The sequence below is a fragment of the Legionella quinlivanii genome (assembly GCF_900461555.1).
In the GTDB taxonomy this organism is placed as follows: Bacteria; Pseudomonadota; Gammaproteobacteria; order Legionellales; family Legionellaceae; genus Legionella_C; species Legionella_C quinlivanii.
In genome coordinates this window covers 2,985,046-3,100,388 of the sequence record NZ_UGOX01000001.1, presented here as the reverse complement: position 1 = coordinate 3,100,388, position 115,343 = coordinate 2,985,046, and the positions used below count along the sequence as shown (strand labels likewise).

Here is a 115,343-nt window from a genome sequence, read left to right as displayed (position 1 = left end):
TGTTTTCCTAGTTCCAGAATATCAACCGGATGCTCAAGCATGGAAAGCCGCCTGGCGAGATCAATGATTCGATTCTTCATAACCTGTCCTCCCTGAACAAAGTATGTAGATGAGAAGAATTAGAACAAATTTAATGAAAATTGGCAATAATAGCCAGCACTTTTGAAAAAATAGCCAGAAGAACTTTAATAGCTGTGACAAAATTAAACTGATCATGAGAGAATAAGAAAATATAGATGAAATGTTTTGATTAACTGCTTTGTCTGAGGTATAGTCGCAAAATTAGATTCGAGGTTCGCATGCGAAAAAAAATAGTAGCTGGCAATTGGAAGATGAATGGTCAAATTGATCAAATCAGATCTCTTCTTCAGGCTATTTTGCATGGTTTGCCAAAAAATTTGACAGTTGATTGCGTATTGATGCCATCAATGCTGCATTTACCTCTGGTAAGCGAGATACTAAAATCCAGTCCGGTTCATTTGGGAGCGCAGAATCTGTATCCAAAGGACTCGGGAGCCTATACGGGTGAAGTTTCAGCAGCAATGGTAAAAGAGTACAACTGCCGATATGCAATGGTAGGGCATTCGGAGCGCCGAAGATTTTTCTCGGAAAGTGAAAAATTTGTAGCAGAAAAATTCCACCATGTAAAAGATCATGATATGATACCGATTCTTTGTGTGGGCGAGACCTTAAGCGAACGTGAAGAGGGTCTTACAGAGCAAGTAGTTGCCAGGCAAATACGGGCAGTCGCTTACAAAGAACATTGTTTTAGAAATTGCGTAATTGCATATGAGCCAGTTTGGGCTATAGGAACAGGTGTTCCACCTTTACCCGAAGAGGTACAGGCAGTTCACCAGTTTATCAGAGAGTTAGTGGCAGAATACGATAAAGAGGCCGCGTCAATGATAACGATTGCCTATGGCGGAAGTGTTAATGACAAGAACGCAGCATCGCTCTTCAGCATGTCTGATGTGGATGGTGTTTTGGCAGGTGGTGCATCGCTTAATGCACAACAGTTTGTGGAAATTGTTAAATGTATCAATTAATTTTAATGATTCATGTACTTGTTGCAATTGCTTTGATTGGATTAGTATTAATCCAACATGGTAAAGGAGCCGATATAGGCGCAGCATTTGGCTCTGGCGCATCAAATACAGTGTTTGGTAGTCAAGGCACTGGCGGTTTCCTGTTCAGGTTTACTGGCGGTTTGGCTATAACCTTTTTTATAACCAGTTTGACTCTGTCGTATATTGTTTCCATGCAATATCAAAAAGCAGGGCAACAAGTAATACCTCAGCAGACCAGTGTACAGGAAAACAAAATTCCCGTGCCGGTTGATAGCAGTAAAAACGAAAAACAATAAACTAACAATGCCGAAGTGGTGGAATTGGTAGACACGCCGTCTTGAGGGGGCGGTGGCGTAAGCCGTGCCGGTTCGAGTCCGGCCTTCGGCACCATTTATCCAAGCGATTTAAATGATGCTATCACAATATTTACCGATATTTGTTTTTATAATTATTGGCTTGATTCTAGGTATTGCAATGATAACTGCGGGTTCGCTGCTATCAAAAAGCAATCCAGATTCAGCCAAGAACTCCCCCTATGAGTGCGGCTTTGATGCCTTTGAAAGCTCTCATATCCCTTTTGATGTAAGATTTTATCTAGTTGCTATACTATTTATTATCTTTGATTTGGAAACCGCGTTTTTCTTCCCCTGGGCTTTAGTGTTGCGCAAGATCGGCTGGTTTGGTTTTCTCTCCATGGCAATTTTTCTGGGACTTCTTGTCATTGGATTTATTTATGAGTGGAAACGTGGGGCGCTAGAATGGGAATAGTATTCCCGCAGGGCATACAAATCTTGAATCTTGGTTAGAATAACAACAATAATCGTTCAATAGAACAGAACGTTTTGTTACTTATATCCATACTTTTCAGAGGCTTATATATGGCTGCTGCAGAATTGCAAAAAAGTGGTTTCATTACAACCAGTGTCGATAAATTATTGGGTTGGGCGCGAAGCGGTTCAATGTGGCCAATGACCTTTGGACTGGCCTGCTGTGCCGTAGAAATGATGCATGTGGGAGCTGCCCGTTACGATCTCGATCGCTTCGGTATCATTTTCAGGCCAAGCCCTCGTCAATCGGATGTAATGATTGTTGCTGGTACTTTATGTAACAAAATGGCCCCTGCATTGCGCAAGGTCTACGATCAGATGCCTGAGCCGCGTTGGGTAATATCAATGGGATCCTGTGCCAATGGTGGAGGCTATTATCATTATTCCTACTCTGTGGTCCGCGGTTGTGACCGTATAGTTCCAGTAGATATCTATGTTCCAGGCTGCCCTCCAACTGCAGAAGCGCTTCTCTATGGGATTATCCAGCTGCAGAATAAGATAAGACATAAAACAATCATTGAAGCTTAAGGGCAGGTAGACAGCAAAATGACAAAATTAACCCGCTTGGTTGAACTCATTGAAAATGAACTGAAAGGTATCACAGAGTCTGTTACTCTTGCCTACGATGAAGTAACAATAGAATGTCAGGCAGCCCACATTCGCAAAGCGCTTACTCAATTACGGAATTATGAAGAATTTGCATTTGATGAGCTAATTGATGTTTGCGGTGTTGACTATCTCGATTATGGACGTTTTGACTGGGAAACCGAGGCAGCCACTGAGAAAGGCTTCTCCAGAGCAGTTGAGCCACAGGAAGAGCGGATTGGTGTTTGGGAAAAACCACGCTTTGCAGTTGTCTATCATCTCCTGTCTACTATTCATAATCAGCGGCTTCGAGTGAAGGTATTCCTGGAAGAAAGTCACTTGATCATCCCTTCAGTACATGATCTGTGGAAGTCCGCGAACTGGTTTGAAAGAGAAACTTATGATTTATACGGTATTCTGTTTGAAAATCATCCGGATTTACGACGGATTCTTACCGACTATGGTTTCATTGGCCATCCCTTCAGAAAAGACTTCCCGGTGAGTGGTCACGTTGAAATGCGCTATGATGCGCATTTGGAAAAGGTTATTTATGAGCCCGTGGATGTTGAACCACGGGTTATCATACCTAAAGTAATACGCGATGATAATCGATACATTGACACTCCGGGGATGAGCCACCATGATTGAGCTAAAGAACTATACTCTGAATTTTGGTCCCCAACATCCTGCAGCGCACGGTGTGCTGCGTCTGGTAATGGAACTGGAAGGGGAAACAATTGTCAGAGCCGATCCGCATATAGGATTACTGCATAGGGCAACTGAAAAGCTGGCTGAGACCAAGCCTTACCTGCAAAACATAGGTTATATGGATCGTCTGGATTATGTTTCCATGATGTGCAATGAACATGCCTATGTTATGGCCATTGAAAAGCTGCTCGGTATTGAAGTACCGATTCGTGCACAATATATCCGTACAATGTTCGATGAAGTAACACGCATTCTGAACCATTTGCTATGGCTGGGTGCAGTGGCTCTTGATATTGGAGCAATGACTGTTTTCCTCTATTGCTTCCGTGAACGCGAAGACTTGTTTGATTGCTACGAAGCTGTTTCCGGCGCCCGAATGCATGCCAAATACTATCGTCCAGGCGGCGTAGCCAGAGACTTGCCAGAAAGCATGCCTAAATACAAACCCTCACGCTGGCACAACGAGCGCGAGGTGGAGAAGATGAACAGCAATAGAGAAGGCAGTCTCCTGGATTTTCTATGGAGTTTTACTGAGCGCTTCCCTAAATGCGTTGATGAATATGAAACCCTTCTTACTGATAACCGCATTTGGAAGCAGCGTACAGTCGATATAGGACGGTTTAGTGCTGAGCAGGCGTTGCAATGGGGTTTTACCGGGCCTATGCTGCGTGCATCCGGGGTTGCCTGGGATTTAAGAAAAAAGCAGCCTTATGCTGCGTATGACAAGATGGAGTTTGACATTCCCGTTGGAAAAACTGGTGACTGCTATGATCGATATCTGGTAAGAGTAGAAGAACTTCGTCAATCCAATCGAATTGTCAGACAATGTATTGAATGGTTAAAAGCAAACCCTGGGCCCGTCCGTGTTCATGATTACAAGGTGACTCCGCCACGTCGAGCAGTGATGAAACATGACATGGAAGCATTAATCCACCATTTTAAACTATTCACAGAGGGCTTTTGCCTGCCGGCAGGGGAAGTCTACTCCGCGGTGGAAGCTCCCAAGGGCGAGTTTGGGATCTATCTGGTTTCTGATGGCGCAAATAAGCCCTATCGACTAAAAATCAGAGCGCCAGGTTTTGCTCATTTGGCTAGCTATGATGAAATGGTCAGAGGACACATGCTTGCAGACGGCGTTGCCATTTTGGCAAGCCAGGATATCGTTTTTGGCGAAATTGATCGATAGCAATCTTGAGTTTACACTTTCTTCACCGAAGAGGTGTGCTCTTTGAAATATAGTTAAGGCTAGTTAGTATGTCTGAAAATTCAGGTAAGTTGTTATGTCAACTGGTTACATCAAAACGAATTGATGAAATTAACCATTGGATAAAAAAGTATCCTGCTGACCAAAAGCAATCAGCTGTGATGAGTGCCTTGCGGATTGTTCAGGAGGAACATCAATTCCTTACGCCTGAGCTAATGGATGCAGTGGCTGAATATCTTGATATGCCAGCGATTGCAGTCTATGAGGTGGCAACCTTTTATTCCATGTATGAGCATAAGCCATTAGGGAAACATCTCATTAATGTGTGCACCAATATCTCATGCAAATTGCGTGGTTCCGCTGAAGTAGTAGATTATCTGGAATCCAGATTAGGAATAAAATTAGGATCTACGACAGCGGATAAACGCTTTACTTTACGTTCAGTTGAATGCCTTGGGGCTTGTGTGAATGCACCGATGATGCAAATTGGAAAAAATTATCACGAAGACCTGACTACTGAAAAAATTGATCAAATTTTGGAACAATACCAATGAAAGATAGAGGTAGTTGTCATGGTTGAGCAAAATCTAGTCTGTTACCGTACATTTCATTTAGATAAACCTTGGACGCTGAAGGCTTATGAAAGCATTGGCGGCTATAGTGTATGGCGAAGAATTCTGGCTGAAAAAATACCTCCTCAGCAGATCATTGAAGAATTAAAAACATCGGCTTTACGTGGAAGAGGCGGCGCAGGATTTCCTACAGGACTCAAGTGGAGTTTCATGAATCGCAATGCCCCTGTGCAAAAGTACGTGGTGTGCAATTCGGATGAGGGCGAGCCAGGTACCTGCAAAGACCGTGAAATTCTTAGCAGAAATCCACATCAGCTCATTGAGGGTATGGCTATTGCTGGTTATGTCATGGGCGCAACGGTTGGTTATAACTACATCCGAGGCGAGTTCTGGCTGCCATTTGAACGTACCGACCATGCCTTGCATGAAGCCTATGAGGCTGGTTTACTCGGTAAAAATATATTGAATAGCGGCGTAGATTTTGACCTATATAATCATCTGGGGGCAGGAGCCTATATCTGTGGTGAGGAAACGGCATTATTAAACTCACTTGAAGGTAAAAAGGGCATGCCTCGCTTCAAGCCGCCGTTTCCAGCGAACTACGGCTTATATGGAAAGCCAACAACAATTAACAACACAGAAACCTTTGCGTCTGTACCAGTAATCCTGGAGAAAGGCGGCGAATGGTTTTTAAAGCTTGGTAAACCAAATAATGGCGGTACCAAATGCTTCAGTGTTAGCGGCCATGTTAATCGTCCTGGAAATTTTGAAATTCCTTTGGGAACTCCCTTTAAAACCCTGCTTGAGCTCGCCGGTGGCGTGACTCAGAACCGAAAAATTAAAGCCGTAATTCCTGGTGGAACCTCGATGAAGGTATTGCCAGGAGATGTAATGATGGAACTGGATATGGACTACGACAGTATTCAGAAAGCAGGCTCAGGCCTGGGATCAGGTGCTGTGATTGTTATGGATGAAACGACCTGTATGGTCGATGCGCTTTACCGAATTTCTGAATTTTATATGGATGAATCCTGCGGCCAGTGTACCCCTTGCCGCGAAGGGACAGGCTGGCTCGTAAGACTCATTCATCGCATACGCCACGGGCATGGAGAGCCTGGTGATATTGAAAAACTGGCTAATGTTGCTGACAAAATTGAAGGACGTACTATTTGTGCTCTTGGAGAGGCAGCGGCCTGGCCTGTTCAAAGTTTTGTTAAACATTTTTATCATGAGTTTGATTATTTCATTAAGCACAAACGCTCGATCGTCGCAGCATAATTGAGAAGGTTTAGACAATGGCAACCATTGAAATTGACGGAAAAACCCTTGAAGCCGATAACGGCAAGATGATTATTGAAGTTGCGGATGAAGCCGGTATTTATATTCCGAGATTCTGCTACCATAAAAAATTATCTGTCGCTGCCAATTGCAGAATGTGCCTGGTAGAAGTAGAGAATGGGCGAAAACCAGTTCCCGCTTGTGCAACGCCTATTACTAATGGAATGAAGGTATTTACCAAATCGGAAGAAGCTGTGCGTTCTCAGCAGGCGGTGATGGAGTTTCTATTAATTAACCATCCCCTTGACTGTCCTATTTGCGATCAGGGTGGTGAGTGCGAATTACAAGATATATCTATGGGATTCGGCCACGACTCTTCAGAATACACAGAAGAAAAACGCTCGGTAGATGACGACAATCTGGGGCCGCTTATAGCAACCGAAATGACACGTTGTATACATTGCACACGCTGTGTCCGCTTTGGTGAGGAAGTGGCGGGTCTTCGCGAGCTGGGAGCAACCGGGCGCGGCGAAAAAACGCAGATAGGCACATACATCCAGCATAGTATCACTTCAGAAGTTTCCGGAAATGTCATCGATTTGTGCCCTGTCGGCGCCTTGACATCCAAGCCCTATCGATTTACAGCGCGTCCCTGGGAAATGGATCAATATGAAAGCATTGCCCCTCACGATTGCCTGGGTTCCAATGTCTATGTGCATGTTCGACGCAATGAGATTATGCGTGCTGTACCCAGAGAGAATGAAAGCATTAACGAGACTTGGCTTTCTGACAGGGACCGCTATAGCTATCTCGGATTAAAAAGTCCAAACCGGCTGGCTCAACCCTTGATCAAGCGTAATGGACAATGGGAAGAATCAGATTGGGAAACGGCTCTGAAGTTCGCTGCCGAAGGCATCAGCAAACTCATTAAGCAGCATGGCCCTGAGCAATTTGCTGCATTTTCATCTCCATCTAATACTCTTGAAGAGTTATATTTATTGCAAAAACTGATGAGAGAGTTGGGTGTAAACAATCTGGACTATCGTTTGCAGCAGTCGGATTTTCGTGATCAGCATCATTTGCCCACTGTAAAAACCAATAGTATGAGTTACCAGGAAATTGAAAATGCTCAGCACATTCTGTTGGTAGGATGTAATATTGACCGGGAAATTCCGTTGGCTGGTCTGCGTGTTCGTAAAGCATTCCGTAACAACGCAAATATCTATGCGATAAACGCAGTAGACTATGAATATCGTTTTGATCTGACTGCCAGAAGTATTGTATCGCCTCAGGAAATACCAATGCAATTAGCCAAGCTGGTTAAGCTGATGATTGGTGATAGACCCAATGTATCTCAGGAGATTGAGCGCCTGATTCTGGGACTGGAACCAGAAGAGAACTTAAGACAAATTGGTAATGGCTTAACTGAAGGGGCAGCGGTCATTCTATTGGGTGCTATCAGTGAAAATCATCCTGAAGCCAGTCTGATAAGAACATTGGTGCATCTGCTTGAAACAAACACCTCTGTAAGAGTGATATGGTTTTCAAATGGAGCGAATGCCGCTGGTGCCCGACTCGCAGGAATGTTGCCAGATAGAACAGTTGCAGGGAAACGTGTAGAGCCTGCTGGTTTAGATGTCCATTCAGCGCTCGAACACAAATTAAAAGGCTATCTCTTGCATGCTGTTGAGCCTGGGTTTGACTTTGCCAACCCATACAGAGCAAGACAGTCTATGCTTGCTGCAGAGTTTGTAGTGATGCTATCTGCATTTGATAACGAATCGATGAGAGATTACTGTAATGTAATTCTTCCAGTAGCTCCCTATGCAGAAACCTCTGGTACATATATTAATGTGGACCATAAATGGCAGACAGTACAGGGTGCCTATGCTCCATTTGGTGAAGCGCGTCCTGCCTGGAAGGTTCTGCGGGTATTAGCTAATCTGCTGCATTGTAAAGAGTTTAATTATACCTCTTCTGAAGAGGTGATTAATGAGATCCGGCATTTGACTGCAATGATGCCCCAGGAGGAGTACCATCCTTATTACCCAGAGTCATTACCAGTCGCTGATCATCATTTGACTCGTGTTGGTGAATGGCCGCTGTATAGAAATGATCAGATTGTCAGGAATGCTGAGGCTTTGCAATTGTGTGCAGCTGCCGAGTCTGCTTGTATAAGGATTAATCCGATAACAGCCAATCGATTGAAATTAGATGAGTTTGCTACTGTTTCTCAAGATGATATTGAGATAACATTGCCGCTTAAACGCGATGAGAGAGTAGCACCCGATGTAGTATGGGTAGCGAATGCAATGCCAGAGACAGTTGATCTTGGTCATTCATTTGCTGCAATCACTATTAAGCGCTAAACAGGTATAAAAATGCTGCATGATATAGGCATATTGCTGTGGATTATTATTAAAATCCTGATTATTGTTGTTCCACTTTTAATTGCTGTTGCATATTTAACATATGCCGAACGCAAGGTAATTGGTTATATACAAATCCGGGTAGGGCCGAATCGAGTGGGTTTTAAAGGCTTGCTTCAGCCCTTTGCTGATTTATTCAAATTAATTACCAAAGAAATAATTGTACCAACCAAGTCAAACAAATATTTATTTGTGGTTGCACCTTTGTTTGCATTGGTGCCTGCACTGGCCGGATGGGCTGTAATTCCTTTCTCAGAAGGTGTCGTTCTCGCCAATATCAATGCAGGAGTTCTTTATCTCTTTGCAATGAGTTCACTCGGTGTGTACGGGGTTCTGATAGCAGGATGGGCATCTAATTCAAAGTACGCTATGTTTGGTGCATTGCGCAGTACGGCGCAAACTGTTTCCTATGAGATCGCGATGGGATTTGCACTGGTTGGAGTTTTGCTGGCATCAGGCAGCATGAATATCACGGAAATTGTGAACTCTCAACAAGGGGGTATTTACCATTGGTGGTTTATTCCTTTATTGCCGCTGTTCCTTGTGTTCTGGATTGCCGGGATTGCCGAAACAAACCGAGCGCCTTTTGATTTGGCTGAAGGTGAATCTGAAATTGTAGCCGGCTTTCATGTTGAATACTCCGGTATAGGCTTTGCATTATTCTTTTTGTCTGAATATGCCAGTATGATTCTGATCTCTACGGCGATTACACTATTTTTTCTGGGCGGCTGGCTTTCACCTTTTGAAGGGCTTCCTGTCCTTGAAGATATCTTTTTAATTGTTCCCGGCTTTGTATGGCTGCTTCTGAAAATTTCGTTTTTCCTTTTTGTTTATCTGTGGGTCAGAGCAACCTTTCCTCGATATCGCTATGATCAGCTGATGCGATTGGGTTGGAAGGTTTTGATTCCAGTGACGATTGTGTGGGTGATGGTTACCGCATTGATGGTTGTAGCCCAAGTTAAACCCTGGTTTTAATTGTGCAGAGCAAGCTAATGAAAAAAGCATATCAATATTTAAAACATTATATTCGCAGTTTCCTGCTTTTAGAGTTGCTTTCCGGCTTAAAGCTGACAGGTAAATATTTTTTCAAAAAGAAATTTACAGTGCAATTCCCTGAAGAAGTGACTCCCATTTCTCCGCGATTTCGCGGCATGTTAGCGCTAAGACGCTATCCAAATGGTGAGGAGCGTTGCATTGCATGCAAATTATGTGAGGCAGTTTGTCCCGCGTCGGCAATCACTATTGAATCAGAGCCAAGAGAGGACGGCTCCAGACGTACGACTCGTTATGATATTGACGCGTTCAAATGCATTTACTGTGGTTTGTGTGAGGAGTCCTGTCCTGTTGATTCTATTGTCTTGACGCCGATTCAACACTGGCATGTTGCTGAGCGCGGGCAAAATATTTTGACTAAAGAAAAACTGCTGGCAGTAGGCGACTTGATGGAAAAGCGTCTGGCTGCTGATCGTGAACAAGACAAAGATTACCGATAACGAGGCGCTTCATGCATAACTTAATAGTACCAGTTATTTTCTATGTGTTTGCTGCAATCGCGGTGTTATCCGCGCTGATGGTTATTACCCAGAACAACCCTGTACGCTGTGTCTTGTTCCTGGTGGTAACCTTTTTTGCCAGCTCAATTTTATGGATCCTGCTTTCTGCCGAGTTTCTGGCTTTGATCCTGGTGTTAGTTTATGTAGGCGCAGTGATGACGCTCTTTTTATTCGTCGTGATGATGCTTAACATCGATATCGAATCAATGCGCTCGCACTTTATCCGTTATATGCCTTTCGGGCTGATTATTGTCGCATTGCTGGTTGGCTTGCTTTTGGTCGCCGTTCCCGAAAACTGGTATAAAAACGGTGTTGAGCAAACATCAATAGCCGCAACTGGTTCCGCTGTCACATACAACGACGGCGAGGATATGCCCATAGCGCCTGCCAAGCCTTCAAATACAGAAGAGATTGGAATGGCTCTGTTTACTGATTATGTATTTGCCTTTGAAATTGCAGCTGCTTTGTTATTAGTGGCTATCATTTCTGCGATTACTCTTGCCCACCGAGGGGCAGTTCGTTCCAAACGGCAGGATATAACGCGGCAAATCATGACTAGAAAGCAGGATCGCTTAAGTATTGTCTCTATGAAAACAGAAAAATAACCGGGAATTGTCCACATGGTACCAATTAATCATTACCTCATTCTAAGTGCAATTCTATTTGGGCTTAGTCTTGTAGGAATCATGCTGAATCGAAAAAACGTTATTCTATTGCTGGTGTGTATTGAGTTAATGTTGCTAGCAGTAAATACCAATTTCATCGCCTTTTCACATTACTATGGTGGAATTGCCGGCCAGGTGTTCGTATTTTTTATTCTTACTGTTGCTGCTGCTGAAGCTGCAATTGGTTTGGCGATCGTGATGTTACTCTACCGCAACAGAGGTAACATTGATGTTGACAAGATGAATCATTTAAAAGGTTAAAATTGTGAATATTATTCAGCTAAGTCTAATAATTGTTCTGGCGCCATTGGTGGGATGCCTCGTGGCTGGTTTGTTTCGCAATCAGATTGGCCGAATTGGCGCGCACACGGTCACTATAGCCGGTGTGGGTATTTCATTTGTATTGTCTGTTATCGTTGCGACTCAGATTTTTAGTGGAACAGCAGAAATACAGAATCTGAATTTGTATACATGGGCAAGCGGCGGCGTATTATTCCCTTATTCATTTCATATTGGTTTCTTAATAGATCCGCTGACATCTGTTATGCTGGTTGTCGTCACATTTGTCTCTTTACTGGTTCATATCTACTCCATCGGCTACATGGCAGATGATGACGGATATCAGCGATTTTTTAGTTATATTTCCTTATTTACATTTATGATGCTGATGCTGGTTACCAGTAATAATTTCCTACAGCTCTTCTTTGGCTGGGAGGGCGTTGGTCTGGTTTCCTATTTATTAATCGGATTCTGGTATCAAAAAGAATCTGCTATAGAAGGCAGTCTGAAAGCATTTCTGGTCAACAGGGTCGGTGATTTTGGCTTCGTTCTGGGAATTGGTCTGATTTTAGCTTATACCGGCTCGCTGGACTATGAAACAATTTTTGCAAGCGTAAAAGGGTTGACCGGGCAAACCATGCAGCTTTATACCGGCCATGACTGGTCTGTATTAACAATTATTTGTTTACTGTTATTTGTTGGTGCAATGGGTAAGTCAGCACAGGTACCTTTACATGTCTGGTTACCCGAATCGATGGAAGGTCCTACGCCGATTTCTGCATTAATCCATGCGGCTACAATGGTTACCGCAGGCGTATTTATGATTGCTCGTATTTCACCATTAATTGAATATTCAACTACCGCCCTGACAGTGGTTTTAGTGATCGGAGCGACAGGCGCATTATTCACTGGTATTCTCGCTATCGTAATGAATGACATCAAGCGAGTGGTCGCTTATTCAACTTTGTCACAATTAGGTTATATGATGGTAGCAATGGGTGCTTCGTCCTATAGTGCAGGAATGTTTCACTTGCTTACCCATGCCTGTTTTAAAGCCTTGCTTTTCCTTGGCGCAGGATCCGTGATTATCGCCATGCATCATGAACAGGACATGCGCAAAATGGGGGGCTTGTGGAAAAAAATGCCAATTACCTATGTAACATTTGTTATTGGCAGCCTGGCCTTATGTGCAATTCCGCCTTTCGCAGGATTTTACTCGAAAGATACCATTATTGAAGCAGCCAAACTTTCTGAAATTCCCGGAAGTGGATATGCCTATTTCTGTGTAAGCCTTGGTGCCATGGTGACTGCGTTATATACCTTCCGCTCCTTGTTTATGACATTTCATGGCAAACCGCGCATGGATAAACACACGGAGGAGCATTTGCACGAGTCGCCCTGGGTTGTCTGGCTGCCTCTGGTAATTCTGGCAATTCCCTCTGTCATTATTGGTTATATTCTATATATGCCCATGCTGTTTGATAGCCCCACACTATTGTCTCGTTCGCTGTTCATATTACCCGAACATAATGTAATGGCTGAACTTGCAAAAGAAGTTCACTCTCCATTGCTAAGTGCTTTGGAGGCGCCAATGACTTTGACGTTCTGGTTAACAGTTGCGGGGATTGTGATCGCCTGGATTTGTTATATTGCCTTGCCTGCAATCCCTGGAAAAATTGCTCATACATTCAAGTGGCTTTATAAACTGCTGCTGAACAAATATGGCTTTGATGCCTTCAATGATCTGGTTATTGTGCGCGGTACAAAAGCTTTGGGTCGGTTGTTTTATAATACTGGCGATCAAAAGCTCATTGATGGATTAATTGTCAATGGGACTGGTCAGACAGTTCGCTGGTTTGCTCAGAAGGGACGTGCATTCCAAAGTGGTTACCTTTACCATTATGCTGCAGTTATGGTACTGGGTCTTTTTATTTTCTTATGCTGGCTGCTATTAGGCTAATTATAAGGTGAAGGTATGTATCATTTGCTGAATTTATTGATCTGGTTGCCAATTGTTGGCGGAGTTTTTGTGTTCCTCACTGGTGATGACAAAAACCCAAACACAGCCCGGTATTTGTCATTATTTACCGTACTGCTGACTTTATTGATGTGCATCCCTCTGATGAGCGGGTTTGATCCAAATACATACAGTATGCAGTATATAGAAGAAATTATCTGGCTGCCGGCGTTAGGAATTAATTATACCTTAGGTGTTGATGGCTTATCGATCCTACTGATTGTATTAAGTGTTTTCACTAATCTGATTGTTATTCTGGCGACCTGGGAAAGCATACATAAGCGTGTTGCCCAGTACATGTCAGCCTTTCTGATAATGCAGGGCTTGCTCGTTGGAGTATTCTCCGCAACCGATGCAATTGTCTTCTATATCTTCTGGGAGGCGACATTAATACCGATGTATCTGATTATTGGTATATGGGGATCGAATAACCGGGTTTATGCTGCCATTAAGTTTTTTCTCTATACATTCCTTGGCTCTGTGTTAATGCTGGCCTCGTTCTTGTATATGGGATATACGGTTGGTTCTTTCAAAATAGAAACTTTCTATGCAATACGATTGGGAATGACAGCTCAAACCCTGATTTTTATAGCATTTTTCCTTGGTTTTGCTATCAAGATACCGATGTTCCCTGTTCATACCTGGTTGCCCGATGCTCATACAGAAGCACCGGCTGGTGGCTCAATCGTCCTGGCCGCTATATTACTGAAGCTCGGCGCTTACGGTTTCATACGCTTTGCATTGCCGATTGTTCCAGACGCCTGCAGACATTATGCGCCATTGATGATTGGATTGTCTTTAGTGGCCGTGGTCTATGTAGGTCTGGTTGCGATTATCCAAAAAGACATGAAACGCCTGATTGCTTATTCATCAATCTCTCACATGGGCTTTGTCACATTAGGATGCTTTACAATATTCACTATTGCAGAGCGCTCTGGCTTAAGCAACGCAGGACTCGTGCTTGAAGGCGCCATTGTTGTTATGATTTCGCATGCGTTTATATCAAGCGGAATGTTTGCTGGTGTCGGATTTATCTACGATCGTATGCATACCCGGAAAGTCAGTGATTTTGGAGGGATTGTAAATACCATGCCTGTTTTTGCCTCCTTTTTTATGCTGTTCGCCATGGCTAATGCAGGCTTACCAGGTACCTCCGGTTTTGTAGGCGAGTTCATGGTTATTCTTGGCAGCATTAAAGCCGGGTTTTGGATTGCATTCTGGGCTGCGACCACACTGATTATTGGTGCTGCCTATACATTATGGATGTATAAACGCGTTATTTTCGGCAAAATTGCAAATGAAAAAGTAGCTGCTTTGAAAGATTTATCTGTTTATGAGACCAGTGCCTATCTATTGTTGGCATTGATGGTAATTCTTATGGGAGTTTATCCAAAGCCAGTTCTTGATTACGTTCATCAGTCCGTCAGTTATACATTGGCTCAGGCTGACAAATCAAAATTATAAAAAATGCAGGGTTAATAAACATGATGCCTTTACTTGATAATCTACATGTCGCCATACCGGAAATAATAATACTGATAACAGCTTGTCTGGCTTTGTTGGGTGATCTTTTCTTCAAGGACAAAATTAAAAACTTGGCATATGGTATTAGCCTGGCTGGTTTGATACTGGCTGGAGTAGTCTGTTATCTGCTTCTGGGTAATTTTAAAATTATCGTACTCGGCGGGCTCTTTATTTGTGATGATGTTTCCCAGTTAATGAAATTATTCATTCTGCTTAGCGTGTTTCTTGCATTTATCTATTCAGAAAAGTATCTGGATGAACGTCAGATGCCATCGGGTGATTATTACGTGTTGGGTCTTTTTTCCACTTTAGGAATGATGATTCTCGTTTCCGCTCACTCGCTGCTGACGGTTTATCTTGGCCTTGAATTATTGTCATTACCTCTTTATGCAATGACGGCTATAAGACGCACAAACAGCGATGCTTCAGAAGCTGCCATGAAATATTTCGTAATGGGTGCTATTGCCTCTGGTATGCTGCTCTACGGGATGTCCCTCGTCTATGGAGCAACCGGTAAACTCGACTTACTGGACATAGCCAATGCAATTGCTGCGAACTGGCAGGAACAGGGCAGTTTGTTAACCTTCGCATTAGTCTTCATCGTTGCCGGCTTTGCCTTTAAGCTTGCTGCTGTACCATTCCACATGTGGGCACCCGATGTATATCAGGGCGCACCCACTTCTGTGACATTATTTATCAGTACTGCACCCAAAATAGCGGCGATTGGTATGACTTTCCGATTGCTCACGCTCGGATTAGTTGATTTAGCGGCTGATTGGCAGCAACTATTACTTGTTATTACTTTACTCTCTACAGGTATTGGCAACTTACTAGCAGTTGTTCAAACAAATTTCAAACGGCTGCTGGCCTACTCTGCAATTTCACACGCCGGCTATGCCTTATTTGGTATTTTGGCTGGAAATGCTGCTGGTTATTCCGCTGCTTTATTTTATGTTCTGATGTATTCAATCATGACAGTAGCTGCTTTTGGTCTAATTCTATTGTTGTCTCGAAGTGGTGTAGAGATTGAACAAATTAGCGATCTGAGAGGCCTTAATAAACGAAATCCCTGGATGGCGTTTATGATGCTAATCGTCATGTTTTCAATGGCGGGGGTTCCTCCGACAGTTGGCTTTTTCACAAAACTGTTAGTGCTCAAAGCGCTGGTTGATGTTCACTTGACCTGGGTTGCTGTTTTCGGTCTGATTTTTGCTGTGATTGGTGCCTATTATTATATTCGTGTAGTTAAAGTAATGTACTTTGATGAAATGGAAGAGAGCGCCCCAATCAGACTCTCGGGTTCTGCCACACTGCTTTATTCACTCAATTGCCTGTCTTTACTGGCGCTTGGCTTGTTTCCGACAGGGTTATTGACCGCCTGCGTTAACGCGTTTGCCAGTTAACTCTCTCAGGGCTGGGTCATGCTGCCCAGCCTGCTGCTTCTACTCAACAGCTAACCCATTCATTATTGTTCGAGATAGCTACCTTCCAGTGAAACGGAAAAGTTGGCATCTGTCATAAACATGCATTTGTTTTAGTCAAAACGCTTTTAATTAACCATATAAAACACAACAATATCAATTAATCACCGCGATTGTAAGAAAATACTTGCAGAGTTAATAAATGCTGCGTATACTTGGTTCTGTTGATGCGGGGTGGAGCAGCCTGGTAGCTCGTCGGGCTCATAACCCGAAGGTCGTAGGTTCAAATCCTGCCCCCGCTACCACTACTAAAAGCCCCATTTATGGGGTTTTTTATTATGTAAAAAACGGATCTCATTTATCGGCACCCCTCTGAACTGCTTCCAGGAGCAAAAGGGAATGTCAAATCATTGATGGATGGGTAATTGGAGTATAGGAGATATATCCTTTTGGAACTAAATGCTCCGACGCCAATAAACACTCTTTGAAACCGAGAGGTGGACTGTTTCCTGCAATCATATTCTGAACAAAGGTTGAAACCTTCAAATCGCCATAGCGCTGGAATAAATTCAGATGACTGAACAAGCATAGGAAAAAGTAATTCCTGAACAGCAAATGATTAAACTAAATTGAAGTTATCGATGATTAAAAATGATATAGAAAATTTGTTATATCCAATAGTGACCGCACTAGGTTACCAGCTATGGGCTTGTGAATATTTACCACAGGGCAAACATTCCCTGTTAAGAGTCTATATAGACAGACCCGAAGGAATTGGCCTTGGGGATTGTGAAATAGTCAGCAAACAGATCAGTGCATTGCTTGATGTCGAGGATCCGATTCCCGGTAATTATAGCCTTGAGATTTCTTCCCCAGGCATACCGCGTCCGCTTTTTTATAGAGAACATTATGTAATGTATATTGGACAGGAAATTCAACTGAAGCTTAGAAGAGCAATAAACGGCCAGCGAAAAAAATTGAAAGGGAGCATTGAAAGCGTTCAGGAACACTCTTTGGTACTAAATGTTGAAAACGAACATCTGGAAATACCATTTTCCGACATTATAAAAGCTAATTTGACAGGCGAGTGAGGCAGGCATGAGTAAAGAATTGTTATTAGTAGCAGAGGCATTGTCCAATGAAAAAGGGGTGACAAAAGATGTCGTGTTGTTAGCCATTCAGGCAGCTCTTGAATCAGCCACTCGAAAATTGTCAGGGCATGACATGGGCGTTCGCGTTAAGCTTGACCCTAAAACTGGTGAATATGAGACCTACCGCTATTGGGAAGTTGTTGCGGATGACGAGATTATTAATCCAGCGGCTGAAATCACCCTGTCAGCAGCCCGAGAGCGTTCACCCGCCATTGAAATCGGTGATAAAATTGAAGAACCCATGCCTTCTATTGAGTTCGGGCGCATTGCTGCTCAAACGGCGCGGCAGGTCATCATGCAAAAAGTCCGGGAAGCAGAGCGGCAACAAATTGTTGAACAGTTCCGTGCCAAGCAGGGGCAGTTGGTTTATGGGACCGTTAAAAAAGTAACCAGAGATAATATTATTATTGACCTGGGCGGCAAAGCGGAAGCGTTTATGCCGCGTCAGGAAATGCTTCCTAATGAGATGTTCAGACCCAACGACAGGGTTCGCGCATACCTTTATGAAATTACACCGCAATCACGCGGCCCTCAATTGTTTGTCAGCCGCATTCGCAATGAAATGCTGATTGAATTATTCCGCATCGAAGTGCCTGAAATTGGCGAGAATGTTATCGAAGTAAAGGCTGCTGCCCGAGAACCAGGAATTCGTGCTAAAATTGCAGTAAAAACTAACGATGGCCGTATTGATCCTGTAGGTGCCTGTGTCGGTATGAGAGGGGCTCGCGTTCAGGCCGTATCTAGCGAATTGGGCGGCGAGCGCGTTGATATCATTTTATGGGATGATAATCCGGCACAATTAGTTATCAATGCCATGGCTCCTGCCGATATTACTTCCATCATTGTAGATGAAGACAGTCATACGATGGATTTGGCTGTTCAGAAAGAGCAGTTATCACAGGCAATTGGACGCAATGGCCAGAACGTAAGACTGGCCAGCCAATTAACCGGCTGGACATTGAACGTGATGACAGTTGATGACTTTAATGCAAAAACACAGGAAGAATCATCTAAAATTGTAAACCTGTTTACTTCTGCACTGGATATTGATGAAGAAATTGCAGCTCTGCTTGTCGCTAATGGCTTCTCTTCCCTTGAAGAGATTGCTTACGTGCCCAAAGAAGAGTTGATGGGAATCGAAGAGTTTGATGAAGAAATCGTTGATGAATTAAGAAACCGAGCGAATGACACACTACTTGCTCAAGCACTCTCTTCAGGCCAGGATTTAGAGAATGAAAATGATAATTCCTTACTCGAAATGGAAGGTATGACTGCTGAAATTGCGGATGCCCTAAACAAAAAAGGGATTGTCACTATGGAGGATTTGGCAGAGCAATCTGTTGATGAGCTTCTGGAAATTGAAGGTATGACCGAGAAAAAAGCGGCTGCCTTAATAATGAAAGCACGTGAACCCTGGTTTAGCTAAATTGCACACCTGGGGCAAGACAGGTTAAGCGTCTGCAGGACGCTTGACCAATGTTACGAAATGATATTTAGAACAAAGCAATTTGATTGAAGTTGCCAAAAGAGGATCATAAATATGGCGGATGTAACGGTTATACAATTAGCTCAGGTCGTGGGTATCCCGGTTGAGAGCCTGTTAAACCAGTTGCAGGAAGCGGGGCTATCGTTTACTGATGGTACTCAAACTGTAAATGAAGATCAGAAGCGGATTTTACTCAATCACTTGAAAACCAGTAGTCGTGGCGAGCTGCGGGCCAGTCCCGAGCGGATTACGCTCAAAAGAAAAAGTCTCACCAAGGTCACTGTGGGACATGATATTCACAGTGGAAAGACTGTCAATGTTGAATTTAGAAAAAAACACATTTATGTGAAGCGCTCTACTCTGGAGCAGGAACCTGAAGTCGAAGTAGAAACGGCCACTGCGTTGATTGAGCCTGTGGAGCAAGAGGTAGAGGTTATAGAACCTCCGGTTGTTCTGGAGGAGTCGGTTGAGTCTGTCAGCAGCGAAGAATCTCCCATTGTTGCTGAAGTGGCAGAGACAGATGAGTCTGGAGTGGTTTCTGAGACCCAGGATGAGAAAGAAGCCATTATTCCGAAAATTGAGGAAGCTGCCAGCACTGTTGCTGAAACGCCTGCTGCCGAGCCTGTCCAAAAACCCTTTACTCCAAGAACTACCGATGAGAAATCGGAGAAGGCACCTAAAAAGCGCCATATGGACAAAGAGGAAATGGAAGGCGATAAAAGCGATTACAAGCGCGGTAAAAAGAAGCCTAAATACCAGCAGATGTCTGATCGTGATGATGACGATGCTGGTGTCCGATTCAAACGCGGCAAATCGAAAAAACGAAAACCAAATGAAAAATCGGATAAATACCGGGAGGCTGAAGAAGCTTTAACCCATGGATTTGCTATGCCTACTGCACCGGTCGTCAGGGAAGTTGCTATTCCTGAAACAATTACGGTGGGTGAGCTGGCCAAGCGAATGTCAGTAAAAGTCGCCGAAGTTATCAAAGTCATGATGGGGCTTGGAGCAATGGCGACTATCAACCAGGTTATTGATCAGGATACTGCACTGATTGTAGTCGAGGAAATGGGACATAAAGCCCATCTGCTGAAAGAGGATGCGATTGAGCAGAATCTTGGTGATGCCCTTTCTAAAGGAAGCCATAGTGTTGAGCGTGCACCGGTTGTAACCATCATGGGGCACGTCGATCATGGAAAAACATCGCTGCTGGATTATATTCGCCGTACCAAAGTTGCAGCGGGTGAAGCGGGAGGTATTACACAGCATATCGGTGCATACCACGTGGCTACAGAAAAAGGCGAGATTACGTTTCTTGACACACCAGGTCATGCGGCGTTTACTGCCATGCGAGCACGCGGTGCCCAGGTTACTGATATCGTTGTGTTAATTGTCGCAGCGGATGACGGTGTTAAACCACAGACTATTGAAGCGGTACAGCATGCGAAAGCGGCCAGTGTACCTATCATTGTCGCAGTAAATAAAATGGATAAGCCTGATGCGGATCCTGAGCGGGTTATGAATGAGTTATCTGCTTATGATGTAATCCCTGAAGCATGGGGCGGCGATAACATGTTTGTGAAGATTTCGGCAAAAGCAGGAACTGGCGTCGATGAACTACTCGATGCAATTCTGCTACAGTCCGAGGTACTTGAATTGACTGCACCAACTGATGGTGCTGCCAAAGGGGTGGTAATTGAATCCCGTCTCGATAAAGGCCGTGGTCCTGTAGCGACTGTCCTCGTCCAGAGCGGTACCCTCCATAAAGGTGATATTTTACTGGCTGGTTTCCAATATGGCCGGGTAAGAGCTTTAGTTAGCGATAATGGGTCATTGGTTGACACTGCCGGACCTTCAATTCCTGTGGAAGTATTGGGATTATCGGCCATACCTCATGCAGGGGATGAAGCTGTCGTGGTTCCCGATGAGAAAAGAGCCCGTGAGGTTGCCTTGTTCCGTCAGGGTAAATTCCGCGATGTTAAACTGGCTAGACGTCAGAAATCCTCACTTGAAGGCATTTTTGAAAATATGACGACCACTGAAGCTAAAGTGCTTAACGTGGTGCTTAAAGCAGATGTTCAAGGTTCTGTCGAAGCAATCGCTGATGCGCTAGTCAAACTTTCAACTGATGAAGTAAAAGTAGAGATTATTGCGAATGGTGTTGGAGGAATCACTGAATCTGATGTTCATTTGGCGATAGCTTCCAGTGCGATCCTGATTGGTTTTAACGTTCGTGCAGATACTGGTGCAAAACGCCTTGCCGAGCAGGAGGGTGTGTCCTTGAATTATTACAGTGTTATTTATGACATTGTAGATCAGGTGAAGGGTGCATTAACGGGTATGTTAGCGCCGCAGTTTAAAGAAGAAATTGTAGGTATCGCTGAGGTTCGCGACGTATTCCGCTCTCCCAAGTTAGGCGCAATTGCTGGTTGTATGGTCATCGAAGGTACGGTGAAACGTAACAATCCAATACGTGTGCTGCGCAATAATGTAGTTATTTATGAGGGTACTCTCGAATCGCTACGCCGCTTTAAAGATGATGTTCTGGAAGTGCGTCAAGGATTTGAGTGCGGTATTGGGGTTAAAAACTATAATGACGTTAAGCCCGGTGATTTGATTGAAGTTTTTGAAACGATTGAGATAAAACGAGATTTATGAGTAATTTTAAGCGAGTAGATCGGGTTGCGGAAATGCTGCAACGGGAGCTGTCACAATTGATACAGCAGGAAGTTAGAGATCCTCGACTGCCTTCTTTTGTGACAATCTCGGCTGTAAAAGTATCTCCTGATTTGAGCCATGCAAAAGTATATTTCACGGTACTGAATCATGATGTAAAAATGACAGCCGAGATTTTGAATGCTGCTTCAAGTTATTTAAGAACCGCATTAGCACGTTCTGTAAAGTTGCGCATAGCTCCTCAATTGCATTTTATCTATGATGAATCCATTGAGTATGGCCGTCGTTTGAGTAAGCTGATTGATGATGTTAACCCTGCGGAGCCTGATGAAGACGCGTGATTCCCTGCCAGTTAATGGTATTTTGCTGTTGAATAAACCACAGGGATTGTCTTCTAATGCAGTATTACAAAAAGCTAAACGACTGCTTAATGCCAGTAAAGCAGGTCATACTGGCAGTCTTGATCCTCTGGCTACTGGTATGCTGCCTTTATGTTTTGGCGAGGCAACCAAGGTTTGCCAATACTTACTGGACGCCGATAAAACCTACCAGGCAACAGGCCGATTAGGTATCAAAACCGACAGCGGTGATTCAACCGGAAACATCGTGGCCCAGGTTTCTGATTTACCAGCGATTAGTGAAGCCGAGATGCATTCAGTGATCATGGCATTTACCGGAGCCATTGAACAGACCCCCCCGATGTATTCCGCCCTTAAGCACCAGGGTAAGCCTCTGTATAAGTATGCGCGGGAAGGTAAGACCCTGGAGCGAAAAAAACGAATTATTAATATCTATCATATTGAATTGAAGTACTTTGATGGCCAGGATTTCGTTATCGAGGTCAGTTGCAGTAAAGGAACTTATATTCGTTCTCTCATTGAGGATATTGGCGAGAGGCTCGGCTATTATGCGCATATGACCCAATTGCATCGACTGCATACTGCAGGATTTAAGCATGAGCCGATGTATACATTCGAGCAGTTGTCCGTACATGATGACTTGAAAAAGCTTCTATTGCCTATGGATGATGCGATTGCGCATTTACCTGCGGTTGAGTTAGAAGATAACCAGTTGCAAAGCTTGCGGCAGGGTAAAATAATCCAATTAACAAACTATGCACGTCCAGGTCTGCTACGTCTCTATAATCAAAGCAGTTTTTCCGGAATTGGTGAAATTACTGAGAATGGAGACTTGCTGGTCAGACGGTTGCTGTCCTTTTAATTAATAGGCTGGAGTTGCAATCGGATTGATTCGCTCCAGGAAAATATAGTGGAAATTTTGCAAAAAGAGTTGTTTTTGAATAACTTTTTGACTAAAGTATAGCAATGCATTATCCAATACTTGTTTATTTGTTGTGGTCTTGGTAAAATGCTCGCCTTTAATACCACACACTTAGCTTATATCCAGGAGTGAACAATGTCGCTAAGCAGCGAACAAAAAGTAGAAATCATCAACCAGTTCAAGCGAGCTGACAATGACACCGGATCTCCCGAGGTTCAAGTCTCCCTTATTACTGGACGTATCAAATATTTAACTGAACACTTCAAAGTGAACCGTAAAGATTTCCATTCAAAACGTGGTTTGCAAGCTTTAGTTAACAAAAGAAGAAAGCTTCTTAAATATTTAAAAGATAATGACTCAGGTCGTTATCAAACACTAATTCAGAGTTTGGGACTAAGAGATTCTTATTGATTCAGGATTTCATTTAATGCCAGAAGCTCTTGACATATTTGACTAATGAAAGGCGCAGTGTTCTGCGCCTTTTTTTTATAATAATTAAACGAGGTAAATTACGTGTCCAAAATTATAAAAGAAATACGCTTTGGTGAGCATCGCCTGGTTTTGGAAACCGGTGAGATCGCGAGACAAGCGGATGGCGCCATATTAGCCAGTATGGCAGGTACCCAGGTATTGGTAGCTGTTGTAGCTAAAAAAGAAGGCGCTGATGGGAACAATTTCTTTCCATTAACAGTTAATTACCAGGAAAAAAGCTATGCCGCTGGTAAAATTCCTGGCGGTTTTAACAAAAGGGAAGGGCGGCCCAGCGAACATGAGACGCTGACCTCACGTTTAATGGACAGGCCATTACGTCCTTTATTCCCTGAAGGCTTTTCTAATGAAGTGCAAGTCATTGCCACCGTTTTATCTTTAAATCCGGAAGTCCCAGCAGATATAATTTCCATGATTGGTGCTTCTGCTGCGTTAGCTGTCTCTGGCTTACCATTTCAAGGACCAATCGGTGCCGCAAGAGTTGGTTATAAAGATGGCATTTATCTTTTGAACCCTGGCTACAAAACCTTGCAGCAATCTGAATTGGATCTGGTAGTTGCTGGAACGCAGGACGCCATATTGATGGTAGAGTCCGAAGCTAAAGAATTGTCCGAAGAAATCATGCTGGGTGCTGTGCTTTATGGCCATGAAATGATGCAATCCGTTATTCAGGGTATCAAGGAATTGGCGAAAGAAGTGAATAAAACCCCTTGGAACTGGACAATGAAACCGGCCAATGAGGAACTGGTACAACGTGTCAGCGAGTTCGCCAGAGGAAGCATTACAGAAGCTTATTTACTCAAAGACAAGCAGCAACGTTATCAACGCCTGGATGAGATCAGAGTTCAACTGATTGAAAATATGTGCGGTGAAACCCAGGAAATTATGCCTGCAGAAATCAGTGACATAATGAACTCTCTAGAAAAAGAAATTGTCCGTAACCGTATTCTGGATGGCGAGCCTCGTATTGATGGACGTGATCAGCACACCGTAAGACCTATCTCTATTCGTACTAAATTCCTGGAAAGAGCTCATGGTTCGGTATTATTTACCCGCGGTGAAACTCAGGCCATTGTAGCGGCAACTTTGGGAAATGAGCGTGATGCCCAGATTTTGGACAGCCTGACCGGCGAATCAAAAGATCGCTTTATGCTCCACTATAATTTTCCTCCCTATTCTGTTGGAGAAGTGGGGATGGTTGGTAGTCCCAAACGTCGTGAAATTGGACATGGTCGTTTGGCAAAGCGCAGTCTTATCGCTGTATTGCCAACAGCCAGTGAATTTCCCTATGTCCTGCGAGTCGTTTCTGACATTACCGAGTCGAATGGCTCAAGCTCAATGGCGACCGTCTGCGGTACCAGTCTGGCATTAATGGATGCCGGAGTTCCCTTGAAAGCGCCTGTTGCCGGGGTGGCAATGGGATTAATTAAAGAAGGCGAGCGCTTTGCTGTATTGACTGATATACTCGGCGACGAAGATCATCTGGGTGATATGGATTTCAAAGTGGCTGGAACTGATCAAGGGGTCACTGCTCTGCAAATGGATATCAAGATTACTGGTATCACCAAGGAGATTATGGAGCAGGCACTGGAGCAGGCGAAAGCTGGACGGCTTCATATTTTAGGTGTGATGAATAATGCATTGTCTGAGCACCGTGATGAGCTATCGCAACATGCTCCTCGCATTACCACCATGAAAGTTGCGGAAGATAAAATTCGGACAGTCATCGGTAAAGGCGGTTCTACAATTAAAGGATTGATAGAAAATACTGGTGTTTCTATCGACATCGATGATACAGGTGTTATCCAGTTATTTTCTCCTGATGCACTGGCATTGGAAGAAGCACAGCGTCAAATTAAAGCGCTGGTTGCTGAAGTTGAAGTAGGCCAGATATATCGCGGTAAAGTAAGCAAGATAGTTGATTTTGGTGCATTCATTAACCTTCTGCCTGGTAAAGATGGTTTACTGCATATTTCTCAGATCTGCAGTGATCGCTCTCAGAAAGTGGAGTCTGTTCTCAGTGAAGGCCAGGAGATTGAAGTGCTGGTAGCTGGAATTGACAAACAAGGACGAATTAAACTGGAGTGGAAGGACAAGCCTGAAGCCCCGAAAGCAGAGAGCGAAAGCAATGAGTCAGCTGAAACTGAAACAGCTGATGCAGGCCAAGATCGTAGTGGGGAAGAAGAGTAAAACCTGCATCTTAAGGTATATTGTCATCCCGTGAAGTCATTGTTGCGTGGATAGACCAAGCAAACTAAACTGTCGTCTTTGCGAACGAAGTGAAGCAATCCAGATCAAGCTTTGAGCAGGGTTACAATGGCTTCGCTACGCTCGTAAAGACGGACTTCTACACACCTGTTTTCATTTGCGCAACAACGCCTTTCCACGAAGGCGAGAATCTATTTCTCAGTTGATATTATATCTAAGTCAGAGACTGGATCCCCGCCTTGCGGGGATGAGGGTTTAATACAATTGAGCTTAACTAATGGCAGTGTCCACAAATCTACTTATTTAAAAAAACCATGCCAGGTGTTTAGCATTTTGCAAAACAGCTCTGCTGTTTTTTCAGCATCATAAATCGCGGAATGTGCTTCCTGAGTATTAAACTCAATCCCCGCGGCCCTGACTGCTTTTGCCAACACAGTTTGACCATAGAAAAGTCCGGATAAGGTGGCGGTATCAAAACAGGTGAATGCATGAAAGGGTAATTTTACCTTGGTGCGCTCAGCCGCTTCTTTCATAAATAAAAGATCAAACCAGGCATTATGGCCTACCAGCACAGCTCTCTGACAGTGATTTCTCTTCAATGCCTTTTGAATCGGTTTAAACAGGTTTTCGAGCGCTTCTTTTTCCTCAATAGCAAAACGTAATGGCTGAAACGGATCCACCTGAATGAATTCCAGCGACTTCTGATCCAGAACAGAACCTTCAAAGGGTATAACATGTTCAAAATGAGTAGATTCCCGATAATAATTTCCCTGCTCATCGCGATTAATAAGTACAACACAGGCTTCTAACAGGGCATTAGTTTTAGGATTTATGCCTGCAGTTTCCAAATCGACAATAACGGGTAAAAAACCCCTGAAACGCTCTTTTAACTGATTGCCATATGTTTCTAAAAATTTAGTCATCAATACTCCATGACAGTAATTCGCCTGCGGCCATAGGTACAATTTTATCCTGGCCAAAGGTTAAAAACCCGGGAATCGACTGCGGTTTTTTAACAAGCTGCAATTGGTCGACGTTGGGAGTTAAGCGATAGAAAGCAGAACCATGCTGAGCTAAAAATCCATTAAGCAAAGAAAGTTTGTTTCTCTCATCAAAAAGTTTAGTATAAAACGCTACCGCAAAAGGGGCTGAGTATACTCCTGCACAGCCGCAAGCGGATTCTTTATGCTGAACCGCATGCGGAGCACTATCGGTTCCTGCAAAAAATCTGGGATTACCGCTTAAGGCAGCTTCTTGCAGGGCCAGCTGATCGTGCTCATGTTTTAAAATTGGAAGGCAATAATAATGCGGCTTCAGGCCGCCGGCGAGAAGCTGGTTACGATTATACAGTAAATGATGAGGGGTAATCGTTGCTGCCAGGGTTTCAGGTCCATTTTTAACAAACTCAACAGCCTTTCGCGTAGATATATGCTCCAGAACCACTCGTAACCTGGGAAAGTTCTGTAAAATGGGGCGCAGGTAACTGTCAATAAAATTTTCTTCGCGCTCGAAAATATCGCCTTCAACGGTCTCGCCATGAATTTGCAGCACCAGATCATAATTTTGCATAATTTCCAGCAATGGATATAAAGCATTAATTGATCGTGCACCTTGCTCGGAGTTAGTAGTAGCTCCTGCAGGATATAGTTTGGCTCCAAGAATATAATCGTATTTTGCTGCCTGTTGCAAGGTTTCCGGCGACACAGCTTCATTGAGATACAAAGTCATTAAGGGTTTAAATTTACTGTTTACGGGCAATACATCCAGAATACGCTGACGATAGGCTATTATTGCCTCAACAGTGATCAGCGCAGGTTTTAAGTTAGGCATTACCAATGCGCGTGCAAAGTGTCTTGCTGTCGCATTGACGGTGTCTTTTAACAAGATGCCGTCTCTAAAATGGACATGCCAGTCATCTGGCTTGGTAATGGTGATAGTTTTCAAGATAAAGATTCTCTGAAAATTGCCGATATAGGAGAATAACATGCTTTCGTGATGTGGATGAGCAAAAAATGACACCAGGACGCCTTTTTTTACCGCTTATATTGTCTGTGCTGAATGTGACCTATGCCGTCTCATATGCCGCGCCGCTGCATGTCGAGTATGTAAGCCCGCTGGGGACAGAAAACTGGAAAATGACTGGTAGCCGCTTACGCTGTGGTTTATCACTGACAATTCCAAATTTTGGTGTCGCCTATTTTGAACAATATGCAGCCAAATCACCTCATTTCATTATGACTAAATGGGAGCAGGTTGAAAAAAGGCTGCCAGCGGCATTTTATGCGGGGCCTCCGATGTGGAAACCCAATGGGCCGATCTTCTTTATATCCAAAACGTCAATTAATCCAGGCAAGTATGGTGTATTTTTAAATAGAGAACCAGCACTAAAAGCCTTAACTTATTTATCTCGCGGATTTATAACCAAATTTCAATACCATTCAGAAGAAGGTTTTGCTGTATCAGTTATTTTATCACCTGTGAAATTTCAGGAGCCGTTTGCGAAATACCAGAAATGTCTGGGTAATCTGCTGGATTATACCTATCAAAGTGTTGCAGTAACGATTATCCTGTTCAACACGGATAACTCCGAGCTAAGTGATGCCGCGAAGAGTCAGCTGGACAAAATAGTCGAGTATTTTCGCGCGGATGCGCAGGTTAAAAAAATTGCTATTGCGGGTTACGCCGACAGCACAGGACGGAAATCCTATAATAATGCAGTTTCAGAAGACAGAGCCGAGGCAGTGAGCCGCTATCTTTCCAGTAAAGGTATTGAAAAGAGTGAGATGACAGTGACCTGGTATGGAGCAACCAGACCAGCAGAGACTAATGACACAGAAGCAGGTCAAGCGGCTAACCGGCGGGTTGTCGTTAAACTGGTAAAATAAGTATTTATTCGTGATTAATTTAACTCTTCTTTCCTTCATACAAAGCAAAAATATATACCCGATTAACAAGCAATGAAACGCTTGTCTTCACTTGACCATTTTGAGCATAATTAACCCTTTCATGGATGTTGAAGAAATAATCAATTCGACCTGTCTTCGCGCAATTGCTTGTATTTTGTTCTACAGGCCTGAAATTATAAAGTTGATGATAAGTTGCTTATGATGATTATTTTGAAATCAATTAGTAAGGTTTGCTTATCAGTTTTTAAAAATTATATTGAAAATTAGATGAAATACTGTTGACTTTGCCAAATTGGCGCTTGATAATTTGCCCATGTACGTTCTCGGTTAGAGCGATGATTGCGTACTGTCGTCAACCTTCAATGGTTTGACAGCAAAACGGGAAATTAATAATAAAAAAGTGGAGATGAAGCATGTTAAATTTGAAAAAAACAGCGGTAGCTGTTCTTGCTTTAGGTAGCAGTGCAGTATTTGCTGGAACCATGGGTCCTGTATGTACCCCTGGTAATGTTACAGTTCCTTGCGAAAGAACAGCTTGGGACTTCGGCGTATCAGCTCTTTATCTTGAGCCTGTTTACAATGGCGACTTTGGTTACCACGGTGCTTATGTTGATCCTTTCACTGGCAACTACCGTTTCAATGAAAATGAGCCTGATTTCGATTGGGGCTTCAAAATCGAAGGTTCTTACCACTTCAGCACTGGAAACGACCTGACTGTAAACTGGTACCATTGGGATAATGATGACGATCGCAGTGTTAACACTTACGACTACTTCCTGGAAGGCAACGTTCCTTACCACCTGAGCTGGGAACCTAAATGGGATGCGGTTAACGTCGAATTCGGTCAACACGTTGATTTCGGTGAGTTCAAAAACATCCGTTTCCACGGTGGTGTTCAATACGCTCGCATCGAACATGATCTGAGACTGCGTCCTTGGTACAACTACAACATCCAGAACACTCGTTTCGAAACTAAATTCAACGGTTTCGGTCCTCGTGTTGGTGCTGACATGTCTTACGACTGGGGTAACGGATTTGCAATCTATGCAAACGGTGCTACTGCAATTCTGGTTGGTGACAGCGATTTCAGCAACAATCTGGTTGCTTCAAGCCTGGGCTATGCTCACGGTTCCAAAACTTCTATGGTTCCTGAGTTAGAAGCTAAACTGGGTGCTAAATACACTTACGCTATGGCTCAAGGTGATCTGACTCTGGATGCTGGTTGGATGTGGGTCAACTACTTCAACGTTAACCACGTTGGTTACCCAGCAGCTGGTTTCCCAACTGTTAGCGAAAGCGACTTTGCTCTGCACGGTCCTTACGTTGGTCTGAAATGGGTCGGTAACGTATAATCGTAGTACAGCTTTAGTAAAGCCCATCACTAGTGATGGGCTTTTTTTTACAGAATGGAGTGAATATGTTGAAAAAAATGACTTTGGCTGTATTAGGCTTGACTGTAAGCAGCATGGCTGCTGCAGGAATGTACTCTGAGCCCCCTGCGCCTACTTGCACACCGGGCGATGTGACTGTTCCTTGTGAAGCAAAACAATGGGATTTGGGAATACAGGCGCTTTACCTGCAACCTATTTACAGTGCTAGCCGTGGTTATAGACTGGGTGGTACTTTACTGTCCAATCTTTCCTCTACGTATTATAATGACGTCGATCCTGACTGGGGTTGGGGTTATCGATTAGAGGGTTCGTATCATTTCCGCACTGGCAATGATATTACTGCAACCTGGATGCATTATGATGCTGACAGTAAACTCGGTCCGTATTTTGGTCCGTTCTATGTTGCTACAACTCAAACTTTTATTCCAGGTACTTACCGTCAGTATGTTGATAATCGCTTTGATCAGGTCAATGTGGTTATGGGGCAGCATGTAGATTTTGGTTTGCTTAAGAACGCTCGTTTTTATGGCGGTTTACAGTATGCTGATATTCAGGTTGATGCGACTAATTACTACAATCTTCCATTAACTGTTCAGGCAGCTACCTTTGGTATCCGAACATTTAATAATACAGATTTCAATGGAGTGGGTCCGGTTATCGGCATCGATTACTCTTATGACTTATCTCCGAGCTTTAGTATCACTGCAAATACTGCAGGTTCTATTCTGTATGGAACTTCAAGAATTAACCGCGCAGATGTGTACAATGTCGGCTTGGTTGCTCTGAATGATTATGGTTCAAAACACAGTATCGTTCCAAGTTTTGAAGCCAAGTTGGGTGCGAACTACGCGTATCCAGTAGCTCAGGGTGTATTGAATATTCAAGGCGGTTATCATGTACTTAATTATTTCAATGCCCTGCAAGACGTGGAATTCCAATGCTGTACACGCGTTGTAGCCTATAGTGATTTCGGTCTGTATGGTCCATACCTGGGTCTTAAATGGGTAGGCTAAGCAACTGACATAAAGTTAAAGTTCACTACATCAATTAAGTGAATATGGAGATCTATTTCCCAATTGTTTCTATGCAATGAAAGAAATAGATCTCAGATTCCGCAGCTTAAAAAATCTCGTTGATCAAGATAAATAATGTGCAATTATTCTAGTCAGTCCGGGTTCGGCAGGCTATAATCGACCACGCCTTTATGTGGAAGAAAAAAAGAATAGTCAGGAGTACCCGTGAAACACAAAGCTTTAATCCTTGCCCTGGCCGCAGTCACAGCCCCGGTTATTGCAGCCGATAACGAGCAGCTCCAACAACAAATTCTGCAATTACAACGCCAGACTCAAGAGTTGCAAAATCAATTAAGCCAGTTACAAAAGCAGTTAGTCGCTCAATCATCAGCTAATAAGAGCACGGTTAAAAGAGTTGCGCCTAAAAAGACAAATCGCAGGAAAACAGCGCCAGCTCCCATCGCGCGGAAGACAGAAACTAAACGCCCACAGACGGCAGGCACACCAGCGGTAAAACCAGTGACGACGACCCAAAAAGGCACGCGTGTTTTTCACAATGCCAATATCACTGTGCATACTCCCGAAGGCCACCCGGAGTCTATTGGATTTTACCCAACAGCACTCCTTGCTGATAACCAGGTGGTTACTTATATTGCAGGAACACCAGTTGTAACTTCTCCCTATCTAGGCGATCGCCCGGCATTTGATGGTTCTGATTATATTGTGAATATTTCAAGTATTAATCGAGACATTCGCTTAATGCAGCAACGTCGGCGACTCTATGATGCATACAAAAATATCGGTTACCCAATTCCCCATATTCCAATCATTGCATTAAGCGGAAAGGCCGAACCAGTTGCCAGCTTCAGTCAACCCTATGTGGGACAATCAAGTGGTGATTTGACGCTTGGATCGAGTGAGTTAGACGTGGCAGCGGCCTTGAATAGTTATGTTGAGGCATTTATCGGTATTGCTTATGATGAGAGTCCTCCTGATGTAGGAGGCCAGCGCCTGGCGAATTCTGCCTTTGGCCTTAATCTTGGGTTTGTGAACATTGGTAATCTGGATGAAAGTCCATTTTATTTTACGGCAGGGCAGCTCTATGCACCTTTCGGACGCTACTCCAGTTCAATGATTAGTTCCCCGATTACCCAATCGATTACGCGCACGAAAACCAGACCGTTCATTTTGGGATACAAGTCACAGACTGATACGGGTCCATTTGCAGCGGTTTATGGTTACAAGTCGGATACGACTCTGGGGCATTCTGCAGTAGGGGGAGTTAATCTGGGTTATATATTTAAACACGGCGACGCATCTGGCGAAATTGGCGGCGGGCTGATAGGCTCTATTAATGATGCGCAAGGACTTCAGAGCACCGGCTCGGCACCCTTAACCACTTTTGGCGGTTTTGCTTCGCCGACCAATGGAAATGAAGCAGTCGCAAAAAGACAAGGCTTGAATATTCATGGAAATATCAGCTTTGATCGCTACAGTTTAACCGCTGAATGGGTAGGAGCAAGCAAGGCCTTTCGTACTCAGGATCTGAGCTTTAATGGATATGGCGCAAAACCCCAAGGCGCTCAGCTTGAGGGTGCGGTCACATTCATGGCTTTTGATAAACCGGCTTCTTTCGCTCTGGGTTACCAGTGGTCTCAGCAAACGCTTGCGCTTAATTTACCGAAACGTCGTATTGCCGGGGTCTTTAATATTTCTTTGTGGAAAGACACAGTGGAAAGTCTTGAATACCGTCATGATACAGACTTTCCTGTTACCGATTTCGCCAATGGGGCTACAGCTCCCGGCTTATTGAATTCCAACACCGTGGGTACGGGACAATCCGCCGATTCAGTGATAGCCCAAATCGGGGTTTATTTCTAACTGCTTAACACTTTCCTCGTATTAGAGCCTCCCGATCAGGGGCTCTAAACAGGATACAACTCTGCTCAATAAATTTACACATCCTTAGCGTTTTCTCCTGTGCAATAATTACTCACGTATGTATACTTAAGTAATACGTTGGGGGGTTTTAATGGATGCAAATAATTCCACTCGCATTCTTCGCGTATATCAGACAGATGGAGTTGTTCAAATTTACAGAAGCATGAACGAGCTGGTTGTCAATGAAAATTTTATAATAATTGAAAATGATATAATTGATACGTCGCTAGGAAGCCTTGTAATAGAAACGAATGATCATCAGTTATTAAAGCTGATGAATGGGTTTCGCTTTAAATTAACCAGCGTGTTATTTGATGCGATAGAATCCAATTCGCCGCAATTATATCAATTAATATCCCTGTATGATCTGAATCAGATGAACAACATGGGATATAATCGAAGCAACCAGTATTATCTGGCCCTCCTCGCTGTTGCCATTGCGTCCTCAGTGACCAGCTATGTCGCTTATAAAACCTGGGATGACTGGTTTCCTTCGGCTGAAGGCGAAGACGCCTCCTATGGCTTTTTTAATTTTTCCTTTCTCCTCGAACTTTTTAAAACGCTGGTAAGCCGATTGGAACTCATGGGCGACAGCAATGATTTTTCAACTCAGTCGGTGCTGGTTTCTTTAGGCGATCATTTCCAGGAGGGGGCTCTCGCTGAGTATAAACCGCGCGGCAAATCAGTCGAAACCCCAACAAACACAGCTACCACGAGTAATGAGCAGACACGAGAGTCTGAACACTCGGAGTTCATTCAACCACAGCCCTATAATCCAAAAACGCCCGATGTGATTATTTATGAGCCGCACTCGCCAGGTCAATTATCAGTTGACGGGCAATTGGCCGTGCGAAGTTCTGGCAGCGGTTATTCAATGAATCTTACTGGCAGGACGGTTAATATAGCGCCCGGTTCAACGGTTATCGTGACGATTACCGATAGCCAGGGAAATTCAGTGCGTTCAGTTATCCCTGTTAATGCTGTGGGAGGTTACAGTTTAAATGGCATCAATCTATCCGGTTTAATTGATGGCGTATTGCACATCAATGCTACGGTGGTCGATGAGCTGAATCAAGTGGTTAGTGCCAGTGATCAGTTAGTGCTTGATGCGGTGCAGGGGGCGCTTAAAATTAATCTGATTACCCAACAAAATCAGAGCGCTATGGCAATTGGAGGCACCTCTGCAGATATTTTGCCAGGCCGAATTTTAAATGCGGTGATAACGGATAAACATGGGCAAGTAGTCAATGCGAATGTTGTCATAAATCCGGATGGCAGTTTCAGTCTGTCGAATATCAATGGCGCCTCCCTTACGGATGGCAAGCTTACAGTTTCTATCTCCGGTGTTGATAACAATGGCTATACAGTAAAGGCGGTTGCTCAGGCTGTATTTGATGCTATTGCCGGCTCAATCAGTGCACAGGTGAGCACGATTACTCATTCGCCATTAATTGATATCAATGGGCTGACGAGGGATATTCCTGCAGGAAGCATTATTAATGTGATCATTACCGATAGTCACGGCAATCAGATTCATACTACAGCGACTGTCGGCAGCGACGGCCGCTTTGTACTTAGTCAGTTTGATGCGTCGTCTTTAATTGATGGTGATATGGTGATCACCGTCAGCGGGGTCGACAATAATGATACCGGGCGAAATGCAAATGCTGCAGCTGAACTGGATGCGCTGGAAGGTTCAGTCAATACTCAAATCACCACTGCCCTGCATTCTCCTTTCGTAGATATCAGCGGCCAGACAGTGGATATCTATCCGGGTAATGCCGTCACCGTAACCCTTAGCGATAGCCATGGAAACCAGGTATCGACTACTGCGGTGGTTAACAGCGATGGAACTTATCAGCTCAACCAACTGGATGTATCCTCACTAATAGACGGCAATATTGTCCTGGAAGTTGTGGGAATTGATAATAATGGGTTCACGCGCAATGCAAATGTTCCGGTTGTGTTGGATGCGCTGGAAGGTTCTGTCGATGCACAAATTAGTACGGTGCTGCATTCTCCTTTTGTAGATATCAGCGGCCAGACTGTGGATATCTACCCAGGCAGTGTTATCACTGTGACCATTACAGACAGTCACGGTAATCAGGTATCGACAACTGCGGTGGTTAGCAATGATGGAAGCTATCAGATTAACCAGCTGGATCTCTCTTCCTTAATAGATGGCAATATTATTCTGGAAGTTGCAGGTACCGATAATAATGGTTTCAGTAGGAATTTTAACATTCCCACTGAATTGGATGCTCTGGCCAGTGCGCTAAGTACTCAACTGGTGACTTATAATCACTCCCCGTTGGTGGACATCAGCGGTCAGTCCACTGATATTTACCCGGGAACGGTACTGGCGGTTATCGTTAGTGACAGCCACGGTCATCAGGTAGTTACGAATGCAACCGTTAACAGTGACGGCTCCTTTCAAATCAATCAACTGGATGTTTCCTCTTTGACTGATGGCAATATTTCCGTGCAGGTTACAGGAACTGACAATAATGGCGATCCTTTGATTGCAACTCAGACTGCCAGCCTCGATGCAATTGCCAGCTCACTGACTGCTGATTTGGTGACCACTAATTATTCTCCTCTTATTGATATAAGCGGACAGGCGATTGATTTTGCTTCAGGTGTTGTTAATTTTACTCTTCGCGATGTCAATGGAAATCAGATTTCTGGGATGACGGTGGTTGATGGGAATGGAATGTTTCATATTAGTCAGTTGAATGCCTCAGGGCTTGCCGATGGTGTTTTAACATTGCGGGTATTTGGCCAGGACAATAATGGCAATGCTTTAAGTGTACAAGATACTTCTCCATTCAATGCTGTGGATTCACCCCCTGTACTGAGTGTTACAAATCAGACGATCGATTTTTTCCGGGACGCACAGGGATTGCAGTTGACAGATTTACAGGCGGCCCAGTATCTCCTGTCCCAGAAGCTAAGCGGCAGCGGGGGACAAACGATTACTGTTCCCCAGTATGGAGTGGATTTGTCCAATACTATCATTAATACGCCTGTTCAGGTAACAGTCAATTTTATCACCGAAGGATCTGCTAATAACAACATGGTGGGTTATTATATTTATGATAGTAATGGGCAAATTATTTCGGATAAAGTGGGATTTATGTGGCTGGCAACGGATACCCCTGATGGAAGTTCGCTTCAGAATATCCGTTTTGGTATTGCTCAATCCGCTTCCTATACGATTACGGAGGGGATTCAGCCGGGTCAGGGGATTGGTTTTTTTGTAATTGCCAATGGTTCTGCTCTGGCCTTTAATGCCAATTTAATTCAAGGAAACTATTCCAGTCTGGCAGCTCTGAATAATGATGTAACCATTGAAAATGGCCAGGTAAAAATCAATGGTGTTGTAGTGAGTGGTGATGTCTTCTTCTCCCATGATAAAAGCCTTAATGCTGATGCTGGTGTAAGTAATGACGCCCATGCGATTGGCGGCATCAGTTTTAATAACACCGGCAATATGGCTGATTATGCCGGACTTCTGCTCATTGGCTTTGAAGACTTATTTGGAACTGGCGACAGTGATTACAATGATTTAGTGTTTAGTGTGAATATTGGCAGCAACATCAACCAGTTAACAACCACCACCGCCTCGGGTATTAATACCCTGACCGATATTGACAGTTCAGGTATTACCAGTGTTGAAATCACTACCAGCGGATTTCTGGCGGGCGATCAGTTACAGTTTAATGGAACGCTACCCGGTATAACCATTGGAACAAACAGCATAATTATTAACTATCAGAACCAAAATTATCAGATTGACATCAGCCAGATCAACGACGGAAACCCTTATCATCTGCTTTTTTCAGGGCATTCCGGGGCAGTACCTGTCGATGTATTTGAATTATTACTTCAGGCGATAACGTTTGTGCCGGTAGCATCTGAAAGCAGCGCCGGCACGCGCTCCATTCATTTTGCAGTTATCGATGATGGCGGAGCGATTGGGCATAGCCAGATTAACTATAATGTGAGCATAGAAGATCTGGGTTTCAGCGGCCTCATGGCGGCTCAGGATTTCTCTAGTTTGAGTGCAGGCAATGAAGTGGTGCATGTGACTGATGACCTCAGCCATTTGGGGATTATGTCCGGCACTTCGGGAACTGACACCATACAATTTGACCAAATGAATATGGGCTTGAGTGCTTCAGAAATTAAGGAGCACTTCCAGTCCAATTGGGAAATAATTGATATGACTGGGCAAGGGAACAACAACCTGCAATTGGACTTTGAAGCAGTTCATCAATTGATTCAAAATAATCAACTCGTATTTGAACTAAGTACGGGAGAAGATGTTAATGTGTTAAAAATTGTGGCTGATGGCAAACAATCAGCCACCAGCATGAATTTCGACAGCGTTAGTCTCGAAAGCAATCATGTGACTCAGATTAATGATCCCAATTTAGCCAGTAATGAGCAATTATTCAAATTGACCAATGCGCAAGAGCAATCGGTGTATGTACACATTGTCAGTTTGACTGAGCATCTGCCACAGGTCCACGCGACAGAGGTGACTGGTTGAATTATTATTGATTATTCACCGCTAAAGGGTCTTTTAAACAGGGTTTCCGCAGACTCTTCGTCAGTTTTCTTTTGCTCTTTATTCAATAGGGAATCAAAATCCTGCTCGCGGGTCGTTTTTACTTCCGCTGAGCTGAAAAAATACGACCTGCCCGAGATTTTACGCCCCAAGCCCACAAAAACACCGCCAAAAAAAGTAGTTAAAACCATGGCTAAATCTGCAATGAAACGCCTGGTGGAATGGCGGGGCTGAAATTCTTTTTTGGCTGCTTTTTTCATGGCCTCTGCCTGCTCATTAATTGGCCGATTAGACAGACGGGTTTCAAGTGTTTGTGCATAAAATCGATGGAGAGAATCGGTATATTCATTGCCATATTTATTCTTATGATTTTTTAACACTCTCTCGTCATGAAACTTCTTCAAGGTTAATAAATCGGTCACAATTTCAGGGTTTAGCGTGACGGTTGATGTCTTCACTGCATTCCATAATTGCTTGTCCGTCAGCAGCTGTTGCTTGAACAGTTTCAATTCGATCTGAGAACCCTCCAGGGCTGTGTTGGAGAATACTTTTTTCAACACAGGATTGATTTCCTTCACGCTGGTTTCTTCAGATACTACCTGCTTAGCGAGTAATATTTGATAATGTTTGGCTTTTTCCAGAAGCGTTTCATACTCTCCCTGATACAATTCTTTTTTCTCATTGTCCATGCTGGCATATTTCTTAAGAAGCTGGTCAGAAATTTCGAGAAACCGCTGAACGCTGACCTCATCCCCTGAAATCTCATCATAAAGCTCTTTAAAGTTCATAAACTTAACGGCTTTATCATAATTATTTTGAAAAAAGGGTTTATGCTCGGCAGGCAAGGCTTGAAAAGCGGCGTCCAGCGCACTGAGATTAGTTAAGGTATTATTTTGATCAAATTCCGATAGCTTGCGTTGATAATCAGCAATTCGGATTTGAGTATCATTTTTCTCTAAAGCTCTTTGATAACTCGCCTGATGTCTAACTTGTTGAGGTTCCTTTAATCTCTCATATTGTGTTTTCAACAGTTCAAAGTGCTCGCTTGTGGAAGTCTGCTCATACTTTTCGAGTGATAAAAGATAGGCCGTTTCCAGTTGCAATTGTTCCAGTGACTTCTCTGCTATTTCCAGACTTTGCTCTTTGCTTTTCTTAACATCAGAAGGCAGCATTTCATAATGAGATTTTAACAATTCCAGTGTGCTTAGACTGATATCGCTCTGGAATGCTTCCAAAGCCTGTTCATAATCGACTTCCAGTTGATGCAGAGCCAGCAGCCGGTCATCTGCTTCCTGAAGCAATGATTGGGCTTCTTCCTGCAAATTATTGTCCAGTTTTTTAAGTTGTTCGGCCATTCGCAGCCGTTCTTCCTGTTTTTGAAGATAGGTTTCAGCAACATTGAATTGCTTGTAGATATTAATAAATAGATAAAATTTTGCTAATTCGGCGGTTTTGCCAGCTGGAAAATCCACTCTCTTGGTAAATACATCTTTTGAAAGAGCAGCTTGTACTTTCAAATAGAGTTCATCATTACTTGCAATTCGAGTGAGTAAAGAACTCACTTTTCTGGCGTTTAATTCCTCAAGACAGATAGTGGCCAGCTGATCCTCAGACAAAGCCTTTAACTCATCTTCATTAAATGGATAAAAAAACTCGCTGCTGTACTTTTCGCTGTCTGTTTTTTGCGGAACTAACTGCTGGAAGCTCTCTTCCAGTTTCTTATTATGGTACAAAAACTTGCTGACAGCTTCTTTAAATTCTTTAAGATGCTCTTCGTTAAGAGACGGTGCATCAGGAGATGATTGTAACTTTTGCAATACTTGTAACGCATTGACGATAGACTGGGCCTCAGTAATGGCATTCTGACATAAAACCCAATAAGAGTTTTGATGGGTTTTTACATAGCCTTCTATCGCTCCTTCGTAAAGAGCAATACGGTGTGTTATAAATACGCCTAGCGGATGGGCTTCGTCAACGTGCAGATAGCTATAGGCCATTCGCCGCAGTAAAGTCGCCTCACGGTATTGAGGAAGAAAGGCATGCCCACGCAGAGCTTCTGTCTTAATTTCTGGTGCAAAAGGGGTGAATATATTCTGATTTTGGCCCTTATTGCCCCAGAGATTAAAAAGCTCACCTTGCTGCGCCCAAAAGTCGATGTAGTTATTTAGCTGATGTACAATCGCTGAAATATTAATCTGTCCAAATTCATCTTTACAGGTCCATTTTATGAACTCTTTAACGAGAATCGGAAAGGGTTCTTCCCAGACGGATGGATCGGGCTTTTGTGGAAAATAGATGCTGGTATGCATGCTGTTATCTGGTGCAGTCAGAAACAATTTTCGGGCTTTGTCCTTATAAGTATCCTCAGGTGTTTTTAAGGTTTCCATTTTATCCAGACGGCCGCCCATAATTGCAGCCATCTCCTGTGCCAGTTCCCTTGTACTCTCCTTATCACCCAGGCGAAGCGTCTTGAAGCTGTTGATACTGGTATCCTTCGCCAGGGTGGCAAGCGTTTTCTGTTCTCCTGAATCCGGAAGTTCCTGCTGGATCGGGGAGTCAATGGCTGGTGAATCATTAGAAACTGGCTGCCCTGGCTTTTTAGTCTTCAATAAATCAGCAGGCATTTCATTCAGTGCGGTATGAATAATATCAATGAGAAGCTCCGGGGGCAGTCTGGCGTTTAATTGCCTTGCTCTCTCCGCCATTGTCTCGAACAGGCCAGGATTATATCGATAATTTAAGAAATAGGCTTTGGTTATCCCCTTGAGATTAAAAGCTCCTATGGATTCATAGCCATAAATAATGAAATCCGTATTTTCTTTTTTTCCATAATTACGAAATGCAGCGCCCCAGTCAATTTTTCCATATTGATAGCAGACCTGTCCATCGATGTTTTTCGTCATGCGCACCATATTGCCGCTATGCACACTGTAATCGCCAAGCAGCATTGAGAGCATGAGAGTGGTTGATAGTCCAAACGAATTACTGGTATTCAGAAGTGACATGTAGTAAGCAGGACCGTCTGTTGCTTCAATTTTGGGATCACGGTCTGAACCATCGCGATAGCCGGTGTTAATTATTTTATAGAGGAGTTCAAAGTCAACTTTGGGTTGGATAAGTGCATAACTGCCGTCAGGCATTTGAACCACATCGGCACAAATCAGGGAGGATGCGTGTAGTTTGTCAACCAGGCCGCGCTTTATAAACTCTTGCAAAATTAAACCTGCAAGTAATTCAGTCAATAACTCGGCTTTATCATCTGGTTGTTTAATAAAATATTCTTCACCGGTTTCTGTGTTTCGATAAAACCCGCCGACTTTGTTTTTGCCGCCAGTTTTTTCGCCGATTTTTTCAAGATTTAATTGATTGAAATCCAACATTTTGATTAATTTCTAAATAAATAATGTTAATTTTAGCTGAATTTACTGATTGATACCTTAAGTAAAACTTAAGCTCAATAATTTATGTTTATGCGCAGCATTCAGTAGAAAGAAGCACTGCTATCAAATCACTGAATTTTGTCATCCCCGCGAAAGGCGTTGTTGCAAAATAGAACATTTGTCGTCTTTGCGAACGAAGTGAAGCAAGATCGATCTTTGAGCAGGCCTATGGACTGGATTGCTTCGCTGATGCTCGCAAAGACTGGTTTTTGCACAGATGTTTTCATTTGCGCAATAACGTCCGCTCACAAAGACGGCTTTAGTGGCGCGTCTATCTTCTTAAGCAGAGAAGTCATTCTGGCGGCAGCGAAGATTATGTTTATACTTAGTGTAGTGGATTAAAGGGAGTCAATATGGAAAAAATACTCGCAAGCTTGTTGGCGGTCATGTGCTGTTGTGCAAATGCCGAGCCGCTAGTCCTCATCTCTACTTCCGATCCTAATATTAACCTGCTTCCTTCTCCTTTCCCTGTCTATGTCATCGAGGGGCAGGCAGTCATCAATCATCCCTCACCGGGAGCGACAAAAGTGGATCTGCCCACGGACAATAGCTACACCAAACAACCGGGATGCTACATCGCCTGCTACTCTCATCGACCAGGCGTGTATGCTGTATCACCAACTATCAGCGTTATGGGACAAATCCGGGTTCCGGGTACTTATGTTGCAAGACTTTGCCAGCCTGCTGGTTTTGAGAATCAGGACATTAGTAAGGCTGAACAATTCAAACAGCTTTGTACCAGTAAAATTTCCGCCTGCAAAGGAAGCTGCTGGGCTGGCGGTGACACAGGCGGCTGGTTTGGAATTCAGGGAACTGATTGATTGGCCGCAGTATTATTTTTAATAAACTTAAGAAAGCTGATTAATTCCGTTAATTCTTGCTGAGAAAGTTTTGAAAGAGAAAATGGAAACTTTTTGGGGCTGATGACCGGGCGCAGCGAATGAGGGTCACGAATAAAACGGCGTAATTCCTCCTCGCTGAAATAATTCAAGGGGTTTGGGTTGTTCAGATCATGAGCCAGCTTGGAACCCCCCGCTCCGTTTAAGAGATGACAAACATTACATTTGGCCATAAAAACGCGCGCCCCTGCATGCTCTTTTGCATTCATGCCGGCTGGTAAAATCGTTTGCAGGGGATGTTCTGCTACGACTTCCAAACTTTGTATGCCATACACTGATTCCGAAAAACGCTTTCCCAGCCATACCAGGTAGAAGGGGCCCGCTGAGCGGTCAGAGTTAAGGAGTAAAGGCCAGGGATACTGTGGATCTTCTAAAACCAGAAAGCCTGGAATTTTATTGCTGGCGCAAGGATAGAAATCCTCGATAGTAAAATAAGCAACATAGCCGTCTCTCGCGCTGACTTTGAGATAATTTTCTGAATCCTGAATCAGGCCTTCAAATAATTTGCATAACGGGATCCCTTTCAATAAAAGAGTCTGATTGGGATAGATGGGCAGGGTCATTGGCCCAATTTCCATGAGCGCAGGATGCCTGATTAACTCCTTTTGTGCCAGAGGATGAACATTACCCTTGATCGAAATGTCCAGAGTTTCAGCCATTACAGGATTAATCTGCAGAGAAAGGAAACCGAGTATTAGTGAAAGGCTAACCCCAAACCACCAGGCGCCAATATTGCTTATGTTCATCTCTCGATAATACCCTTTCTGCCAGAATAAAACCCAATAAACAGTAATACCCAAACCAGCAATGGTTTGGGATCAAATCGTACTGCAACTTATTGTAAATCATTAATAAAGAAGCGGAAATGGCTAATATCCACGGCATGTACACTGCATATTTCAAGCTGCTGTACCAATAAAGCGTTGTGAGAATCCCGCCAAACAACAAGCCCCCAAGGATATCATAGAAATTGTGATAGCCGTAATGCATCAAGCCGGCTCCCACCGCTGAAAGAATGGCAGCAATCAATAGTTTAAGCGGCCGACGAGGGGTATGCCAGGCCAGCCACAGATAAAAGACAGTGGATAACTGCATATGGCCGCTTGGAAACGCATAGCCTTTACCTAGCCAGGCGACCAAGGGCACTTTAAAAGTTCCTTTCAAAGCCACATTGACTACAATATCAAAGGCAGTGAGACAAGCGGTTTGGAAAAACAAGGGTTTGCTGATGAGAAAAAAGCCAGCCAGTGCAATGATTAGCAACACATTGAGCTGGCTGAAAGACAGGAATATATCTGCTAATGAGTCATGCAGCATGGTGAAACCTTACTGGGCTAAATCAAGCGATTTTTTTTTTGCGACGCTTGCCGGCGCAGGGGCCTCTGTGCCATCCGTTTCAGACTGCGTTTTATGATTTTTCAGAACATAGGCGCCAGGCGCATCCATAATTGCTTTGAAAGCCAGTTTAGCCATATCAGGTGCTGCAATCAGCTCTCCGGATTGTTTCTGTAGCCATTTTAGCCACTCGGGCCACCAGGAACCGGCATGCTCCGTGGCTTGCTGCAGCCATTCTTCCGCTGTTGCCGGCGCTTTGGAGTTAGTGTAATAACTGTACTTCTGACTTTGCGGAGGATTGATAATCCCAGCGATATGGCCTGAGCCTCCCAGAAGGAATTGTTTTTTCCCTTTCATATGCTGGAAGCCGATATAAGTGGTTTGCCAGGGAGCGATATGGTCTTTTTTAGTGGAAACAAAGAAGGTTGGAATATCAATCTGACTGACATCAAGCGGAGTATGATTCAGTTTGATTTTACCCGGTTTGATTAGATCGTTATGCAGGTACATCCAGCGCAGATATTGCGAGTGCATTTTTGCTGGCATATTCGTCGCATCGGCGTTCCAGTATAAAATATCAAAGGGAACCGGATTTTGGCCGCGCAGATAATTTTTGATGAAAAAAGACCAAATCAAGTCATTGGCACGTAAAGAATTGAATGTGCTCGCCATAAAACGGCCGTCCAGAAAGCCTTTCAACTTCATCTCTTCTTCGAGACGCTTAATCTGGTGTTCATCAATGAATACCGAGATATCGCCAGGATCGCTAAAATCAATCATCGAGGCTAGAAACGTGGCGCTGCGAACGGGATCTTCCTGATGCGCTTTTAAGTAGGCTAACATACTGGCCAGCAGGGTGCCGCCGATACAAAAGCCCAGTGTGTTGACCTGCTTGACCTGACATTGCTTTTTCATGATCTCAATAGCCGTCATTGGGCCATCCTGCAGATAATCGAACAAGCCTTTGTCCGCGTAACTTGCATCCGGATTAATCCAGGAAATGACAAAAACCGTGATGCCCTGACTCACTAACCAGCCAATAAAGGAGTTATCTTTGCTTAAATCAAGAATATAGTATTTGTTAATCCAGGGTGGAATAATTAATAAGGGAATGGAATAGACAGTTTCAGTCGCCGGTTTGAACTGAATGAGCTCCATCATGTCATTGCGAAAAATGACTTTTCCAGGTGTGGTCGCAATATTTTCACCAATTTTGAAGGCGTTCATATCAGTCATCTGAATGATCAGACGGGAAGAGCCTGCCTCCAGATCAGTTAACAGATTTTGTAAACCGCGTAATAAATTTTTGCCGTGGCTTTGGATAGTTTCAGCCATTAATTGCGGATTGGTGGCAAGAAAATTGGCTGGTGATAAGGCATCCAGATATTGCCGGGTAAAAAATTGCACTCGGCGAGCGAGTTGTTTATCCCCATAATCCATATGCTCTAATAGAGAGTTCATATGCTCGCTGGCCAGTAAATAATGCTGGCTTAAGAGATTAAAAAAGGGATTATTTACCCATTCTTCACCGCTAAAGCGCTTGTCTTCAATAGGCATGGGCTTGCCTTCAAGCCATGAGGTAAACTGGGATTGAGCAAGGCTCATCGCGTCTTGCCAGTAAGCGAGCTGCATTTGCCAGACCTGTTCAGGATTTTTCAGCAAGCTCACGACTAACGACTGAAAGTCATTGGTCAAATCAATATATTGGTTAATCACCATAGGTAAAGCAGCCGGTTGATTCTTCAACTGACTGATCATACTCAAACTTTTTTCGGCAACTGATTTCATTAAATCGCCAAGTTCTGTATCCTGAGTCATCCTTACTCCTAAGCCTGTTTAATTAATTTAGAGTAGCAAATAAAGTAGATAATAGCGAGGCGTTATGCTGCTTCGGCCTCGGCCAAATGAAGATAGAACAAAGACGAGGCGAAGAGGAGGCCGCAGAACGGCCTGTGTAGTTTATTGATAGGCAGGAGCGGTTGTTTCAGGCTCAGTAGGCTTGACAGGTTGCGCGACTGGTGCCGGGTTAAGTCCTAATCCTGAAAGGAGACGCGCGACAGAGGGCGACTCTTTTTTCTCAGCCGCTTTAGCATTGCCAATGGTTTGCGTACTATGGATAATCACCTTATTCTCGCTATCGGTAATACTAAGCTCAATTTCATCGCCTGGCTTGCAGACCTGCGGCTTAAGACTATGCAATTGTCCTGAAAGATCGAGATACTCTTCAAAAGGCTGATTGTTTTTGCCGGCCACTTTAACGACAGTGGTGAAAAGGCCGCGAGTGGCTGCCCAGGATCTCATAATCTGGGGATCTTTCAGAGCCGCTAAAAAATCGGCGCTGTTGATGTTGATAATCTGGCCTTTAAAGGTTTCTACCACATCTTTCATCACCGGAGCCTGTTCGACACCAAAAGACAAAATGTAAAATTTGTTTTGGGCCTTCAGCGCGGTATTTTCTGGGCCAAATTGATTCAGGGCATCGCTGACCTGCTCTGGGCGAGTTTTGGGATGGCCAAATAAGCCTATATGCTCAAAGGAGCAATTTTCACCATCAGTAAATAACAGAACATTATTGCAGCCTGGCTCATTCCTGATTTCATTCAACACCTTGATAGTGGTTTCATATAAGGGTGTGTCGCCTTTGGTCTGCAAGGATGAAATTATTCTTAGAAAATCATTAAGATTGTTGTTGCCGTAAGTGCCAAGCTCCTGAATACCGTCAGAAAAAGTAGTCAGCTTGATTCTGGCATTCGGTTGAAATTCAAATAATTGCTGAGCCAATTCATTCACGCTCTTTTTTAATCCCTCCATGCGTTTACCACTTGCCATACTGCTGCTTATATCAAGTACTATCCGATATAAGGGAGGCACAACGGCACTGGGAACAAAGAAATAAGGTGTGACTTCCAGGTTACCATCATCAAGAGGTTTCGTGGCGTAGAATACTCGATTCCCCTCGAGAGCGGCACTGTTAAGCAGAAGCATGTCCTGATTGGCGTTTAAGTCGCTGATTGAGATCAAGGGCTCTGGTCTGCTTTTTATATATTTTTTAATATCGAGGCGAATGCTTCCGTCATCGGTAATGCTTAAATTGGGATATTTGAGTAATTGGAACATGCCCACATAAGCGCGCTTAGGCAATTTCATTTCGATAAAGCCGGACTCTTTTGAAAAGCTTGCATTCCATGAATGCTTTTTGAGTATAGGAAAAACGGCTTCACAGGATTCTTTATCCTCTGGATCCGCGGCGGCATTTTCGATTTCTTCAGCAATAATGTCCGCAATATTGATAGTTTTTAAGGTATTTTTTTCACCAGAACTATTTAATACATTGAGGATAGATTCACTAAATTCCTGTTTACGCTGAGGATTGGGGAACTCAAAGCTGAAAACTCCCTCGACACTTTTGATTGTTAAATCGTCGGTTTTAATTCCCATCGGGCTTAAAAATTCCCGCAGAGAATTCTCACGTAATTCCGCATTACTTAATTTAGGCATAAAGGCTCCATGATTGAACTGCAGGGCAAGTATACAGAATGAGCCTTAATGAAATCTTAAGAAATGAGCTTTTCTGGATTCTGATAGATGGTCACAAAATTTAACCATCCTATAAGAGCCTACGTACCCCGCTTTATGCGGGGTATCCATGAAAATGGTAGTGCGTTTTAAAATGCTTTTTCCAAACAGAAGCGGTATGTAGGAGCAGACCAAGCCGCAGTATATAAGACTGTGTGACCTCGCTTATTCCAAATCTTTCCTTAAAACCTCACTGGTGATAATAATTTCTCCCATTAAAGTACGATGTACAGGACAGCGCTCTGCTATTTCTTCAAGACGCCGAACCTGTTCATCGGTTAAGGGGCCGCTGATTTGCAGTTGTTTAAAAATGTGATCCAGCACTTTGTTTTTATTCTCAAAATCCTCGCAATCGCGAATATGTTCTTTTTTATGGTTTAAGCGAACGCTGACATGCTGCAGGGGGATTTGCTTATGATCTGCATAAAGACGCAAGGTCATACTGGTACAGGCACCCAGGGCCATTAATAAATAATCATAGGGTCCGGGTCCCGTATTTTTTCCGCCGGACTCAATGGGTTCGTCTGCAATAAGCTGCTGTCCCTGCCAATCAATAATCTGCTGAAATTTACTTTGATGGCTTTCACTGACAATGACCTGATTCTGGTTGTCAACCAATTGGGGTTCATTCTCAATGTTCACCCAACGCATACTCCACCCGGCTATCATGCGGGCCAGAAAATCGGCATCCTTTTGCTGTGTAACCAGATGATCGGCGTCACCGAGCGACAAGAAACTCTTGGGATGTTTGGCGGCTTTAAAAATTTGCTCGGCATGTTCAATAGATACAGTGGTGTCGACAGGGGAATGACAGACTAAAAGAGCCGCCTTGTTCTTTGCCAGACGCTCCACACAATGATATTGTGCCAAATCATTCAGAAACTGCCGGGTCAGCGTGAGCTTGCGCCCGCCCAAAAGGACATCGGCCTGTCCATTCTTTTCGATTTCACTGATTTTGTCATTAAAATTATGAACGACATGGGCTGCATAGGCTGGAGCACCGATCGTTATAACGACCTTGATATCCGGTAATTGGTTAAGGGCTGCAAGAACGGCCGCTCCACCAAGGCTATGTCCAATTAATATCTGGGGAGTATGAAATTCCTGACCGAGGAAATGAAAGGCGGCAATCAAATCATCGAGGTTGCTGGTGAAATTTGATTCGCTGAAATTGCCTTCGCTTTGTCCAAGACCGGCAAAGTCAAAACGCAGCACATTAATGCCCTGTTGTGCCAATGCTTTGCTAACTCTGACGGCGGCCAAAGAACTTTTGGTACAGGTAAAGCAATGCGCATAAATCGCATAAGTTTTACTGGCTATGAGAGGCTGTTCAAGGATACCTTTAAGACGTATTCCATTTTTATTGATAAATGAAACAGGCTTGCTTGCTGTAACCAGATTCATCATATTCTCCTCTCCAGGCGCTTAAGATAAGCGCTTTAAACTATTTGCGTACACGCCACAGCGAATCCACGAAATAGCCTTTTGAATCCATGTAATTCTTCACAATTTCAAAACCGCTGTTTTCTGCAAAAATCTCAAGTTGATCAATCAGATATTTATAAGAATATTCCACATGGATAGGCTCGTATTCGTAAAAGCTAAAAGAACGGTTTAAAGCATCGACAGGAATGGATTGCTTTTTTCGGCTGAGCAGATAACTTTCCATGGCTCCGGAATAGACATTGTAAGTGGCATAATGCTGAAATTGATCGAGGTCAAAATGGCCGCCCAGTTCCCTATTCATACGATTTAACAAATTCAGATTGAAATGGCGGGTGATCAGATCACTGTCGTTATAGGCCTTGTTTAAAATGTTGATATCTTTTCTAAGATCGAAGCCAATAAGCAGATAGTCATCATTTTGCAGATCGCTTGCAATATTCTTTAGAAAAACCTGGGTATCATCCTGATTAAAGTTACCAATACTGGAGCCTAGAAAAAGAACTACATTTCGACGTTTAGAGCGTTGGCTAAGCCAGTGCAGGCCGCTGAAATAATCTGAATTCAAAGCGATCAGTTTTAATTTGGGCAAATCGTGATTGAATTGTTTTACAATCTGATTAAGATAGCGTCTTGAAATATCGATAGTAAAATAAGTGAAATCCAGGGATCTCTGCAGAAATTCATTAATAAATATTCGCGACTTGATTCCTTCACCGGGGCCAAGTTCTATCAGATTAAAACTGCTTTCTCCAAAAATGTCGGCGAATTCCCGCTTGTTGTCTTCGAGAATTTCAAGTTCACATTTGGTCAGATAGTAATCAGGATGCCGCGTTATCTGATTAAATAACTCGCTGCCTTTCTCATCATAGAAATATTTGGAGGAAATGTACTTCTTTTTACTGGAGAGTCCTCTTTCGACATCACGCATAAATTCCTGTCGATCATTCTGCGGGTATTTTCCATCACTTATCGTCTTTATCTGTAAATTTGCATTCATTTTTTATCCTTTTTATTAGTTTGAATCGACAAATTTTCTTCATCCCGGGCCAGACGAATCCCGCTGAATGCCCAGCGTTTATCTGGTTGAAAAAAATTTCGATAAGTAGTGCGGATATGAGCCGCAGGCGTTGCACAACTTCCCCCGCGCAAGACTCGTTGGTTATTCATAAATTTGCCATTGTATTCACCCAGTGAACCTTCAAGTGATTTGTATCCGGGATAAGCGCTATAAGAGCTGGCAGTCCATTCCCAGAGATCGCCAAAAAGCTGATAGACGTTCCCCTTATTTGGCTGAGAGCAGGGCAGTGGATGAAAAATTCCTTTTTCCATAAAGTTTTCACTTCCTGTTCCCATTAAATAATGACTTGCAAAATGTTCCCACTCTTCCTCAGTGGGCAATCGGCAGCCTCTCCATCTCGCATAAGCCTCTGCTTCGTAGAAACTGATATGCGCCACTGGTTCTTCCGGGACCAGCTCGCTTAAACCGGACAATCCAAAAATGAACCACTGATTGTCTATTTTATGCCAGTAAAGAGGCGAACGAATTTGCTGCTGTTGAAGCCAATCCCAACCATCAGACAACCACCATTGGGGTTCCTGATAGGCATTGGCCTCAATAAATTCCAGATATTCAGCATTGGTAACCAGTCGATTGGCGAGTGCATAGGGTGTTAATATCTTACGGTGTCGCGGCAGTTCATTATCAAAACAAAACTTGCCTCCTTCGTGGCCAATTTCTGCGATGGTGCCGGCTACTTCCATAAATTTTAAAGCAAGCGGCTCTGCTGTTTTCAACAAGGCTCGTTGCGGCTTATAAACAGGAAATAATGGATTCACGGAAAAATTATATTTAATGTCCATGAGCAATAATTCCTGATGCTGCTGCTCATGATGCAAACCCAGGGTAATCAGTGCGGTGACGCGTTCCAGTTGTTCCTCAGGCAGGCGGTCAAGCATTTCGAGAATTCGCTGATCAATAGCCCTGCGGTATCCAAAAATTTCATTCACTGTCGGGCGGGCAAGCAACCCGCGTTTGGGACGGGGAAAAGGATGGCCAACCCCTTGATAATAGGAGTTAAATAAAAATCCAAAATCATTCTGAAACAGAGTGTAGTCAGGCACGAACGATTTAAGAATAAAGGTTTCAAAAAACCAGGAGGTATGTGCCAAATGCCATTTGGGCGGGCTGACATCTTCAATTGCCTGAATCACATAGTCTTCGGTAACCAGGGGTTCGCAGATAATTTCTGTCTGATAGCGAATAGTCTGATAACTATTTTTAAGCTGTGCCCGATCCATTTTCTAATCCTTCTCAGGAGGATATCACTCATTAATCGATAATGCTTATGCCTTTCCAGAAAGCGATATAATTCTTTATCCTGTTGGCTGCCTCTTTCGGCTCCGGATAATACCAGGCCGCCGCCGGGTTAGTTTTGCCATCTACCGTAACATCATAGTAATGAGCAACTCCCTTCCAGGGACATGTTGAAGTATGGGGACTGTCTGTTAGAAATTCCTGGTGTACCGAATCCAAGGGAAAATAGAAATTTCCTTCCACACGCTCACACTGATTACTTTCAGCAATTATTGTGCCATTCCATATTGCCTTGGTCATTTTCTTACCCTCTCTGGCAGTTTCAGGCGCTTGCAGCCTGCCAAGGAAGCTGGCTGTCAGAAAAATGGCTGCTTGTTTCTCAAGTATAGCCGTGTTTTGTACGGACTGTGGGAAAACTTTTTGAGTCCACTGATTTGATAAATTTTATTGGGGTAATTCACCTAAAACCTTCTCTTCATCAGAGATATTAAGGTACAATTTTTCAATAATCGATTGCTCTTTGCCTCATGCAACTTAAACAATTAAAACTGGCCGGTTTCAAATCTTTCGTAGATCCAACCGTAATTCCATTCCCAAGTCAGCTTGTCGCTGTCGTCGGGCCTAATGGTTGCGGAAAATCCAATGTCATCGATGCGGTGCGTTGGGTAATGGGTGAAAGCGCTGCAAAAAACCTGCGCGGTGAATCGATGACCGATGTTATTTTCAATGGCTCATCAACCCGAAAAGCAGTAGGCCAGGCTTCGGTTGAACTGGTATTTGATAACAGCATGGGCCGTTTGACGGGTCAATACGCCAGTTATCAGGAAATTTCAGTCAAGCGCCTAATCACCCGTGACGGCGATTCCTCCTATTTTTTAAACGGAACCCGCTGCCGCCGCCGCGATATTACCGATATTTTTTTGGGAACCGGTGCGGGTGCCCGCGGTTACTCAATCATTGGCCAGGGAACTATTTCCAAAATTATTGAAGCCAGACCGGAGGAGTTACGCGCCTTTCTGGAGGAGGCCGCGGGGATTTCCAAATACAAGGAAAGACGGCGGGAAACTGTGCTAAGAATCGGTCATACCCGCGAAAATCTCTTACGCGTCGCTGATGTCCGTGAAGAGTTGGGCAAGCAATTGCAGCGCCTCGAACGTCAGGCAAAAACCGCCGCGCGTTATCAAGAGTTAGTGGAGCAGGAAAAGCGGTGCAAAGCCGAAATTCTGGCTTTAAAATGGGATGCACTAATTAAAGAACAGGAACAAACCCGCAAAAATCTCGCTCAGTTACTCATTAGCTATGAACAGCATCAAACGCAATCCACGACTGCCTATCGGGTATGTACGGAAATGCGTGAGAGTCTGTACCAAAAAAATCAGCAATTTCAATTGCTGCAAGAGCAGTTTTATCAGCTTGCTACTGAAATAGCCCGTCTGGAAGAAAGCCGTGAACAGCAACACCGCGAAAAACAACGTCTGCAAAGCGATCAACAGCAATTACAGAATGACTGGCAGACGGTTTGCGAGCAATTACAACTGGATGCTGAAACCCTGGCATCCAGCGAGCTTAATCAAAAAGAACTGGACGTCAAACTGGATAGATTACGCCATGAGCTGAATGAATGTACCCAAGCTTATCAATCGCTGCAGGAAGAATTTGCCGTCTGGCAGAATACCGCCGGTGAAGTAAGCATCCATTTAAACAAACTCTCACGTGACAGCCAGCTTGAGCAACTACGCCTGCAGCATATTCAGCAGCGAACGCAGGAATGCCAAATCAGGCTGGAAAAAATTACTATTGAAAAGCAGCAGCTTTCCCCTATAGAAGGGTTTGATGAGCAATTCAATGGATTGCAGGATGCCCTGTGTGAAGCAGCAGAGCAATGTGAACAGGCTGAAACACAGAGCCAGCTTCTTGTGGCCGATATTCAGGCATTGAAGCGCCTGGCGAATGAAACTGAAAGCAGTCTTCGTCAGCAACAAAGCCGTTCCCATCAGTTAAATGTAGAGCAGGCCAGTCTCAGTGCTGCCCTGCACAATCGGGTTAACCAGCAGCATACAATCCCGGAACCCTGGTCAGCCAGGTCCCGCCTTATTGAAAAAATGCAGGTGGAAGAAGGCTGGGAATATGCGATTGAGTTAATTCTGGGACTGGGTATGCATGCAGTCGTTGTGGACGATATCAGCGAGTTAATGTCGGCACTAAGCGAGCAGCAAATCACCGGGGGGACGTTCACCACCGCGGCCCGCACTGCACAGGTTAAACAGGAGATTCCCTGTCTTGCCGATAAAATTCAGGGTGTAATTCCTGAATCCCCGGTTAATCTGAGACGAATTTTTGCCGCCGCAGATTTGGAGCAGGCTCGAGCATGGCTGCCGAGACTTAAGTCCGAAGAGTCGGTGATTACTCCGCAAGGGATCTGGATGGCACAAGCTTGGCTGCAGGTCATTTTGCCGCAAGAGCAATCCGGTGAGAGCTTGCTGGTCAAGCAGCAGCAATTAAATCACTGCCGTGAAAAACTGGCCGAATGCGAAGGGGTACTGGAGGTACTTCAGGCTCAATTGGAAGAAGTTCGCGAGCAGATTCAGAATAAAGAGTTCGAGCTTGAGAACTGGCAGGATAATCGTCGGCAGCGGCAGGATCAGCAAAGACAGCTGAAAGCGGAAATAGACGCGCTGGAACGACAGATTGCGCATCAGAAACAAATACGCCACCGTATTGACGAGGAGACGGATGAGCTGTATCAGCAGCTCGAAGAGTTAAATCTGGAAAAAGAAGAGGTTCAGAGCAAACTCAGTCTCACCCGGCAGGATTTGCAGCGTTATGAGCAGGAACACGCACGTTTTAATGCTGAAAAGCAGATCTGGGATGAGCATAGCAGGGCGCGCCGCCAGTCCCTGGACGACTGCCGCAGCCGCATTCATCAGATAGAATTGCAGCGTGAGAGAGAGGCGCTGATTAATAAGCAGCTGAGTGCCAACATTCAGCGAGAGGAGGTCAGGCAGCAGACTATCGGGGAGCGTCTGGAAAAAATCGCACAGCGCTTGTTTGAGCTTGAAACACCTGATAGCAGCAGGACCAATTCACTGGATGCCAAACTGGCTCAGCATCAGGAGCTGGAGGATGTGCTTTGCCAGTACAGGGAGGCAATTGACAGTTTAAACCAAAGCTTATCTCATCAGGAATCACTTTACAAAGCGGAGGAGTCTGCCGCCAAAACCCTGCAGGATAAAACGCAGCAGGAACAGTTACAGCTGCAGACCTTGACGGTTCGGATTGATACTGTTCTGGAAAATCTTCATGAATTAAATGTGAATCCTCAGAGCATTTTGAATGAAATCCCCGAGGAAAGTACTTGGGCATTATGTGAACAACAGCTGCAGGAAATTGTGGACAAAATTGGCCGGCTTGGTGCTATCAATCTTGCCGCTATCGAAGAATACGAAACCGAAGCACAGCGGAAATTGTATCTTGACGAACAGCACAACGATTTGACAGAGGCACTGTCGACGCTTGAAGCAGCTATTGAGAAAATGGATAAAGAAACCCGGCAGCGTTTACAAATTACCTTTGATGAGGTGAATTCGCGCTTTCAAAGTCTTTTCCCACGCCTTTTTGGTGGAGGACGAGCCTTTCTTGAATTAACCTGTGATAATCTTCTGGAAGCGGGAATTATGGTAATGGCTCAGCCTCCGGGCAAACGCAACAGTACAATTCACCTGTTATCAGGCGGTGAAAAGGCTATGACAGCTGTTGCTCTGGTATTTGCCATATTTCAATTAAATCCTTCACCCTTTTGTATGTTGGACGAAGTGGATGCGCCGCTCGATGATGTGAATGTCGGAAGATTTTGTGCTTTGGTTAAAGAAATGTCACAATTCGTGCAATTTCTGTTTATTACTCACAATAAGATCGCAATGGAGTTGGCGGATCACTTAATTGGTGTCACTATGAGGGAACCCGGTGTATCGCGAGTGGTCACTGTCGATGTTGAGCAAGCTTTAGTAATGACCGAATCATAATTTATAAAAATCAAATGTCTGGGAAGGTGAGTTAAACCTTGAAGACGAATTAATAGGAGTCAAACATGCAGGCAAACTGGAGTCTGATTCTCAATGTGGTGTTACTCATTGGGGTGGTAATCGCAATCGGGCGATTAATGAAAGCCAGGCGGCAAAGTTTCAGTACGGCGGTGAATCAGCAGGCGAAGCCAACTTTAGGAGCCGCGGCAGCTGAAAACCGTTCATTCGATGACATTATCGCTGTACGAAAATTGACTCAGGAAAATGCATCCTCGCCTGAAGTGAATGAGGAGCCCGAAATCAGAAAGCATCCAGTTCGTGATGTCAAAACACCTGTAGTAAGAGCGGTCGTAGAAGAAAAAAAACAGCCGAGGGTTAAACCTGGAAAAATGATCATGTTATTTTTACAGGCTAAGGAAAATCGCCAGCTGGCTGGCTATGAGCTGTTACAGACAGTGCTGGCTGCGGGGCTGCGTTTTGGAGAAGGCCAGCTATTCCACCGCCATCAGCAAGCCAATGGTCAGGGAGCGGTTCTTTGCAGTCTGGCTGCGGCAACTGCAACGGGGGTATTTGATTTGCAGAATATCGGTGCGTTCAGCGTAAAAGGTCTGTGTCTTTTTATGCAGACTTCCGGCGAGCCAGAGGTGGATGCCGAACGAATCAGAGCCATGTTTGAAACTGCGAGATTATTAAGTGAGGGCCTGGATGCGCGTTTACTGGATGATCAGCAGCGAGTTTTAAACGAAGAAGGTATGGCAAGGTATTATCAAATGCTTAATATTCCGGAAGAGGAAAGAGATTTGATTGAACTTGCCCACTAGCTTTTGAACTGAGCAGAATTAAAAACCCAAAATGAAGCAATTCCGGAAGGACGAGAGTTCATGAAATTAGAAGAAATTACAAAGATACTGGGATGCCCTGAATTCGCAGGTGAAATTCAGCGGATTGTGATTGATAGCCGGCAGGTAAAAAAGGGCGATTTATTTGTCGCTTTACAGGGTGAACGCCTTAATGGTTATGAATTTATTCTGGACGCCCAGGCGAATGGCGCGGCGGCCGTTATTTGTGAGCAAAAGCATCCACAGGCGAATATACCCCAGATTCTGGTGGACAATTCTCTAACGGCAATGACTGAACTGGCCAAAGCCCACCGCCAGAGTATTGATTGTCCGGTGATTGCCCTGACAGGAAGCAATGGTAAAACAACCGTCAAGGAAATGATTGCATCGATTTTACCCAAGCCCTCCCATGCAACCTTTGGCAATCTGAATAACCATATTGGCGCACCGCTCAGTGTCCTGCAGTTAAGCAAAGCGCATCGCTATGCAGTATTTGAACTGGGTGCGAATCATCCGGGAGAGATTGCTCATACGGTTGCCATAGTCAAACCGCAAATTGCTTTAATTAATAACATTGCTCCGGCACATATCGAGGGCTTCGGCTCTATTGATGGAGTAGCCCGTGCCAAGGGAGAAATTTACGAGGGCTTGTCCGAAGATGGCACTGCTGTTGTTAATCAGGATGATCATTATGCCCATTTCTGGGATGGACTATTTACCGACAGAAAAGTCCTGCGTTTTGGATTACACACTGGCGATGTTCATGCCCGGGAAATTACTTATGATGATAAGGGATGTGCCTCATTTACTCTGATATTACCTAATGGAAGTGAGAAAATTCATCTTCAGGTTCCTGGAGAGCATTCTATTCGCAATGCGCTGGCAGCTTCCAGTTGTACTTATGCTGCCGGTATTAGTTCTGGAGATATTGCCAATGGCCTCAATAGCTTTTCAGGTGTAAAAGGCAGGATGACTTATTTGACCGGTAAAAATAATTCCATTGTCATTGATGATACCTATAATGCAAATCTTCGCTCCGTATTAACGGCTGTCGATGTGCTGTCGAAGCGGCAGGGCAAGCGCATTTTAGTTTTGGGTGATATGGGTGAACTGGGTGCCTGGACACAAAAACATCATGAAGAAATTGGTCAGGCTGCTTTGTCTCACGGCATCGATTTACTCCTGACCTGTGGCCGGCAAAGCGAATTCACCAGCAAGGCATTTGGTCAGGCTGCCAGACATTACACCAGCCAGGACGCCCTGGCCCAGGATTTACTGCCGCAATTGGACAGCAGCACGACAGTATTAGTAAAGGGCTCTCGATCGGCTGCGATGGAGAATATTGTTCACCAATTAGTGGCTTGATGGCGGACCGTATTGCGGGCACTGCCACTAAAAAGTTAAGGAAATTTTGTAGGTTTGGGCCCTTGGCCTAATGACGCTGCCTTAAGGCTTAAACCCATACTCCTACGTCCCTCGGCTTGTCCGAGGGATCCAGGAATCTCATGCCAGGATTGGATCTCTGGATCCCTCGGACAAGCCGAGGGACGTAGATAAATAGGTTAAGGCAGCGCCATTAGGCCAAGGGCCCAACCTGCATGTCATTGCAGAATTCCTTTAAATTAATGGCAGTGTAGCTCAGAGCAGGCTACAAATTGAAGCTTGCTTTGTGGTATTCTTGCCCGGTTTTGCGTTTGTATTTTGCTGGAAAAAAACAACTGGCAGAAAAAGTATTTAAATATTAATTATTTTTGAGGAATTCCCAACATGCTTTACTGGTTAACGCAGCTTATACAGGGACAGTATCATGCGTTCAGAGTGTTTCAATATTTGACCTTCCGCTCAATTCTTGCGGCACTCACGGCTCTTTTAGTAAGCCTGTTTTGCGGTCCATTAATGATTCGCTGGCTTCGCAATTTGCAGATGGGGCAAGTGGTGCGTAATGACGGTCCGCAAACTCATTTGTCAAAGGCAGGAACGCCCACTATGGGGGGCGTACTGATTCTTGTGGGGATTACTGCCAGCAGCTTATTATGGGGCGATTTACATCAACCCGCCTTGTGGCTGGTTCTGCTGGTAACACTGGGCTTTGGTGCGGTAGGCTGGATTGACGATTATCGTAAAGTTGTTCGTAAAAACAGCAGGGGGTTGCCAGGGCGTTGGAAATATTTCTGGCAATCGGTAATCGCAATCCTGGCCGTACTTTATTTATACCTCAATGCCAACTTGCCGGTACATACCCAGCTCACTATCCCTTTCTTCAAAAATCTGATAGTCAATCTGGGACCGCTATTCCCGATACTGGCTTATTTTGTTATCGTTGGTAGCAGTAATGCGGTGAATCTGACCGATGGACTGGATGGTCTGGCCATCGTGCCTATTATAATGGTTGCTGGAGCGCTTGGTGTATTTGCCTATGCCAGCAGTAATGCGGTGTATGCTCATTATCTGTCTATCCCCTTTGTACCTGACACTGGCGAGCTGACTATCTTCTGCTCAGCGGTTTTGGGCGCTGGGCTTGGCTTTCTCTGGTACAACACCTATCCGGCTCAGGTGTTTATGGGCGATGTGGGTTCGCTGGCATTGGGAGCTGCCTTGGGAACGGTTGCCGTAGTGGTTAGACAAGAGCTGGTTCTCCTGATCATGGGCGGACTGTTTGTATTGGAAACCATGTCGGTCATTTTGCAGGTGGGATATTTTAAATATACCGGCGGCAAACGCTTGTTCCGTATGGCGCCTCTGCATCATCATTTTGAGTTGAAAGGCTGGTCGGAACCTAAGGTTATCGTTCGTTTCTGGATTATGACAATAATCTTCGTTCTTTGTGGTTTGGCTACATTAAAGTTACGATAGGAAAATTATGAATCAATCATTGTACCTGGTTGCCGGTCTGGGAAAAACAGGGCGTTCAATAGCAGGCTATCTACATCGTCGTAATTTACCTTTTGTGGTATTTGATACCCGCAGAGAGCCTGCTGGTCTAAGTGAATTCAGAACTGATTTTCCGGGAGTTGATATTTTCCTGGGGCAGTTTCCAGATGAAATTTATGATCAATTAAAAGAAATCATTGCCAGCCCTGGCATTTCTCTGGATGAGCCTTTTCTGCAAAAAGCGATTGAAAAAAAAATTCCGGTCATTGGTGATATTGAATGCCTGGCGCGAGAAATACAAGCTCCGGTTATCGCAATTACCGGCACTAACGGCAAATCTACTGTAACCACCCTAGTGGGCGAGATGGCCAAAAAAGCTGGTTTGTCTGTGGCGGTTGCAGGCAACATCGGCCTGCCTGTACTGGATTTACTGGATGATAAACAGCACTATGATCTTTGGATTCTGGAACTTTCAAGCTTCCAGCTTGATTTAATCTACAGTTTGTCTCCGGTTGCCGCCACCATATTAAACATCACCCCCGATCATTTGGACAGACATCACAGCATCGAAGCTTATCGGTTTTCCAAACAGCGCATTTATCGCAATGCCGGGCTCTGTGTGTATAATCGCGATGACTGGCAAACCACACCGATTGAGCAAGAGGCCGCTCATAAAGCAATCAGCTTTGGTTTTAGTCAGCCTACAGCTGGACAATGGGGAATTATTCGCCATGCAGAAATGAACAGCCTGGCCTTTGAGGAAAATTGCATTATTTCAGTAAACGATATCCTGATTAAGGGCAAGCATAATTGGCAAAATTCACTTGCTGCCTGTGCTTTAGCAACCGCCGCAGGAATCGATACGCAAAGTATTCGTGATGTGTTAACCCAATTCGCGGGACTTCCTCATCGTTGCCAGTGGGTGAGAGCGCTGGATGGGGTTGACTGGATTAATGACTCGAAAGGAACCAACATTGGAGCGGCCATATCAGCGATATCAGGGATCGGCGGTGCCATGCAGGGACGAATTGTTCTGATAGCCGGTGGTTTGGGGAAAGGGGCTGATTTTAATGAGTTGCGTACTCCTGTGAGCGAATATGTGCGTTCGGTTGTATTAATTGGAAAAGATGCTGACCAGATTGAAGCCGCATTGACCGGAGTCGTTCCGGTGTTAAGAGCATCAAATCTTGATAATGCCGTAGCACTGGCCAGAGACGAAGCAAAACCGGGAGATGTAGTGCTGCTTTCTCCTGCCTGTGCGAGTATGGATATGTTTAGAGATTTTAATCATCGGGGTGAGGTGTTCAGCGAAGCAGTCAGAAGGTTATAACTATATGCAACCCAGGCATTATACTCAACGCGGTAAACCTACGAATAAACCTTTGGCCCTTTATGACAGATGGCTTATGGGAGCAGTATTGGGTTTGATTATCATTGGCCTGATGATGGTTGCTTCAAGCGCCGTCATGATTTCGACCAAATATTATCATCAGCCTTTTCATTTTCTCATTCGCCAATTCTGTTATCTGTTCGCGGGTTTTATGGTGGCTTTAGTTATCATGCGCATTGACAGCAGCTCCTGGGAAAAATTGAGTATGCCGCTTTTGCTGGTCTGCCTCTTGATGCTGCTGGTGGTTCTTGTTCCTGGCATTGGCCGAACAGTGAACGGCAGCCGGCGCTGGCTGGCATTTGGCCCTATTGGCATTCAGGTATCCGAACTCGCTAAAATGACCATGATTTTTTATGTTTCGGGATACCTGGTACGGCAGCAGCAGTCGATCAGACAATCGATTTTAGGCTTTATAAAACCCATGATTATTTTGGGTGTGGTTGCGGTGTTATTACTAATGGAGCCCGATTTCGGCGCCACAGTGGTCATTACCGGAACTGTGATGGCTATGTTATTTCTGGCGGGTGTTAAATTTCGTTATTATGCCGGTTTACTACTAGTGGTAGGGGCGGCTTTGGCCTTACTGGCTATTTCTTCTCCTTATCGTGTCGCCAGATTGACCGCATTTCTTGATCCCTGGGCGGATCAATACAATAGCGGATACCAGTTGACCCAGTCTTTAATCGCTTTCGGGCGAGGCGGATGGATGGGAGCAGGGCTTGGCGACAGCGTTCAAAAATTATTCTATTTGCCTGAGGCGCATACGGATTTCTTATTTGCTGTACTGGCAGAAGAATTAGGTTTGCTGGGTGTGCTTCTAGTATTGATTTTGTATAGTATACTGGTGTGTCGAGGTTTATTAATTGGATATACCGCGCATAGCCAGGAGAGGCTTTTTGCTGCTTACGCTGCCTATGGTTTAACCTTTTGGCTGGGATTACAGGCAGCTATTAATATGGGTGTGAATTCAGGGTTACTGCCGACAAAGGGCTTGACGTTACCCCTGCTAAGTTATGGGGGCGCAAGTATGGTGGTAAATTGTATGGTCATTGCATTACTGCTGCGTATCGATCATGAAAACCGTTGGCAATCATTGGGATTAAGATCGCCAGCCTAATAGAAAATAAAGGGGAATTGTGTGAATAGCTTGGGACACTTTCTTTCGCCAAGGATGGGGCGGGTGGAACAGATTCATTTTGTTGGAATTGGCGGTGTTGGCATGTGTGGTATCGCTGAGGTGCTGCATAATGAAGGGTATCGGGTAACCGGCTCTGATATCAGCGAAAATAAAACGGTTCAACGCCTGCAATCTCTCGGCATCAAAGTTCACATCGGACATCGCGTGGAAAATATTCATGGCGCGGATGTGGTCGTTCGATCAACCGCTGTCCAGTCTGAAAACCCCGAAATTATTGCAGCGCATGAGCAATTAATTCCCGTTATCCCCCGGGCGGCCATGCTGGCAGAGCTTATGCGCTTTCGCCACGGAATCGCTATTGCCGGTACTCATGGCAAAACCACTACAACCAGCCTGGTCAGCAGTATTCTGGCTGAGGGTGGTTTTGATCCCAGTTTTGTTATCGGCGGCAAGCTAAATAGCTGCGGTAGTAATGCGCAATTAGGTAAATCGGCTTATTTCGTGGCTGAAGCGGATGAAAGCGATGCGTCCTTTTTATACCTTAAGCCAATGATGGCTGTGGTTACCAATATCGATGCGGATCATATGGCCACTTATGATGACAATTTTGACAAGCTTCGCAGCACCTTTGTCGAGTTTCTTCATCATTTACCTTTTTATGGTCTGGCAGTGGTTTGTCTTGAGGATGATGAAGTGCGGCGTATCTTGCCGGCTATCCAGCGGCCGACCAAAACCTATGGCTTCCGGGAAGATGCTCATTTTCGAGCAGTGGATTGGACACAGAATGGCCTGCTCAGTGAATTTACGGTCATCAGGCCCGCACCACACAAACCGCTGGCGATTAAGTTTTCCTGGCCGGGCCGGCATAATGTATTAAACGCTTTGGCGGCAATAGCCATTGCGACTGAGCTGGGTGTGAGTGATGAAGCGATTATCAATGGCTTGTTCAAATTCCAGGGTGTGGGTCGCCGCTTTCAAATTTTAGGAGAGCGCCGCTTTGAGCAAGGCAGTGCTATTGTGGTCGACGACTATGGCCATCATCCCCAGGAAATAATGTCAACTATCGACGCATTCCGCCGGGTATGGCCTGATCGGCGCCTGATTCATGTATTCCAGCCGCACCGATACAGCCGAACTCATTCCCTTTTTTCACAGTTTGTAGACGCCTTGAGTCTGGCTGATGAGTTACTGTTACTGGATATTTACTCAGCAGGAGAATCTCCAATTGAAGGCGTTTCCAGTCAGTCGCTTTTACAGGAAATCCGTAAAAAATTCCCCAATGCCCGCCTTATTAATGAGCAGACTTTGCAGTCGACCCTTGATGAAATCGTTACTGAAGGCAATGTCATTCTGATGCAGGGGGCTGGAAACGTAGGGCAAATGGCAATCAACCTGGTACAAGCCATAAGAGAGCCAGCATGAGCACAATGAATCTGCAATCTGCACAGTTGACTTATCAGGGAGAGTTATTGCTGCATGAGCCTTTGGCTGATTATACCACCTGGCGAGTAGGGGGGCCGGCTCATAAACTGTATAAGCCAGTGAGTATTGAGGATTTGGCTGTTTTTCTGAAGCAATTACCAGCCGATGAACCATTGCTCTGGCTGGGACTGGGCAGTAATTCCCTCATTCGAGATGGCGGTTTTCCGGGAACCGTTGTTCTGACTCAGGGATGTTTGAAAAACATTCATCTCATTGATGAGAGAACTGTACAGGTTGAAGCCGGGGTTTCCTGCGCCACGATGGCCCGTTTCTGCGCACGCAATAATCTGGCGGGCGGCGAGTTCTGGGCAGGTATTCCTGGAACGATGGGTGGCGCTTTGCGCATGAATGCGGGTTGTTTCGGCAGCGAAACCTGGAAGGCGGTTGTTCAGGTAGAGACCATGACACGGCGGGGTGAGCGCAAAATTCGTAAGCCTGAAGAATTTGAAATTTCCTACAGGCATGTTTCCGGACTGGCTGATGATGAGTGGTTTATTGCAGCCACCTGCCGTCTGGAAAAGGGAGAAAAAGAACAGTCTCTTAAACTGATTAAAGAGCTGCTTGCGCACAGAGCAGAAACCCAGCCCACCAGCGAATACAACTGTGGTTCAGTCTTTAGAAACCCGCCGGGCAATTTTGCGGCCCGATTAATTGAATCCTGTGGGTTGAAGGGAAGACAATTGGGCGGGGCCGTGGTATCTGTCAAACATGCCAATTTTATTATTAACCAACATGGAAATGCTTCTGCTAATGATATTGAATCGTTAATAGAGCTAGTGCGTGAAACAGTTCATCAACAAACAGGCGTAGAACTAATTCGCGAAGTACATATCATCGGAGCAAAACATGTCTAATTTAATTAATCTCGTACTTCTTTATGGTGGAAAGTCCGGCGAACATGAAGTGTCCCTGATTTCTGCCGCCTCCGTATTAACTCAGCTCCGAGCCGATAAGTATCGAATCATCCCTATTGGTATCGATAAGGAAGGGCGATGTTATTTAAACGATTATCAGGAGTTGCTGGCCGCTGGGAAAAGCCTGCCAGTGCAGACTGAAAAATCCCGGATTCTTCCCAGCTTGTTTGTCAATGGCCATTTAGCGGTTGAAGCTGATGTGGTCTTTCCTGTAATGCATGGGCCCTTATATGAGGATGGCTGTATTCAAGGTTTGCTGGAGTTGGCAGATACGGCCTATGTAGGCTGCGACGTCCTGGCGTCTGCTATCGGCATGGATAAGGACATGGCACGACGCCTGGCGTGCCATGGTGATATTCAGAGTGCGAGATACCGCATGCTGTCCTGGCATGCGACTGCAAAAGAAAAACAGCAGTTTTGCCAGCAGATGATTAGCGAGTTTGGTTTGCCGCTTTTTGTGAAACCCTGCTCGCTCGGTTCTTCAGTGGGAATTCATAAAGCCAAGACAGCCGAAGAGCTTGCCCGCGCGGTAGACGACGCGTTGCGCTACGATGAAGCGATTCTGGTGGAAGAGTTTATTGCCGGTCGGGAAATTGAGTTATCAGTTCTTGAGAATAGTCAGCAGCCTGCCGAGCCTTTGGTTAGTGTGGCTGGTGAGATCAAGGTGAACCATGCGGATGGATTTTATTCCTACACGGCCAAATACCTGGAAAGCGAAGAGACCGAATTACACATTCCTGCCAGTCTGTCTGCTTCTTTGCTGGAGCGATTACAAAAAACGGCAAGCGCTATCTTTCTGCGTTTGAAATGCAAGGGGATGGCAAGAGTGGATTTCTTTGTTAACGAGCAGACCAACCAGATTTATTTTAATGAAATCAATACGCTGCCCGGGTTTACTCCTATCAGCATGTATCCGAAGCTTTGGGATGCCAGTGGTCTTTGCTATCCTGATCTGCTGGATAAGTTGGTTGAACTGGCGATGAGACATCATCGCTGTAAACAACAGTTAGTGACCAATTATCAGTAGGAACAGGAACGAATTGCCGGGTTTATTTAAGCCCTTCGCGATTATAAAAGACGAGGCAAGAGGATGGATGGGGAAAAAGGGCAACTGCGCTATGCGAGTGTATTATCACTGTTAATCGCCTGCGCCCTTTTTTTGGCGGCGCGTTTGATTTATTTATTTGTGGCAGATCCAGAACGCTTCCCAATAAGTACTGTAAAGATAGCTGCCAGCTACCACCATATTTCGCATAAGCAGTTGGAAGAAGTACTGGAAAAATATTTAAATGACAGCTTTTTCTCTTTGCCGGTAGGAAGACTGCATACGGAGTTATCAGCTTTTGAATGGACTCGTCAAGTGCATATTGAACGAGTCTGGCCGGACACTCTGAAAATAACCCTGGTAGAAAAAATTCCATTCGCGAAGTGGAATGACGCTATGCTGACTGAAGATGGGGAAATGTTCAATGAGGGCAATTCTCAAACAGATATGTTGCTACCGGAGCTGAGTGGACCGTCTAATCAATACAGAGAAGTCTTACAAGTTTACAAAAAAATGAGTAAGATATTATCAATTTATGGTTTGCACGCATCCTCACTGGAATTACGCGACAATCATGCCTGGGAGCTTGGTTTGGATAATGGCGTGCAATTGCGACTGGGTAAGCGGGACCTGGAAAAGCGAATATTAAGGTTTTGTAAGGCTTATCCAGCAGTTTTTGCCGAAAAATCAGCGCAATTGGCAAGTGTCGATCTACGCTATCCGCGTGGTATGGCAGTGCAATGGAAAAATGAAGCGGGAAGATAATGGCTAAAAAATCAGAAAAAAATATCATAACCGGTTTGGATATAGGAACATCAAAGGTAGTGGCGCTGGTTGGGGAAGTTAGCTCCGATGGAACTATTGAAGTGATCGGTATAGGGCGCCATCCATCTCGTGGTTTAAAACGTGGTGTAGTTGTCGATATTGAGGCAACTGTGAACTCAATACAGCGAGCAGTACAAGAGGCGGAACTAATGGCTGGCTGTGAAGTGCGAACTGTATATGCCGGGATCGCCGGCAGTCATATTCGCAGCCTTAACTCGCATGGCATTGTGGCTATTCGTGATCAGGAAGTCTCCCAGGCCGATGTTGAGCGGGTTATTGAAGCAGCAAAAGCAGTCGCCATTCCCGCTGATCAAAAAATCCTGCATATCCTTCCTCAGGAATTCATTATTGACAATCAGGGGAGCATCCGCGAACCAGCCGGCATGTCCGGTGTTCGGCTTGAAGCCCGCGTGCATATTGTAACCGGAGCGGTGAGTGCTGCACAGAATATAGCAAAGTGTGTGCGCCGCTGTGGTCTTGAAGTATCGGATGTCATTCTCGAGCAATTGGCATCCAGTCATGCGGTGCTTACTGATGATGAAAAAGAATTAGGCGTCTGCGTATTGGACATTGGCGGGGGTACAACAGACATCGCTGTTTTCGCCGAAGGAGCTATTCAATATACTGCGGTGATTCCAATAGCCGGCGATCAGGTAACCAATGATATAGCGATGGCGTTAAGAACCCCAACCAAAGCGGCAGAAGCGATTAAAGTCAATCATGCCTGTGCCTTGCCCGAATTTGCGAACGCTGATGAAATGCTGGAAGTCATTAGCGTCAATGAGCGTCCCGGTCGAAAAATTTCCGCAAAAATCCTGGCTGATGTGGTTTCGGCGCGTTATGAAGAACTATTCAGGCTGGTTAGAAACGAATTAAGACGCAGCGGGTTTGAAAATCGAATTGCTGCGGGAATGGTCATAACCGGTGGCGGCTCCTGCGTGCGCGGTGCTATTGAACTGGCGGAATTATGTTTTGAAATGCCGGTAAGGCAGGGATGTGCACATCATGTGGCAGGATTAGTGGAGGCGACAAGCAACCCCTCACTGGCTACAGGGGTGGGTTTACTGCTGCACGGATTTCAACAGCAATATGAGGGAGGCTACAGCGTGCCGACTCTTAGCGAGAGTGGTAAAAGCATGTGGTCAAGAATGCGGGAATGGTTTCAAGGGAATTTTTAAACTGGAGTTTTAGGTATACAGGAGCCTAATCACTGAACGAATAGTTAGGCCCTGTATAAAAATGAGTTGAATTGTGTGTGGACGTGTTCTGATTTATTAAGTGGACAGCATGATATACATAATCTCTAAGTATTAATCGGCAGTTAAAAAGAGGGGAGAGGCAGGAATGTTTGAATTAACGCAAAGCCAGGACAACAGTGCCGTTATCAAAGTGGTTGGAGTTGGCGGCGGAGGCGGTAATGCGCTTGAGCATATGGTCGCTGAAAATATTGATGGAGTTGAATTTATCTGTGCCAATACTGATGCACAGGCATTAAAAAACTCCAACGCGAAAGTTCATATTCAATTAGGTGATAATCTCACCAAAGGGCTTGGTGCAGGTGCCAATCCGCAAATTGGCCGCGAGGCGGCGGAAGAAGATCGTGACCGCATTCGCGAAGTGCTTGAAGGCGCGGACATGGTATTCATTACAGCGGGCATGGGCGGCGGTACCGGTACTGGTGCAGCTCCAGTGTTTGCTGAAGTGGCCAAGGAATTAAATATCCTTACTGTGGCGGTTGTCACCAAACCCTTCTCTTTTGAAGGCAAGCAACGAGCTCTGGCTGCTGATGAAGGGATCAGACGTCTTGCTGAGCATGTGGATTCATTAATTACAATTCCTAATAACAAGCTCTTAAGCGTTCTGGGTAAAAATATCAGCCTGCTGAATGCCTTTAAAGCGGCAAATAATGTATTGCTGGGTGCAGTAAAAGGGATTTCTGATTTAATCACTCGTCCGGGATTGATTAACGTGGATTTTGCTGACGTTCGTACAGTAATGTCTGAGATGGGCATGGCGATGATGGGCACCGGCAGCGCCACCGGCGAGCAACGAGCCAGACAAGCGGCAGAAGCAGCCATTGCCTCGCCTCTGCTGGAAGACGTGAATTTCTCAGGAGCACGCGGTATTCTCGTGAATATTACTGCCGGTCTTGATATGTCGATCGGCGAATTCGAAGAAGTGGGCGATGTAGTGAAAGAGTTCATTTCTGATGATGCCACAGTGGTTGTCGGTACAGTCATTGATCCGGATATGACCGATGAGATGCGAGTTACAGTCATCGTAACCGGTTTAGGTGATCCCAATCGCGGCAGGCAGCAACAACAGCAACCGCAATACGCGGGGATTGCCAAAACACGTGCCTCCGAATCAATGCGCAGCGATGGCACATTTGATTACCAGCAATATGAGAGACCCGCTGTAATGCGAAAGCAAGCGACTCCTGCGATGCAGTCTTCAGCTGCCAAATCAAACGAACCCGCCATTCCCGATGTCGATTATCTCGATATTCCGGCTTTCTTACGCCGCCAGGAAGAGCAGGTAGAGTCTTAAGTATAAGTGCAGATTGGGGTTGCCCAATCTGCACTTCGTTGTCAAGTTTGTCAGATGCAAATTAAGTTAAACGTAATAAATAATGGATCCTGCGCGCAAATTTATGTGTTATGCGAACCCGAGGAAAAGCCCTGGTTAAATTTTAAAGCGGTCAAGCTATGGCATAACTCAACAAGAGCCAATATCGTAGGAATGACTTCTTTTCCAGATAATTTCGATAATGATTGCTATGTTTCCTTTGTTAGTAAGGTCTCCTTTGAGAGCTTCTGCAGCCGGTTTGCGGAATCGGAATATGGCCAATCTGTTTATTACCAATTCTTAAATCATAATTGCGCACATGGCGCGCATTTTGCGCTGCAACTTGCAGGGATTGATGTGCCTCTCAGCAGTATGCAATCGATGTGTTTCTCCAGCTCTATCCCCTTGCCGGGACCGGTGTTGACCCCTCTGGGCCTTTTTTACCAGACCAAAAAGTATAAAACTGAGTTGTTGCAACCAACAGATTCCGAGCCGCTCAAAAGTATTCCATTCAGATTTCAGCTGGCCTCCAACCGATTGCTGTTCTGGGCGAAAACCGCGAGTTCAGACAAGCGCAATGAGGTCCATGCATTACTTTCGGAAATAAGTAAGCGTATTGAAAAAAGGCCTTGGCATGCTGAGCATCATATTGATACTTTGGTTAAAATCATCGATTTGCTAATGCATGACACCATCGAAAATCAAGCGACGGATTTTACAAAGCTAGCCTCTGCTTTTAAGGAAAGAAATCGTTTTCTTGAAGAGCAATTCACATATATCGGCACTAGTGGATTGATATGGCTTAAATTGTTTATGTTTTTTCATAATATCTTCTATAATTTCGAGCAGAATTGCCAATTCACCCGAAGTCTTCTTATGAAAACTTTGATTGGTACGCAAAATGAATGGCTCATTCTAATTCCTTATTTTCTGCTGATGAGTGCTGCAGGGGCATATGATATATGCCATCCTCCTCGATCTGCAGAAACTGTCTTATATCGGGCCATAAAAAATCTAACGGATGCTGGCCAATACACAGATGCCGATGAGCAGTACAATTTGCCAAGGCTGGTAAATTGACTTATCCAGCGAATTCGTGTTGAGGATGGCTATATTGTAAGCAAGTATCGATAAAATAAATAAAAAATTAGACTAATCAACCGATAGTTGATATGATTGGGGGAATTATTGTGTGAAAAAATGGGATATCTGAATAAGGTGATCGCTGAATGATTAAACAAAGAACTCCTAAAAAGGTGATTCAAGCGACAGGTGTTGGTTTGCATTCTGGTGATAAAGTACTTTTAACCTTGCGTCCCGCTCCAATCAATACTGGCATCGTATTTAGACGTATCGATTTAAATCCCGTAGTCGAAATCCCTGCAGTTTATGATTATGTTGGCGATACCATGTTATGCACGTCATTACTGCATCAAGGGGTAAAAGTTGCTACAGTAGAGCATCTGCTTTCTGCGCTGGCTGGTTTAGGCATAGACAATGCCTATGTCGATATTAATGCGCCCGAACTGCCGATTATGGATGGCAGCGCCGCGCCTTTTGTTTTTCTGATTCAATCGGCCGGAATTCGTGAGCAAAGCGCCGCTAAACGCTTTATTCGCATTCTCAAGCCAATTCGTGTAGAAGATAATGGCAAGTATGTGCAATTTCTTCCTTACAACGGCTATAAAGTGTCATTTACCATTGATTTTGACCATCCCGTTTTTAATGACAAGCCGCAAACAGCGACTTTTGATTTCTCAAACACTTCCTATGTGAAAGAAGTTTGCCGGGCCAGAACTTTCGGTTTTCTTTCTGATTATGAAAAATTACGTGAAAATGATTTAGCCAAAGGTGGAAGCCTGGATAATGCGATTGTTGTTGATGAATACCGTGTTCTGAATGAAGATGGTCTTCGTTTCGACAGTGAGTTTGTCACCCATAAAGTGCTCGATGCCATCGGTGATTTGTACCTTCTGGGCTGTGGATTAATCGGTGCATTCGAAGGTTACAAATCTGGGCATGAACTCAATAATCGTCTGCTTAGAGAGCTGATGCTTCGTCAGGATGCCTGGGAATATACTTATTTTGACGCCGAAAATTACATGCCTGCCATGCCAGGTTTTATGCCTGTAGAAGCCTGATTCCGCTAACAAGCAAACGTAGGTCGGGCGCTTTCGCCCGACATTTCCTCTGTGAAAATCGAATGTCGGGCGAAGCGCCCGACCTACGCCTGTTGAATCCAGTCATTCTCTAACTGATTAAGCTGATCCAAGCGCCTGCATATTAAAAAACACAATCGCGCTTTCGGGATTTTGTGCCGCTTCGTTAATTTCCTCCAGCATTAAATCATGTGTTTCCCAGGAAATTCGTCTTGTCTCAAGCAAGGTTTGAGAACAGGTCAGCAAAATATCACGAAAATAATAAAAAAACTCCGTTTTTTTACTGAAATTTCGATTGTCATGATGGAAGGTATGAACCTGGGTTTGAATATTCTGAAATCCTGCATCCAATAACAGGTTACCGAGGCGCACGCCAATATCGCCATCACAGCCCATTTCATGCTGTAATTCATTCATGGCTTTCCAATAAGTGCTGACGTTAGGCAATGGAGGGTAAATGTACGCTGTTTCGTTGAGCTCTTCATAGCAGGAAATGGGTGAGCCCGGTTGAAGTACTTCCCGTACACAGGATAAGACCAGATCCGGTTGCTGCATATGCTCCAGGACATAGCAGAAATACGCGCAATCATACTTGTTCTTTTCCAGTTTAAGGTTGGTAGCGTCCATTACCAGAAATTCATATCGTGGAGTACCATCAGGCCATTTGGTCCAGGGGAGGGTGGACAAATAGTGTCTCGCCTGCTCAACTTGCCCCGGCTCACGATCAATTCCTGTTACATGGAGATTGGGAAAATCCTTCAGGAGAAGTGCCGTTTGAGCGCCAACGCCTGAGCCTATTTCCAGCAATCGCTCTTTTTTCTGAAATGGCAGATCCTGATGTGCAAAATGGTAAATCAGTTTGGCTTGCTGGTATAAACGCTGGGTTTCTTTTTGATTATATCCATGAATGTAATTGAGTGGGTTGCTGTTTATATTGTTGTCCATAATAGATCCTTTCAGATGAAATCCAGAACATCTCCAATTTACTATAGTAAGTTTTTTAGTTTGATGTTAAATTCTGATTGGATCTATTAAGGCTGCAGCAGAACTGTTTGGGTGAGCAGGGCTTATAACATATATCTTAATCCTCCATTATAACTCCAACCATGAAAACCGTAGCTTGCCATATCCTGCTGGTTAGCTATATCCCCATAAATACTGAGGCGGGGAGTTAAGTGACCACTTAGGCCGCCCCGGAGCTGTAACATGGTGCCAAATTTTCCAGTATCAAAACCAATATTGCTTATTCGGATAATACGCCCGCCCCCTAACCCCTGCAATAAATTACCTTCAAGATAGGTGGTAATAAAATGGTTTGTGGTATCTTCAGTCCGTAATAAACGCAAACCACCCCGAAAAATACCTTGCCTGGGGTGCTGCCAATGGATACCAATCTGGTTTATATCTGATTGCGAATGAAATTGTAGCTGCTGATAAACTATTTGCAGTTCCGGTTCAAGAACAAGTTGATGCCAATTAAGCCATATGGGATAACCTGTCTCTAATGAAACATCGACGTTATTCCCTTTTAACCTGGCCAGCCAGGTCTGAGAAAGAGAATCAATATGCTCATTAAAGCGCCCGCCGCCAAAAATAAAATCCCAGTACCAGCCTGACTGTGCCTGCCAGGTGAGTAGACCTGACAGGGTTTCGGTATGAGTTGAATTGTTAGTTGACCCATCGATAGCTACAGGTTTGTAATTCAAATCCCCCAGTATGCCTGCTACACCAATACGCAATGTTCCTCTACTATCTTTCACTTTAACCAGATTTGTACCAAATTGAACCGCTGAATAACGACTGGAAAAGTTGTATCCATATTGAGCAAAACTACGACTGGTGGAATAATCCAAATGGTCACCAAATCCTCGCACAAAAACCTCTGGATGAGTCTTTGGGTTTTCATCAATCGTATTCCGAATTTCCCCTAATCGTCGATGAAGTTCACTGATATCCTCAAACTCTGTAGCAAACAGTGCTTGTGGGGCTGAGATATAAGCTGGAACCTGGGGGGCAACAGCAAAACGGGAATCCACTACAGGCTGATTCGGGAGTACGGGACCTGATGGCGTCATGTAGACACTTTGTAAGCGGTAATCCCAATAACTGCCAGGATTACCCACCAGATTTTGCTCCGGATCAGCAGGACCATAAATTGAGCCAGGTCCATAAGCATTCAGCTGAAATCGATAGGGCGAGCTTGGAATAATCAATTCATTATTAAGCAGTTGAAAAGTGGTTTGGGCCGAACTACCCGCCACCTGAATTAATGAAATACCCGTGGATGCCGAAGGTAAAGGACTCGTGAAAGGTGCTGCCAGGTATGGAATAACTGTAACCCTGGTACTGTCTGCAGCACTCCCTGTAATCAAAAGTCTGTCTGTTACCTGGTTAGCTAAAGGTCCTCCGGCATTTAAAAACGTAGCAAGGGTCAAAGCGCCTGGAAGCATGCCGGTACTATAATTACCATTCACCTGTAAAACGTTACCTATAGCGAACTGTCCAGCAAGATTAATCAGGCCGGCATTGATTAAATCAGATCCTAAAGTCAGGGTGCCGACGGCATTACCCGCCAGATTGCCTAAGGAATTGCCCGCACCCAGGATCCCCTGGTTAGTAACAACGCCATTTATCAAACCATATCCAGTCAGTATGGTATTGGGATTAACCTGAACAGGACCTGCTCCGGTCAGGGCCGCGGTCGGATTACTTGCATCACCCACAACTAATGCGCCTTGGGTAATGAAGGTGCTACCCTGATAAGAATGAATGTTGTTAAGTGTGAGGGTGCCTGGTCCAATTTTTTGCACACCGCCGCTGCCAGTAATGATTCCGGAATAAATTTCGTTTATCAACTGATTAAACTCGACTAATCCATTGTCAGTAATAAACGGCATCAGGCTGCTGGCACTCCCTGATAAAATGCCAAGCGGACCCACCGTCATCGTGCCAAGATAATTCGCATTATTACCTGTTAAGATTAGTTTTCCAGCAATAACAGACGCTGTTAACAGATTGGCCACATGAGCATTATCATAATTGCCTAAAGAACCGGAAAGCGTCCAGGTGCCGATATCCTGCTTAATTAAAGTTCCAAAATTGGTAAACTCGCCTGATAGAGTATCGGTTCCTAAACCATTAAGTGTTAGTGTATTGGCTCCGCCGCCGCCATCCACTGTGCCAGTGATGACCGAGCCAGTATATATGTTAAGAGTATCATCGCCATCACCGAAGGTTAAATTGCCGTTTAGCAGGGCTCCTGTTTGCTGTGTAAAAATAATGCCCTCGGTGCCAAACTGGCCGATTACTTCATTGGTTGTTCCAGCGGTAATTGTTCCAAAGTTATTAATAATGTTTTGGCCCAGTCCGGTATTCACATTTTGAAAGTAAATTGCCGTACTATTTCCTCCCTGAATAGTGCCGTAATTTGTTAAAACATTGCCATCCCCAATAAAATTTACTGCTTCGGAAAATGCCTGCGGCCCATTGGCCTCAACCCGAGCCCCCACTCCAATGGTCAAACTGGATTGATTATTAAACTCTATGGTATTTGCCCCGGCGCCATAGCCGCCACCGTTATTAATGCCAAAATTGGATATTACCGCGTTTTCACCAATAATAATGATTGCCCGGTCCCCCAATGAAATAGCGGGCTCATTACCTGTCGTTATTGAGGCATTCGCATCGACCGTAACCTGCCAATCATCACTCGCCGGTCCATTCCCAACTTTGGTTACTGTCGCACCACTGCAAACTACCACAGGGCCGGGTGTGCAGGCTGCAAAGACAAGTGAGGGGGGTAGTTGTAAGAAAAAAGCAGCAATAAATACTTTCCCTGTGCACTGACGCATAGAGGTTCCTGAATAAATGCGTAAAATGATAATTCATATTAAAATATACTGACTTGTATAACAAGCAGGTATGGAACCCGATGCAAAGCGAGGTCTATTGCGCCAGAGTTGATGGAGAGGAATGCTCTGGCTCAACAACCCTGGATAATAGAACATCATGGGGAGCCTGGCTGACCTGGTTGCAGTGAAGCTTTGACATCTTCATGTAAATAAAATGCTGAATCTCGATGTAAGAGATTTTATGGTCCTTCCAGTGTCCACTCTGTCAGATCATAATCCTTTTCAGGAGCATCCTGACTGCCGCCTGTCTCATTGACGGGCTTTTCTTCACTGACTACTCGTTCTTTGTACTGCTTCAGAAAGTAGGTAAAGCCACTGGAGATCAGCTTTAGCGGGATGAGTGATTGGTCATCCAGCATATTCTTCAACAGGATGGTCCTGAATGAGTGAGGATGAGTATTGCCATTCTCTATTGTCTTTTTCTCGAGGTGATCGATAATAAACGCCAGAGCATCCTCATAACTTTCCTTGGTCTTTAATGTTTGTACAAAATTGAATGCATTGCGTTGGCCGGTGCCGCCATGTCGGTGAAATAAGGAAAACCATTGCCGCTTGTAGTGAAACTGATATTCAGCAACACTTCGCTCGGCTTTTATCATCAGCTCACGGAGAAGGCTATCGTGATCAGTAAGCTCAGGAAGGTCTGTTAAGTCGGGTAATGGGTGGCTTGATTCGCTCACTGGTGATTTCTCAGGATAGCTGAGATCAAAAAATGGCCCATCAAAGCTGGAATCCGTATCAGGATTATTCAGCCCATCGGGTGTGGGAGACGGTTGTTTTTTTAATCGATCGCAGGCAATTGGGATACGGGTAACCCAATGCAGATTATTTTGATTATCAATCGTAATGCAGTGCTGATTGGGAATATCTTTAAAAGGCTGCGTTGCCTGGCCATTGACTAAATAATGCAAATTAACACCAAGGGTACGCGCTAAACTATCCAAATGGCTATGAGATCCCCAAGTATAGTTCTGTGTAATTTTTTTCATGCCCAGGATAATGGGTGAATCCTCAGAAAAAGGGATATCCTTCATGGGGAGTGATACGTCGTCTCCATAGAGTAAACGCAGGAATAGAGACTGCAAATCGAGGTTAATTTGTTCAAATGGAAGTTCTTCTGCTGTGTCGTCACCCTCTTTTAATTCGCGGAGTAATCGATCGTGCTTCGCTTTTAATGCTCTGATTTCTCTTAATATGATTGCTGAGTTGGCAAATTCATTATAATTTCGGATTCGATTGACATCCTCATGATAAACAGCGGCAAAATCGCTGAATTGGGAATTTGAGCGAAGCAGGGTGTAGTCATCACCCGGATTGGAGCAGACCTGTTTCAGTTCTTCCAGTTGGCTCTTGAAAAGTAATTCCCGGAGTGCTTTTTGCAGGTTATCAAGTAATTCTCTGTCTTCTCTGGTCCGTTTCGACTCTTCAATATGAAAATCGCAAATCCTGGGATAAAGTGTATCGATGCTGACTTGCAGCTGGAATTGTTCCTGCAATGCTAGCCAGTGGTCAAATAATTCCCTGTTGTTACCTGAGCTTTCCTCCTGAATTATATGGATAAGTCCGGTGGCCAATGCATAAAATGCGCAATTTCCCAGGCCAGGATTATTGACTGATTTATTGCGAATAATAATTTGTGGGAGCTGCTCGCTGGCATCGGCAGGAGGCGCTGATACCTCCTGGGTATTGTTGTAAGCTTCCAATGAACTGAACTTAAGCTTGGCGTCATCCAAGTATATCAGATCACCATCATCCTCTGTGCAGGAGACATCCCAATGTGCGTCTTTATGTATTAAATAAATACCTGGTTTTGTATTTCTGAGATTAGGTATCTTGTTTTCATGAATTTGCAGATGCAGGGCCTGGCTTAGTCCTTTAATATCCCCACAGCTGTAGCCGCGTTGAAATTCATCGGTACGGCTATATTCCTCTGTCACCAGTTCAAGCAGTTCTTTGTCAGCTTGTATTTTTGCTTTGTAATCTTTTAATTCTCTTCCTTTGAACCCTGTCAAGAGTGCTCGCAAGTTTTCCAGAATTTGGGTTTTGGTCTCTTTTCTTAGCATATCCAGTGCGGGAAAGCTGACCGTTTGCGGGGCTCGCATGGTGATTTCAAACCATTGGCGCTTGGCTAGGATATCCGCTTTTTTGTGCCACATTAAACTGGTCAACTCATTCAGTAATACGTCCTGTGGATCAGGTAAAAACTGTTTATTGAATTTGAATAGTACCGGGGCGAGAAGCAGCTCAATATCGCGAGGACTGTTATAATAATTAAGCCATAACTTTAGTGTATCCCAGGATTTGGGTAAAAACTGAGGATGTTGTCTGGCAAACTCATCAAGTAATGCCTGATAGTTTTCTTCATTTGCATAATGGTCAAGGCGGCCGCTTAGTATCTGTATAGCCAGACCAATCGCTAAGGCATTGAAAAGACAAGCACCATCTCCGGTAGCTGTGAAAATTTTAGGCATAGCTTAAAAAACCATATAAAAGAGTTCGCTAAATAACAATTAGAATATTAGTTGTTGGTCTAATTTTTGCACAAAATGACATCGAATACAATAAATTTTGCATTTTTAAATCGAATTTATCAACGAATCTTCAAGTATCGGTCGGATGTTTATGGTTGTTTGCCAGATCCCTCAAGGCGTTTCGCAAAGGCTCGAAGCTGCACACCTCGCTTAATGCGTGTAAGGAAGAACAAGTAGTGGCTGAAAGATATTGACGCTTTTTTTTGTTGGAGGAGGGCAGGGTGTAGTTTTCATTTGCCAGTGCCAGTTTAACCGATATCAGCTGATACAGGCCTTCTTTTCTTAAGGCATCGCGCAGCTCAGGCAAGCTATAACGTAATTCGGTTGCCCAGGCGGGATCATCGATTTGTACCGTCAACGTTCCCTTGCTAAAACTGCTGACACGGCAGTGTTCACTTAAATGAGTCGGTAAAAATTGTTTTACCAGTAAATTAAGCTTGTCAATTTCTACTGCCTTTTGACAGATGGATTGCAGTTGTTTGTTCATGCAATGATTGATACGCCGCATTGTCTGAGGATCTCAATTTGGGATGACGACGAACAGGAGCATAGCAAATTAATCCTATCTGCACTATTATATTTTCACTCTTTATCCGGGATACAAAAATGATCGATAGCGACAGTAATGTGGTATATGTGGCCAGACTCCACTGGATAATTTTTTTAGGCCCGTTTGTGATGGCCTGTTTGGCCATGCTGTTAGGGATTTATATCGAACAGATTAAAATTGTCGCTTTGGTTTTCTTAATCTTTGCTTTAGCCTGGGCTGCGGTAACCTGGGTCAATTACCATTTTTCTTCCTTAACTATACGAAGAAAGCAGGTCATCTTGCGTGCTGGCATCATGGTCCGCAATACTATTGATATTCCCTTGGGTAAAATTGAGAGTATCGATATTCGCCAATCCATTATTGGCAGTTTATTTCGCTATGGTTCTTTGATGATTACAGGAACCGGAGGAACGCGTTATTCAATTAACTTTTTAGATAAACCTTTGACCTGCAGACGCTACATTGAACAATTAATGCATGAGCCATAACCAGTGGGTCACTGCCATTAAGTTAAGGAATTTGTCATTGGCGCGAATGCAGGAATCCATTCCTCAATGGGCATATAGCTGGCTCCCGCCTGAGCGGCATATCTATCTACCATCACCCCTACGCCTTGCGGGTTGTTCCTGAGAGATGGTTACAAAATTTGAACATCCTATAAGAGCCCACGTACCCCGCTTTATGCGGGGTATCCATAAAAAATGGTAGTGAGTTTTAAAATGCTTTTGTCAATAAGACGCATTACCTGGATACCCCGCATAAAGCGGGGTACGTAGGCTCTAAGGGGTACGGTGTACGTAGGCTCTTAAGATGGTTAAATTTTGTGACCATTTCTCAGGGTTAGCCGTTGGAGATTAAGGAGCTGCCGCAATTGCACAGGAATGGGCCTTCACCAAAACCGTGTTGAAATAGGCCTGCAGCGATTAAAGCCTGCACATCGAGCGGGATGTTGTTAGGGCTGCCATTGCCATTCGACAGTTTGTAAAATGAGCCACGTTTGGCTTGTAGATGATCGTTTCCTGATAATCTATCTACGTTTTGGGTGTTACTGCTTTATACTTATGTCTTATGCGGAGACGACAGTTTAATATACAATTGAGCTTAACTTAATGGCAGTGAATCAATGGGTTAGAAATTATTTCGGGGATAGAATTCTCACTGAACGGGTTCTCAAAAAGGATCCGGGTCATCAGCTTTTCTATCTTCGCTTCATCGATGGGAGTGAATGGATTTATAAGCGGTTTGCCCAGGAAAACTGGCTGGGAACTACCGATTATCAATCGATATCGAATGGCGAAGCGCTGAAATACCAGTTGAATTCAAATCTGGCTCAGCATTTCAATAATTATCAGGCCGTTTCCCCCAGTCAAATTTTCAGAGAAGAGCATACTATTCACTTGCTTTATCCCTATCATCAGGGCAAAACCATCCAGAAACCTGAGCCTGAGCAGGCATTTGTGTCTGGGCAGGTGTTAGCGAGGATTCATTCCAGCCTGAAACCCGATTTAGCCTTTCAGTATTGGCCCGCACTCTGCTGGCCGTCCGAGTTTAAACTGCAATCCTGGATAATGGATTTAATTCATCTAATTGAAAGCAATTCCGATTACAAAAAACAGGATTGGGTTGCCAGTCACCGTGATTTGCATATGGGGAATCTGCTTTGGTCAGGTAAAGAGCTCGTTGCAATCATTGATTGGGAAAGTGCCGGTCTTATTCATCCCTTCGTTGAGTTAATTGGCCTGGCAATCAACTGTGCCGCTATACCAGAGGGAATTTTCTGTGAAACTAATTTTTCCATGACGCTAAAGGGCTACCAGTCTATCTCCAGGCTTCCTCAGGAGGATGAACTGTTATGGTATTTATGCTTCCATAGTTGGCTATTATGGTTATTGCATATCTGGAAAATGAATGCGCCTGAACAGTTCAAACCTAGTCTTGATGCGATGAACGTCATTAAATGCAATCTTAAGCCCATGCAAAAAATTTATCGGGAACTGCAATAGAGAAAGCGCATGTGCTATATCTAGCATATAGTTTCTGTAAAAATACAACATGAACATTCACCGATTGCTAGCTGGTTTGTTTATTGCTTTGTGCCTCTCCGATTTGAGTTTTGCAATGCGCTGTAAGCAGTCATTGGTATTTGAAGGTGACAGCAAATATATTGTAGAGCGCAAATGCGGCCCTCCATTAGCAAAGGATATTTACCAGGACTCTTCCCTTCTGGTGAATAATTTCGATATTCCCTACGGTGTTGCTTCTGATGTGTATGAAGTCTGGACCTATCAGCAGTCTCCTAATGAGTTTCTCTACGAAGTGCTTTTTCAGAATGGCCGGGTCATTGCCATATCAGCAAACAGGAGCTTTTAACCGGCTGACAAGATTTGTAAAGGCGCTTGCAGCTAATCTGTTCTATCATTAAATTAGGACTGATTTCTGCAGGAGAACTCCATGGGGAAGCGGCATGTAGTCAAAGCCAGTGAAGTCAGCGGAGTCAAGGTCAAAAATAATGCCGGAGAATATCTGGGCGATATTAACGAGGTGGTTCTTGATAAGATTTCAGGACGAGTGAACTATCTGGTTTTGGACTTTGGTGGTTTCATGGGGTTTGGTAATAAATTTTTTGCCATTCCCTGGCATTTATTCAACTACAATAAAGAAGATGACTGTTTTGTTTTGCAGATTGAGAAAGAGCGTCTGAAAAACGCTCCGGGATTTGACAAGGATAACTGGCCCAATTTTGCGGACAGTAGTTTTGCCTCGTCTCTGGAAAAATATTACGTATAACCGCCTATATCTACATTTGGTTATTGATCAATAGGTTATGATGTAATAATGTGTTATTTCTGCCTGGAAGTCTTCATTTGTAATCTGTACCCCGTTCTGGAAGATGTGACTACAAGGAACATTCGCAACTTCAGTTAAAATTGACCTTAGTTTATGACAGTGGATTGCATTTAACAGGGAAAAACTAAAAAATGGATATTTTAAATCTCAGAGTTTTGCGTGGGCCTAATTACTGGTCAAATACCAGACAGAAATTGATTGTCATGAAGCTTGATCTTAAGGAGTTTGAAGAGTTTCCAAGTAGCGCAATTCCTGGATTCAATGATAGTTTAAAACAATTACTCCCCTCTTTGTATAATCATTTCTGCTCTGAAACCAGTGAAGGCGGTTTCTTTAAGCGTCTCGATGATGGAACTTGGCTTGGCCATGTGATTGAGCATGTCGCCCTCGAGCTCCAGTGGCTGGCGGGAATGGAGTGCGGCTATGGCAGAACACGTTCAGCTAATGAAAAGGGCGTTTATCATGTGGTATTCTCCTATGAGATTGAGTCTGCAGGGCTTTATGCAGCCAAAGCTGCAGTCGACCTGATAAGCACTCTGGCTCATCAGCGCCCCTATACCCTGGTCGACCATCATTTAGAGCAGCTAAAACAAATCAAACAGCATGAAGGGTTCGGACCCAGTACCCAATCTTTGGTGGATGAAGCGGCTAAACGAAATATTCCCTATGCGCGTTTGAATGATTCGTCGCTGATTATGTTGGGGCATGGCTGTCAGCAAAAACTAATCTGCGCGACAGTCACAGGTCTGACCAGCAATATAGGTGTGGATAATGCGGCGGATAAAGAGCGAACCAAACAATTATTGATGAACGACTATATCCCGGTTCCGCGCGGTATGATCATTGAGGATCTGAGCTCCCTGGGGCAGGCGCTGGAAAAAGTGGGCTATCCCTGTGTCATCAAACCCGTTGACGGCAATCATGGACGAGGGATAACGACTAACATCTGCAATCAGGAAAAGGCGCGGGCGGCATTTCAGCTGGCCGCTGAGATTTCTGACCGGATTATTGTGGAGCAGTTCATCAGCGGTCATGATTACCGATTTCTGGTGATTAATCACAAAGTCATTGCGGTGGCCAAACGTACACCGGCTATGATTGTAGGAACCGGTACAGCCACTATACAACAGCTCATCGATGCAGTGAATCAGGATCCAAACCGTGGTGAGCATCATGAAAAGTTTCTGACCACTATCAAAGTAGATGCCAGCACAATGGCTATTCTTGAGGAAAAAAACCTGACCTTAGACTCCATCTTGCCAGCCGGAAAAGTATTATATCTAAAGCATACCGCCAATCTGAGCACAGGGGGCACTGCGGTAGATGTGACCAATATAGTTCATCCGCAAACCATATTTATAGCCGAACGGGTGTCGCGGGTTATGCACCTGGATATATGCGGTATTGATGTAGTGGCTGAAAATATTAGTGTACCCCTGAACGGAAATAATGGCGCCATTATTGAAGTGAATGCAGGCCCAGGCTTTCGCATGCATCTTTCTCCCGAATGCGGAAAGGCGCGTAATGTAGCCCGTCCGGTGATTGATATGCTATTCCCGTCAGGAAGTGAATCCCGCATTCCGCTGGTTGCGATAACCGGAACGAATGGCAAGACTACAACTGCAAGACTGGTTGCCTGGTTCGCCAGGAAAGCGGGCCGGCATGTGGGGTTGACGTCCACTGAAGGAATTTATATTAACGAGCAGGAAGTCTATCGAGGCGATTGCAGCGGACCTTTTAGTGCCAGAGTGGTTCTTCGTGATCCATTAGTAGACTATGCAGTACTCGAATGTGCGAGAGGCGGTATTTTACGTGAGGGCTTAGGTTTTGATCAAAGCAGTATCAGTATTGTAACCAATGTGTCTGAAGACCATCTGGGTCTTGATGAAATTCATACGCTAGATGAGCTCGCCCGCGTGAAGGAAGTGGTGCCGCGCAGTACCATGAAAACAGGATACGCCATTTTAAATGCTGATGATGATCGGGTTTATCAAATGAAGAACGCCGTGGAGGCTTCGGTGGCGCTGTTTAGTATGCAGGCAGCCAATGATCGGATCAAAACACATTGTCAGGAGGGTGGTTTGGCAATTTATTTGTCAGATGGGGCAATAGTGCTTAAAGAAGGCAACAAAGAGGTAACCATCACGCATTTGTCCAAAATTCCGCTGACCTTTGGCGGCAAGGCTTCAGGGATGATCCAAAATGTTCTGCCCGCCGTACTTGCTGGATATCTTTCCGGCTTTAGTCTTGAAAATATCGCTGCATGGTTGCATGAATTTCAGCCCAACTCTGAAAACCTTCCGGGGCGAATGAATCTGTTTGCTTTTGAGAATTACCGTATTCTCATTGATTATGGTCATAATGCGGCTGCATTTGAGCATCTGGAGGGGTATATCAGCCAACAGCCGGCCACCAGAAAAATTGGTATTATCGCTGCAACCGGCGACCGTAAAATTACAGATATCCGTAAAGTTGGGACCTATGCGGCCAGAATGTTTGATGAAATTATTATTCGTCATGATAAGGACGGCAGAGGGCGCAGCAATGAGGAGTTGACGACTTTGCTTCTGGAGGGAATAGAGGAGGCAAAAGACTTTGAATCCAAAGAGATTAAAATAATATCAGATGAAATGGATGCACTACAGCATGTTTTGCATAAAGCGACCCCAGGCTCCTTTATTTTTTATTTTCCTGAGGATGTGATGACTGGAATTGCGCATATTAAAAAATTACAGGCAAGTGCTCACACATCGACGCTCGTAGCCAACTAGGAGCCTGTACATGCTTGCTAAAGGTAAAATGCTGATTATTGGCGGCGCGGAAGATGTGGGCGATAAAGAACCGCCATTTCCTTTGAGAGATACCGGAGAGTTACAGCGTTATGAAATTCTCCGGGAGTTATTCAATGCCTCAAAAAATAAAAAAATCGAAATCATTACTTCTGGAAGCCGTTTTCAGGAAGAAGTCAAAGAGCGTTATCAAAAGGCTTTTCATGATATTGGCTATAAGGCGCCCGGATTTATTCATATTGAAGATAAAATGGAGGCAAGAGACAAGCATTACCTGAGCCGGGTAGAGGCTGCTGATGCGGTCTTTTTTACCGGCGGTGATCAATTCAGACTGGCCACCATCATCGGTGGAACCAATCTCATTGATTTTATCCGACAGCGCTATATCGATGACAGGCATTTTATTGTAGCCGGAACCAGTGCCGGGGCTATGGTGATGTCTTCCATCATGATTACAGAAGGTGGATTGGCAGAGGCGCTGATTGAGCAGGATTTAAAAACTTCTTCAGGTTTGGGCTTTATCCAGAATTGCATTATTGATACTCATTTCATCAAGCGCGGGCGCTTTGCGCGTCTGGCCCATGCGATTATCATTAATCCCGATCAACTGGGAGTCGGGTTGGGGGAAGATACTGCCTTAATTATAAAAAATGGTTCAGAAGCAGAGTGTCGTGGCTCAGGAATGGTCGTTATTATTGACGGCAAACACATACGCCAGACCAATATAACCGGAGTTCGTGATAATGAACCGGTTTATGTTGAAAATCTGAAAGTTCATCTGCTGGTTAAAGGCTGTCGGTTTTCGATTAAAACACGTAAGCTTTACAATCCAACCAAAGTAACGCCTAAAAGAGGAAACAAGGATGAATAGGATTGCAATGGCCATCCACGGTGGAGCCAGTGAGGAAACGACTTTATTAAGAGATCATTTACCTGAATATGAGGAGAGTCTCAAAGTCGCTTTACATAAGGGCTACGAGGTGCTGCAAAAGGACGGCTCTGCTCTGGATGCTGTCGAAGCCTCCGTCCGGCAATTAGAGGACGATGCGCTTTTCAATGCAGGCAGAGGGTCAGTGCTTAATAATCAGGGCACAGTGGAAATGGACGCCTCTATTATGGACGGACATATCCTGGATGCGGGCGCCGTCTCTATGGTTGAACAGGTTAAAAATCCAGTTTCGCTGGCCAGAAAAATCATGACCCAGACGCATCATGTGTTTCTTTCCGGATATGGCGCCCTGGCTGTTGCCGAACTGAATAATCTTGAGCTAAAACCGAAAGATTATTTTGTCACTGAATATCAATATCAGCAGTATCTGGAAGCCTGTAAACGGGAGAGTACGAAAGATATTCTGTCCAAGAAAATTAAAGGCACTGTCGGGGCAGTGGCTCTGGATGCTCAGGGAAATCTGGCCGCGGCTACGTCTACAGGTGGAACAGGGAATTGCTTACCGGGACGAGTCGGCGATAGTTGTATGATTGGCGCTGGTTGCTTTGCTGATAATAAATCCTGTGCCGTTTCCGGTACTGGTGAAGGTGAAGCCTTGATTACCCAGGTGGTTGCGCATACCATTGCCATGCTGATAGAGCTCAATCAGTGGTCGCTGGAACAGGCTTGTGATTATGTGATTCATCAGCGTAATATCGCTCGAAGAGAAATGGGTGTTATTGCAGTAAATACAAAAGGCGAAATTCATTGTGCCTTTAATACAGAAATTATGAAGCGCGCATGGATTGGCAGTCATACGCCTATGCAGATTAAAATTTACTAAGAAGTTTTTGCGATGTTGCGAATAGCCGTCATCGGCTGCGGGATTGCAGGTCCCGCCGCCGCACTTTTCTTACAACGATTAAACGCTGAGGTCAGTCTTTTTGACCGCGTCGAAAATTTAGTTCCTCTGGGCGCCGGGTTTTTATTGCAACCTGCAGGTCTCGATGTGTTGAATCAGCTTGGTATTGCCCAGTCACTAATTCTTAAGGGAGCCCCCATAGCGGGTTTGTCTGGTGTTAATCACCGAAATAAAGTGGTGCTGGATTTACATTACCGCGATTTGGTCAAGCATCATTTTGGATTAGGGATCCACCGAGCGGTCCTTTACCAGGAAATGTTTTCCAAAATAAAACAAACAGGAATTCGCATTATAAATCCCTGTCAGATAGTATCATTCAGACAGTCGGCCGATGCAGTGGAATTGTATGACGACAAGGGATGTGTGCATGGGCCCTTTGATTGTGTCGTGATTGCCGATGGTTCACGCTCTATGCTAAGACCACAGCTGGAGGTCGGGATTAAGGTCAAACCTTATGACTGGGGGGCTTTATGGACAATTGCCAGAGATTGCAATAGCCAGTTTAATCAAACCCTGGAGCAAGTGTACCGAAGTACTGAAATCATGGCAGGTGTTTTACCGATAGGCTTTGAAAGCCAGCAAACGGTGGTCAGTTTTTTCTGGAGTATAAAAAAGCAATATTTTCCTCAATGGCTTGATACGCCTTTTGAACAGTGGAAAGAAGAGGTCACCGCCATATGGCCGGCCGTGCAAGCATTATTTGAGCAGCTGCACAGTCATCAGCAATTTGCGCTGGCTTCTTATGCTGACGTCAGAGTCTATCCCTGGCATGATCGGCGGGTGGTGGTTATTGGCGATGCTGCCCATGGCATGAGCCCGCAATTGGGGCAGGGTGCTAATTTAAGTTTGCTGGATGCCAGAACTCTTTATGATTGTCTGAGCCAGTTTCCTTTGCCGCAGGCATTGTCAATGTATACGCAGCGAAGAAAGGCACAATTACGCTATTATCAGAACGCCAGCTGGTTTATAACGCCCTGGTTTCAATCTTCCTATTCGGGCATGGGACTATTAAGAGATTTGCTTCATGGCCTTTTCTGCAAAACGCCGTTTATTAAACAGCAAATGCTGCTCACCTTAGCTTGTATGAAAACAGGCTATTTCAGTTCCTTGCCGCTCAACGCCTTTAAACCTTTATGCAAAGAGGAAATGGATCCCGACAACGACTAAATAGCCGACTCCTTAGGCGGTATATTAATCTCGGGTTCCTTTGGTGTGGACGGCAGAGGCAGATCAGGGGTATCAATGCCAGGTCTTTTTTCCATTGCTTTTTTATCAGCGTCCGCTTTTTTCTCAGCGCTAAGCAAAATCTGCTCACTACTATTCAATAAATCAATAAACGACATACGAGTTCTCCTTAACTCTTAACTTCATAGTAATTATAGGATATTTTGAAAGAGCTGGTTTCAGAGACCTGAATCCCGTTAACTCTGAGCAATCTATGCCCCTTCCGGGGAAAAAAATTGGAAAATAACAGACTGGCCCGCTATGCGGTGCTCAAATAATCCCTATCCCTACGTGCCTCGGCTTCTTTCAATTAGCCTTAAGTTTTCCTTGAAATTAAGAACGCCCCCTCGCCCGCGCAAGAAAAGTGATTAAAATACAGTTGGTAAGCGCGGGAGAGGGCTGGGGAGAGGGAATAACGCGAATCAATGTAGAAATGGCTTTGAATACCTCCTATCTATATTAATTTTCTTGTAATGTATGTAGATTTTATTCCAGCTGAAATCGGTTTTTTACCCTCTCCCCAACCCTCTCCCGCGAAAAACATAAGCATTTTGCTCAAATTTATTCCGCGGGCGAGGGGGCTTATCACACAATTGATTTCCTGGATGCCTCGGATAAGGCAGGTAGAGGTGGAGTGAATTGATATATAATTCAATATATTAGCAAGCTGTTTTGAAGGGAAGTCGAGTGGCATTGCGAGAGAGTCAAGAAGGGGAAATCAACAAAGTAACCGTATCCGTATACGCAGCTGCCGGCGCGCTAGCCACCTGGGAACTGGTGATCCGAATATTGAAATTGGCATTGGGAGTGCCGCCGCAGGTGAGTGAGGTACTGCTGCCTCCGGTTTGCTGGGCGGTTTTAACGCCAGAAACCAGCGTGATGGTCTGCGAGGGCGCGCTCCCGGGATTCCAATAGGCGTCGTAGGTGATAAAATGACCGCCATTAACCACACGAAATGCGCCAGATGCGGCATTGGCACTGGTTGCAGTGACAAAATAACTTCCCAGAGGGCTTATCGTGTTGGTATATATGCAGGCCGTTGTGTTTCCGGTGACAGGACTATTAAAATTGACTGGAGACAAATTGATATTGCTTAGACTGCTAATCTGAACCAATGCCGGAATTGTCACAGTGACTGACGTTGCGGAAGGATTAACTGCGCAGGCAAAAGCACACTTCAGCCACAGAATAGCGATACAGCTGATTTGCCTGCTTTTGGAATCAATGTTGATAGCCCTCATTTTATCAGGTTGGTGTTATCAAAAGACTTACCGTGTCAGAATAAGCGCCAGCAGGGGCTCCGGCTACCTGAGCGGCACTGAAGCTGACATTGAAATTTGCGTTAGGTGTACCGCCACAGGTTAAGGAAACCGCGTTTCCTCCCGTTTGCTGGGCCGTTTTGGTTCCGGAAGTCAGTGGGGTGGTTTGGGTGGCTGCAGAGGTATTATTCCAAAAGGCTGAATAAGTGATAAAGTTTGTGCCGCCATCGTTTACCCGAAAAGCGCCGCCGCTCGCATTGGTACTGGTTGCAGTGACAAAGTAGCTTCCAAGAGGCGATGCCACATTGCTGTAAATACAGGCGGTGGTATTGCCGGTCACTGGAAAGGCAACGGGGGTTCCCAGCGCAATATCGGCTAGCCCGCTTATCTGGACTAGTGCAGGAATCGTAATGGTAACATTAACAGACCCTGTGGAAGTGGTTCCCAATGTGCCATCGGTGGCTGCAAAGGCACTAAAACTGCCAGTCAGGACAACTAGTAATATCAATCGATGAAGTGAATACATGGTTTTTCCCTGATTAGAATCAATTCAATTAAAATTCCTGTTAACGATTAATTTATAATTCAATTAAAATCATTAGGTTAATTTCAATTTTTATATTTCTATTGAATTCAGTTTTTATAATGATAATCTATCTAAATTAACTCAATACGCTGTAGCAAGTCTATGGAATTTTCACGTTTATTTTTTCTGCTTATACTCTGTTGTTTATTTCCTAATGTCCATGCGGGTATAAGTGTCGGGCCTATTGTTGTTGATCTGACCAGCAAGGATAAAGACGCTGAAATTGCAGTGCGAAATCTCGATACTAAACATCAGGCTTATGTCGAAGTAATTCCCTATCACCTGGCGAATCCGGCTCGTCTTAATTCATCCAAAATACGGGTTAGAAATCCTGAAAAGGATGGCCTGATGGTTTTCCCTGCAAAACTTGTATTATTACCAGGCCAAACCCAGTTTGTTCGGGTGGTTAAAACGGCCAGCAAAATCCCGGCCGAAAAAGTATATGAAGTGGATTTTATTCCTAAAGTTGCTACTCATCTGGTAAGTCAAAAAAGTCCTGAAGGAGCTGTGCTTGGAATTCGGGTAATTGTTGGCTACGGAGCACGGGTGACCTTGCGTCCCGATAAGCCTTTGCCTTCAATTTCTGTCAAGCGAAATGCGAATGAATTATTAATTGTAAACACTGGAAATACCTCAGTGAGAATTACGTCCTGTGCGCAAACAACAGCGGGCAAAAAAAAGGAAATCCCTTTACCAGCTTATACTTTGTTTGCTGGCCAAACGCTTAAAAAGCAATTGGTTCAATTAACACCGGTTAATTTACAGGCCTCTTTTATGGATAAATCGCTTGGATCGTTTACTACGGATTAAAAATAGCTGGCAGCTAAAATTAAGCGATGTATTAATTGTTTTAATCTTTTTGTGTCATTTTTCATCTTCTTCAGCCAAAACTTTATTTGTTGATTCAGAGAGTCCGCCACCTGGATTTGAGGCGGTTTCTGTAACTCAGCATTTGCGGGTGTCAGTGTATTTTCTTCAGGAAAATATGGGCTATTTTTATGTAAATATCAGGAAAGGACGATTAAAATTTCAATCACCAGAACAACTGATTTCCCATCTGAAAGCTGTTAGAAACTCTAAAAAATTAAGCGATTTATTAAATAATTCGTTTCAGTTAAACATTGAATGTCGTTCAAATGGTGTCGCAGAATTATCGGAAGATTGTAAGCAATTAAAGAAAAATGAAGCTTATATCATCTATGATCCCCAGCACGAAATAGTTTATTTATTTCTGTCATCATCCCATCTTCAAAGACCCGATCTCGCTCATACGATTGATTTTTTACCGGATTCTACTGCGAGCTGGTCTTATATGAATAAACTGGGAGCCGCAGGATCCTTTAGCAGTGATAAGACAGTTTTTCGCTCAAGCATTTATCCATCAACCCCTGATTACTACAATCTCTATTCTAATAATATTTTCGCCTACGGAAACAATAGCCTCATTGGCAATATTTCCCAGAATAATGGCATCGATAATGGTCAGCATTTCCAGATACAAAGCTTGTACGCACAGAATATAAGCCGGGATAAAATATACACGGGAGGATATATCGTAAACCCGACTTCCCCATTTTTTCAAACGCAGATCCTTGCAGGTGTTGGGGTTAAAACAACTCTCGAAACGTTGAGGAATTCGGAGAGCATCACCGTGTCTCCTTTAGTGATTTTTGTACCGCAGGCATCCCAGGTCAGTATATTTAAAAACGATCAACTGATTTACTCTCAATATCTCGCGGCAGGTTATCAAACCATTAATACTAATGGCTTTCCGGACGGAGGATATGAATTAACCATCAAAGTGGGTGTGAATAACACGACCCAGCGCTTTTTCAGCAAAGGATTTTCTCTGCCCCCTCCACAGGCACCACAATATTATGTGACGGCGGGCTATTTAACCAATGGTCTGACTCTTGATAATAACGGTTATAACTTTTTACCGGATGTATTGAATGTTCCGGTAGTCCAGGCAGGATTTAGCAGTCGCTTAAATCAAAGGCTGGCGATTATGGGGGATGTCTTATTAAATTCTCATCAGGGTCTTTTTAATTTTGGCCCTGCAATTTTTATCGGCAATTCATTTGTCAAAACTGCTGGACTACTCACTACAAAAAGTAATTACGGATTGTATACCCTCATCAATACGCAAAGAAAGCAATTGAATCTGAGTGTGATAGCGACCAAGATTTTTTATCAGGATAAAAATGAAGATTATTATTTTCTTAATAATCTGGAGGACAATAATTCGGCTTCATTAAGCTATCAGCTCACACAAAAGGATTTAATCGGTATGCAGGCTAATTATACCAAGCTTCTTGAGCAGCCTCGTTCCTATGGGGCGGGTGCTTATTATCAAAGGCAAATCGGTTTTTATAAAGGCATGGGATTTTTTCTTAATACCGCCTATAACGAGGCTGTTCATATAGGTAATACTTACTATTTCGGTTTGAGTATGAATTTTAGTCGGGGTAGATTGGCTGGAACGGAATCGCTTTCCTGGCAAAACCAGCAAAATAATAATCAAAATAATCCCTTGGCGATGCCTGTTGTGGCACAGGGTAGTACCGTATACTCCCATCAGAATGAAAGAGGATTGGGATATTCTCTCAATGAAATGCATACGGTTTCAAGAACTGCCTCCTCATTTGCCGGCATTTATAATTATACCGCAGCAAACGAGTTTATTTCTTCGTACATTAATTATAACCAAACCCGGGAGGATGGCAGTTCAATTGCCTATGGTGGAAGTCTTGAAACCGAAATTGCTGCGAATGAAAACGGCGTATTTTTAAATGGGGCTGATCGCGGCAATTCAGCCGGCATTATCGCACAGGTTACTTCTGCGAATCTGAATGATAAATCCGCCCAATTCGCGTTGATTGATGCTTATAATCGGAAAGTAGCCGTAATTCCTGTTAACGAAAAAGTATTTGTGCCTTTGCCGGGTTATACTGATGAGAATTTTACACTGGTTAATCTTTCCAGTGCCGATTATGCAATTCAGGAACCCATGCGCCATGTGACTTTATATCCTGGCAATATTGACCATTACACCTGGCAAGTGGAACGGCGCATCATTGTGATAGGCCGATTGCTTAACAGAGATAAAAGCCAGCCTTTAAGGAATCGGTGGATTCACTCAGGGCAAAATGGCATTTTCAGCGATGAAGAGGGCTATTTTCAGTTAGAGCTGTCACAAAATATCAGTTCACTATCAGTAGAGGGGCTTGGAAATTGTCAGATTGATTTACCCAATTTTCAGGGAAATAAAGCGTATTATTACCTGGAGAATGTGTCATGTTTATAGGCCGATTAGTGTATTTGTGTCTTTTGCCTGTTTTCTTTGTTTCGAGTGCAAACGCTTATGATCTGACAGGAGTGGACGCAAGCTATAATTTTGGCACCATCACGGCCCCTTTTCCCGATTTAACATTGACAGATGGCAGTATCTGCGTCGGCTATACTGCCGTCGTTGAGGCAAGTACCTATCGTGTTCGCGCTACCAGCAGTGGCAGTGCCTCCACTGCATTCCAGATGACTAATAGCTTGAACAGTGCCTATAAACTGGATTATTCGGTTTCATGGGCAGGCTCTTCCGGGGGTACGCCCAGCTTTGTTTCTCTGAGTTCCGGGCAAAATTCCACATCAACCTTCCCAGCGCAACTTCTTGGAGGATTGACCTGTCTTGTTTTGCCCAATAATGCCACGATGCGTTTGCAACTCCTGGGGGCAAACCAGGTGCTGGCAAAGCAGGGAAGTTACACGGACACTTTGACTATCCTGATAGTGGCACCGTAAATCATAAAGAGTGGGCGCTTCTTTCTTTGAGCTTCTTAGCCCTCATCCTTCGCTGTATAACCGCAGCCTTCTTTCGGGCAGATAATTTGCCTTCCAAAGCGTTTGGTTTCCTTAACGGTCAACAGCGGCCAGGCGCACTGCGGGCAGGGGGTATCGACAGGTTCATTCCATAAGGCATAATCGCATTTTGGATAACCGCCGCAAGAGTAAAATATTTTCCCTTTGCGCGATTTGCGTTTTAGAATTTTGTGGCTATGACACTTGGGGCATTCTACTCCGGTATCCGCTGGTTTTTCTATGGGCTCCATGTGTTTGCAGTCAGGATAATTGCTGCAGCCGATGAAGCGGCCGTAGCGGCCTGTTTTAATATGTAGTGCTCCCTTGCAATCGGGACATTGCCGGCCTTCAATGACTTCAGGCTCTGCTTTCTCTCCTTCCGGATTATTCAAATCCTGCGTGTAGTCGCACTCCGGGTAGCCAGTGCAGCCGATAAAACGCCCGCGTTTTCCCAGACGTATTGATAGGGGTTTGCTGCATTTAGGACATTGTTCATCCAGTATTTCCGAAGTGACATCCTTTCTCTGAACCTGGGTATCCGTAGTATGAATCTGACTTATAAAGGGCTGCCAGAATTCTTCCAGTACGGGGATCCATTCTTTTTCACCGCGGGATACTTCATCGAGAGTATCTTCGAGTTTGGCCGTGAACTTATAATCCACATAACGAGTAAAATGACTTAGCAGAAAGCGATTTACAATTCGACCCACATCAGTAGGTACAAAGCGTTTCTTGTCAACTATCACGTATTCGCGCTGTTGCAGGGTATGAATAATGGTCGCATAAGTGGAGGGACGGCCAATGTCATATTCTTCCAGCGCCTTAACCAGCGATGCCTCGCTATAGCGTGGCGGGGGTTCTGTGAAATGCTGATTGGCTGCAATATCAATAAGTTTTACCTTTTCTCCCACGGACATAGCGGGCAGCAAGCCCGAATTTTCGTCATCGGTAGAATCATCAATCCCTTCTTCATACACAGTAAGAAAACCGGGAAAGGTGATTGTTGAGCCATTGGCGCGGAAAAGATTACCCGCACCGCAGCTTAAATCAACGGCAACGGTGTCAATTAATGCCTCTGCCATCTGGCAGGCAATGGTTCGTTTCCAGATAAGATTGTAGAGTTTGTATTGATCCTGGGTCAGATATTGCTGGATAGCGTCCGGGGTTTGCTTGATTGTCGTCGGACGAATCGCCTCATGGGCTTCCTGAGCATTTTTCGATTTGGTTTTGAACATGCGCGGGCTTTTGGGGCAGTTTTTCTCGCCATAGCGCTGTTGAATGAAATCGCGGATCTCGAAAATCGCCTCATTGGCTAAACTGACCGAGTCAGTACGCATATAAGTTATCAAGCCGGCGGTGCCGGTGCCAATGTCAATCCCTTCATAGAGCTGCTGGGCAACCATCATTGTTTTACGCGCAGTAAAGCCAAGCTTGCGAGCCGCCTCCTGCTGTAGAGTAGAGGTAATAAAAGGTGCTGCTGGATTACGTTTGCGCTGCTTCTTTTCAATATTGTCGACATTAAGCTCGCCATTGGCGGCCTGTAATAACCGCTCTCTGACCTCATGGGCCTGCTCACTGCCAGTAATACTGAACTGCTGCAGTTTATCCTTCTGATAGTGAGTCAATCGGGCAGAAAAGGGGCTGGCATCATGCTGGCAGGAGGCGATTATCCGCCAATATTCCTGGGCCACAAAACGTTCAATTTCTTCTTCTCTTTCTACGATTAAACGGAGCGCGGGACTTTGAACACGGCCCGCGGAAAGACCACGGCGTATTTTTTTCCATAAAAGGGGCGACAGATTGAAACCTACAAGATAGTCCAGCGCTCGTCTGGCTTGCTGTGCATTGACTAAATCCATTGAAATCTGGCGCGGATTTTTAATCGCTTCCTGTATGGCCGATTTGGTAATTTCATTAAAAAATATACGATGAACGGCTTTATTAGTGAGCAGATTACGCTCTTGCATTAATTCAAACACATGCCAGGAAATGGCTTCTCCTTCGCGATCAGGGTCGGTAGCGAGAAGCAGGGAATCCGATTTTTTTAAGGCTTTGGCGATTGACTCAATATGCCTTACATTTTTTTCAATAGGGCTATAGGTCATTTTAAAATGATTGTCAGGATTCACAGAGCCTTTTCGTGGGGGCAGATCTCTGACATGGCCATAAGAGGCAAGTACATCATAGTCATTACCCAAATATTTTTGGATGGTTTTGGCTTTAGCAGGTGATTCTACGATAACCAGGTGTTTACTCATAAAAGACCTTTATCCTTTAGAAGTTTCTTAACAGTATTGTTAATATTATTGACTCGTCTCTTGCTATCAATGAAGCAATTATTCAGGCCTTGCCTGAAGGAGATTAGCTTATTTTTTATTAAGGATCATTAATGCAGAGGCAATTCATCTTCCTTTTGATATAGCACAAGATCAAGAAAAGCGAGTTGCACTGTATTTAAGCTCTCAGCCAGACAATTGCGAATAGTCCACTTTGTTTCCTGAAGCGTTACAAAACGAGACTCTGAAAAAAGAAGCTGATTAATAATCTGCTCCATTGTCTCGGAAGCAATGATTCCCAATAGCATTAACTTCATTAAAAACTGATAACTTGCCTTGGTGAATTTCATTTGCTCTTCATAGGTAAACACCCTGATAGAGGAATCACGCGCTGCTCGAACAAAGAAAGAGTTTTTATCCTGAACGCTTTCTTCGCCATCTGCTTCGAGTCCTAAATCAGATGAACTTCCATCTTTTAGTTGGGAAAGACTTTTCTCAAATAAATTCATTAGCATTTCAAACAAGCTGTCTTTCATTAATAACACCTCATGTAGCCGCCGGGTACTGCTTTGACAATGCCCTGTAATTCAAGTTCAGCCAAGCCACAGGCCACTTCATCGATTTGAATACCGCTGCGATTACAGATCTGATCAACGGTAGTGATTTCAAAACCAATGCACTTTACTAGGTTTTTATTATGTGTTGCAAGGGATTGTGCAGAACCACCTGCATTGTTAGACCAATTATCACATCCAAGCGTATCCAGAATATCGGCAGCTGAGGTCACCAGTCTGGCTCCCTGTTGTAAAAGATAGTGGCAGCCCCGCGCTTGTGGATTATGTATAGAACCGGGTATGGCAAGTACATCACGGTTTTGCTCAAGTGCTAACCTGGCTGTAATCAGTGAGCCGCTCTTAATTGCTGCCTCAACAACCAATGTGGCAATAGATAAACCACTTATTATACGATTTCTGCGAGGGAAATGTCCAGCGCTCGGTGGTTTCCCCAAAGGAAATTCACTCAAAATCAAGCCATTGTCGATAATTTTTTTTACAAGCGAGCGATGACGGGCAGGATAAACCACATCAATGCCGGTTCCCATGACCGCTATTGTTTGCCCCTTGGCATCAATACAGCCCTGATGGGCCTTCGCGTCGACGCCCAATGCCCCTCCGCTGACGATGGTAATTTCTTTCCCGGCCAGTTCAAAAGCAAAGCGATATGCGATTTCATCTCCATTAACGGAAGGCTTACGAGTTCCCACCATCGCCAAAGTCTTATATTTTAAACAAGCCCAGTTTCCTATGCCGTAAAGTACCAGCGGCGGGTCGTGAATTTCTTTTAACAAGGCAGGATAGTTTTCATCCTCCCAGGTCACCAGGTGATGATTTGAGCTTTGCTGTTCCCAGTTTAAATCCGCATCAATCATTGTTATGTCAGCAGAACTCAAGGCGGTGGCAAGCAGGGGGGGTAAGCCAGAAGCCATCTTTTCCTCTTTAGACAAGGAAAAAAGTGCCTCCAGACTGGGCCATCGATTCAACAGGCGCTGTACGGTGCGTGGACCAATACCTTCAATGCGGTTTAGCAAAAGGAAAAAGCGTTTGTTACTCATGGATTGGTCACCTTATCGCCAAGATGAATGGCGCGAATTGAGCGCACAACCAATCCAAAACTGGTCTTTGAGAACGTTCTGAAAATCATTACTTCCCCGACCCGCTCGCGTGGAAGCAGAATGGGATTGGCGGTATCCAAAGGGTCTGCCACCAGTTTCCGTTCAGAATATATGCCAAGTACATCACCCGGCTCAAGGCCTGCATCCTGACCGCGATCAATGACAGCAACTAATCCCACCGCCCCCTGGGTGTAATCGCCGGGCAAATCGATAATAGAGCCGCACACGGGGCTATTGGGGGTCTTAGGTTCAAAATATAAATTAAATTCGGGAAAATCATTTAGCATTACCCGGTCTTTTAAGCGCACTCCCTCGGTAATTTCAGTCAGCAGGATGGTGGCAGGTTCGCCGCCGCGTACTAATTCTGCATAGCCTACCAGTGTTGCCTTGTAGCCTAGTAAACGATTGGTTTCGGGCTCCATATAAGGACAATTGGGACGATATACGGCATAGGAAATAGTCGCTCCGCGCGGCATTTTACAATCCGGATGAAGATTTTTGACATAGACCTCATCCCCCTGTCCGCCCAGCATATGCTCGCCCATAAAGGCTACAATGTAGGGCGCTTTTCTCAGGCGATCTTCATCCATGACCAAGGAGGAGTTCAGAAAGGGTTTGATAACCATGAGCGGAATAGGAGGAATCGCTTCTTCAAGGGGGCGCGGGCGAATATTGGGAGATAATTTAATGGTGCCATTCGATAGCACCTTAAGATAGGGCTGGTTATGCGCATAGCGCAGCTCAATGATAGCGCCAGGGTATAAGCGATTAGGATTTTTTATTCGAGGGTTGGCATGCCAGAGGGTTTTCCACTCCCATGGATTGGCAAGATACTTACAGGCGATACTCCAAAGGGTGTCGCCGGGTTGCACAACATAACGGCGGGGAGAATCCTCCAGAATGGAAACTGCCTGCGTGGCGAATGAGATGAGCAAACCTGTTATGACAAATAAATGCCGCATTTTTCTGTCCCTGAAACCTGTACATTGATCACATTTATAAGCAGAGCTTAGTTGGAGTATCTTGCAGTCGAACATTGTATTCGCGATAATATTATCCATCAACTATTTTTTTCACGAGTTTTCATGGCCATACGTAAAATTATTTATTTACCGGATCCTCGTCTGCGGCTGGTGGCGGAGCCGGTTCAGGAAATAACCGAAGAATTGCAGCAGCTGATTGATGATATGTTTGAAACCATGTACAGCGTTAATGGCGTTGGACTTGCCGCTCCCCAGATTGGTATCAGCTTAAGGCTTTCTGTAATTGATATAGAAGGGGATAAGACGAAGCAACTGGTGTTAATCAATCCGGAAATCATCGCTTCTGAAGGAAAAGTGGAGTATCAGGAAGGCTGTCTTTCGGTTCCCAGTGTTTATGATACGGTGATTCGAGCGGAGAAGGTAACCATTCGAGCTCTGGATCGCTACGGCAAGCCCTATGAAATGAGTGGTGAAGGGGTGTTGGGAGAGTGTTTTCAGCATGAGATCGACCATTTAAATGGTAAATTATTTGTTGATTTGCTGTCGCCTTTGAAACGCACTATGGCCAGAAGAAAGCTGGATAAATTTAAACGTATGCAAGCCCGTAAATCATGACGTCTTCTTTATCGATTGTTTTCGCAGGCACCCCTGAGTTTGGCGTTCCCTGTCTCGATGCTTTGGCTCGCTCGGGGCATCGCTTGCTTGCAGTCTATTCCCAGCCGGATCGCCCGGCCGGCCGTGGACGTAAATTACAGGCTTCTGCGGTTAAAACCTGGGCCCTGGAGAATCAGTATCCGGTTTATCAGCCGCTTAATTTTAAATCGGAGTCCGCAGTTGCTGAGCTTGCCGCATTAAAGCCTGATGTGATGGTGGTGATTGCCTATGGTTTAATTTTGCCAGCTCGGGTTTTGGCAATACCTCGTCTTGGTTGTATCAATGTGCATGCATCGCTCTTGCCGCGCTGGCGTGGAGCCTCTCCAATTCAGCAAGCCATTCTGCATGGTGATCCCAGAACGGGAGTAACCATTATGCAGATGGATGCCGGCATGGATACGGGTGCAAAACTGATGTCGGTAGATTGCGCTATTGACGCTCAGGATACGGCAGGTAGCCTACACGACAAACTTTCATTGCTTTCAATAGCCCCCTTGCTGGAAACATTGAATTTATTGGCACAGGACATGATTAATCCTGAAGCACAGAGCGCCGAAGGCGTAACCTATGCAGGCAAGATACAAAAAGAGCAGGCCCTTATCGATTGGCAGCTGGATGCCGATGTGATCGAGAGGCAGATTAGAGCGTTTAATCCCTGGCCAATTAGCTATACCAGCACCGCAAACGGCGAGATGATCAAAATTTATCAGGCCAAAGTGGAAACAGAATTGAGTAATGCAGCACCCGGTACCGTTTTATCGGTAAGCAAAGAAGGGCTTTGCATAGCTACAGGCAGAGGTGTTTTATCGGTACAGCAGTTACAATTTGCGGGAGGAAAACCTCTTTCGATAACGGAATGGATGAATGCCGGCAAATACCACAGTTTGATTGGTCAGGTATTAAATGAAACCAAATGAACGTCTGCAGGCACTGAAGATTCTGATTGATCTGTTTGAAAATAAGGTTTCATTGAATCAGTCGCTGCAATCCGTCGATATAAGCCCCTTGACCAAGGCGATTTGTTTTGGCGTTTGCCGTTATCATTATCGATTGGAGCTGATTGCCAGGCAGCTACTGAATAAAAAGCCGGATGCACCAGAAATCTGGTTATTGATCCTCATGGGATTATTCCAGTTACAATATCTGAATAAGCCGGAGTATGCGACTGTTCAGGAAACAGTTGCCTTGCTCGATCGACTCAAAAAGAGTTGGGCAAAAGGCTTGATTAATGCGGTATTGCGGCGTTTTTGCCGCGAAAAAGAGGTGATTCTGGCGTCACTGGAAAATAACCCGGCCTATTCCAGTAATCATCCGCAATGGTTCATCAAGGCGTTAAAAAAAGATTGGCCCAATACTTATCAGAATATATTAACTGCCAATGATCAGCACCCCCCCCTCTACTTACGTACGAACCAGCTCAAAATATCCCGCGATGCTTATTTAGCGCAACTTGAGCAGGCAGGTATTGAAGCGGTCGTAACGACTCATTTGCCGCATGGCATACAAATTGATACCGCAGTGGATGTGCGCGAGTTACCCGGTTATGCCGAGGGTTATTTTTCGGTTCAGGACGGTTCCGCGCAAGCAGCCGTTAAATTATTGGCGCTTGAGTCGGGTCTGCGGGTGCTGGATGCCTGCTGCGCTCCAGGAGGGAAAACCAGCTATATTCTTGAATCCCAAGTCGATTTACAGGAATGTGTCGCTGTGGATGTCGAGCAGAGACGTTTGCAGCGTGTGCAAGAAAATCTGGCACGATTACAACTTAAAGCGACGGTGTTGCAGGGAAATGTCCTGAGGCCAGAGGATTGGTGGGACGGACAATTGTTTGACCGCATTCTGCTCGATGCTCCTTGTTCGGCTACAGGTGTTATTCGCCGGCATCCTGATATCAAAATTATCAGGCAGGAGCAGGATATTGTCCCTGTCGTTAGCTTGCAAAAGCAGTTGCTGCATGCAGTCTGGCCCTTGCTAAAAAAAGAAGGATTACTAGTCTACGGGACCTGTTCCATATTAAAGCGCGAAAATGAAGATCAAATCAAAGCGTTTATAAAAGAGCAGTCCGAATGCCGGGTTTTACCGATAAATCCACTCTGGGGAAATGCCAATGAATACGGCTGGCAGATTTTACCAGGTCAGGAAAATTGTGATGGATTTTTTTATAGCGTTTTGCGTAAGGATTAAAAAAAAATGTATTGGCCGATGATTCTGTTTTTATTTATTCTGGCCCTCCCCGGGATTTTCATTACCTTGCCTCGTTTGATTGCGGTGTTGTTACCGAATAATAGTCCAACGGTGCAGAAAAAAATGAGCCGTCTCGTTGTTATTCAAACCCTGATTATGGTGCTGTTAATGACAGTGGCAGGGACTGTATTATCCACTAAAACAGGATTAGGCGATCCGCTTTTGTCAGCCTTATTAAGCGGCAAAGAAATCTGGCGGCACATTCAGGATGCCTTATTGGCAACTGGCATTTTGACCTTTGTTGGCCTCGTGGGTTTTCTTCTGCTTTATTATGGTCTCGCTGCCAGGGTACTTGAACCGCCTACATTACTTGCTTTAAAAACGTTTCGCCAGAAAATTGGTCTTGATGGTTGTATACTTTATGGCGGTGTGGTTGATGAGATTCTCGCCCGCTGGGGATTATTGAATGTCATTCTTTATTTCGCCATATTATTTTCTGGCCAGAAGAGCGATGCGATGGTCTGGACTTCCATTGTCATCAGCGGTTTATTTTTTTCAATAAGTCAGCTTCCCGCTTATCTGGCCGCCGGATGCCGTGCCACCCGCCAGTTCGTCTATATCATGCTATTGCTGTCGCTTTGGCAAGCGCTGATTTTTGGTTACATTTTCTGGCAGTATGGTCTGCTGATTACGATATTTGCACATATGATTTTTTATCTGGGATGGTATCTGTATGATAAAAACTAGTACAGTGCTGTCTCAGGACACTGTCTATCGTCTTTTACCTATTGATTGTCTGCAAAGAGGACGTTATCAGCCGCGCCTTGATTTTGATGAGCACTTATTGGCCGAGCTTGCGCAATCGATTGCTGCCCAGGGATTGATTGAACCGCTGGTGGTCCGGGAAATAGCCAGTAACTGTTATGAAATTATTGCCGGAGAGCGACGCTGGCGAGCAGCCAGAATGGCAGGTTTGACCCAAATACCCTGCATGATTGGCCAATACTCGGATCAACAGGCTGCTGCCCTGACGTTGATCGAAAATATCCAACGCCAGGAACTTAATCTGATTGAAGAAGCCAGCGGCTATCGTCGTTTGTGCGATGAGTTCCATTTTCGCCAGGAGGAAATCGCCATTTTGGTTGGAAAGTCTCGTAGTCATGTCACCAATATTATGCGGCTGCTTGGTTTAAGTTCAGAAGTGCAATTGTTGCTTCGAGAGGGGCAGTTGAGCTTTGGCCATGCTCGTTTACTGGTGGGCTTGCCGCCCGCTCAGCAGTTGCTTTTGGCCAGCCAAATGATCGAGCAGGACTGGTCGGTCAGACAGAGCGAGCAGGAAATAAAAAAATTTAAAACACAGCAGGAAGACGTTTCAGCCTCATTTAAAGATCGTGATGTCTTACAGCTTGAGATGAAACTATCGGAACAGGTGGGGGCGCCTGTCGAAATAATCAGCGAGAAAGGGAAGGGCGGTTGGTTAAAGGTAAAATTTTTCAATAATGATACGCTTGCAGGTCTTCTTGACCGCATGGGCTTGCGGTATGATTAGCAACATTTTTCTGATTTTATAATCACATCACTAAGGAACCTCATCGATGAAAAGGATCTTGTCGTGCGCATTGCTTAGCCTGATAATTACGGATCCCTGCCATGCCACCATCAAAGGCGGGGCTGACCGGCTGATTAATCAGGTCGATCCGGCAACTAATATCGGCATAGAAGTTATTGATTTAAACACTGGAACAATCCTTTACCGCCGAAATCAGGATCAGCCTTTTGTGCCAGCCAGTAATATGAAGCTATTTTCCGATGCGGCGGCTCTGATGGTGCTTGGTCCGGATTACCGGTTCATCAATACCTTAAGTACAAATGCTTCCCAGTTACAGAACGGGGTTCTCAAAGGTTCTCTGTATCTGAAGTTGTCAGGAGATCCTTCGTTTAGCCGTGAGCGTCTGGCCAATTTACTCGCCGTATTAAAAAACTGGCATATTAACCATATTCAGGGCAATGTGATTATTGATAGCAGCCATGCGGTAGTCAATCCTTACGCTCCTGGCTGGATGACGAGCGACTTAGCCTATAGCTATGGCGCTCCCTTGGGACCAACCATGATCGATGCCAATCGCATGGTAGCAACCGTCAATCCTGGCGGAAGACCAGGAGATCCGGCTGTTGTCGAAGTGGATGATGATAGCGGAAGTATTATAGTTAACAATGAAGTAAAAACCAAAGAAAAGTCAGCGCGTTGCGGAGTTTCCTTTGTGATGGATCAGGAAAATCATTTAAACGTGAGAGGTTGCATTGGTGTCGGCCAATGGGCAATCCAGCAAAAAATGGCGATTCGCAACCCTCTAGCCTATGCGAAAGGTCTGGTTCGTCAGCAATTATCTAAAGAGAATATCATTCTTGATGGCAATGTCCTTCTTGGTGGTACACCAAGCGGCGCGATGTTACTGGCTACAGATTCTTCCAAGCCCATTGCACAACTTATGGCTGATACATTGAAACCTTCGGATAATCTCTATGCGGACAGTTTGTTTCTGCATGCGGCGCATAAATTACATGGTTCCCCGCAAAATTGGCCTGAAGCACAGCAGACTGTTAAAAAATTCTTACAGGATCAAACCGGTATTTCCTTGCAGCAAGCAATTCTAACCGATGGTTCGGGCTTATCGCGTAATGATTTGTTAACGGCCGGTCAAACCGTCAATCTGCTTCGTTTTCTATATGAACGCTTCCCTCTTGCTTATGAATATATTGCCGCGCTGCCTGTGTCCGGACGTGATGGCACATTGCAACGCCGGTTTAAACGGCCTGAGCAGCAGGATATGGTGCGGGCGAAAACGGGCACCATGACCGGAATTGTGAGTTTGTCGGGCTATCTATACACCGCTAACGGACATACACTGGCTTTTGCAATGTATATTAATAACCGTCCGGGCACCAGTCCTTCCATTTCTGGAAAGTACCGCTATCTGATTGACGCTTTATGTACCTATTTTTTACAGCAAAAGCCTGGAAATAATTCCTGGTCACGGATGTTTGCTTCAAAAAATAGAATCAAGTATCAGATGAACCCGACTCAGGCGGAACAGCAACGCGGCAAGCAAGCTCGCTGGCGTCGTCTGGAGACAGTGGTTAAACAGGCTGTGAATGGGCAGGCGGTGACTGTAATTTATCGTGGCAATGAACTATTGCTGAAGGACACCCAGGCTGATCCCGGCAGAGTATTGAATGCCTTACTGGCTTTAAAGAAAAAATATCCCTTTGCAATTGCCGTATCTTCAAAGACATCCATAGGAGGAAACCTGTTATGGATGGATACGGCCAGCCTGCCTGGTGATTCACAACGGGTATGGATGATTAGAGAAGCGGTTAGCTGAGGATGTGGGGCAGGCTGAGCTTTAATTGCTCGGCCCCTACCCGCTTGTTGCGTAAATGAAGATGGGTGCGCAAAAAACTGTCTTTGCGAGCGTTAGCGAAGCAATCCAGCTTCTTGCTTTGTTCAAACTTCTGATCTGGATTGCTTCACTTCGTTCGCAAAGACACACTTTAGTTGCTTAGTTCTATTCTCTCAACAACACTGCGCGGAAATGACTACTCGAATATTTCATTTAACAGAAAAATTAAAATAAGTCTTGGGAAAGGGTTCATCTTTTAAAGTAAAATGCCACCATTCTTTGGCATAGGGTTTAAACCCGCCCTTGATCATCAGTGTTCTAAGTAATAAACGATTTTTCTTCTGCTCAGCGCTAAGCTCTTTATAAAACACATGGGCGCTGGGATCGAGACAATCAAAACGTGTTCCGGTATTAATACTGTTATCATCCTGATAATTGCGCGACTTTCCGAAACAAGCGGTGTCGGGTCGCGAGGTTCTTTTGTTACGTGATGACAGAGCCACCAGGGTTAAATCAACGGTACTGCCTCGACTGTGGCCTGAAGAAAGCGCGATATAACCTTTCTCAAAAAGCTCGGACTTGTCCACTCTGGGATAGTAATAAGGCTTCTCACTATCCTCTTTTATATTTTGGCTCCAGTTGTAAAAAGCTTTAACTGCTTTGGTAGGCCGATAGCAATCATATACTTTTAGCGTATAACCCAAGTGTTTCGCCTGCGCTTCTATTTTTGCCAGATGATTCGCCGCTTGCCGAGTGAGAATACAGCGGCCGCTCAAATAACCTGGCACCACTTTTCCCGTAAAGTTATGGGAATCGGCATAACGAAGATCCTCAATAATATCAGGAGCTGTATCATGCAAATACACAAAATCAGAGGGTAGGGCGAAACATGGAACTTGAATTAAAAAAAAGAGTAATCCTTTAAAACGGCGCATGATGATTCCTAAGCGGGTTAAAAATAAATGTAACAAAAGTGTAAATTAGACGCATGCTGTCTAAATAATAATATTTCCTTAAGTGAAATTCTATAATTTGAGTAGAACCAGCTTTTTTGGAGTAGCTAATGTCTTTAGCTGAGAATATTAAAAAATACATCGATAGCAAAGATGATGTTGCAGCGTATAACAGAATTAAGAAAGGATTTTTTTCCGATGTTCTTGAGCAACTTGAGAACGGCAAATTGTCCGCAGAATCCCTGAGTAGAAAAATTTCTGAATTGTCTAAAGAGGAACGGGATGCGCTTTTTTATAAACGTTCACGTGGGAAGCCTTCCATTTCCAGTAAAGCCGCTCAGATAATATCGGATATTTATGTCTATTATCTTGGTATTCCAATTCGCGACCTCTCCCTCGCAGTGCTTGTCGCAGAGGGTCTTACTGATACTAACTTTAATCGGATTTGCCAGCATCCTTATGATGCATGGCTAAAATCACCATTTCGACTTTCCCGCCAGGTTTGGTTACAGCGCCAGCTTTTAAGCGATTTGAAGCTTAGAGTTCCTGAGTTGGTCAATACAGAAATACTGGAAACTGGATTAAAAAATGGATTGGATGATGGCACTGTCCGCTTAGGCGATAGTTTCCTGACTGTGATGAAGCGTGCTCCCCGATTTCTGACTGTTTTAATCAATAAGCTATATAAACAATATCAAGGCGAAGAAAGAGAGCTGGAGTTCACTGAATCCTTAACAAGAGAAATACTCCCTTTGCTTGATGAGCGAGACGAAGAGCATGCAGAGCGTAATCAGCAATTACTTATTTCGCTGGTTCAGACCGATGTTCCTATCCTGACTGCTTTGACTAAAGCTAGGCCAAGATTCTTCCTCTCATTGAACCAGTCTGCGCAAAAAGATGTACTCAATGCGCTAAGTTTTGAAGAAACGACAGCCTTAGAAGCCAGTTTGACTGATTATTTGAAAAAGGTTGATCCGGTAATAGCTGCTCATGGGCTAGACGAAATTTCAAGCTTTTTGTCTGGAGAAAAAGGCTCGCAGGAACAAAGCGGCTCGGACTCTGTTCTTATCAGTTTGCGCGATCATATTAAAATCCGTCAGGGGGAGAAAGCGGCTTCATTTGTCCACTCCGCTCAGGCAAGAAAGGCCTTGTTAGCCATTCGAACCTATTTGCAACTAAACCCGGACGATTATAAAAGCCATGTTTTTTCCGAACTGGCCTCCCGAATCAGGAATGAAAAGGAAATCAGCGTGGAAATGCTTCAGGACATCCTGGCATCAGCTGATTTACCCAGGTTATTTGCCAAATGGTCAGGTCCCACCCGCTCACGGGCAGCGGGCTTAATGAGCCAATTATTTAGCATCGCTAGCCTGGGAGAAAGCCTTTCTCCTGCTGAGCAACAACGGATGGTTACCGAGGGTGAATTGCCATTAGTTTTAGATAAAGAGGACAAACTGAACACGGTAATCAACAATCATATTGAACAATCTCTGATGGATCCACTTAAAGCCCGCAGCTCTTTGCTAGGCCGCACTGTTGAAAGTGAATTGAGTGTTTACAAAACAATGGCTAATCTCGGCCAATATAATCTTGGGAAAAACAGCCAGCGCGCCGAGGTCATTTATCAGCAATTTTTAATCAAGAAAGGAATAGCAATTGCTGAGAGACAGGATCATCCTGTTTTTGATACACAAGGGCATGTGCTGCTGGAAGTCCGTCTCACTCAGGAAGATATGGATGAAATCATCGGCCAAATCACCGAAGGCAATGATACCAATGGCAGCCTCGAAAAACTGGCCGCAGCGATGGGGGTTGAACGCATTACAGAAACCACTTTCTGTAATCTCGATGTCAGCTTTCATCCACGTCTGCGCAGACAGTTTCTAGCCTATGTTGAGGCATCCGCAGGTCAAGCCGTGAATCCCTCCGTGATTATCCATGAATCCTATAAATCTTTGCTTGAGGAAAAAAGCATCACTTCACATCTTGAAGAGTTATTTGAGAAGGGAGAGCAGGGAAGCATTATTCCGCTTCAGGAAGAAATGACCATGCATGCTTCTCTTGCTTTAAGGGCTATTGAGCGTCTGCTTATTCAGAAAAATTTATTAAACGCCAATGAGTCTCTATTCTCAACTGAAGAAAAGCAGCAATTGTTTGAACAAATCAATAAAACGGTTATGCTTCGCTATCATGCAGCTCTAAGGGATAGTATTGCCAGAAAGGGCGCACTGGTGGTGGCTGATCTGAATAAAGAGCTGGATGGCACAAGAAAGAAATTGTCCTCTGAAGTGCGAGAGTTATTGCGTGACGCTATGCGGGAGAAGTTAAGTCATGCCGATAATTTGGACGACTATCAGACGGCCATAAAAGAGTTAAAGAAAGACCATTTTACCAGTACCACCGGTTCGGCTTTGGACTATTTACATACAGATGCCAGCAATCAACTGGTGATGCGGGTTAGCGCAACAGAAGAGACAGCGCACAATAAACAGAAAGGAGCTAACCGTCAGGCATTCCGAGCGATTGCACGCAACCGCTATAATCCACAGGAAGATACTGTTGCAGCTTTCAAACATCAGGCTGTAGACGCACGCGTGCCCTCGATAGCAGTGCTGGGTGAGACCGATGCAATTCGTGATGTGGCTGATAAGCTGGCTGTTGATGTAGCTCGATTACAAAATAAAAACCCTGGCTACCGCAGGCCCGTTGTTTATAATTTGTTGACTTCTTTGTACAGACGCATTAGTGATAACGGCCCGGGAGCCAATCAGCAGCGGGAAAGTGCCAGATTAATTCTGCAGGGAGCGCATTTATATAATAAGGAACAATTAAATGCATCCAGGCTCGACTCGCTCGTCTATGTGCAGAATATTCCGGTTAATCAGCATACCCTTCAACTCGATCCCGCTGCGTTCGATGATGTGACCAGAGAGGCCACATTAATGACTCAAATGGCGATGGTGTCAAGTTTGATCCATTACCGTACCCATTTGCCGCCCTCACTCAGTGAAAGTTTGGCAAGGGCTCATGAACGCTTACAAAGCAATTATTTCAATTATCTAAATACAGAGATGGCAGGGTGCCCGTTTTATAAGGATTCTTTGTCTGGGAAAGAGAGTCTTGGTTATTTTGAAATGATGCGAGGGGAATGGAAAAATGCAGTAATCCAGCCCTCCGGTAATGATCTCCACGCCCTGGTAGCGCAGGTTCTCCTTAAAGCGCTGGCTAATGGCGATTATCGTAATGAGCAGTTCGGCATGCTGATGCAATCACTGTCTATTTTTATCGAGCCGACTTCAATGGCGGGATGTAAAAGTGCGAATGAACGATATCAGGCGGTAGCCGGGCGTGTGGCATTATTATGGAGTATGGCAGAGCCTGCTGAGTATTCCAGTAAACCAAAGAAAGAATTGCTTGCCAGCCTGGAAGCTTATGTGAATGAAGCGGTTCCGATGAAAGAAATACAGAAAAAACTGGATGTCGCCTACAACTGCTCAATACTCTATGGCGGCGCCTGTTATCATAGCCATGCTGATCAGGGGGGGCCTTCCAAATTGGAAAAAACGGATAACCCGGATGGAAAGCTGGGCTTTTTTGATTTCAATACCAATATCGCTGAAAGCGGCTATGTTGATCGCCTGGTGCAAAAAAATGCCTCGTCAATGCAGGCACACAAACTGGCAAAAGTTATGGTGGAAGAGTTTAGCAATGATTTTGCCAGTTACACTGCAGCCAGAGATCAGGAGCTTCATCTACTATAATAAGCGACTCAACAGCGTAGGTCGGGCGCTTCGCCCGACACTTCCTTGATTCGGGCAAAGACTCAACCTGTGAGAGGAGTATCCGAAACGCTGCTTCTATCGGTTAAAACGTTTTTCTTTGGGTAACTTATCAGGCTTTGTTCCCTGCAAATTGGAAGGCGGTTCCTTATTGACCGCTTTGTCCTTTCTCTCTACTGCCTGCGGCTGTGGGCTTGATGTGTGTCGAATCATAAAACCTCCCTAAAAATATTGCACCGTTGTTGTAGTAACGTCCACGGGCTCCTCGTCCACAAATGCGGAGGTATAGCAAGGCGGTGTGGCAAGGACCTGACGGTATTCAATGACTTCTCGATTCGTGTTGCAGCAGGCTGCCAGAAAAAAAATTGCAGGAAGCAGGACTATCCATCGCATGATTGACCTCTTGTCTTTATTATTGATTTAATTGTAGTTTACTTGTTTAATCTTTGCCAATTACTGATAAGTTACTGCACATAAATGTATCAGCACAAAAGCATGGAAAGCATTGGTTTGTACTAAAATAATAATATTTATACACAAAATGTAACAAATTATGCCTATTGATGATTTTCCTTTTTCTGAAACTCCCAATGCCGCGCTTATCCGGTTAACCAATAAATTTGGCTACAAGAGCGAGGAAGAGTTTGGAAAAGAAGACATCAGCTTTGACGAAAAAATAAGAAGACTAAGAGCGGGATTAGTATATGAAGAAATGTGTCATTTAAAGCAGCAAATAGAGGCTCAGGGCATTGAAGTATTTGCAGTTGATGAAGACACTTATATTGAGAATAATAAAACCTATTATTATCCTTATCAGGTCTTCCTGACCGATACAGGTCATTATTATACCAGCAAGGAAGAACTATTTTTTATCCCGGGTTATTTCAGAAAAGATGCAAGGCAGGGTGAGGAAAAGACGCCTATAAAACAAGCCAGGAAGCTGGGTGCCAGGATTCAACCGCTTTCGCAGTCAGATGAGCAGGGGATTTATTTCGAGGGAGGGGATTTTCTTAAAGCGCCCGATCGTGCTTTGTATTTTTTAGGCTATGGCCAAAGGACTGAAAAGAAAGCCTATGCCGTAATAAGCCAGATAATAGATGAACAGGTCATTCCCATCCAATTATTACGCAAAGAATTTTTTCATTTGGACTGCTGCCTGACCCCTTTGCCCAATGATGTGCTATTGCTTTACGAAGGTGAATACATCAGAGACCGCCAAGCGCGTTTACTGAGAAATAAACAAGGTTTGCCTTTACTGATAAAACACACACAAACAATCAGTGATTACCATCGTGCTTATCTGCGTAAGCTCTACCATCCTGAGAAAATTATTCTGTTAAGCACTCCTGAGGCGATTGCCTATGGAGCCAATGGGCTTATTCTTAAAAGTAATGCTGACTTTCGTTTTAAAATGTTCGTGAATGGCAGCTCTGGTGCAACAGAAAGAGAGAGTGAGTTTGCTGTTTATGATCACTTTTTTTCACTCAGTGAAAAGACCAGAGATGCTATTTTAAGTTTGACTGAAAACAGCATGGATATTATTGAAGTCCCGTACAGCAGTTTGCATTATGCCTTTGGATCGGTACACTGCACGATTGAAGAATTCTATCAGGCTAAATCCTGAAAAGGGGTCTTTGACTTCATCAGGAATGATAGTCTTTAGGTGTTTTGCCATTTAGAAAATAAAGAAATGCCAATAGCTGGGCGACAGCGACATAGAGCTTCGGCGGTATTTCACTATCCAGTTGCACCTGTGCAAGCAAGGCGGTTAATTCCTTATTTTCCTGGAGAGGAATGCCATGCTGTTTTGCCACTTGAATAATGCGTTCGGCAATTTCCCCCTCGCCCTTGGCGGTTACACGTGGTGCTTTTTTTCCGTCATAATGCAGAGCAACTGCTTGTCGGTTCTTTTTAATCATACTTTAATATCCAATAATTTGAGATTGGCTGTATCCAGCTGATTGTCTTCAAGCCCCTGGCGCAAATGCCAACTGCGTAAATTCAATCCTGCTTCTTTCAATAATTCACTGAAGTCCTCTGCATTTTCCTGCAATATCTCAAGTGTAGAGGCGATTTCACTGTTTAACTGGACATCCAAAGCATCTCCTTGCAGAGTTAATTTAGCTTGTATTGCACCTAAATGCTCCAAATTGACTGCAAAGCGAATAGACCAGTTGCTTTCCTGGGCATTCTGTTCAGGTTCTTCTTTAATTAAAAGCGGGATAATATCGGCTTGCTCACTAGTATTGACGGGCAGATCAACCATTACACTGTAAGGAAAGGGGTTTGTGTGGAGTAAGTGAGTGAGTTGGCCCGCCGTAATGCGTGCCAGCACATGTTCCAGGTGATCGCGCACCAGCGGAAGCAATTCATCAATGGCTAAATCGGCAATCGGAGAAGGCCTGGCATAGGGTTGTGGTAAAACGCCGGGCAGAGGCAGATTTTCTTTTTGAACGGAGCGATCACTTGCCACTGTGATAACGCTGCCGCTATTCGGAAAATCTTTCTGAATGGCTGCCAGCAATTGCAGGCATTGGCCTTTAAAATCACTCCCCAGTTGGGATTGTTTATTAAAATTAAGCAGTGACGCTTCCAGAAAATAACCGCTGTGAACCAAGGCCTGTTGAAATTTCTGCGGCAGTTCGTTTAAGGGAACGATACTTTGCAGCAACTGCTGCACTTGCGATCTCAGCGATTCAGGGAGATTTTCCTGATTCTGCAAAAGACTTAGTAAAGGCATTAACTGGGTAGCAGGCAGCTGTCGCGGCAAATAATGCAATAAGGCCTGATTTAAAGTGTTTAAGGGAACAGGGTCTTTAATGACCTGCAAAACAGTGGATTCACCTGTTTTAGCGACTTTAATCTCCAGTAACTCGCCCGGTGTAAAATGGTGAGAGGTTTTGGCATTGATATTCTGACCATTAATATTGATGCTGACTTCATTCGCATTTTGAAAGTTGACGACTGCTCTTAAGAGCTGCCCGATATAAAGCTCCTGACTTCTGCCAGGACGAGGTTCGCTGGAAACAGGATTTAAACGCAGGTTTTGGGCAATAACCAATTCCGTGGCCATCTTGTTCTTTCCTTAGGGCCGCAGGCACTCACACTCTACACCTACGGCGATTCTTGTAAAGTATACACTTTTTTATAACGCAAGATCTGGCTATTAACGCTTTTTTCACGTAGCTTATACGCAGATTTTCATGAGCATCGCCTGATGGTTCATGAAAGGATTGGAACTAATTGACAGGGTGTGATGATGCTGGATAGAGCAAGTGTAGTGGATGAGCAGTTCCTGAAAAAAATAAAAGCTGCCGATTTTCCGGCTGCTTTAAGTAATACGCAACCTGGGCAGGCAGGACTTGATAAGAAGCTCGCCATTGAGTTATTTGATTCTCAGATTAAATCGCGTCTTCTTGATTTAATCGCCCGTCAACTGAAAGAAAAAGGCTTGTCTTTTTATACGATTGGCAGCAGCGGCCATGAAGGCAATGCCGTTTTCGGACAAGTCTTTCGCCCTGCTGATATGGCATTTCTTCATTACAGAAGCGGAGGATTTTATCTTCAGCGTGCTAAGCAGGTCGCAGGCTGTGATGGGGTTCGCGATATCCTGCTCTCTCTGGTAGCTGCTGCAGAAGAGCCGATTGCCGGAGGCCGGCATAAGGTGTTTGGCAGCGTGCCTTTATCCATTCCCCCGCAAACCTCAACCATTGCTTCTCATTTACCCAAAGCCTTGGGAGCGGCAATTTCCATCACTCGTGCCAGAGAGTTGGGTATCAAATCAAAGCTTCCTGCTGACTCCATTGTCCTTTGCTCATTCGGAGACGCGTCTACCAATCACGCCTCTTCACAAACCACCTTAAATGCCTGTTCCTGGATTGCCAGCCAGGGTTATCCGCTGCCCTTAGTCTTCATTTGTGAAGATAATGGAATTGGTATTTCCGTGCCCACGCCTAATCATTGGATTGAATCCTCCATAAAGAACCGTCCTGCAATTCATTATCTGAGTTGCGATGGACTGAACATAGCGGATACCTTTCTGAAAGCGCAGGAGGCGCAGCAAATAGCAAGGCAGAAAAAGCAGCCGGTTTTTCTACATATGAAATGTGTACGCCTTTTAGGCCATGCAGGTTCTGATATTGAATCGCAATACCACAGCCAGGCGGAGATTGAACGAATAGAAGCCAATGATCCCTTGCTTCATACGGCAAGAATATTACATGAACAGGACTGGATGAGTTTAGAGTCGATGGCTGAGTTATATCTGGATAACAAGTCGCTGATTGAGGCGAAGGCAATGGAGGCTGTACGTTTGCCGCGCATGAGCAGCGCCGCTGAAGTCATGTCCTCGATTATTCCTAAACCCACATCAGCCACTCTTTATCCCGTACCAGACGAAGCTGCACGTATCAAAGCTTTTGGCAGTGCTTATAACCAGCTAAGCCTAAAACGCAATCTTTGCCAGAATATTAATTTCGCTTTAACCGACCTCATGGCTCAATACCCTAATATGCTGATTTTTGGCGAGGACGTGGGTAAAAAGGGCGGTGTATACCGGGTCACTGCTGATTTGCAGACAAGATTTGGTCAGCGGCGCGTGTTTGACTCCATTCTGGATGAAACAACAATTCTTGGAACAGCGATTGGCCTGTCACATAATGGCTTTATTCCTGTTCCGGAAATCCAGTTTTTAGCCTATTTGCATAACGCCGAGGATCAGTTGCGCGGAGAAGCATCGACTTTGTCGTTCTTTTCTAATGGTCAATATTGTAATCCGATGGTCATACGTATTGCCGGTTTAGCTTATCAGAAAGGTTTTGGCGGTCATTTTCATAATGACAATTCGATTGCTGTGCTTCGGGATTTACCAGGAGTCATTGTTGCCTGTCCTTCAAATGGACCCGATGCCGCTAAAATGCTAAGAACTTGCATAAAACTGGCCCATGAAGAAGGCCGGGTGGTGGTGTTCCTTGAGCCTATCGCTCTGTATATGACTAAAGATCTGCATGAAAATGGGGATAATGGCTGGCTGTTTGAGTATCCGCCTGCCCATGAAACCATTGCGGCCGGAGAGGTTGGCGTCTTCGGTGAGGGAGATACAGTGATTCTTAGCTATGCCAATGGCTACTACTTATCACGGCAAGCCGCAAAAATTTTACGCGATCAATACCAGATCAAAGTGAAGATCGTCGATTTACGCTGGTTAAGCCCTCTGCCTGCACAAGCCATTTTACGCGAAGTAGCAAAGGCAAAGCGTGTTCTGATAGTCGATGAGGGACGGCGCAGTGCTTCCATTAGCGAAGGATTAACCACATTGCTTGCGGAAGAAGCCTCATCTCGTTTGAAAATAAAACGCATTACGGGTGAAGATTGCTTCATCCCGTTAGGAACTGCATGGCAATACCTATTGCCCAGCAAAGAATCAATTGTTGAAGCAGTTCTTGATTTGAATTCAGTGAAAAGGGAGAAAGAAAGTGGACGACTTGCTGTTTCTTGAAGAACAATTACAAGATGATGAACGAATGATTCGGGACAGTGTCGCCCGTTTTGTAAACCATGATGTAATACCCTTAATGGCCGAAGCCTTTGAGCACGGCGAATTTCCTCGTCAACTCATTAAGCAATCAGCGGAATTGGGCTTACTCGGTTTAACCTTGCCTGCAGAATACGGCGGGGCAGAGGCCTCCTATGTTTCCTATGGTTTGGTATGTCAGGAGCTTGAAAAAGGGGATAGCGGTTTACGAAGCTTTGTTTCTGTCCAAAGTTCTTTATGTATGTATCCTATTTTTCGCTATGGTTCAGAAGAACAAAGGCTGCGTTATCTACCGGGTATGGCCAGAGGGGAAATCATTGGCTGCTTTGGACTGACTGAGCCAGACTCAGGATCTGATCCTGCCAGTATGCGTACCTATGCTAAAAAAGTAGAGGGCGGCTGGCGTTTGAATGGTTCTAAAATGTGGATTACCAATGCGCCTATTGCCGACATTGCTATTGTCTGGGCTAAAACCGAAGAAGGGATCCGCGGTTTTATCGTTGATTCAAAATCCAAGGGCTTTTCAGCACCGGAAGTGAAACATAAAATGTCGTTGCGCGCTTCTTTGACAGGCGAGCTGGTATTTGAAGACGTTTTTGTACCGGATGAAAATTATCTGCCGGGCAGCAATAAAGGTCTGGGCGCTCCATTAAGCTGTTTAAGCCAGGCGCGATACGGAATCGCCTGGGGAGCAATGGGGGCTGCTATGGCCTGCTTCGATGCGACCAGGGATTATCTGCTTGAACGTAAACAATTTGCCAAACCATTGGCTTCATTTCAATTGGTACAAAAAGACCTGGCAGATATGTATACCGAGATCATTAAAGCCCAATGTCTAAATTTGCAAATTGGCCGCTTGAAAGATCAATATCGCGAAACACCGGTGATGATTTCTCTCGCCAAAGGCAATGCTTGCCGGGAAGCGATAAAAATCGCCCGTTCCTGTCGTAATCTTTTAGGTGCTAATGGTATCAGCCTTGAATATCCCGTGATTCGTCACATGCTCAATCTGGAGTCCGTTTTTACCTACGAGGGAACAGATAACGTGCATACTCTGGTTCTTGGGCGCCATATTACTGGCATTAATGCCTTTGGCTGATACCGCTCCCTGCTGCGGCTTTGTCCCGGAGAGATGGTTCACAAAATTGAACCATCCTATAAGAGGCTACGTACCCATAAGAGCCTACGAACCCCGTAAGATCCTACGAACCTCGTAAGATCCTACGAACCCCGTAAGAGCCTACGAACCCCGTAAGATCCTACGAACCCCGTAAGATCCTACGAACCCCGTAAGATCCTACGAACCCCGTAAGATCCTACGAACCTCGTAAGATCCTACGAACCTCGTAAGATCCTACGAACCTCGTAAGATCCTACGAACCTCGTAAGATCCTACGAACCTCGTAAGATCCTACGAACCCCGTAAGATCCTACGAACCTCGTAAGATCCTACGAACCTCGTAAGATCCTACGAACCCCGTAAGATCCTACGAACCTCGTAAGATCCTACGAACCTCGTAAGATCCTACCTACCCCGTAACATCCTACGTACCCCGCTTTATGCCTGAGGGATCCCCTCATAATTCTCTCCCTGCAACGAGTATCTCTATTTGCAGGGCCTCGACGGCTTTATCATAATCAATTCTATATTTAAATTTCCTTTGTATGATTCGACAGCCGAGATAGAACAAAGAAAGCACTCGTTTTTTTTGGGATGTGTTGGCTTGAAAAGAGAGATGCCATCGCTTGTTTTCAGCAACGAAGCCGGTTAAATAAGCAATTAAAGTAGCCAACATAGCAATCATTAGTAACACTTGAATTCGCTCTATTGATTTTGAGTAAGCATGTTCAAAGCTAAAGCCATATTGAGATGACTTTAAATCTCGAAAATTCTGCTCTATTTGCATGCGTTTGAAATAGATTGAAAAAGGGTTAAACGATGTTTCTGTATTGTTTAATGAACTTGCTAAAAGCCAAGGTTCATTGGCTGATTTTGAATACACCTTGTCTTTCTTGCTTTGCGCTTTCTTTTTGTACTTATTAAAACGTGTACGTTTTTTTCCGGATAGCTTTATTAAATAAAGAAATGTTTCTATTGGGTCTGTTTTAGAGACAATGCCCCACCCCAGAGATTGCCCTTGTTCGGTCGCCTTTTCCTTTGAATCACAATAATATTCCCAGTAAGTATGGGTATCCAATCGATAACATATATTACCCCGAATACGGCCAACATAGTCCCAACCTTGTTTTAACACCAACCGAAACCATGAATTATAAAAACCAGCATCCGTAACTAATATCGGGAGACTTGTCTCAGGCAGAACTTGCTTTAAATTCTGTAAAAATAAGTGATGCGCTTTGTCACTATTTTCATATTGGCGAGGAAATACCTCTTCATAGACTGATAACGCACGGCCTTTAGCGACTAATGAGGCTCTAAGCAAATAATGCGTTGTATTAGGAACATGGCTCCAATCTACCAGGATAATAGGACGACTATTTGTTCCAATTAACCTATGGGCTGTTTTTTGGTATATCGAGAATCGCTCTCCATGCAGGTTTTTATTCCCTAAAAAACGATCACAGCGTTTAATATTATTCTTTTCTTGAGCCTTATTTTTTAATGCTCGCCCCAACTGAGTTAACGACAGCTTTTTTTCCCTGAGTAAGGCATTGATAAATAAATTAAGCGTATTAAATCGTTTTCCATGGATAGTACTTGATAGCAAATTGTGTAAAAATCGCTTTATGTGCATGAGATATCCTAATCAAAATTGTTCGCAAAACTATTTGATCATATATCTTCATGCACTGCCACTTTTTAATATCCTTATTTATGAGGGGAGCCCTCAGGCTTTATGCGGGGTATCCATAAAAAGGAAGTGAGTTTTAAAATGCTTTTGCCAATCAAACGCATTGCCTGTATACCGCGCATAAAGCCTGAGGGCTCCCCTTCTTTTTTATATAGTCAGCGGATGACTTAACAATTGCTCAAACAGGTC

General features: G+C 44.5%; 93 protein-coding genes and 2 tRNA genes (1 of these 95 running past the window's edge). 66 read left to right on the top strand and 29 right to left on the bottom strand.

The window, feature by feature from the left end; translation table 11 throughout:
• Nucleotides 1-80, bottom strand: partial view of a hypothetical protein gene (locus tag DYH61_RS13290; protein WP_058507230.1) — the beginning only. It extends 2,302 nt beyond the left edge of the window; 80 of the gene's 2,382 nt are visible here — the first part of the coding sequence; its start codon is at nt 78-80; its stop codon lies off the left edge, out of view.
• Between the two features lie 219 nt (nt 81-299).
• Between DYH61_RS13290 and tpiA the strand changes: the two genes are divergently transcribed.
• From tpiA to pnp, 25 genes are all read left to right on the top strand, one after another.
• The gene (gene tpiA / locus DYH61_RS13285) at nt 300-1,046 is read left to right on the top strand and encodes a triose-phosphate isomerase (RefSeq protein ID WP_058507231.1); all 747 of its coding nucleotides are present in this window, start codon (nt 300-302) and stop codon (nt 1,044-1,046) included.
• The gene (secG, locus tag DYH61_RS13280) at nt 1,034-1,363 is read left to right on the top strand and encodes a preprotein translocase subunit SecG (RefSeq protein ID WP_058507232.1); all 330 of its coding nucleotides are present in this window, start codon (nt 1,034-1,036) and stop codon (nt 1,361-1,363) included. The genes tpiA and secG overlap by 13 nt, the downstream gene beginning before the upstream one ends.
• A gap of 9 nt (nt 1,364-1,372) precedes the next feature.
• Nucleotides 1,373-1,457: transfer RNA gene (locus tag DYH61_RS13275), tRNA-Leu, on the top strand.
• A gap of 21 nt (nt 1,458-1,478) precedes the next feature.
• On the top strand, nt 1,479-1,835 hold the full coding sequence (gene ndhC / locus DYH61_RS13270) for an NADH-quinone oxidoreductase subunit A (RefSeq protein ID WP_058507325.1): 357 nt from the start codon (nt 1,479-1,481) through the stop codon (nt 1,833-1,835).
• A 110-nt stretch (nt 1,836-1,945) separates the two neighbouring features.
• Nucleotides 1,946-2,422: a NuoB/complex I 20 kDa subunit family protein gene (locus tag DYH61_RS13265; RefSeq protein ID WP_058507233.1), complete on the top strand. Its 477-nt coding sequence runs from the start codon at nt 1,946-1,948 to the stop codon at nt 2,420-2,422.
• Between the two features lie 18 nt (nt 2,423-2,440).
• A complete protein-coding gene (locus DYH61_RS13260) occupies nt 2,441-3,127 on the top strand; it encodes an NADH-quinone oxidoreductase subunit C (RefSeq protein ID WP_058507234.1) in 687 nt (228 codons plus the stop codon).
• Nucleotides 3,120-4,373: an NADH-quinone oxidoreductase subunit D gene (locus DYH61_RS13255; protein ID WP_058507235.1), complete on the top strand. Its 1,254-nt coding sequence runs from the start codon at nt 3,120-3,122 to the stop codon at nt 4,371-4,373. Before DYH61_RS13260 ends, DYH61_RS13255 begins: the two co-directional genes overlap by 8 nt.
• A 68-nt stretch (nt 4,374-4,441) precedes the next feature.
• Nucleotides 4,442-4,945, top strand: coding sequence for an NADH-quinone oxidoreductase subunit NuoE (gene nuoE, locus DYH61_RS13250; protein WP_058507236.1), 504 nt, complete (start codon nt 4,442-4,444; stop codon nt 4,943-4,945).
• A gap of 18 nt (nt 4,946-4,963) precedes the next feature.
• Nucleotides 4,964-6,241, top strand: coding sequence for an NADH-quinone oxidoreductase subunit NuoF (gene nuoF, locus DYH61_RS13245; RefSeq protein ID WP_058507237.1), 1,278 nt, complete (start codon nt 4,964-4,966; stop codon nt 6,239-6,241).
• Between the two features lie 17 nt (nt 6,242-6,258).
• On the top strand, nt 6,259-8,610 hold the full coding sequence (gene nuoG, locus DYH61_RS13240; RefSeq protein ID WP_058507238.1) for an NADH-quinone oxidoreductase subunit NuoG: 2,352 nt from the start codon (nt 6,259-6,261) through the stop codon (nt 8,608-8,610).
• 12 nt (nt 8,611-8,622) lie between these two features.
• Nucleotides 8,623-9,645 (top strand): NADH-quinone oxidoreductase subunit NuoH, encoded by a 1,023-nt coding sequence (nuoH, locus tag DYH61_RS13235; protein WP_058507239.1) that lies wholly within the window; start codon nt 8,623-8,625, stop codon nt 9,643-9,645.
• A gap of 17 nt (nt 9,646-9,662) precedes the next feature.
• Complete coding sequence (gene nuoI, locus DYH61_RS13230; RefSeq protein ID WP_058507240.1) at nt 9,663-10,163, top strand: NADH-quinone oxidoreductase subunit NuoI; 501 nt, start codon at nt 9,663-9,665, stop codon at nt 10,161-10,163.
• 11 nt (nt 10,164-10,174) lie between these two features.
• Complete coding sequence (locus DYH61_RS13225) at nt 10,175-10,828, top strand: NADH-quinone oxidoreductase subunit J (protein ID WP_058507241.1); 654 nt, start codon at nt 10,175-10,177, stop codon at nt 10,826-10,828.
• 15 nt (nt 10,829-10,843) lie between these two features.
• The gene (nuoK, locus tag DYH61_RS13220; RefSeq protein WP_058507242.1) at nt 10,844-11,149 is read left to right on the top strand and encodes an NADH-quinone oxidoreductase subunit NuoK; all 306 of its coding nucleotides are present in this window, start codon (nt 10,844-10,846) and stop codon (nt 11,147-11,149) included.
• 4 nt (nt 11,150-11,153) lie between these two features.
• Complete coding sequence (gene nuoL / locus DYH61_RS13215; protein WP_058507243.1) at nt 11,154-13,127, top strand: NADH-quinone oxidoreductase subunit L; 1,974 nt, start codon at nt 11,154-11,156, stop codon at nt 13,125-13,127.
• 15 nt (nt 13,128-13,142) lie between these two features.
• On the top strand, nt 13,143-14,648 hold the full coding sequence (locus tag DYH61_RS13210) for an NADH-quinone oxidoreductase subunit M (protein WP_058507244.1): 1,506 nt from the start codon (nt 13,143-13,145) through the stop codon (nt 14,646-14,648).
• Nucleotides 14,649-14,668: 20 nt separating this feature from the next.
• On the top strand, nt 14,669-16,111 hold the full coding sequence (nuoN, locus tag DYH61_RS13205; RefSeq protein WP_058507245.1) for an NADH-quinone oxidoreductase subunit NuoN: 1,443 nt from the start codon (nt 14,669-14,671) through the stop codon (nt 16,109-16,111).
• A gap of 246 nt (nt 16,112-16,357) precedes the next feature.
• Nucleotides 16,358-16,434 (top strand) — tRNA-Met (locus DYH61_RS13200).
• 336 nt (nt 16,435-16,770) lie between these two features.
• On the top strand, nt 16,771-17,220 hold the full coding sequence (rimP, locus tag DYH61_RS13190) for a ribosome maturation factor RimP (RefSeq protein ID WP_058507247.1): 450 nt from the start codon (nt 16,771-16,773) through the stop codon (nt 17,218-17,220).
• Between the two features lie 7 nt (nt 17,221-17,227).
• Entirely contained in the window at nt 17,228-18,706 is a 1,479-nt protein-coding gene (nusA, locus tag DYH61_RS13185) for a transcription termination factor NusA (protein ID WP_058507248.1), read from the top strand.
• A gap of 114 nt (nt 18,707-18,820) precedes the next feature.
• On the top strand, nt 18,821-21,424 hold the full coding sequence (gene infB / locus DYH61_RS13180; protein WP_058507249.1) for a translation initiation factor IF-2: 2,604 nt from the start codon (nt 18,821-18,823) through the stop codon (nt 21,422-21,424).
• Complete coding sequence (rbfA, locus tag DYH61_RS13175) at nt 21,421-21,783, top strand: 30S ribosome-binding factor RbfA (RefSeq protein ID WP_058507250.1); 363 nt, start codon at nt 21,421-21,423, stop codon at nt 21,781-21,783. Before infB ends, rbfA begins: the two co-directional genes overlap by 4 nt.
• On the top strand, nt 21,770-22,663 hold the full coding sequence (truB, locus tag DYH61_RS13170) for a tRNA pseudouridine(55) synthase TruB (protein ID WP_058507251.1): 894 nt from the start codon (nt 21,770-21,772) through the stop codon (nt 22,661-22,663). The genes rbfA and truB overlap by 14 nt, the downstream gene beginning before the upstream one ends.
• A gap of 195 nt (nt 22,664-22,858) precedes the next feature.
• Nucleotides 22,859-23,134 (top strand): 30S ribosomal protein S15, encoded by a 276-nt coding sequence (rpsO, locus tag DYH61_RS13165; protein ID WP_058507252.1) that lies wholly within the window; start codon nt 22,859-22,861, stop codon nt 23,132-23,134.
• A gap of 102 nt (nt 23,135-23,236) precedes the next feature.
• Entirely contained in the window at nt 23,237-25,402 is a 2,166-nt protein-coding gene (pnp, locus tag DYH61_RS13160) for a polyribonucleotide nucleotidyltransferase (RefSeq protein WP_058507253.1), read from the top strand.
• Between the two features lie 317 nt (nt 25,403-25,719).
• Here the strand turns inward: pnp and rnt are convergent, their stop codons facing one another.
• Together rnt and pyrC are read right to left on the bottom strand one after the other, a co-directional pair.
• Entirely contained in the window at nt 25,720-26,343 is a 624-nt protein-coding gene (gene rnt, locus DYH61_RS13155) for a ribonuclease T (protein ID WP_058507254.1), read from the bottom strand.
• Nucleotides 26,336-27,364: a dihydroorotase gene (gene pyrC, locus DYH61_RS13150; protein WP_164480535.1), complete on the bottom strand. Its 1,029-nt coding sequence runs from the start codon at nt 27,362-27,364 to the stop codon at nt 26,336-26,338. Before pyrC ends, rnt begins: the two co-directional genes overlap by 8 nt.
• Before the next feature lie 68 nt (nt 27,365-27,432).
• On the opposite strand from pyrC, the gene DYH61_RS13145 reads away from it, so the two are divergent.
• The 5 genes from DYH61_RS13145 to DYH61_RS13125 all read left to right on the top strand — a co-directional run bounded on the left by DYH61_RS13145 (nt 27,433) and on the right by DYH61_RS13125 (nt 37,226).
• Complete coding sequence (locus DYH61_RS13145) at nt 27,433-28,305, top strand: flagellar protein MotY (RefSeq protein ID WP_058507327.1); 873 nt, start codon at nt 27,433-27,435, stop codon at nt 28,303-28,305.
• Nucleotides 28,306-28,739: 434 nt separating this feature from the next.
• The gene (locus DYH61_RS13140; RefSeq protein WP_058507255.1) at nt 28,740-29,678 is read left to right on the top strand and encodes an Lpg1974 family pore-forming outer membrane protein; all 939 of its coding nucleotides are present in this window, start codon (nt 28,740-28,742) and stop codon (nt 29,676-29,678) included.
• A gap of 65 nt (nt 29,679-29,743) precedes the next feature.
• Nucleotides 29,744-30,730, top strand: a complete 987-nt coding sequence (locus DYH61_RS13135) for an Lpg1974 family pore-forming outer membrane protein (RefSeq protein ID WP_058507256.1) — start codon at nt 29,744-29,746, stop codon at nt 30,728-30,730.
• Between the two features lie 225 nt (nt 30,731-30,955).
• A complete protein-coding gene (locus tag DYH61_RS13130) occupies nt 30,956-32,611 on the top strand; it encodes an LbtU family siderophore porin (RefSeq protein WP_058507257.1) in 1,656 nt (551 codons plus the stop codon).
• A gap of 151 nt (nt 32,612-32,762) precedes the next feature.
• Nucleotides 32,763-37,226: a beta strand repeat-containing protein gene (locus tag DYH61_RS13125; protein ID WP_058507258.1), complete on the top strand. Its 4,464-nt coding sequence runs from the start codon at nt 32,763-32,765 to the stop codon at nt 37,224-37,226.
• Nucleotides 37,227-37,237: 11 nt separating this feature from the next.
• Here DYH61_RS13125 and DYH61_RS13120 read toward each other — a convergent pair whose 3' ends face one another.
• Nucleotides 37,238-40,624, bottom strand: a complete 3,387-nt coding sequence (locus DYH61_RS13120) for a LepB GTPase-activating domain-containing protein (protein WP_058507259.1) — start codon at nt 40,622-40,624, stop codon at nt 37,238-37,240.
• Nucleotides 40,625-41,070: 446 nt separating this feature from the next.
• Here DYH61_RS13120 and DYH61_RS13110 point away from each other — a divergent pair, with 446 nt between their 5' ends.
• Nucleotides 41,071-41,505: a hypothetical protein gene (locus DYH61_RS13110; protein WP_322783910.1), complete on the top strand. Its 435-nt coding sequence runs from the start codon at nt 41,071-41,073 to the stop codon at nt 41,503-41,505.
• On the opposite strand, the gene DYH61_RS13105 is transcribed toward DYH61_RS13110, so the two are convergent.
• The 8 genes from DYH61_RS13105 to DYH61_RS13070 all read right to left on the bottom strand — a co-directional run bounded on the left by DYH61_RS13105 (nt 41,490) and on the right by DYH61_RS13070 (nt 50,554).
• On the bottom strand, nt 41,490-42,329 hold the full coding sequence (locus tag DYH61_RS13105; protein ID WP_103989278.1) for a c-type cytochrome: 840 nt from the start codon (nt 42,327-42,329) through the stop codon (nt 41,490-41,492). The two genes, DYH61_RS13110 and DYH61_RS13105, sit on opposite strands and share 16 nt — an antisense overlap.
• Nucleotides 42,289-42,900 carry a phosphatase PAP2 family protein gene (locus DYH61_RS13100; protein WP_058507263.1) on the bottom strand — a complete coding sequence of 204 codons (612 nt, stop codon included), beginning with the start codon at nt 42,898-42,900 and terminating at the stop codon, nt 42,289-42,291. The genes DYH61_RS13105 and DYH61_RS13100 overlap by 41 nt, the downstream gene beginning before the upstream one ends.
• 9 nt (nt 42,901-42,909) lie before the next feature.
• On the bottom strand, nt 42,910-44,736 hold the full coding sequence (locus tag DYH61_RS13095) for a PHA/PHB synthase family protein (protein WP_083499189.1): 1,827 nt from the start codon (nt 44,734-44,736) through the stop codon (nt 42,910-42,912).
• 141 nt (nt 44,737-44,877) lie between these two features.
• Complete coding sequence (locus tag DYH61_RS13090) at nt 44,878-46,416, bottom strand: vWA domain-containing protein (protein ID WP_058507264.1); 1,539 nt, start codon at nt 46,414-46,416, stop codon at nt 44,878-44,880.
• Between the two features lie 243 nt (nt 46,417-46,659).
• Nucleotides 46,660-47,901 (bottom strand): bifunctional alpha/beta hydrolase/OsmC family protein, encoded by a 1,242-nt coding sequence (locus DYH61_RS13085; RefSeq protein WP_200823619.1) that lies wholly within the window; start codon nt 47,899-47,901, stop codon nt 46,660-46,662.
• Between the two features lie 37 nt (nt 47,902-47,938).
• The gene (gene egtD, locus DYH61_RS13080; RefSeq protein ID WP_058507266.1) at nt 47,939-48,937 is read right to left on the bottom strand and encodes an L-histidine N(alpha)-methyltransferase; all 999 of its coding nucleotides are present in this window, start codon (nt 48,935-48,937) and stop codon (nt 47,939-47,941) included.
• A complete protein-coding gene (gene egtB, locus DYH61_RS13075; protein WP_058507267.1) occupies nt 48,934-50,238 on the bottom strand; it encodes an ergothioneine biosynthesis protein EgtB in 1,305 nt (434 codons plus the stop codon). Before egtB ends, egtD begins: the two co-directional genes overlap by 4 nt.
• Before the next feature lie 31 nt (nt 50,239-50,269).
• Nucleotides 50,270-50,554, bottom strand: a complete 285-nt coding sequence (locus DYH61_RS13070; protein ID WP_058507268.1) for a DUF427 domain-containing protein — start codon at nt 50,552-50,554, stop codon at nt 50,270-50,272.
• 227 nt (nt 50,555-50,781) lie between these two features.
• On the opposite strand from DYH61_RS13070, the gene smc reads away from it, so the two are divergent.
• The 14 genes from smc (at nt 50,782) to lpxC (ending at nt 69,489) form a co-directional block, all read left to right on the top strand.
• Complete coding sequence (gene smc, locus DYH61_RS13065; RefSeq protein WP_058507269.1) at nt 50,782-54,276, top strand: chromosome segregation protein SMC; 3,495 nt, start codon at nt 50,782-50,784, stop codon at nt 54,274-54,276.
• A 65-nt stretch (nt 54,277-54,341) separates the two neighbouring features.
• Entirely contained in the window at nt 54,342-55,097 is a 756-nt protein-coding gene (locus tag DYH61_RS13060) for a cell division protein ZipA C-terminal FtsZ-binding domain-containing protein (protein ID WP_058507270.1), read from the top strand.
• A 60-nt stretch (nt 55,098-55,157) separates the two neighbouring features.
• Complete coding sequence (locus DYH61_RS13055; protein ID WP_058507271.1) at nt 55,158-56,480, top strand: UDP-N-acetylmuramoyl-tripeptide--D-alanyl-D-alanine ligase; 1,323 nt, start codon at nt 55,158-55,160, stop codon at nt 56,478-56,480.
• A gap of 402 nt (nt 56,481-56,882) precedes the next feature.
• On the top strand, nt 56,883-57,968 hold the full coding sequence (gene mraY, locus DYH61_RS13050; RefSeq protein ID WP_058506299.1) for a phospho-N-acetylmuramoyl-pentapeptide-transferase: 1,086 nt from the start codon (nt 56,883-56,885) through the stop codon (nt 57,966-57,968).
• A gap of 7 nt (nt 57,969-57,975) precedes the next feature.
• Nucleotides 57,976-59,316 (top strand): UDP-N-acetylmuramoyl-L-alanine--D-glutamate ligase, encoded by a 1,341-nt coding sequence (murD, locus tag DYH61_RS13045; RefSeq protein WP_058506298.1) that lies wholly within the window; start codon nt 57,976-57,978, stop codon nt 59,314-59,316.
• Between the two features lie 4 nt (nt 59,317-59,320).
• Nucleotides 59,321-60,493 carry a putative lipid II flippase FtsW gene (ftsW, locus tag DYH61_RS13040; RefSeq protein WP_058506297.1) on the top strand — a complete coding sequence of 391 codons (1,173 nt, stop codon included), beginning with the start codon at nt 59,321-59,323 and terminating at the stop codon, nt 60,491-60,493.
• Between the two features lie 54 nt (nt 60,494-60,547).
• Nucleotides 60,548-61,936 carry a UDP-N-acetylmuramate--L-alanine ligase gene (murC, locus tag DYH61_RS13035; protein ID WP_407927339.1) on the top strand — a complete coding sequence of 463 codons (1,389 nt, stop codon included), beginning with the start codon at nt 60,548-60,550 and terminating at the stop codon, nt 61,934-61,936.
• A complete protein-coding gene (gene murB, locus DYH61_RS13030; protein ID WP_058506295.1) occupies nt 61,933-62,850 on the top strand; it encodes a UDP-N-acetylmuramate dehydrogenase in 918 nt (305 codons plus the stop codon). The genes murC and murB overlap by 4 nt, the downstream gene beginning before the upstream one ends.
• A complete protein-coding gene (locus DYH61_RS13025; protein WP_058506294.1) occupies nt 62,843-63,937 on the top strand; it encodes a D-alanine--D-alanine ligase family protein in 1,095 nt (364 codons plus the stop codon). Before murB ends, DYH61_RS13025 begins: the two co-directional genes overlap by 8 nt.
• A 63-nt stretch (nt 63,938-64,000) precedes the next feature.
• Nucleotides 64,001-64,720, top strand: coding sequence for a cell division protein FtsQ/DivIB (locus DYH61_RS13020; protein ID WP_058506293.1), 720 nt, complete (start codon nt 64,001-64,003; stop codon nt 64,718-64,720).
• Nucleotides 64,720-65,958 carry a cell division protein FtsA gene (gene ftsA / locus DYH61_RS13015; protein WP_058506292.1) on the top strand — a complete coding sequence of 413 codons (1,239 nt, stop codon included), beginning with the start codon at nt 64,720-64,722 and terminating at the stop codon, nt 65,956-65,958. The genes DYH61_RS13020 and ftsA overlap by 1 nt, the downstream gene beginning before the upstream one ends.
• Before the next feature lie 166 nt (nt 65,959-66,124).
• Complete coding sequence (gene ftsZ, locus DYH61_RS13010) at nt 66,125-67,330, top strand: cell division protein FtsZ (protein WP_058506291.1); 1,206 nt, start codon at nt 66,125-66,127, stop codon at nt 67,328-67,330.
• Nucleotides 67,331-67,384: 54 nt separating this feature from the next.
• Nucleotides 67,385-68,428 (top strand): hypothetical protein, encoded by a 1,044-nt coding sequence (locus DYH61_RS13005; RefSeq protein ID WP_133129126.1) that lies wholly within the window; start codon nt 67,385-67,387, stop codon nt 68,426-68,428.
• A 149-nt stretch (nt 68,429-68,577) separates the two neighbouring features.
• Complete coding sequence (lpxC, locus tag DYH61_RS13000; protein ID WP_058506289.1) at nt 68,578-69,489, top strand: UDP-3-O-acyl-N-acetylglucosamine deacetylase; 912 nt, start codon at nt 68,578-68,580, stop codon at nt 69,487-69,489.
• 117 nt (nt 69,490-69,606) lie between these two features.
• Here the strand turns inward: lpxC and DYH61_RS12995 are convergent, their stop codons facing one another.
• The 4 genes from DYH61_RS12995 to DYH61_RS12980 form a co-directional block, all read right to left on the bottom strand.
• Entirely contained in the window at nt 69,607-70,452 is an 846-nt protein-coding gene (locus tag DYH61_RS12995; RefSeq protein ID WP_058506288.1) for a class I SAM-dependent methyltransferase, read from the bottom strand.
• Between the two features lie 122 nt (nt 70,453-70,574).
• Nucleotides 70,575-73,358, bottom strand: coding sequence for an autotransporter-associated beta strand repeat-containing protein (locus DYH61_RS12990; RefSeq protein ID WP_058506287.1), 2,784 nt, complete (start codon nt 73,356-73,358; stop codon nt 70,575-70,577).
• 239 nt (nt 73,359-73,597) lie between these two features.
• A complete protein-coding gene (locus tag DYH61_RS12985; RefSeq protein ID WP_058506286.1) occupies nt 73,598-75,889 on the bottom strand; it encodes a hypothetical protein in 2,292 nt (763 codons plus the stop codon).
• Between the two features lie 130 nt (nt 75,890-76,019).
• Nucleotides 76,020-76,457 carry a DciA family protein gene (locus tag DYH61_RS12980; RefSeq protein ID WP_065236103.1) on the bottom strand — a complete coding sequence of 146 codons (438 nt, stop codon included), beginning with the start codon at nt 76,455-76,457 and terminating at the stop codon, nt 76,020-76,022.
• A gap of 98 nt (nt 76,458-76,555) precedes the next feature.
• On the opposite strand from DYH61_RS12980, the gene DYH61_RS12975 reads away from it, so the two are divergent.
• The 8 genes from DYH61_RS12975 (at nt 76,556) to DYH61_RS12940 (ending at nt 85,152) form a co-directional block, all read left to right on the top strand.
• Nucleotides 76,556-76,987, top strand: coding sequence for a PH domain-containing protein (locus DYH61_RS12975; protein WP_058506284.1), 432 nt, complete (start codon nt 76,556-76,558; stop codon nt 76,985-76,987).
• 621 nt (nt 76,988-77,608) lie between these two features.
• Nucleotides 77,609-78,502: a phosphotransferase enzyme family protein gene (locus tag DYH61_RS12970; protein WP_058506283.1), complete on the top strand. Its 894-nt coding sequence runs from the start codon at nt 77,609-77,611 to the stop codon at nt 78,500-78,502.
• A 49-nt stretch (nt 78,503-78,551) separates the two neighbouring features.
• Nucleotides 78,552-78,869, top strand: coding sequence for a DUF2845 domain-containing protein (locus DYH61_RS12965; protein WP_083499137.1), 318 nt, complete (start codon nt 78,552-78,554; stop codon nt 78,867-78,869).
• An 81-nt stretch (nt 78,870-78,950) separates the two neighbouring features.
• Nucleotides 78,951-79,286, top strand: coding sequence for a PRC-barrel domain-containing protein (locus DYH61_RS12960; RefSeq protein WP_058506281.1), 336 nt, complete (start codon nt 78,951-78,953; stop codon nt 79,284-79,286).
• 191 nt (nt 79,287-79,477) lie between these two features.
• The gene (gene cphA / locus DYH61_RS12955; RefSeq protein ID WP_058506280.1) at nt 79,478-82,117 is read left to right on the top strand and encodes a cyanophycin synthetase; all 2,640 of its coding nucleotides are present in this window, start codon (nt 79,478-79,480) and stop codon (nt 82,115-82,117) included.
• 10 nt (nt 82,118-82,127) lie between these two features.
• A complete protein-coding gene (locus tag DYH61_RS12950) occupies nt 82,128-83,006 on the top strand; it encodes a cyanophycinase (protein ID WP_058506279.1) in 879 nt (292 codons plus the stop codon).
• A complete protein-coding gene (locus tag DYH61_RS12945) occupies nt 82,999-83,907 on the top strand; it encodes an isoaspartyl peptidase/L-asparaginase family protein (RefSeq protein WP_058506278.1) in 909 nt (302 codons plus the stop codon). The genes DYH61_RS12950 and DYH61_RS12945 overlap by 8 nt, the downstream gene beginning before the upstream one ends.
• A gap of 12 nt (nt 83,908-83,919) precedes the next feature.
• The gene (locus DYH61_RS12940; RefSeq protein WP_058506277.1) at nt 83,920-85,152 is read left to right on the top strand and encodes an FAD-dependent oxidoreductase; all 1,233 of its coding nucleotides are present in this window, start codon (nt 83,920-83,922) and stop codon (nt 85,150-85,152) included.
• Here the strand turns inward: DYH61_RS12940 and DYH61_RS12935 are convergent.
• The 3 genes from DYH61_RS12935 to DYH61_RS12925 all read right to left on the bottom strand — a co-directional run bounded on the left by DYH61_RS12935 (nt 85,149) and on the right by DYH61_RS12925 (nt 86,994).
• Nucleotides 85,149-85,328 carry a hypothetical protein gene (locus DYH61_RS12935; protein ID WP_058506276.1) on the bottom strand — a complete coding sequence of 60 codons (180 nt, stop codon included), beginning with the start codon at nt 85,326-85,328 and terminating at the stop codon, nt 85,149-85,151. The two genes, DYH61_RS12940 and DYH61_RS12935, sit on opposite strands and share 4 nt — an antisense overlap.
• Before the next feature lie 585 nt (nt 85,329-85,913).
• Nucleotides 85,914-86,450, bottom strand: coding sequence for a hypothetical protein (locus DYH61_RS12930; RefSeq protein WP_058506275.1), 537 nt, complete (start codon nt 86,448-86,450; stop codon nt 85,914-85,916).
• A 4-nt stretch (nt 86,451-86,454) separates the two neighbouring features.
• Nucleotides 86,455-86,994, bottom strand: coding sequence for a hypothetical protein (locus DYH61_RS12925; protein ID WP_058506274.1), 540 nt, complete (start codon nt 86,992-86,994; stop codon nt 86,455-86,457).
• A gap of 162 nt (nt 86,995-87,156) precedes the next feature.
• Between DYH61_RS12925 and DYH61_RS12920 the strand changes: the two genes are divergently transcribed.
• Genes DYH61_RS12920 through DYH61_RS12910 form a run of 3 tightly spaced genes read left to right on the top strand, consistent with a single transcriptional unit; the run spans nt 87,157 to nt 90,852 of the window.
• A complete protein-coding gene (locus tag DYH61_RS12920) occupies nt 87,157-87,864 on the top strand; it encodes a fimbrial biogenesis chaperone (RefSeq protein ID WP_058506273.1) in 708 nt (235 codons plus the stop codon).
• Nucleotides 87,842-90,361 (top strand): TcfC E-set like domain-containing protein, encoded by a 2,520-nt coding sequence (locus DYH61_RS12915; RefSeq protein WP_058506272.1) that lies wholly within the window; start codon nt 87,842-87,844, stop codon nt 90,359-90,361. The genes DYH61_RS12920 and DYH61_RS12915 overlap by 23 nt, the downstream gene beginning before the upstream one ends.
• The gene (locus DYH61_RS12910) at nt 90,352-90,852 is read left to right on the top strand and encodes a hypothetical protein (protein ID WP_058506271.1); all 501 of its coding nucleotides are present in this window, start codon (nt 90,352-90,354) and stop codon (nt 90,850-90,852) included. The genes DYH61_RS12915 and DYH61_RS12910 overlap by 10 nt, the downstream gene beginning before the upstream one ends.
• Nucleotides 90,853-90,887: 35 nt before the next feature.
• Here DYH61_RS12910 and topA read toward each other — a convergent pair whose 3' ends face one another.
• From topA to DYH61_RS12890, 4 genes are all read right to left on the bottom strand, one after another.
• The gene (gene topA / locus DYH61_RS12905) at nt 90,888-93,167 is read right to left on the bottom strand and encodes a type I DNA topoisomerase (RefSeq protein WP_058506270.1); all 2,280 of its coding nucleotides are present in this window, start codon (nt 93,165-93,167) and stop codon (nt 90,888-90,890) included.
• A gap of 128 nt (nt 93,168-93,295) precedes the next feature.
• On the bottom strand, nt 93,296-93,721 hold the full coding sequence (locus DYH61_RS12900; RefSeq protein WP_058506269.1) for a DUF494 family protein: 426 nt from the start codon (nt 93,719-93,721) through the stop codon (nt 93,296-93,298).
• The gene (dprA, locus tag DYH61_RS12895; RefSeq protein WP_058506268.1) at nt 93,721-94,797 is read right to left on the bottom strand and encodes a DNA-processing protein DprA; all 1,077 of its coding nucleotides are present in this window, start codon (nt 94,795-94,797) and stop codon (nt 93,721-93,723) included. The genes DYH61_RS12900 and dprA overlap by 1 nt, the downstream gene beginning before the upstream one ends.
• Nucleotides 94,794-95,819 (bottom strand): LysM peptidoglycan-binding domain-containing protein, encoded by a 1,026-nt coding sequence (locus DYH61_RS12890; protein ID WP_058506267.1) that lies wholly within the window; start codon nt 95,817-95,819, stop codon nt 94,794-94,796. Before DYH61_RS12890 ends, dprA begins: the two co-directional genes overlap by 4 nt.
• 123 nt (nt 95,820-95,942) lie before the next feature.
• Here DYH61_RS12890 and def point away from each other — a divergent pair, with 123 nt between their 5' ends.
• The 6 genes from def to dacB are packed head-to-tail and all read left to right on the top strand — an operon-like array spanning nt 95,943 to nt 102,058.
• On the top strand, nt 95,943-96,455 hold the full coding sequence (gene def, locus DYH61_RS12885) for a peptide deformylase (protein WP_058506301.1): 513 nt from the start codon (nt 95,943-95,945) through the stop codon (nt 96,453-96,455).
• A complete protein-coding gene (fmt, locus tag DYH61_RS12880; RefSeq protein ID WP_058506266.1) occupies nt 96,452-97,411 on the top strand; it encodes a methionyl-tRNA formyltransferase in 960 nt (319 codons plus the stop codon). Before def ends, fmt begins: the two co-directional genes overlap by 4 nt.
• Complete coding sequence (gene rsmB / locus DYH61_RS12875) at nt 97,398-98,675, top strand: 16S rRNA (cytosine(967)-C(5))-methyltransferase RsmB (protein WP_058506265.1); 1,278 nt, start codon at nt 97,398-97,400, stop codon at nt 98,673-98,675. The genes fmt and rsmB overlap by 14 nt, the downstream gene beginning before the upstream one ends.
• A gap of 6 nt (nt 98,676-98,681) precedes the next feature.
• Entirely contained in the window at nt 98,682-99,422 is a 741-nt protein-coding gene (locus DYH61_RS12870) for a hypothetical protein (protein WP_058506264.1), read from the top strand.
• Nucleotides 99,409-100,224 (top strand): ParB/RepB/Spo0J family partition protein, encoded by an 816-nt coding sequence (locus DYH61_RS12865; RefSeq protein ID WP_058506263.1) that lies wholly within the window; start codon nt 99,409-99,411, stop codon nt 100,222-100,224. Before DYH61_RS12870 ends, DYH61_RS12865 begins: the two co-directional genes overlap by 14 nt.
• Before the next feature lie 46 nt (nt 100,225-100,270).
• Entirely contained in the window at nt 100,271-102,058 is a 1,788-nt protein-coding gene (dacB, locus tag DYH61_RS12860; RefSeq protein ID WP_058506262.1) for a D-alanyl-D-alanine carboxypeptidase/D-alanyl-D-alanine endopeptidase, read from the top strand.
• Between the two features lie 227 nt (nt 102,059-102,285).
• On the opposite strand, the gene DYH61_RS12855 is transcribed toward dacB, so the two are convergent.
• On the bottom strand, nt 102,286-103,011 hold the full coding sequence (locus DYH61_RS12855; protein ID WP_058506261.1) for a M15 family metallopeptidase: 726 nt from the start codon (nt 103,009-103,011) through the stop codon (nt 102,286-102,288).
• A 128-nt stretch (nt 103,012-103,139) separates the two neighbouring features.
• Between DYH61_RS12855 and DYH61_RS12850 the strand changes: the two genes are divergently transcribed.
• A complete protein-coding gene (locus DYH61_RS12850) occupies nt 103,140-106,790 on the top strand; it encodes a hypothetical protein (protein WP_058506260.1) in 3,651 nt (1,216 codons plus the stop codon).
• Between the two features lie 96 nt (nt 106,791-106,886).
• On the opposite strand, the gene DYH61_RS15920 is transcribed toward DYH61_RS12850, so the two are convergent.
• Nucleotides 106,887-107,021, bottom strand: coding sequence for a hypothetical protein (locus tag DYH61_RS15920; RefSeq protein ID WP_256595714.1), 135 nt, complete (start codon nt 107,019-107,021; stop codon nt 106,887-106,889).
• A 9-nt stretch (nt 107,022-107,030) separates the two neighbouring features.
• Nucleotides 107,031-107,201, bottom strand: a complete 171-nt coding sequence (locus DYH61_RS15710; protein WP_157072281.1) for a hypothetical protein — start codon at nt 107,199-107,201, stop codon at nt 107,031-107,033.
• Nucleotides 107,202-107,361: 160 nt separating this feature from the next.
• On the opposite strand from DYH61_RS15710, the gene DYH61_RS12845 reads away from it, so the two are divergent.
• On the top strand, nt 107,362-108,432 hold the full coding sequence (locus DYH61_RS12845) for an arginine deiminase family protein (protein WP_058506259.1): 1,071 nt from the start codon (nt 107,362-107,364) through the stop codon (nt 108,430-108,432).
• Between the two features lie 19 nt (nt 108,433-108,451).
• Here the strand turns inward: DYH61_RS12845 and DYH61_RS12840 are convergent, their stop codons facing one another.
• Nucleotides 108,452-108,727, bottom strand: coding sequence for an EscU/YscU/HrcU family type III secretion system export apparatus switch protein (locus DYH61_RS12840; protein ID WP_058506258.1), 276 nt, complete (start codon nt 108,725-108,727; stop codon nt 108,452-108,454).
• Nucleotides 108,724-109,881: a flagellar hook-length control protein FliK gene (gene fliK, locus DYH61_RS12835; protein ID WP_058506257.1), complete on the bottom strand. Its 1,158-nt coding sequence runs from the start codon at nt 109,879-109,881 to the stop codon at nt 108,724-108,726. Before fliK ends, DYH61_RS12840 begins: the two co-directional genes overlap by 4 nt.
• A gap of 186 nt (nt 109,882-110,067) precedes the next feature.
• Here fliK and DYH61_RS12830 point away from each other — a divergent pair, with 186 nt between their 5' ends.
• Nucleotides 110,068-112,305, top strand: a complete 2,238-nt coding sequence (locus tag DYH61_RS12830) for a thiamine pyrophosphate-dependent enzyme (protein WP_058506300.1) — start codon at nt 110,068-110,070, stop codon at nt 112,303-112,305.
• Nucleotides 112,283-113,440: an acyl-CoA dehydrogenase family protein gene (locus DYH61_RS12825; RefSeq protein WP_058506256.1), complete on the top strand. Its 1,158-nt coding sequence runs from the start codon at nt 112,283-112,285 to the stop codon at nt 113,438-113,440. The genes DYH61_RS12830 and DYH61_RS12825 overlap by 23 nt, the downstream gene beginning before the upstream one ends.
• A 478-nt stretch (nt 113,441-113,918) precedes the next feature.
• Here the strand turns inward: DYH61_RS12825 and DYH61_RS12820 are convergent, their stop codons facing one another.
• Nucleotides 113,919-115,097, bottom strand: coding sequence for an IS4 family transposase (locus tag DYH61_RS12820; RefSeq protein ID WP_115343300.1), 1,179 nt, complete (start codon nt 115,095-115,097; stop codon nt 113,919-113,921).
• Between the last annotated feature and the right edge of the window lie 246 nt (nt 115,098-115,343).

What these genes read in the sequence shown, in the direction of transcription:
- DYH61_RS13135 (WP_058507256.1), top strand. Translation starts at nt 29,744, where the DNA reads ATGTTGAAAAAAATGACTTTGGCTGTATTAGGCTTGACTGTAAGCAGC.
- DYH61_RS15920 (WP_256595714.1), bottom strand. Translation starts at nt 107,021, where the DNA reads ATGATTCGACACACATCAAGCCCACAGCCGCAGGCAGTAGAGAGAAAG.
- DYH61_RS12985 (WP_058506286.1), bottom strand. Translation starts at nt 75,889, where the DNA reads ATGCCTAAAATTTTCACAGCTACCGGAGATGGTGCTTGTCTTTTCAAT.
- egtB (WP_058507267.1), bottom strand. Translation starts at nt 50,238, where the DNA reads ATGGATCGGGCACAGCTTAAAAATAGTTATCAGACTATTCGCTATCAG.
- fliK (WP_058506257.1), bottom strand. Translation starts at nt 109,881, where the DNA reads ATGGCCACGGAATTGGTTATTGCCCAAAACCTGCGTTTAAATCCTGTT.
- DYH61_RS12845 (WP_058506259.1), top strand. Translation starts at nt 107,362, where the DNA reads ATGCCTATTGATGATTTTCCTTTTTCTGAAACTCCCAATGCCGCGCTT.
- topA (WP_058506270.1), bottom strand. Translation starts at nt 93,167, where the DNA reads ATGAGTAAACACCTGGTTATCGTAGAATCACCTGCTAAAGCCAAAACC.
- DYH61_RS13055 (WP_058507271.1), top strand. Translation starts at nt 55,158, where the DNA reads ATGAAATTAGAAGAAATTACAAAGATACTGGGATGCCCTGAATTCGCA.
- rpsO (WP_058507252.1), top strand. Translation starts at nt 22,859, where the DNA reads ATGTCGCTAAGCAGCGAACAAAAAGTAGAAATCATCAACCAGTTCAAG.
- nuoK (WP_058507242.1), top strand. Translation starts at nt 10,844, where the DNA reads ATGGTACCAATTAATCATTACCTCATTCTAAGTGCAATTCTATTTGGG.
- DYH61_RS12865 (WP_058506263.1), top strand. Translation starts at nt 99,409, where the DNA reads ATGATAAAAACTAGTACAGTGCTGTCTCAGGACACTGTCTATCGTCTT.
- DYH61_RS13090 (WP_058507264.1), bottom strand. Translation starts at nt 46,416, where the DNA reads ATGCCTAAATTAAGTAATGCGGAATTACGTGAGAATTCTCTGCGGGAA.
- DYH61_RS12990 (WP_058506287.1), bottom strand. Translation starts at nt 73,358, where the DNA reads ATGCGTCAGTGCACAGGGAAAGTATTTATTGCTGCTTTTTTCTTACAA.
- def (WP_058506301.1), top strand. Translation starts at nt 95,943, where the DNA reads ATGGCCATACGTAAAATTATTTATTTACCGGATCCTCGTCTGCGGCTG.
- nuoI (WP_058507240.1), top strand. Translation starts at nt 9,663, where the DNA reads ATGAAAAAAGCATATCAATATTTAAAACATTATATTCGCAGTTTCCTG.
- DYH61_RS12950 (WP_058506279.1), top strand. Translation starts at nt 82,128, where the DNA reads ATGCTTGCTAAAGGTAAAATGCTGATTATTGGCGGCGCGGAAGATGTG.
- DYH61_RS13060 (WP_058507270.1), top strand. Translation starts at nt 54,342, where the DNA reads ATGCAGGCAAACTGGAGTCTGATTCTCAATGTGGTGTTACTCATTGGG.
- rimP (WP_058507247.1), top strand. Translation starts at nt 16,771, where the DNA reads ATGATTAAAAATGATATAGAAAATTTGTTATATCCAATAGTGACCGCA.
- DYH61_RS12830 (WP_058506300.1), top strand. Translation starts at nt 110,068, where the DNA reads ATGCTGGATAGAGCAAGTGTAGTGGATGAGCAGTTCCTGAAAAAAATA.
- DYH61_RS13260 (WP_058507234.1), top strand. Translation starts at nt 2,441, where the DNA reads ATGACAAAATTAACCCGCTTGGTTGAACTCATTGAAAATGAACTGAAA.
- DYH61_RS13140 (WP_058507255.1), top strand. Translation starts at nt 28,740, where the DNA reads ATGTTAAATTTGAAAAAAACAGCGGTAGCTGTTCTTGCTTTAGGTAGC.
- DYH61_RS12975 (WP_058506284.1), top strand. Translation starts at nt 76,556, where the DNA reads ATGATCGATAGCGACAGTAATGTGGTATATGTGGCCAGACTCCACTGG.
- DYH61_RS13095 (WP_083499189.1), bottom strand. Translation starts at nt 44,736, where the DNA reads ATGACTCAGGATACAGAACTTGGCGATTTAATGAAATCAGTTGCCGAA.
- DYH61_RS13105 (WP_103989278.1), bottom strand. Translation starts at nt 42,329, where the DNA reads ATGAACATAAGCAATATTGGCGCCTGGTGGTTTGGGGTTAGCCTTTCA.
- DYH61_RS15710 (WP_157072281.1), bottom strand. Translation starts at nt 107,201, where the DNA reads ATGCGATGGATAGTCCTGCTTCCTGCAATTTTTTTTCTGGCAGCCTGC.
- fmt (WP_058506266.1), top strand. Translation starts at nt 96,452, where the DNA reads ATGACGTCTTCTTTATCGATTGTTTTCGCAGGCACCCCTGAGTTTGGC.
- DYH61_RS12965 (WP_083499137.1), top strand. Translation starts at nt 78,552, where the DNA reads ATGAACATTCACCGATTGCTAGCTGGTTTGTTTATTGCTTTGTGCCTC.
- DYH61_RS12960 (WP_058506281.1), top strand. Translation starts at nt 78,951, where the DNA reads ATGGGGAAGCGGCATGTAGTCAAAGCCAGTGAAGTCAGCGGAGTCAAG.
- tpiA (WP_058507231.1), top strand. Translation starts at nt 300, where the DNA reads ATGCGAAAAAAAATAGTAGCTGGCAATTGGAAGATGAATGGTCAAATT.
- DYH61_RS13225 (WP_058507241.1), top strand. Translation starts at nt 10,175, where the DNA reads ATGCATAACTTAATAGTACCAGTTATTTTCTATGTGTTTGCTGCAATC.
- DYH61_RS13145 (WP_058507327.1), top strand. Translation starts at nt 27,433, where the DNA reads ATGACACCAGGACGCCTTTTTTTACCGCTTATATTGTCTGTGCTGAAT.
- DYH61_RS12910 (WP_058506271.1), top strand. Translation starts at nt 90,352, where the DNA reads ATGTTTATAGGCCGATTAGTGTATTTGTGTCTTTTGCCTGTTTTCTTT.
- nuoG (WP_058507238.1), top strand. Translation starts at nt 6,259, where the DNA reads ATGGCAACCATTGAAATTGACGGAAAAACCCTTGAAGCCGATAACGGC.
- DYH61_RS13025 (WP_058506294.1), top strand. Translation starts at nt 62,843, where the DNA reads ATGTCTAATTTAATTAATCTCGTACTTCTTTATGGTGGAAAGTCCGGC.
- nusA (WP_058507248.1), top strand. Translation starts at nt 17,228, where the DNA reads ATGAGTAAAGAATTGTTATTAGTAGCAGAGGCATTGTCCAATGAAAAA.
- DYH61_RS12890 (WP_058506267.1), bottom strand. Translation starts at nt 95,819, where the DNA reads ATGCGGCATTTATTTGTCATAACAGGTTTGCTCATCTCATTCGCCACG.
- dacB (WP_058506262.1), top strand. Translation starts at nt 100,271, where the DNA reads ATGAAAAGGATCTTGTCGTGCGCATTGCTTAGCCTGATAATTACGGAT.
- DYH61_RS13085 (WP_200823619.1), bottom strand. Translation starts at nt 47,901, where the DNA reads ATGATGAATCTGGTTACAGCAAGCAAGCCTGTTTCATTTATCAATAAA.
- murD (WP_058506298.1), top strand. Translation starts at nt 57,976, where the DNA reads ATGAATCAATCATTGTACCTGGTTGCCGGTCTGGGAAAAACAGGGCGT.
- DYH61_RS12935 (WP_058506276.1), bottom strand. Translation starts at nt 85,328, where the DNA reads ATGTCGTTTATTGATTTATTGAATAGTAGTGAGCAGATTTTGCTTAGC.
- DYH61_RS13210 (WP_058507244.1), top strand. Translation starts at nt 13,143, where the DNA reads ATGTATCATTTGCTGAATTTATTGATCTGGTTGCCAATTGTTGGCGGA.
- DYH61_RS13005 (WP_133129126.1), top strand. Translation starts at nt 67,385, where the DNA reads ATGCAAATTAAGTTAAACGTAATAAATAATGGATCCTGCGCGCAAATT.
- dprA (WP_058506268.1), bottom strand. Translation starts at nt 94,797, where the DNA reads ATGAGTAACAAACGCTTTTTCCTTTTGCTAAACCGCATTGAAGGTATT.
- lpxC (WP_058506289.1), top strand. Translation starts at nt 68,578, where the DNA reads ATGATTAAACAAAGAACTCCTAAAAAGGTGATTCAAGCGACAGGTGTT.
- DYH61_RS12970 (WP_058506283.1), top strand. Translation starts at nt 77,609, where the DNA reads ATGGCAGTGAATCAATGGGTTAGAAATTATTTCGGGGATAGAATTCTC.
- nuoN (WP_058507245.1), top strand. Translation starts at nt 14,669, where the DNA reads ATGATGCCTTTACTTGATAATCTACATGTCGCCATACCGGAAATAATA.
- DYH61_RS12870 (WP_058506264.1), top strand. Translation starts at nt 98,682, where the DNA reads ATGTATTGGCCGATGATTCTGTTTTTATTTATTCTGGCCCTCCCCGGG.
- DYH61_RS12945 (WP_058506278.1), top strand. Translation starts at nt 82,999, where the DNA reads ATGAATAGGATTGCAATGGCCATCCACGGTGGAGCCAGTGAGGAAACG.
- DYH61_RS13020 (WP_058506293.1), top strand. Translation starts at nt 64,001, where the DNA reads ATGGATGGGGAAAAAGGGCAACTGCGCTATGCGAGTGTATTATCACTG.
- DYH61_RS12820 (WP_115343300.1), bottom strand. Translation starts at nt 115,097, where the DNA reads ATGCACATAAAGCGATTTTTACACAATTTGCTATCAAGTACTATCCAT.
- secG (WP_058507232.1), top strand. Translation starts at nt 1,034, where the DNA reads ATGTATCAATTAATTTTAATGATTCATGTACTTGTTGCAATTGCTTTG.
- DYH61_RS12855 (WP_058506261.1), bottom strand. Translation starts at nt 103,011, where the DNA reads ATGCGCCGTTTTAAAGGATTACTCTTTTTTTTAATTCAAGTTCCATGT.
- rsmB (WP_058506265.1), top strand. Translation starts at nt 97,398, where the DNA reads ATGAAACCAAATGAACGTCTGCAGGCACTGAAGATTCTGATTGATCTG.
- DYH61_RS12930 (WP_058506275.1), bottom strand. Translation starts at nt 86,450, where the DNA reads ATGAGGGCTATCAACATTGATTCCAAAAGCAGGCAAATCAGCTGTATC.
- truB (WP_058507251.1), top strand. Translation starts at nt 21,770, where the DNA reads ATGAAGACGCGTGATTCCCTGCCAGTTAATGGTATTTTGCTGTTGAAT.
- rnt (WP_058507254.1), bottom strand. Translation starts at nt 26,343, where the DNA reads ATGACTAAATTTTTAGAAACATATGGCAATCAGTTAAAAGAGCGTTTC.
- rbfA (WP_058507250.1), top strand. Translation starts at nt 21,421, where the DNA reads ATGAGTAATTTTAAGCGAGTAGATCGGGTTGCGGAAATGCTGCAACGG.
- DYH61_RS13110 (WP_322783910.1), top strand. Translation starts at nt 41,071, where the DNA reads ATGTGCTGTTGTGCAAATGCCGAGCCGCTAGTCCTCATCTCTACTTCC.
- DYH61_RS13120 (WP_058507259.1), bottom strand. Translation starts at nt 40,624, where the DNA reads ATGTTGGATTTCAATCAATTAAATCTTGAAAAAATCGGCGAAAAAACT.
- nuoH (WP_058507239.1), top strand. Translation starts at nt 8,623, where the DNA reads ATGCTGCATGATATAGGCATATTGCTGTGGATTATTATTAAAATCCTG.
- murC (WP_407927339.1), top strand. Translation starts at nt 60,548, where the DNA reads ATGGGGCGGGTGGAACAGATTCATTTTGTTGGAATTGGCGGTGTTGGC.
- ftsZ (WP_058506291.1), top strand. Translation starts at nt 66,125, where the DNA reads ATGTTTGAATTAACGCAAAGCCAGGACAACAGTGCCGTTATCAAAGTG.
- DYH61_RS13100 (WP_058507263.1), bottom strand. Translation starts at nt 42,900, where the DNA reads ATGCTGCATGACTCATTAGCAGATATATTCCTGTCTTTCAGCCAGCTC.
- DYH61_RS13070 (WP_058507268.1), bottom strand. Translation starts at nt 50,554, where the DNA reads ATGACCAAGGCAATATGGAATGGCACAATAATTGCTGAAAGTAATCAG.
- DYH61_RS12940 (WP_058506277.1), top strand. Translation starts at nt 83,920, where the DNA reads ATGTTGCGAATAGCCGTCATCGGCTGCGGGATTGCAGGTCCCGCCGCC.
- ndhC (WP_058507325.1), top strand. Translation starts at nt 1,479, where the DNA reads ATGCTATCACAATATTTACCGATATTTGTTTTTATAATTATTGGCTTG.
- smc (WP_058507269.1), top strand. Translation starts at nt 50,782, where the DNA reads ATGCAACTTAAACAATTAAAACTGGCCGGTTTCAAATCTTTCGTAGAT.
- DYH61_RS13255 (WP_058507235.1), top strand. Translation starts at nt 3,120, where the DNA reads ATGATTGAGCTAAAGAACTATACTCTGAATTTTGGTCCCCAACATCCT.
- mraY (WP_058506299.1), top strand. Translation starts at nt 56,883, where the DNA reads ATGCTTTACTGGTTAACGCAGCTTATACAGGGACAGTATCATGCGTTC.
- DYH61_RS12840 (WP_058506258.1), bottom strand. Translation starts at nt 108,727, where the DNA reads ATGATTAAAAAGAACCGACAAGCAGTTGCTCTGCATTATGACGGAAAA.
- egtD (WP_058507266.1), bottom strand. Translation starts at nt 48,937, where the DNA reads ATGAATGCAAATTTACAGATAAAGACGATAAGTGATGGAAAATACCCG.
- ftsA (WP_058506292.1), top strand. Translation starts at nt 64,720, where the DNA reads ATGGCTAAAAAATCAGAAAAAAATATCATAACCGGTTTGGATATAGGA.
- DYH61_RS12980 (WP_065236103.1), bottom strand. Translation starts at nt 76,457, where the DNA reads ATGCGGCGTATCAATCATTGCATGAACAAACAACTGCAATCCATCTGT.
- DYH61_RS12925 (WP_058506274.1), bottom strand. Translation starts at nt 86,994, where the DNA reads ATGTATTCACTTCATCGATTGATATTACTAGTTGTCCTGACTGGCAGT.
- DYH61_RS12900 (WP_058506269.1), bottom strand. Translation starts at nt 93,721, where the DNA reads ATGAAAGACAGCTTGTTTGAAATGCTAATGAATTTATTTGAGAAAAGT.
- murB (WP_058506295.1), top strand. Translation starts at nt 61,933, where the DNA reads ATGAGCACAATGAATCTGCAATCTGCACAGTTGACTTATCAGGGAGAG.
- DYH61_RS13265 (WP_058507233.1), top strand. Translation starts at nt 1,946, where the DNA reads ATGGCTGCTGCAGAATTGCAAAAAAGTGGTTTCATTACAACCAGTGTC.
- DYH61_RS12850 (WP_058506260.1), top strand. Translation starts at nt 103,140, where the DNA reads ATGTCTTTAGCTGAGAATATTAAAAAATACATCGATAGCAAAGATGAT.
- ftsW (WP_058506297.1), top strand. Translation starts at nt 59,321, where the DNA reads ATGCAACCCAGGCATTATACTCAACGCGGTAAACCTACGAATAAACCT.
- DYH61_RS12920 (WP_058506273.1), top strand. Translation starts at nt 87,157, where the DNA reads ATGGAATTTTCACGTTTATTTTTTCTGCTTATACTCTGTTGTTTATTT.
- nuoF (WP_058507237.1), top strand. Translation starts at nt 4,964, where the DNA reads ATGGTTGAGCAAAATCTAGTCTGTTACCGTACATTTCATTTAGATAAA.
- DYH61_RS12995 (WP_058506288.1), bottom strand. Translation starts at nt 70,452, where the DNA reads ATGGACAACAATATAAACAGCAACCCACTCAATTACATTCATGGATAT.
- infB (WP_058507249.1), top strand. Translation starts at nt 18,821, where the DNA reads ATGGCGGATGTAACGGTTATACAATTAGCTCAGGTCGTGGGTATCCCG.
- cphA (WP_058506280.1), top strand. Translation starts at nt 79,478, where the DNA reads ATGGATATTTTAAATCTCAGAGTTTTGCGTGGGCCTAATTACTGGTCA.
- nuoE (WP_058507236.1), top strand. Translation starts at nt 4,442, where the DNA reads ATGTCTGAAAATTCAGGTAAGTTGTTATGTCAACTGGTTACATCAAAA.
- DYH61_RS13125 (WP_058507258.1), top strand. Translation starts at nt 32,763, where the DNA reads ATGGATGCAAATAATTCCACTCGCATTCTTCGCGTATATCAGACAGAT.